The 81,307-nt window shown below is 61.3% G+C and carries 69 protein-coding genes (1 of these 69 only partly in view); 12 read left to right on the top strand and 57 right to left on the bottom strand.

Annotated features, from left to right (window positions below; genetic code table 11):
• The 5 genes from BLU85_RS04140 to flhA form a co-directional block, all read right to left on the bottom strand.
• On the bottom strand, nt 1-176 hold the start of the coding sequence (locus BLU85_RS04140) for a chemotaxis response regulator CheY (protein ID WP_003199125.1). The gene continues 196 nt to the left of window position 1, outside the view; 176 of the gene's 372 nt are visible here — the first part of the coding sequence; it begins with the start codon at nt 174-176; its stop codon lies beyond the left edge, outside the window.
• Nucleotides 177-342: 166 nt separating this feature from the next.
• Nucleotides 343-1,086 (bottom strand): RNA polymerase sigma factor FliA, encoded by a 744-nt coding sequence (gene fliA, locus BLU85_RS04145; RefSeq protein WP_014337177.1) that lies wholly within the window; start codon nt 1,084-1,086, stop codon nt 343-345.
• Nucleotides 1,083-1,913 carry a flagellar synthesis regulator FleN gene (gene fleN, locus BLU85_RS04150; RefSeq protein ID WP_003184001.1) on the bottom strand — a complete coding sequence of 277 codons (831 nt, stop codon included), beginning with the start codon at nt 1,911-1,913 and terminating at the stop codon, nt 1,083-1,085. Before fleN ends, fliA begins: the two co-directional genes overlap by 4 nt.
• 115 nt (nt 1,914-2,028) lie before the next feature.
• Complete coding sequence (gene flhF / locus BLU85_RS04155; protein WP_092204554.1) at nt 2,029-3,378, bottom strand: flagellar biosynthesis GTPase FlhF; 1,350 nt, start codon at nt 3,376-3,378, stop codon at nt 2,029-2,031.
• A gap of 11 nt (nt 3,379-3,389) precedes the next feature.
• Nucleotides 3,390-5,519 carry a flagellar biosynthesis protein FlhA gene (gene flhA, locus BLU85_RS04160; protein WP_092204553.1) on the bottom strand — a complete coding sequence of 710 codons (2,130 nt, stop codon included), beginning with the start codon at nt 5,517-5,519 and terminating at the stop codon, nt 3,390-3,392.
• Between the two features lie 270 nt (nt 5,520-5,789).
• On the opposite strand from flhA, the gene BLU85_RS04165 reads away from it, so the two are divergent.
• Nucleotides 5,790-7,718 carry a hypothetical protein gene (locus BLU85_RS04165; RefSeq protein ID WP_092204552.1) on the top strand — a complete coding sequence of 643 codons (1,929 nt, stop codon included), beginning with the start codon at nt 5,790-5,792 and terminating at the stop codon, nt 7,716-7,718.
• A gap of 254 nt (nt 7,719-7,972) precedes the next feature.
• Here BLU85_RS04165 and flhB read toward each other — a convergent pair whose 3' ends face one another.
• From flhB to BLU85_RS04385, 44 genes are all read right to left on the bottom strand, one after another.
• Entirely contained in the window at nt 7,973-9,109 is a 1,137-nt protein-coding gene (gene flhB, locus BLU85_RS04170; protein WP_092204551.1) for a flagellar biosynthesis protein FlhB, read from the bottom strand.
• Between the two features lie 3 nt (nt 9,110-9,112).
• Nucleotides 9,113-9,895 carry a flagellar biosynthetic protein FliR gene (fliR, locus tag BLU85_RS04175; RefSeq protein WP_092204550.1) on the bottom strand — a complete coding sequence of 261 codons (783 nt, stop codon included), beginning with the start codon at nt 9,893-9,895 and terminating at the stop codon, nt 9,113-9,115.
• Nucleotides 9,896-9,899: 4 nt separating this feature from the next.
• Nucleotides 9,900-10,169, bottom strand: a complete 270-nt coding sequence (gene fliQ, locus BLU85_RS04180) for a flagellar biosynthesis protein FliQ (protein ID WP_038858957.1) — start codon at nt 10,167-10,169, stop codon at nt 9,900-9,902.
• Nucleotides 10,170-10,192: 23 nt separating this feature from the next.
• Nucleotides 10,193-10,942, bottom strand: coding sequence for a flagellar type III secretion system pore protein FliP (gene fliP, locus BLU85_RS04185; RefSeq protein ID WP_053120292.1), 750 nt, complete (start codon nt 10,940-10,942; stop codon nt 10,193-10,195).
• On the bottom strand, nt 10,942-11,379 hold the full coding sequence (fliO, locus tag BLU85_RS04190; protein ID WP_092204549.1) for a flagellar biosynthetic protein FliO: 438 nt from the start codon (nt 11,377-11,379) through the stop codon (nt 10,942-10,944). Before fliO ends, fliP begins: the two co-directional genes overlap by 1 nt.
• Nucleotides 11,380-11,838 (bottom strand): flagellar motor switch protein FliN, encoded by a 459-nt coding sequence (gene fliN, locus BLU85_RS04195; protein ID WP_072408512.1) that lies wholly within the window; start codon nt 11,836-11,838, stop codon nt 11,380-11,382.
• 71 nt (nt 11,839-11,909) lie between these two features.
• On the bottom strand, nt 11,910-12,878 hold the full coding sequence (gene fliM, locus BLU85_RS04200) for a flagellar motor switch protein FliM (protein ID WP_053120288.1): 969 nt from the start codon (nt 12,876-12,878) through the stop codon (nt 11,910-11,912).
• A 9-nt stretch (nt 12,879-12,887) separates the two neighbouring features.
• Nucleotides 12,888-13,391, bottom strand: a complete 504-nt coding sequence (gene fliL / locus BLU85_RS04205) for a flagellar basal body-associated protein FliL (RefSeq protein WP_092204548.1) — start codon at nt 13,389-13,391, stop codon at nt 12,888-12,890.
• 230 nt (nt 13,392-13,621) lie between these two features.
• Nucleotides 13,622-14,995 (bottom strand): flagellar hook-length control protein FliK, encoded by a 1,374-nt coding sequence (locus BLU85_RS04210; RefSeq protein WP_092204547.1) that lies wholly within the window; start codon nt 14,993-14,995, stop codon nt 13,622-13,624.
• 89 nt (nt 14,996-15,084) lie between these two features.
• Nucleotides 15,085-15,429: an Hpt domain-containing protein gene (locus BLU85_RS04215; protein WP_053178502.1), complete on the bottom strand. Its 345-nt coding sequence runs from the start codon at nt 15,427-15,429 to the stop codon at nt 15,085-15,087.
• Nucleotides 15,430-15,460: 31 nt separating this feature from the next.
• A complete protein-coding gene (locus BLU85_RS04220) occupies nt 15,461-17,167 on the bottom strand; it encodes an ATP-binding SpoIIE family protein phosphatase (protein WP_092204546.1) in 1,707 nt (568 codons plus the stop codon).
• A 5-nt stretch (nt 17,168-17,172) separates the two neighbouring features.
• Entirely contained in the window at nt 17,173-17,478 is a 306-nt protein-coding gene (locus BLU85_RS04225; RefSeq protein ID WP_092204545.1) for an STAS domain-containing protein, read from the bottom strand.
• Nucleotides 17,479-17,580: 102 nt separating this feature from the next.
• On the bottom strand, nt 17,581-18,030 hold the full coding sequence (gene fliJ / locus BLU85_RS04230) for a flagellar export protein FliJ (RefSeq protein ID WP_092204544.1): 450 nt from the start codon (nt 18,028-18,030) through the stop codon (nt 17,581-17,583).
• 6 nt (nt 18,031-18,036) lie between these two features.
• Complete coding sequence (gene fliI / locus BLU85_RS04235) at nt 18,037-19,395, bottom strand: flagellar protein export ATPase FliI (RefSeq protein WP_092204543.1); 1,359 nt, start codon at nt 19,393-19,395, stop codon at nt 18,037-18,039.
• Nucleotides 19,385-20,230, bottom strand: coding sequence for a flagellar assembly protein FliH (gene fliH, locus BLU85_RS04240; protein WP_092204542.1), 846 nt, complete (start codon nt 20,228-20,230; stop codon nt 19,385-19,387). The genes fliI and fliH overlap by 11 nt, the downstream gene beginning before the upstream one ends.
• Before the next feature lie 7 nt (nt 20,231-20,237).
• Nucleotides 20,238-21,257, bottom strand: coding sequence for a flagellar motor switch protein FliG (fliG, locus tag BLU85_RS04245; protein ID WP_003199086.1), 1,020 nt, complete (start codon nt 21,255-21,257; stop codon nt 20,238-20,240).
• Nucleotides 21,250-23,034: a flagellar basal-body MS-ring/collar protein FliF gene (gene fliF, locus BLU85_RS04250; RefSeq protein ID WP_060738649.1), complete on the bottom strand. Its 1,785-nt coding sequence runs from the start codon at nt 23,032-23,034 to the stop codon at nt 21,250-21,252. Before fliF ends, fliG begins: the two co-directional genes overlap by 8 nt.
• A gap of 15 nt (nt 23,035-23,049) precedes the next feature.
• A complete protein-coding gene (gene fliE, locus BLU85_RS04255) occupies nt 23,050-23,376 on the bottom strand; it encodes a flagellar hook-basal body complex protein FliE (RefSeq protein WP_003199082.1) in 327 nt (108 codons plus the stop codon).
• 224 nt (nt 23,377-23,600) lie between these two features.
• Nucleotides 23,601-24,995 (bottom strand): sigma-54-dependent response regulator transcription factor FleR, encoded by a 1,395-nt coding sequence (fleR, locus tag BLU85_RS04260; RefSeq protein ID WP_092204541.1) that lies wholly within the window; start codon nt 24,993-24,995, stop codon nt 23,601-23,603.
• Nucleotides 24,996-25,000: 5 nt separating this feature from the next.
• On the bottom strand, nt 25,001-26,209 hold the full coding sequence (locus tag BLU85_RS04265) for a sensor histidine kinase (protein ID WP_092204540.1): 1,209 nt from the start codon (nt 26,207-26,209) through the stop codon (nt 25,001-25,003).
• A gap of 110 nt (nt 26,210-26,319) precedes the next feature.
• On the bottom strand, nt 26,320-27,795 hold the full coding sequence (locus BLU85_RS04270; RefSeq protein ID WP_003199076.1) for a sigma-54 dependent transcriptional regulator: 1,476 nt from the start codon (nt 27,793-27,795) through the stop codon (nt 26,320-26,322).
• A gap of 169 nt (nt 27,796-27,964) precedes the next feature.
• A complete protein-coding gene (locus tag BLU85_RS04275) occupies nt 27,965-28,261 on the bottom strand; it encodes a flagellar protein FliT (protein ID WP_092204539.1) in 297 nt (98 codons plus the stop codon).
• 11 nt (nt 28,262-28,272) lie between these two features.
• Nucleotides 28,273-28,668 (bottom strand): flagellar export chaperone FliS, encoded by a 396-nt coding sequence (fliS, locus tag BLU85_RS04280; protein WP_060738652.1) that lies wholly within the window; start codon nt 28,666-28,668, stop codon nt 28,273-28,275.
• A 131-nt stretch (nt 28,669-28,799) separates the two neighbouring features.
• A complete protein-coding gene (gene fliD, locus BLU85_RS04285; protein ID WP_092204538.1) occupies nt 28,800-30,230 on the bottom strand; it encodes a flagellar filament capping protein FliD in 1,431 nt (476 codons plus the stop codon).
• Between the two features lie 82 nt (nt 30,231-30,312).
• Nucleotides 30,313-30,678, bottom strand: coding sequence for a flagellar protein FlaG (locus BLU85_RS04290; protein ID WP_003199070.1), 366 nt, complete (start codon nt 30,676-30,678; stop codon nt 30,313-30,315).
• A 72-nt stretch (nt 30,679-30,750) separates the two neighbouring features.
• Nucleotides 30,751-31,599 (bottom strand): flagellin domain-containing protein, encoded by an 849-nt coding sequence (locus BLU85_RS04295; RefSeq protein ID WP_092204537.1) that lies wholly within the window; start codon nt 31,597-31,599, stop codon nt 30,751-30,753.
• A 278-nt stretch (nt 31,600-31,877) separates the two neighbouring features.
• Nucleotides 31,878-32,804, bottom strand: a complete 927-nt coding sequence (locus BLU85_RS04300) for a ketoacyl-ACP synthase III (protein ID WP_027912745.1) — start codon at nt 32,802-32,804, stop codon at nt 31,878-31,880.
• A 330-nt stretch (nt 32,805-33,134) separates the two neighbouring features.
• Nucleotides 33,135-36,029, bottom strand: a complete 2,895-nt coding sequence (locus BLU85_RS04305) for a TIGR00180 family glycosyltransferase (RefSeq protein ID WP_092204536.1) — start codon at nt 36,027-36,029, stop codon at nt 33,135-33,137.
• A 64-nt stretch (nt 36,030-36,093) separates the two neighbouring features.
• Nucleotides 36,094-39,675 (bottom strand): glycosyltransferase, encoded by a 3,582-nt coding sequence (locus BLU85_RS04310; protein WP_092204535.1) that lies wholly within the window; start codon nt 39,673-39,675, stop codon nt 36,094-36,096.
• A 109-nt stretch (nt 39,676-39,784) separates the two neighbouring features.
• On the bottom strand, nt 39,785-41,350 hold the full coding sequence (locus BLU85_RS04315; RefSeq protein ID WP_092204534.1) for a flagellar hook-associated protein 3: 1,566 nt from the start codon (nt 41,348-41,350) through the stop codon (nt 39,785-39,787).
• A gap of 13 nt (nt 41,351-41,363) precedes the next feature.
• The gene (gene flgK, locus BLU85_RS04320; protein WP_092204533.1) at nt 41,364-43,430 is read right to left on the bottom strand and encodes a flagellar hook-associated protein FlgK; all 2,067 of its coding nucleotides are present in this window, start codon (nt 43,428-43,430) and stop codon (nt 41,364-41,366) included.
• A gap of 10 nt (nt 43,431-43,440) precedes the next feature.
• On the bottom strand, nt 43,441-44,745 hold the full coding sequence (gene flgJ, locus BLU85_RS04325) for a flagellar assembly peptidoglycan hydrolase FlgJ (RefSeq protein ID WP_092204532.1): 1,305 nt from the start codon (nt 44,743-44,745) through the stop codon (nt 43,441-43,443).
• 10 nt (nt 44,746-44,755) lie between these two features.
• Nucleotides 44,756-45,826 (bottom strand): flagellar basal body P-ring protein FlgI, encoded by a 1,071-nt coding sequence (locus BLU85_RS04330; protein ID WP_170847652.1) that lies wholly within the window; start codon nt 45,824-45,826, stop codon nt 44,756-44,758.
• A gap of 45 nt (nt 45,827-45,871) precedes the next feature.
• The gene (gene flgH / locus BLU85_RS04335; protein ID WP_092204531.1) at nt 45,872-46,567 is read right to left on the bottom strand and encodes a flagellar basal body L-ring protein FlgH; all 696 of its coding nucleotides are present in this window, start codon (nt 46,565-46,567) and stop codon (nt 45,872-45,874) included.
• A 70-nt stretch (nt 46,568-46,637) separates the two neighbouring features.
• Nucleotides 46,638-47,423 (bottom strand): flagellar basal-body rod protein FlgG, encoded by a 786-nt coding sequence (flgG, locus tag BLU85_RS04340; protein ID WP_092204530.1) that lies wholly within the window; start codon nt 47,421-47,423, stop codon nt 46,638-46,640.
• A 49-nt stretch (nt 47,424-47,472) separates the two neighbouring features.
• On the bottom strand, nt 47,473-48,210 hold the full coding sequence (locus BLU85_RS04345; RefSeq protein WP_060738660.1) for a flagellar basal body rod protein FlgF: 738 nt from the start codon (nt 48,208-48,210) through the stop codon (nt 47,473-47,475).
• A 174-nt stretch (nt 48,211-48,384) separates the two neighbouring features.
• A complete protein-coding gene (gene rffA / locus BLU85_RS04350) occupies nt 48,385-49,536 on the bottom strand; it encodes a dTDP-4-amino-4,6-dideoxygalactose transaminase (protein WP_092204529.1) in 1,152 nt (383 codons plus the stop codon).
• Between the two features lie 51 nt (nt 49,537-49,587).
• On the bottom strand, nt 49,588-50,265 hold the full coding sequence (locus BLU85_RS04355) for a metallophosphoesterase family protein (protein ID WP_092204528.1): 678 nt from the start codon (nt 50,263-50,265) through the stop codon (nt 49,588-49,590).
• Nucleotides 50,246-51,223, bottom strand: coding sequence for an ATP-grasp domain-containing protein (locus BLU85_RS04360; protein WP_092204527.1), 978 nt, complete (start codon nt 51,221-51,223; stop codon nt 50,246-50,248). Before BLU85_RS04360 ends, BLU85_RS04355 begins: the two co-directional genes overlap by 20 nt.
• Nucleotides 51,220-52,068, bottom strand: a complete 849-nt coding sequence (locus tag BLU85_RS04365; protein WP_092204526.1) for an NAD-dependent epimerase/dehydratase family protein — start codon at nt 52,066-52,068, stop codon at nt 51,220-51,222. Before BLU85_RS04365 ends, BLU85_RS04360 begins: the two co-directional genes overlap by 4 nt.
• Nucleotides 52,065-52,793 (bottom strand): class I SAM-dependent methyltransferase, encoded by a 729-nt coding sequence (locus BLU85_RS04370; protein WP_092204525.1) that lies wholly within the window; start codon nt 52,791-52,793, stop codon nt 52,065-52,067. The genes BLU85_RS04365 and BLU85_RS04370 overlap by 4 nt, the downstream gene beginning before the upstream one ends.
• Before the next feature lie 45 nt (nt 52,794-52,838).
• Nucleotides 52,839-56,375, bottom strand: coding sequence for a glycosyltransferase (locus tag BLU85_RS04375; RefSeq protein WP_092204524.1), 3,537 nt, complete (start codon nt 56,373-56,375; stop codon nt 52,839-52,841).
• A 50-nt stretch (nt 56,376-56,425) separates the two neighbouring features.
• Nucleotides 56,426-57,127, bottom strand: a complete 702-nt coding sequence (locus BLU85_RS04380) for a WbqC family protein (protein WP_092204523.1) — start codon at nt 57,125-57,127, stop codon at nt 56,426-56,428.
• A gap of 121 nt (nt 57,128-57,248) precedes the next feature.
• Nucleotides 57,249-58,808 (bottom strand): sigma-54-dependent transcriptional regulator, encoded by a 1,560-nt coding sequence (locus tag BLU85_RS04385; RefSeq protein ID WP_092204522.1) that lies wholly within the window; start codon nt 58,806-58,808, stop codon nt 57,249-57,251.
• 425 nt (nt 58,809-59,233) lie between these two features.
• Between BLU85_RS04385 and phhA the strand changes: the two genes are divergently transcribed.
• The 3 genes from phhA (at nt 59,234) to BLU85_RS04400 (ending at nt 61,668) form a co-directional block, all read left to right on the top strand.
• The gene (gene phhA / locus BLU85_RS04390; protein WP_060738668.1) at nt 59,234-60,019 is read left to right on the top strand and encodes a phenylalanine 4-monooxygenase; all 786 of its coding nucleotides are present in this window, start codon (nt 59,234-59,236) and stop codon (nt 60,017-60,019) included.
• 99 nt (nt 60,020-60,118) lie between these two features.
• Nucleotides 60,119-60,475: a 4a-hydroxytetrahydrobiopterin dehydratase gene (locus BLU85_RS04395; RefSeq protein WP_003184087.1), complete on the top strand. Its 357-nt coding sequence runs from the start codon at nt 60,119-60,121 to the stop codon at nt 60,473-60,475.
• Nucleotides 60,475-61,668, top strand: coding sequence for an amino acid aminotransferase (locus tag BLU85_RS04400; protein WP_092204521.1), 1,194 nt, complete (start codon nt 60,475-60,477; stop codon nt 61,666-61,668). The genes BLU85_RS04395 and BLU85_RS04400 overlap by 1 nt, the downstream gene beginning before the upstream one ends.
• A gap of 125 nt (nt 61,669-61,793) precedes the next feature.
• Here BLU85_RS04400 and BLU85_RS04405 read toward each other — a convergent pair whose 3' ends face one another.
• The gene (locus tag BLU85_RS04405; RefSeq protein WP_092204520.1) at nt 61,794-62,357 is read right to left on the bottom strand and encodes an NAD(P)H nitroreductase; all 564 of its coding nucleotides are present in this window, start codon (nt 62,355-62,357) and stop codon (nt 61,794-61,796) included.
• Between the two features lie 119 nt (nt 62,358-62,476).
• Here BLU85_RS04405 and BLU85_RS04410 point away from each other — a divergent pair, with 119 nt between their 5' ends.
• Entirely contained in the window at nt 62,477-63,931 is a 1,455-nt protein-coding gene (locus BLU85_RS04410; protein ID WP_060738671.1) for a TrkH family potassium uptake protein, read from the top strand.
• On the opposite strand, the gene BLU85_RS04415 is transcribed toward BLU85_RS04410, so the two are convergent.
• Nucleotides 63,888-64,949, bottom strand: coding sequence for an AraC family transcriptional regulator (locus tag BLU85_RS04415; protein ID WP_092204519.1), 1,062 nt, complete (start codon nt 64,947-64,949; stop codon nt 63,888-63,890). The genes BLU85_RS04410 and BLU85_RS04415 overlap by 44 nt on opposite strands.
• A 139-nt stretch (nt 64,950-65,088) precedes the next feature.
• Between BLU85_RS04415 and BLU85_RS04420 the strand changes: the two genes are divergently transcribed.
• Both BLU85_RS04420 and BLU85_RS04425 read left to right on the top strand, forming a co-directional pair.
• Entirely contained in the window at nt 65,089-65,400 is a 312-nt protein-coding gene (locus BLU85_RS04420) for an Mpo1-like protein (protein WP_092204518.1), read from the top strand.
• A 12-nt stretch (nt 65,401-65,412) separates the two neighbouring features.
• A complete protein-coding gene (locus BLU85_RS04425) occupies nt 65,413-66,000 on the top strand; it encodes an HD domain-containing protein (protein ID WP_092204517.1) in 588 nt (195 codons plus the stop codon).
• A gap of 125 nt (nt 66,001-66,125) precedes the next feature.
• On the opposite strand, the gene BLU85_RS04430 is transcribed toward BLU85_RS04425, so the two are convergent.
• Nucleotides 66,126-66,941, bottom strand: a complete 816-nt coding sequence (locus tag BLU85_RS04430) for a UDP-2,3-diacylglucosamine diphosphatase (RefSeq protein ID WP_053120226.1) — start codon at nt 66,939-66,941, stop codon at nt 66,126-66,128.
• Nucleotides 66,942-67,076: 135 nt separating this feature from the next.
• On the opposite strand from BLU85_RS04430, the gene BLU85_RS04435 reads away from it, so the two are divergent.
• On the top strand, nt 67,077-67,826 hold the full coding sequence (locus BLU85_RS04435) for a helix-turn-helix transcriptional regulator (RefSeq protein ID WP_092204516.1): 750 nt from the start codon (nt 67,077-67,079) through the stop codon (nt 67,824-67,826).
• 218 nt (nt 67,827-68,044) lie between these two features.
• Nucleotides 68,045-68,935 (top strand): DMT family transporter, encoded by an 891-nt coding sequence (locus BLU85_RS04440; protein ID WP_092204515.1) that lies wholly within the window; start codon nt 68,045-68,047, stop codon nt 68,933-68,935.
• Here BLU85_RS04440 and BLU85_RS04445 read toward each other — a convergent pair.
• Complete coding sequence (locus tag BLU85_RS04445; RefSeq protein ID WP_060738678.1) at nt 68,929-69,216, bottom strand: Rdx family protein; 288 nt, start codon at nt 69,214-69,216, stop codon at nt 68,929-68,931. The two genes, BLU85_RS04440 and BLU85_RS04445, sit on opposite strands and share 7 nt — an antisense overlap.
• Before the next feature lie 71 nt (nt 69,217-69,287).
• Between BLU85_RS04445 and BLU85_RS04450 the strand changes: the two genes are divergently transcribed.
• Nucleotides 69,288-71,489 carry a patatin-like phospholipase family protein gene (locus tag BLU85_RS04450; protein WP_092204514.1) on the top strand — a complete coding sequence of 734 codons (2,202 nt, stop codon included), beginning with the start codon at nt 69,288-69,290 and terminating at the stop codon, nt 71,487-71,489.
• 140 nt (nt 71,490-71,629) lie between these two features.
• On the opposite strand, the gene BLU85_RS04455 is transcribed toward BLU85_RS04450, so the two are convergent.
• The 3 genes from BLU85_RS04455 to recQ form a co-directional block, all read right to left on the bottom strand.
• On the bottom strand, nt 71,630-73,591 hold the full coding sequence (locus BLU85_RS04455) for a FimV/HubP family polar landmark protein (RefSeq protein WP_092204513.1): 1,962 nt from the start codon (nt 73,589-73,591) through the stop codon (nt 71,630-71,632).
• Nucleotides 73,592-73,710: 119 nt separating this feature from the next.
• Nucleotides 73,711-74,145, bottom strand: coding sequence for a MarR family transcriptional regulator (locus BLU85_RS04460; protein WP_003199001.1), 435 nt, complete (start codon nt 74,143-74,145; stop codon nt 73,711-73,713).
• A 117-nt stretch (nt 74,146-74,262) separates the two neighbouring features.
• Nucleotides 74,263-76,389, bottom strand: coding sequence for a DNA helicase RecQ (gene recQ / locus BLU85_RS04465; protein WP_092204512.1), 2,127 nt, complete (start codon nt 76,387-76,389; stop codon nt 74,263-74,265).
• Between the two features lie 440 nt (nt 76,390-76,829).
• Between recQ and BLU85_RS04470 the strand changes: the two genes are divergently transcribed.
• Both BLU85_RS04470 and BLU85_RS04475 read left to right on the top strand, forming a co-directional pair.
• Complete coding sequence (locus BLU85_RS04470; RefSeq protein WP_060738682.1) at nt 76,830-77,417, top strand: UPF0149 family protein; 588 nt, start codon at nt 76,830-76,832, stop codon at nt 77,415-77,417.
• Nucleotides 77,418-77,425: 8 nt separating this feature from the next.
• The gene (locus tag BLU85_RS04475) at nt 77,426-77,821 is read left to right on the top strand and encodes a YbaN family protein (protein ID WP_092204511.1); all 396 of its coding nucleotides are present in this window, start codon (nt 77,426-77,428) and stop codon (nt 77,819-77,821) included.
• Between the two features lie 259 nt (nt 77,822-78,080).
• Here the strand turns inward: BLU85_RS04475 and BLU85_RS04480 are convergent.
• Nucleotides 78,081-81,307 (bottom strand): type I secretion C-terminal target domain-containing protein (locus tag BLU85_RS04480; RefSeq protein WP_139212801.1); only part of this gene is annotated, 3,227 nt, incomplete at its 5' end.

Below are 81,307 nucleotides of genomic sequence, written 5' to 3' on the forward strand. Positions count from 1 at the left end.
GTCATGCCCGGCATGTTCCAGTCGGTGACCAGAAAATCGAAGTTGCCACTGTGCAACATCGGGAGCGCAGTGGTCCCGTCATCTGCTTCGGCCGTGTTGGTGAACCCAAGGTCACGCAACAGGTTTTTAATGATCCGCCGCATCGTTGAGAAGTCATCAACGATGAGGATTTTCATGTTCTTGTCCAATTCGACCTCCAAGCAGTCTTAAACGCGCCCAGCACCTGGACGCGCCATTTCAATCAATCCGGCACAACACTCGACAACGGTCTGGAGCACAACGGATGGAGACTGGCGCAGCACTTGCCAGGCCAGCCTCGTCGCAGTGTCCCCACACTGCCTGTCAACGCGCTCGCCACTCCCCCAAACGCCCCCGCAAACGGGCCGCGCACTGGCTGTGTAACTGGCTGACCCGCGATTCGCTGACCCCCAGGACCTCACCGATTTCCTTGAGGTTCAGCTCTTCGTCGTAGTACAGCGCCAAGACCAGCCGCTCACGCTCCGGCAAATTGGCAATCGCATCCGCCAGCGCACTCTGGAAACGTTCATCTTCCAGGTCACGCGACGGCTCCATGTGAGCGCTCGCGTTATCCTCGTGCAGCCCTTCGTGTTCGCCGTCCTGCAAGAGGTCGTCGAAACTGAACAGGCGGCTGCCCAAGGTATCGTTCAAGATCCCGTAATAATCGTCGAGACTCAACTGGAGTTCGGCCGCAACTTCGTGATCTTTAGCGTCACGCCCGGTTTTCGCTTCAATTGCCCGAATCGCGTCACTGACCATGCGGGTATTGCGGTGCACCGAACGCGGCGCCCAATCGCCCTTGCGGACTTCATCGAGCATCGCCCCGCGGATGCGAATACCGGCATAGGTCTCGAAACTGGCGCCTTTGCTGGCGTCGTATTTGTTCGACACTTCAAGCAGGCCGATCATGCCGGCCTGGATCAAGTCCTCGACCTGGACACTGGCCGGCAACCGCGCCAGCAAGTGGTAGGCAATACGCTTGACCAGTGGCGCATAACGCTCGATCAATTCGTATTGGGCGTCCCGTGCCGATTTTTTATAGAGATGGTTGTAACCGCTGGCTGTCATAGCACGGGCCCTGCTGTTTGTTGCACAAGACGCTCGACGAAAAATTCCAGATGCCCGCGGGGGTTGGCCGGCAGTGGCCAGGTATCGACCTTCTGGGCGATCGCCTTGAACGCCAGCGCGCATTTGGAACGTGGAAAAGCTTCATAAACGGCACGTTGCTTCTGGACGGCCTTGCGTACGCTTTCGTCGTACGGCACGGCGCCGACGTATTGTAGGGCGACGTCCAGGAAGCGATCGGTGACCTTGGTCAACTTGGCGAACAGGTTGCGCCCTTCCTGCGGGCTCTGGGCCATGTTGGCCAGGACGCGGAAGCGGTTCATGCCATAGTCGCGGTTCAGCAGTTTGATCAGGGCGTAGGCGTCGGTGATGGACGTCGGTTCGTCGCAGACCACCAGCAGCACTTCCTGGGCGGCGCGGACAAAACTGACGACCGAGTCGCCGATGCCGGCCGCGGTGTCGATCACCAGCACATCGAGGTTGTCGCCGATGTCGCTGAAAGCCTGGATCAGGCCCGCGTGCTGGGCCGGGGTCAGGTGAACCATGCTCTGGGTGCCGGAGGCAGCCGGCACGATGCGAATCCCGCCCGGCCCCTGCAACAGCACGTCGCGCAGTTCGCAACGGCCCTCGATCACGTCCGCCAGGGTGCGTTTGGGGGTGAGCCCCAGCAGCACGTCGACGTTCGCCAGGCCCAGGTCGGCGTCCAGCAGCATGACCCGTCGGCCAAGCTCTGCCAGAGCCAGGGACAAGTTCACTGACACGTTAGTCTTCCCGACGCCACCTTTGCCGCCGGTCACCGCGATCACCTGTACGGGATGCATGCTGCCCATGTTCGTTCTTTACCTTGTCTTCTTAGACGGAGGCCACATTACTGGCTGCGCGTTCGCATAAGGAACAATGCATGGCAGACCATCGATGTAGGTACAAAAAATATTCATGATTACCTCAGCCGACCTGCTTGGTCGGGCTGTGGTAGATGTCAGCGAACATGTCAGCCATGGCTTCTTCGCTGGGTTCTTCCTGCATTTGCACACTCACGGCACGACTGACCAGTTGATGACGACGCGGCAGATGCAAATCATCCGGGATCCGCGGCCCATCGGTCAGGTAGGCCACCGGCAGTTCATGACCGATCGCCAGGCTCAACACCTCGCCCAGGCTTGCCGTTTCGTCCAGCTTGGTCAGGATGCAGCCAGCCAGTCCGCAGCGCTTGTAGCTGTGGTATGCGGCGGTTAGAACCTGTTTCTGGCTGGTGGTTGCCAACACGAGATAATTTTTTGACTTGATACCGCGTCCGGCCAGGCTTTCGAGCTGCATGCGCAGGGCCGGATCGCTGGCTTGCAGGCCCGCGGTATCGATCAGCACGACGCGCTTGCGCAGCAGCGGCTCCAGCGCCTGGGCCAGGGATTGGCCCGGATCCACATGGGTCACCGACACATTGAGGATCCGGCCCAGGGTCTTGAGTTGTTCCTGGGCACCGATGCGGAAACTGTCCATGCTCACCAGGGCGATGCTCTGGGCGCCGTATTTGAGTACGTAGCGGGCGGCGAGCTTGGCCAGGGTGGTGGTCTTGCCCATGCCGGCAGGACCGACCATGGCAATCACCCCGCCCTCCTCCAGCGGCTCGACTTCCGGCGTGGCGATCATCCGTGCCAGGTGCGCCAGCAACATGCGCCAGGCCTGGCGAGGCTCTTCGATACCATTGATCAGCGCCAGCAGGTCCCGGGACAGCGGGCCGGACAAGCCGATGCGTTGCAGGCGACGCCACAGGTTGGCCTGGGCCGGACGGCTGCCTTGCAGTTGGTTCCAGGCCAGGGAGCCGAGTTGGACTTCCATCAGCTCGCGCAGGCTGTTGAGTTCGAAGCGCATCGAGTCCAGGGCGCGCGGGTCGAGCCCACGGGCAGGCGCGGCGGGTGCCGGCTCCGGACGACGCGGTTGGGCCTGGGCCTGCTCGATCAGCGGCTCGGCAGCGGTCAACGGCAGGCCGGCGGTCAGCGGCTGACCGGCGAACAATTGACGATTGGTGCCCGGGGCACCCTCGCCTTCGCTGCTGCGCAGGCTCAGTTCGGCCTGGGCGCTGGCGATGCGCGATTGGGTCTTGCGCAGCTCGTCTTCGAGTTCCATGTTCGGAACCCGCGGGGCCAGCGCAGACAGTTTGTAATCCAGGGCCGCCGTCAGCTCGACACCGCCGGCGATACGACGGTTGCCAATGATGGCTGCTTCAGCGCCCAGCTCGTCACGAACCAGTTTCATGGCCTGACGCATGTCGGCGGCGAAAAAACGCTTCACTTGCATAAACCACTACCTCAGCCGTTGGGCCCTACTGTCGCAACGATGGTCACTTGCTTGTTGTCCGGTATTTCCTGATACGCCAGCACATGCAGCCCCGGGACCGCGAGGCGACCGAATCGCGAGAGCATCGCGCGAATCGGACCGGCCACCAGCAGGATCACCGGTTGGCCTTGCATCTCCTGCCGCTGGGCTGCTTCGATCAGCGAACGCTGCAGCTTCTCGGCCATGCTTGGCTCCAGCAGAACACCCTCTTCCGAGCCTTGTCCTGCCTTCTGCAGACTATTGAGCAATATCTGTTCCAACCTTGGCTCCAAGGTGATCACAGGCAGCTCAGACTCAGTGCCTACAATGCTTTGGACGATTGCGCGGGACACGCCGACCCGAACCGCAGCCACCAAGGCGGCGGTATCTTGACTCTTGGAGGCGTTGTTGGCGATGGCCTCGGCGATACTGCGTATGTCGCGTACGGGCACTTGTTCGGCCAGCAGCGCCTGCAGCACCTTGAGCAACTGCGACAACGAAACCACGCCCGGCACCAGCTCCTCAGCCAGTTTCGGCGAGCCTTTGGCCAGCACCTGCAGGAGTTGCTGGACTTCTTCGTGGCCAATCAGCTCGCTGGAGTGCTTGTACAGGATCTGGTTCAAGTGGGTCGCCACCACGGTACTGGCGTCCACCACGGTATAACCGAGGGACTGGGCCTGGGCCCGCTGGCTGATTTCGATCCACACCGCTTCCAGGCCGAAAGCCGGATCCTTGGCGGTGATGCCGTTGAGGCTGCCGTAGACCTGGCCCGGGTTGATCGCCAATTCGCGGTCGGGGTAGATCTCGGCTTCGGCCAGGATCACCCCCATCAAGGTCAGGCGATAGGCGCTCGGCGCCAGGTCGAGGTTGTCGCGAATATGTACGGTGGGCATCAGGAAGCCCAGGTCCTGGGAGAGCTTCTTGCGCACGCCCTTGATCCGCGCCAGTAACTGACCACCCTGGTTACGGTCGACCAAGGGAATCAGGCGATAGCCGACTTCCAGGCCGATCATGTCGATAGGCGTCACGTCATCCCAGCCCAGTTCCTTGGTTTCCATGGCGCGGGCCGGCGACGGCAGCAGCTCCTGCTGGCGCTTGACCTCTTGCAGGGCCTGGACTTTCTGCGCGTTCTGCTTCTTCCAGAACAGGTAGGCACCACCCGCGGCGGCGGCGGCCATGGTCAGGAAGGAAATGTGCGGCATCCCCGGCACCAGGCCCATCACGGCCATCAGGCCAGCGGCAACGGCCAGGGCCTTGGGCGAGGCGAACATCTGCCGACCGATCTGCTTGCCCATGTCTTCGGAGCCCGAAGCACGGGTCACCATGATCGCGGCCGCTGTGGATAACAACAGTGATGGCAATTGCGCCACCAAACCGTCACCAATCGTCAACAAGGCGTAGACCCTGCCGGCGTCGCCAAACGACATGTTGTGCTGGAAGATGCCGACAGCCATGCCGCCGATCAGGTTGATGAACAGAATCAACAGGCCGGCGATGGCGTCACCGCGCACGAATTTGCTGGCACCGTCCATGGAACCGTAGAACTCGGCTTCCTGGGCCACTTCCAGGCGACGCAGCTTGGCCTGGCTCTGGTCGATCAGGCCGGCGTTGAGGTCGGCGTCGATCGCCATCTGCTTGCCGGGCATCGCATCGAGGGTGAAACGCGCGCTCACCTCGGAAATCCGCCCGGCACCCTTGGTCACCACGACGAAGTTGATGATCATCAAGATGGCGAAGACCACGATACCGACCACGTAGTTACCGCCGATCACCACCTCACCGAAGGCCTGGATCACCTTACCGGCGGCGGCGTGCCCGTCCTGGCCGTGGAGCATCACCACGCGGGTGGACGCCACGTTCAGCGCCAGGCGCAACAGCGTGGCCACCAGCAGGATGGTCGGGAAGACGGCGAAATCCAGCGGCCGCAGGGCGTAGACGCACACCAGCAGCACGACGATCGACAGGGCGATGTTGAACGTGAAGAACACGTCCAGCAGGAACGGCGGCACCGGCAGCATCATCATGGCAAGCATGACCAGCAGCAACAGCGGCACGCCCAGATTACCCCGGCTGAGGTCTACGACATTGCTGCGCGCGGTGCTGAATAACTGTGAGCGATCCACCGATTTTCCCCGTTCCTGTGAAGCAAACTTTTGACGCCGGTAGCGTCATATGGCCTGCTTTTGCAAAAAGCCGTCCAACTTTGGAAGCGATAGGAAATTGACTCGGATGAGAGCACCCGGCCCGGAACATAGCCCCCCCCTACATGCACGAGATCTCAAAAGCGTCAACCTAATACTTCTGTGAGTGGTCGAGACAGGCAACAAAGGTATTGAATGGCCACTCGGGAGGTTGCAATGATCGATTCAGCCCCCCTTAGACGGAGGCCTGTCATGACCAAGAATATTTCCCTCGTCGAACTTGCTGAACAAATGGGCGTACATTCAGACGACCTGGACGAGCATGGCGTGTTGAAGCCCTATGTGGCGCCCGAGCTTGCCCCTTATCCTCCCGCTGAATATCCCGATACCGAGCAGCCCACCCGTTGCGATCCCGCACCTGGCGATGAACCGCTCTCGACACCCAAGGTAGGCTGGTGCCCGAGCGGCAGTATCAACAGCGGAATCTGCACCCCGTTCAATAATGTGCGACCAAACTGGATGGGCTACTACCCCAGCGCCACTGCAAGCCTGCGCATCGACGAGATGATACTGCCCGGGACCCACAACTCGGCGATGGATAAACAGGCGCCCTACTCCAACAGCTATGAAACCTGCCAGGACGTATCCCCCCACAGCCAGTTACAGACGGGGATCCGGGTGCTGGATTTAAGGGTTGAGTTCTTTTTTGGCTATCCCGTAGGGGACGCGAAAAGATTCATGATTTACCACAGTCTGAACTCCAGAAGAACCATCGAAGGCGACTGCCTTCAAGCTGCCATCAACCTCTACACCGCTTACGGCAACGAGGTGGTCATCCTCGACTTCCATCAATTCAAGAACTTTACCGACGCGGCACATCGCGAGTTGGCCACGATTATTAAGAATCGGCTGGGCAGCAGACTGATCGAACCCAAGTGGAATGTCTTGTCGCTCAGGCAGCTGTGGGCTTTGCAGAAAAATGTGGTGATTGCCTACAACCACAGCCAACGGGATCCGCTGTTTTGGCCCGGGGTCAATCATCGCTGGATACAAAAGAACACGCCCTCCAGCAGCGAGCTGAAGAGTTTTATCGACCAAGTCGGTAATGAAATAAAGCCGGAGTATGAGCTGCGCTCCATCCAGGCCCACAAATACACAAAAGTTGGACAACCGGACGATATGTCACCGGACGTGATGAACTGGTTTGCGGCGGGCGCAACCAACTCGCCGATCATGAAGTTCTACATCATCAACACCGACTGGTCCTTGCGCCACCGGCATATCGATAATTGCATTCATGCCAACAGTTTCAGAAGCAAGCAATGGAGTTCCCTTTCGCTCACTCCTCTGGAACTTACCGATGGCTACATACCGCATGGACACCGGGCCATTGTCTTGAACATATACAACGGCAATTGGCGGGACAAGATAAGACTTCCTTCCTATGCGACGCCCAATGGCACCGTACTCATCATCAACAAGGCGCAATTGAATACAACCGTTCAGGTATCCACCAATAACACTCCAGCCAATAACCTGATTCTGGTGCAAGGTGATGTGGCGCTATTCATCTATGACGCCATCCAATCCAAATGGATAGTGCGGCCCGACGTTGTCCATTCCCCCAACACCTCAGGTGATACGGTCCCGAACATAGGTACCGATGAGAAATTCGTCCGTTATCAGACTGCGGATTACAACTGGACAGACCATATCTACCTGCCAGGCACCGCACCTGCCTATAGGTATCTTGAGGTGACATCCGACATAACGGCTACCGAAGGCTGGCACAGCCACATCCACCGTCGATCCGGCGAAAGGGTCTATCGCTGCCAGCGGGGCGACCAGTATCTGTTCATGTTCAACCAAGGCGCCTGGCAGGTGCTAAAGACGCCCATACACAGCTATGGCGCAGCCCAGGCGGGCGCCCAGATGGCAGATACCGGCACTGAAGAAACCCAGGTGCATTTCAGGGATGGGGACTTCGTCCAGCAGATCACACTTCCCGCCAATGCCTGGAACAACGACAAGGTCACCCTCACCTCCAGTGCAACCTACACCGCCACCGTCATGGGCACCAACCTGGCATCAGGGGCCAACTTGCAGCTTAAAAAAGGCGACACCTTCCACTTTCGCTATGTCGCTTCAGCCAACAAGTGGAACAAAGTTTCGTTTGCCTAGCAGGAAGCCGGCAGCGTCTTGGGCGCTGCTTAAAATGCATTTACCAAAAGGGCCGTATTTTTGTTTGATAAGAGCTTTGCTTGCGCTCGGTTGTGCAACAACTGCCTTAGAACGAGCTGCTACGCGGCCCTGCGGGCGCAAGCTGCCTCGCCACGTTCAAGCAGAATACGAGCTACGCCGTAAATCTGCGCAACTTCCTGGTTTTGAGCGGCCAGCCTTTGTCGACGCACAGCAAGCTTCCGAACAAAGCTCCCTCAGGAATCACGCCGTAAATCGGGCGGTATCGGCAAGTCCTTCAGCGGCTCGGGGCGCTTGCCCTTGCCGGCGCGGTGTTGGCGGATCTGATAGACATAGGCCAATACCTGGGCCACGGCCAGGTACAGCCCCCCGGGGATTTCCTGGTCGAGTTCGGTGGAGTAGTAAATCGATCGCGCCAGCGCCGGGGACTCAAGCAGCGTCACCTCATTGGCCACGGCGATCTCACGGATCTTCAGCGCCAGGAAGTCACTGCCCTTGGCCAGCAACACCGGGGCGTTGCCTTTTTCGGGGTCGTACTTGAGGGCGACGGCGTAGTGAGTCGGGTTGGTGATGACCACATCCGCCTCGGGGATGGCCGCCATCATCCGCCGCTGGGAGACCTCGCGCTGCAATTGACGGATACGCTGCTTGACCTCTGGCTTGCCCTCCGCGTCCTTGTGCTCGTCGCGCACTTCCTGCTTGGTCATCATCAACTTCTGCTTGCTCTGATACAGCTGGATCGGCACGTCGATGGCGGCGATCAGGATCAGGCCGCACGCCATCCACAACGTACTCCAGCCCACCAACTGCACACTGTGGATAATCGCCTGCTCCAGTGGCTCGTGGGCAATGCGCACCAGATCATCGATGTCGGATTGCAACACCGTCAGCGCCACGAACAGCACCAGCAGGAATTTCCCAAACGCCTTGAGCAACTCCATCAGCGCCGTGGTGGAAAACATCCGCTTGAGACCGGCGGCCGGGTTCATCCGGCTGAACTTGGGAGCCAGGCTGCCGGCAGCGAACAACCAGCCGCCCAGGGAAATCGGGCCGATCACGGCGGCCAGCAGCAAGCAGATCAGAACCGGCTGCACCGCCAGTATCGCGATCTTGCCCGAGTGCAGCAGATGCTGGGACATGGCCCCCGGAGACAGCAGCACCTCGCGGGGCAGGGAGAAATTCAGGCGCATGATTTCCAGCAGGTCCAGGGCCAGCCCGCCGCCATAAACCAGCAGCCCGCCCGCCCCGGCCAGCATGATCGCCAGCGTGTTGAGCTCCTTGGAGCGGGCGGTCTCGCCCTTTTCCCGGGATTCGCGCAGGCGCTTTTCCGTGGGGTCTTCTGTCTTGTCCTGGCCACTCTCGCTCTCGGCCATGGTTCAGCGTGCCTGTGCCATGTCGCGTAAAAGCTGCAAGGCCTGGATGGCCAGCGGCTGATACTGATTGAGGATATCCCCCAGGCTGACCCAGAAAATCACCATGCCCAACACGAGGGTGAGCGGGAAGCCAATGGAGAAAATATTCAATTGCGGCGCTGCGCGGGTCATCACGCCAAACGCGATATTGACCACCAGCAACGCGGTGATCGCCGGCAATACCAGCACCATCGCCGCGCCCAGGACCCAGCCGAGCTTGCCGGCGATTTCCCAGAAGTGATTGACCAGCAACGCACTGCCCACCGGCATGGTGGTAAAGCTCTCGGTCAACACCTCGAACACCACCAGATGCCCATTCATGGCCAGGAACAACAGGGTCACCAGCATCGTCAGGAACTGACCGATCACCGCCGTCGTCACGCCATTGGTGGGGTCGACCATGGATGCGAAGGCCATGCCCATCTGGATCGAGATGATTTGCCCGGCCACCACGAATGCCTGGAAGAACAGCTGCAACGAGAACCCCATCAAGGTACCGATGAGGATTTGCTCGGCCACCAGCATCAGCGCACTGAGGTCCAGGGCACTGACCGGCGGCATCGGCGGTAGCCCGGGCGCGATGACCACCGTGATCGCCAGGGCGAAGTACAAGCGCACGCGCCGGGGCACCAGGGTCGTGCCGAAGACCGGCATGCTCATCAGCACCGCGGTGACGCGAAACAGCGGCAGGACGAACGATGCCACCCAGGAACTGATCTGGGTGTCCGTCAGCGCGAGCATCGACATCAGGTCAGCCGATCAACTGCGGAATACTGCCGTACAGCTGCAGGATGTATTCCATGAAGGTTTGTACCATCCAGGGGCCAGCGACGATCAGCGTCACCAGCATCACCAGCAGGCGCGGCAGGAAGCTCAAGGTCTGTTCGTTGATCTGGGTCGCGGCCTGGAACATCGCCACCAGCAACCCCACCAGCAGGCTGGGGATCACCAGGATGGCAACCATCATGGTCGTCAGCCAGAGCGCTTCACGGAACAGGTCTACCGCTACTTCAGGCGTCATATCGTCCTACCTGCACAAAAGGCCTAAACACCGCCGAAACTGCCCGCCAGCGTACCGATGATCAACGCCCAGCCGTCCACCAGCACAAACAGCATGATCTTGAACGGCAGGGAAATGATCAGCGGCGAGAGCATCATCATACCCATGGCCATCAGCACGCTGGCGACCACCAGGTCGATGATCAGGAACGGGATGAAGATCATGAACCCGATCTGGAACGCGGTTTTCAGCTCGGACGTCACGAACGCCGGCACCAGGATCGTCAGCGGCGCCTGGTCGGCACTGGGGATGTCGGTGCGCTTGGACAGGCGCATGAACAGCTCCAGGTCGCTGCTGCGGGTCTGGGCCAGCATGAAATCCTTGATCGGCACCTCGGCCTTGGCCACGGCATCCTGAGCAGTGATTTTTTCTGCCAGGTAGGGTTGCAGCGCATCCTGGTTCACCCGATCAAACACGGGCGCCATGATGAACATGGTCAGGAACAGCGCCATGCCGGTGAGGATCTGGTTCGAGGGGGTCTGTTGCAGGCCCAGGGCCTGGCGCAGGATCGAAAAGACAATGATGATCCGGGTGAAACTGGTCATCAGCATGACGAACGCCGGGATGAAACTCAGCGCGGTCATGATCAGCAGGATCTGCAGGCTGACCGAGTATTCCTGGGCCCCTTCGGCGTTGGTCCCCAGGGTGATCGCCGGGATCGACAGCGGGTCGGCGGCGAACGCCAACGGTGCGGCCAGCATCAGGGCCAATGCCAACAGAATGCGCAACGGCATTACTTTTTATCCTTCTGGTCTTTCCCCAGCAGCTCCATGAGGCGCTGGGCAAATTCGGGGCTGGCCGGCTCGGTGGAAGGTACCTGCACCGGCTCCTTGAGGACGTGCAAGGCGGTGATGGTGCCCGGGCTCAGGCCCAGCAGGATCTGCTCGTTGCCGACCTGCACCAGCACCAGCCGGTCGCGTGGCCCGAGCGCGCGCGAACCGACGATGTCGATGACCTGGCCCTTGCCGGCCGGTCCCGCCTGCTGCACGCGGCGCAACAACCAGGCGAGAAAGAAGATCAGGCCCAGCACCAACAGCAAGCCGAGCACCAGTTGCGCCAGTTGTCCGGCGACCCCATTGCCTGCCGCCGGCGCAACGGCCGCCGTGGCAACCGGTTCGGCCGCCAGCACGCTCAACGGCAGCATCGACGCTGCGGCGAAGAAACCTTTCACTCAGCGCAGCTTCTTGATGCGTTCGCTCGGGCTGATCACGTCCGTCAGGCGAATGCCGAACTTCTCGTTGACCACCACCACTTCGCCATGGGCGATCAAGGTGCCGTTGACCAGCACGTCGAGCGGCTCGCCGGCCAGGCGGTCCAGCTCGATCACCGAGCCCTGGTTGAGCTGCAGCAGGTTGCGGATGTTGATATCGGTGCTGCCCACTTCCATGGAGATCGACACCGGGATGTCGAGGATCACATCCAGGTTCGGCCCATCCAGCGTGACCGGCTCGTTGCTCTTGGGCACGCTGCCAAATTCTTCCATCGGCAGGCGGTTGGACCCGTGATTACCGCTATCGGCGGCCAGCAAGGCATCGATGTCGGCCTGCCCGGCGTCGCCGGTTTCTTCCAGGGCCGCAGCCCATTCGTCGGCCAGCGCCTGGTCATCCTGGGTATTCATATCGTTAGCCATCATTTGTCCTCGGCGGGCAAAAATCAGTAAAAAACGTAAAATCCGTTACAAACTTAAGAAGTTGACACCCCTCAGCGGCGTTCGATCGGCTCGATCACCTGCAACGCCAGGTTGCCTTTGTGAGAGCCCATCTTGACCTTGAAGGCCGGCACGCCATTGGCGCGCATGATCATATCTTCCGGCATCTCGACGGGGATGATGTCCCCCGGCTGCATGTGCAGGATGTCTCGCAGGCGCAGCTGGCGCCGGGCGACTGTCGCGCCGATCGGCACATCGACGTCGAGCACGTCCTGGCGCAAGGCGTTGATCCAGCGTTCGTCCTGGTCGTCGAGGTCCGACTGGAAACCGGCGTCGAGCATTTCGCGCACCGGCTCGATCATCGAATACGGCATGGTCACGTGCAGGTCGCCGCCACCGCCATCGAGCTCGATGTGGAAGGTCGAGACCACGATGGCTTCACTCGGCCCGACGATGTTGGCCATGGCCGGGTTCACTTCCGAGTTGATGTACTCGAAGTTCACTTCCATGATCGCCTGCCAGGCTTCCTTCAAATCGATGAAGGCCTGTTCCAGCACCATGCGCACCACCCGCAGCTCGGTCGGGGTGAATTCACGACCTTCGATCTTGGCGTGACGACCGTCGCCACCAAAGAAGTTGTCCACCAGCTTGAACACCAGCTTGGCGTCGAGGATGAACAACGCGGTGCCGCGCAACGGCTTGATCTTCACCAGGTTGAGACTGGTGGGCACGTACAACGAATGCACGTACTCGCCGAACTTCATCACCTGCACGCCACCGACAGCCACGTCGGCCGAGCGGCGCAGCATGTTGAACATGCTGATGCGAGTGTACCGGGCGAAACGCTCGTTGATCATTTCCAGGGTCGGCATGCGTCCGCGAACGATGCGATCCTGGCTGGTCAGGTCATAGCTTTTGACGCTGCCCGGTTCAGCAGCGTTTTCGGTCTGTACCAGACCATCGTCGACACCATGCAACAGCGCGTCGATTTCGTCCTGGGACAGCAGGTCCTGCACGGCCATGTCGTGTTCCTACTGCAATACGAAGTTAGTGAAGAGCAACTGTTCGATCACCACTTTGCCGAGCTCTTTCTGAGCCACTTCCTGCACGCTGGCCGTGGCTTTCTGACGCAGCATTTCCTGGCCGACGGGCGTGGCCAGGGTGTCGAAATTCTGTCCGGAAAAGAGCATTACCAGGTTGTTGCGGATCAGCGGCATGTGCACCCGCAGCGCTTCCAGGTCAGCCTGGTTGCGACCTTGCAAAGTAATGCTGACCTGCATGTAGCGTTGACGACCGTTCACGGTGTAGTTGGCCACGAAGGCGGGCGCCATCGGTTCGAAAATCGCCGGCTGCTTGCCCACCGGCGCAGCCTCGACCGCCGCTGCCGGCTTGCTCTGAGCGCTGTGCATGAAATACCAGGTCGCCCCCACGGACACGCCGATCGCCAGGAGCAAACCCACCACGATCATGATGATCAGCTTGAGTTTGCCTTTGGTTGCAGGGTCTTTTACAGCTGCTGCTTCACTCTTCGCCATGCCAATAATCCGTCACTAATCGGGGTTTTCACTGTTGCACGGCAAGGCAGGAGCAAGTGTTATGCCAGAAGTGTCAGCACCCAGGATGACGGGCAAATAGAATCTTCAGCCCCATGAAACCACTGTGGGAGCGAGCTTGCTCGCGATAGCGGATTGTCAGTCACTTTTGCGGGGACTGGTTCATCGCTATCGCGAGCAAGCTCGCTCCCACAGGGGTGAGCATCGTTGGATCAGGCGTAGTAGTCGACCGCGCTGGTGCCAATGACGCTGGTGGTGCTGGCGGCCACTTCAGCGATACCGACCGGGCCAGCTTCCTCCGCTGAATCCACCCGCCCGCCAGATGACGTCGTACGCCCGGCCCGGGCCTGCTGCTGGGCTTGCTGCTCCTGGTTCTGCGAACCACGGGATTGATCCGACACGCTGACGTCGACCTGGCCCATGCCCTGCTGGCTAAAACTGTCCCGCAGGCGATGCAACTGGCCTTCGAGGGCTTCACGAACGCCGGAGTGGGCGCTCATGAACGTGACCTGGGTCTGCTGGTCCGGAACCATGTTCACCCGGATATCCAGGCGTCCGAGCTCCGCGGGCTGCAATTGGATGTCGGCCGCCTTGAGATTGACGCTGGACAGGTACATCACCCGGTTGACCACCTCTTCGGTCCAACCGCTCTGATTCATCGCGATAGGTTGGTTGACCGGCACTGCGTTGGCGGTTTTGGGTGTGGCGGCCTGGGTCAGCGCGGCCAGGCGGTTGGCGAAATCATCCACGCGAGTGTCGCTGGACGCCGTGCCCAGGTCCTTGAGGCCTTCGCTGATCAAGCCACCGAAGGCCTTGTCGCCCCCCTGGCTACCGGACTCGGTACTGTTCTGATCGGCTTGCACGCTGAGCATGCTGGCCATCCCGGCGGCAAAGGTCTGCGCCGACGTCGGTTCACCGTCGAGCGACACCGGGGCAGCGCTCTTGGGCTGCGCCTGGCTGGTGGCGGAAACATGACCGCCCTGCTCCATCGCCAAGCGCAAGGCGGGCAATGCGTCGAGAGGGTCGGCTTCCGGGTCGAAGGCTGGATCGACGACCGGGGCTGCTGGCTGGGCCGCAGCGGCCAATGGGACAACGGGCGCCGCAACTGCCGTGGCGACCTGGGCCTCAGCCGTGACCGCCACGGGGGCAGGTTCCGCCGGGGCTGTCGCGACCGGCACCGTCATGTCCGGCAGCACACCAGGATCAAGGCTCGGATCGACCGGCGCCGCATCCGCCACGGGCGTTTCAGCCGAGTCGGCGCTGGTATCGCTGGCGGTCTTGTCGTCGGTGCTGGCTGGTTTGTCCGCGGGCAAGGGTTTGCCGCTATCGGCAACCGTCGGTTCCGGGGCGGCAGGGCTTTCGTTGCCGGTGTCTTTTTTGACGGTGTTATCGGCGGCCTTGTCGCGCGCCGATTTCACCACAGGCTCCGGGGCCGCCGCCGTTTTGGAAGGCGCCTGCTTGGCGAAGACTTGAGCGAAGCTGGAGGCTCTATCCCCGAGGTCCGGGGCCGCTGCCGGTGAATTGACGGCGACCTTGGGCTTGGCCTGGACAGAGGCCTGAAGCAATGAATTGGGGGTAACGGGCATAAAAAGGTCTCCGCTGCACTGGAATCATAGGTACAGTCGAGACTAGGCAATGCAAGGCACGGGCCAAAACTTACCTGGGCCCTCAAATCTCAGCAGTGGAAGCCTTCACGCTCTTCCCGGCAAAGCTTGCGGACATGGGCGAATTCGCTGTCGATTTCGTTGACCAGGTTTTCGATACCGCCCAATGACGGCTGCTTGGCACGCTGTTCCAGTTCGCCGCACAGCTCGGCCAGGCGGATGGCGCCCATGTTGCTGCTGCTGCCCTTGAAACTGTGGGCCGTGGCGCTCAATTTTTCAGCGTCCCGCGCTTCATGCAGCACGCGCAGGCGAGCCTCGGAGTCGTTGAGAAACGTATCCAGCAACTCCAGATACCCCTCCTCCATGACTTCCTTCAACGTGCTGAGCACGTCGCGGTCCAGATGAATCTCGTTCACTTGTTCGCTCCCTGATCAAGAATGACGCCAATTATGCCAGAGCCTCCCAGAAAAACTCCACGCGCGCACTACGACCATCGTCTGACCAGCGGGCCTGGTGGCTCAACTGGCGCACCAGGCTCACGCCGCGCCCCGACAACCGATCACTGTCCACGGGCCGTGCCAGCACCCGGGCGACATCGAAACCCTCGCCGCTGTCTTCGACCTCGATGGCCAGGCGACCACCCTCGCCGCTTGGCGAAACGTGCAAGTGCACCCGCACGTAACCGTCACTCAGTTCATCCAGGCGCGTATTGCGCTCGCTGTAGTAGCGAGCAAAACCCGCGGCATCACGCTTGAGGCTCGAGTCGAGCCCCAGCACCCCGTGATCCAGGGCATTGGAGTAGAGCTCAGACATGACACTATAAAGGGCGCCACTCTGGGCCCTGAGCCCATGGACCTCAAGCAGCAACTGCAACAGGTAGGGCATCGGGTTGAAGCGCTTGAGGGTCTGGGCCCGGAACTCGAAGCTCACCGACCAGTCCAGTGGGCTGGACTGGCCGCTATCGGAATAGACCGGTGGCGGCGGATTGAGTTGCGTCGGTGCGACCAGTCGCACCTCGACCATGCTGAAGTCGTCACGGGCCTCACCGCGAAAATCCCGCAGGGCCTGCTGGATGTCCTCAAAAAGACGGTCAGGCTCACGGTTGGCCGAAAATACCTGCTGCAACCGCTCCACGCCAAACGGCTGGTCATCGCGGTCACTGGTCTCTATTACGCCATCGGACAACAGGAACACCCGGTCCCCCAGGGACATCGAATGCACCTCGGTGCGGTCATCGAACAAGTGCGGCGTGAGCACGCCCAACGGCAAGTGCCGCGCCGGCAACGGCGTACGCTCGCCGCTGAGGCTGTCATGCAGGTAACCATCGGGCATGCCACCGTTCCAGATTTCCACCGTGCAACGCTGGAAACTGAGGCACAACAGCGTTGCGCAACAGAACATATCCACCGGCAGGATGCGCTTGAGCTTGGCATTCATCTCCCGCAGGATCTGCGCCAGGCCGTAGCCCTTGGCCGTCATCCCGTAGAACACTTCCGCCAGCGGCATCGCGCCGACCGCCGCCGGCAAACCGTGCCCGGTGAAATCCCCCAGCAGGACGTGCATGTCGCCGGCCGGATTGAACGCGGCCAGCAGCAAATCGCCATTGAACAAGGCATAAGGTGATTGCAGGTAGCGGATGTTCGGCGCGCTCAGGCAGCCGGAATGGGCGATCTTGTCGAACACGGCCTTGGCGACCCGTTGTTCGTTGAGCAGATAGTCATGGTGCCGGGCGATCTGGTCGCGCTGCTCCACCACCGTGGCCTGCAACCGTCGCAAACGGTCCATGGCCTTGATCTTGGCCGCCAGGATCACCTGGTTATAGGGCTTGGCCAGAAAGTCGTCGCCGCCCGCCTCCAAGCAACGGGCCAGGGCTTCGCTCTCAGTCAGCGAAGTGAGGAAAATGATCGGGACCAATTGGTCCCCAGCCAGTTGCTTGATTCTCTGCGCGGCTTCGAAGCCGTCCATCACGGGCATCATCGCGTCCATCAGCACCAGGTGCGGACGCTGTTCCAGGTAGACGTCGACCGCTTCGGCGCCATTGGCCGCGGTGAGCACGTGGTGACCCTGGCGGCGGACAATGGTCGACAACAGCAGTCGATCAGCGGCACTGTCTTCGGCAATCAGGACCGTCAGTGGCTCCGACGACGATTGCATGGCGATCAACTGATGTCGAACAGCTTGTCGAAATTGGAGATCGCGAGGATTTTCTTGACGTCGGAGCTGCTGTTGACGACCCGGATATCCGACTCGTCGCCGCCGGCATGATCGCGCAACAGCAGGAGCATGCCCAGGGCGGAACTGTCGAGATAAGTGGCTTCTTTCAAATCCACCACGATGGACTCGGGTTTCGTGATGAGCCGCTCATAGGACTCACGAAACTCCTGATGCCGCCCGAAATCGAATCGACCCTTGATCGAGATCGTCAGCTTATGCCCATCGGGGGATACTTCGGTAACTACTGACATGATCGGCTTCCTTGTCATGGACATACGTGTACAAGGTGTAGCATCTGGTAAAGGTCTGAGCAAGGTTTTGCCTCGTTCATACGACAAAAACCTCATTTCCCATCAGTAGGGGTTCTGTCGCGGCAGACGCTGGGACAATTCATCGAGCAGTTTCTGTTCGCGCTTGTCTTCCAACTGTCGCGCTTCATCGATATAACGCTGCACCAGTTTGCGCAACCCTTCGACTCGGGCAAACGCCTCTTGCCAGCTCTGGCGAGCCTTCTCCAGGTTGTTCTGGTGCCAGACCAGGCTCTGGCGCTGCTGGTCGATGGCGGTGCCCAGCTGTGCCAGGAACCCCTGGTAGCCCAGCAACCATTGCCCGGAGACCCCGTGGCTGCCTCGGGCGATCCACTGCTCCTGGTATTCGAGTCGAAAGTTTTCCAAGTCTGCCAGCTTGCTCTCGGCAACGGCCACTTGCCCCTGGAAATACGCCAGTCGCTGGACAGCGGTCTTCTCGGCTTTTTCCGCCATTTCCACCACGGGTGCCAGGCGCGCCGCACGACTTGTGGCCATGGCCGGTTACGTGCCCGAGACCGGCGCGAAAATAGTCTGCAAGTGCGCCTCGCTGGCGCCCATGCCGATGTTGTCGTTCAAGCTTTGGCGCAGGTAGACGGCCATGGCCGGGTAAAGACTGATAGCGGTGTCGGTCTCGCGGTCACCGCCCGGCACATAGGCACCGACGCTGATCAGGTCACGGCTTTGCTGGTAGCGCGACCAGTACTGCTTGAACTGCTGGGCCCGTTTCATGTGCTCGGCGCTGATCACCGACGGCATGACCCGGCTGATGGAAGCCTCGATGTCGATGGCCGGGTAGTGACCCTCTTCGGCCAGGCGCCTGGACAGCACGATGTGACCGTCGAGCACACCCCGGGCCGAGTCGGCGATGGGGTCTTGCTGGTCATCACCTTCGGACAGCACGGTATAGAACGCGGTGATCGAGCCGCCACCTTTTTCCGCATTGCCGGCGCGCTCGACCAGTTTCGGCAGCTTGGCGAAGACCGAAGGCGGATAGCCCTTGGTGGCCGGCGGTTCGCCGATGGCCAGGGCGATTTCCCGCTGGGCCTGGGCGAAACGGGTCAGCGAATCCATCAGCAGCAGGACGTTCTTGCCCTTGTCGCGGAAATACTCGGCAATGCGCGTGCAATACATGGCAGCCCGCAGCCGCATCAACGGCGCATCGTCCGCAGGCGAAGCCACCACCACCGAACGCTTGAGCCCTTCCTCGCCGAGGATGTGCTCGATGAACTCCTTGACCTCACGGCCCCGTTCACCGATCAGCCCCACCACGATGATGTCGGCTTCGGTGAAGCGGGTCATCATGCCCAACAGCACACTCTTACCCACCCCGGTACCGGCAAACAGGCCCAGGCGTTGGCCGCGCCCGACCGTCAATAAACCGTTGATGCAACGGATACCCACGTCCAGCGGCATGCTGATGGGGTCACGCTTGAGGGGGTTGATCGTCGGGCCATCCATCGGCACCCAATCCTCGGCCTTCATGCCGCCCTTGCCGTCCAGGGCGCGCCCGGCTCCGTCCAGCACGCGCCCGAGCATGCTCATGCCCATGGGCAAGCGACCATTGTCGGCCAGGGGCACGACGCGCGCGCCCGGTGCGATACCGGCGACGCTGCCCACCGGCATCAAGAAGACTTTGCTGCCGGAGAAACCCATGACTTCGGCTTCGACCTGCACCGGGTGGTAGCTGTCGTCGTTGATCACCATGCAGCGGCTGCCCATGGCGGCACGCAGGCCCTCGGCTTCGAGGGTCAGGCCGACCATGCGCAGCAGGCGACCTTCCAGGATCGGTTGGCCGGCCAGCTCACTGGCCTCGGCGTAGCTGCCCAGGCGCTTGCCGAAGCTGGTTCGCTCAAGGCGCATCGCGGCTGTCCGGTACAGAAGCGTCCAATTCAGGCACCTCCAGCCCCACATCGGCCGGCGCGGCATCGGCACTGATCAGGGGATCGTCCGGCAACTCCAGGCTCAGGTCGGCGGCGGCCGGATGCAGGGCCTGTTCGTGCAGTTGGTCGAACAACTTGGCCATGATCTGGCTGATACGGGTTTCAACGGTGGCGTCGATGCGGCTGTGTTCGGTTTCCACCCGGCAACCGCCCGGCAGCAGCGCCGCGTCCTCGACGATGCGCCAGGTTTCTTCATGGCGCTCGCGCAGGGCCTTGACCAGTTCGAAGTCCTGGGGATTGATGTACAGCCGCACGTTACCCACGCCCAGCGGCAACAACTTGAGCGCTTCACGCATGACGTGTTCGATCTGGCTCGAATCGATGGCCAGTTCGCGCTGGATCACTTGTTTGGCAATGTGTTGCACCAGGCCCACCAGGGATTTCTCGATCTGGCTGTCCTGCTCGGCGATGGGGTCGAACAGGTTGAGCATCAGCGATTCCAACGCACGGAGCTTGGCCGTCAGCGCCACATCGGCTTCCTGGCGAACCTTGAGCGTGGTGCTGTGGAAGCCTTCCTTTTCACCCACGGCAAAACCTTCGTTATAGGCTTCCTGGCGAATGCTCTCGACTTCCTCGAGGGTCAGCGGCTGGACTTCTTCCAGCGGCACCTCCTCCATTTCCGGCAGCTCTTCCACCGGCTCCGGCTCAGGCTCGGGCACATGGGGGTCGAAGCTGGGCAGCGACCAGACGTCGAAACCACCGACGTCCCGGGCGCGGATCAGGTCGCTGGGGGCTTCATCACTCTTGGCAGACATAACGACCTTAGATCATCTCTTCGCCGCCCTTGCCACCGAGAACGATCTCCCCGGCTTCGGCCATGCGGCGGGCGATGGTGAGGATTTCCTTCTGTGCGGTTTCCACATCGCTGACGCGCACCGGGCCCTTGGCCTCGAGGTCGTCGCGCAACAGTTCGGCCGCTCGTTTGGACATGTTCTTGAAGATTTTTTCCTTGACGCCTTCGTCCGAGCCCTTGAGGGCCAGTACCAGCACGTCGGACGACACCTCGCGCAACAGCGCCTGGATGCCACGATCGTCGACATCGGACAGGTTGTTGAACACGAACATGAGGTCTTCGATCTGACCGGACAGGTCTTCGTCGAATTCGCGGATCGAGTCCATCAACTGACCTTCGATCGAACTGTCGAGGAAGTTCATGATATCCGCCGCACGCTTGATGCCACCCAGGGTGGTGCGCGAGGCATTGGAGTTGCCCGAGAACTGCTTTTCGAGAATCTGGTTCAATTCTTTCAGGGCCGCCGGCTGCACGGTATTGAGCGAAGAAACGCGCAGGATGATGTCCAGGCGCACCTTGTGGTCGAAGTTGCCCAGCACTTCGCCGGCCTGGTCCGGGTCGAGGTAAGCCACCACGATCGCCTGGATCTGCGGGTGCTCGTAACGGATCACGTCGGCAACCGCCCGCGGCTCCATCCACTTGAGGCTGTCCAGGCCGCTGGTATTGCCACCCAGCAGGATCCGGTCGATAAGACCGTTGGCCTTGTCCTCGCCCAGAGCCTGGGTGAGCATCTTGCGCACGTAGTCGTCGGAACCCACGCCCAGGCTGGTCTGATCGCCGACGATGTCGACGAACTCACTCATCACCTGCTCGACCTGCTCGCGGTGCACATTGCCCATCTGCGCCATGGCCACGCCCACGCGCTGGACTTCCTTGGGCCCCATGTGGCGCAGCACCTGGGCGGCGTCGGTCGACCCCAGGGACAGCAGCAGGATCGCGGCTTTGTCGACCCGGGACAATTTGGCAACAGCGGCTCGATTATCACTCATCTGCGTTAATCCACTCTTTCACGACCTGGGCCACACGACCCGGGTCTTCTGCCACCAGACTCTTGATAGCGTTCAACTGAGCGTCATAGCCTTCGCTCGGGCTTGGCAGCAGAATGCTCTGCGGCCCGCCGAGGCTGACGCGATCATTGGCCAATTCGCCATCCAGGCCGCCCATGCCGCCCAGTTCCACATCACCCAGGCCGGCCAGCTGCTTGTTCCTGCCGCCATTGGTGATGTTATTGAGCACCGGACGCAGTACGCCGAACACCAGTATCAGGATGAACAGCACACCCAGTACTTGCTTGACCACATCCCAGAACCAGGGTTGCGAATAAAATGGAATATCGGCGACCACTTCACCGCGCTCCAGGGAGAACGGCACGTTGATCACGCTGACGCTGTCGCCGCGGCTGGCGTCGAAACCGACGGCGTCCTGCACCAGGCGGGTAAAGCGCGCCAATTCATCGGCGCTCCATGGCGCACGGCTGGTTTCACCGTTGGCCGGGTTGACCTTGACCTGATCGTCCACCACCACCGCGACCGACAGGCGATTCAAACGGCCCTGCTGTTGCTTGGTGTGGCTGATGGAACGATCGAGCTCGAAGTTCTTGGTCGACTGCTGACGCTTGTCGGCCGGGTACGGCGCCAGCATCGGCTGGCCGGTGGCCGGGTCCATGATCTGCTGGCCGTTGGCATCGATCAGCGGCTGACCTGGCTGCACCATGCCGGCGGCCGCCGTGGCGCCACCGGTGGTTTGCGGCGCACTGGCCGGCGACGGCGGCTGGTTGCTCAGGGCACCCGGGACGCCTTGCGGGCCATTGCTGGCGGTGCGTTGTTCATTCACCGACTGCTCGCTGCGCAACGCCGGCTGATCCGGGTTGAACTGCTCGGAAGTGGACTCGACGGCGCTGAAGTCGACATCGGCCGACACTTCGGCTTTATAGCGATCGTTACCCAGGATCGGTTGCAGGATGTTGTGCACCCGCTGGGTCAGCATGCCTTCCATGCGACGGCTGTAATCGAATTGCTTGCCGGCCATGGTCAGTTCGGAGTTTTCCGCCTGGTCGGACAGCAGGTTGCCCTTCTGGTCAACCACGGTGATCTGCGATTTGCTCAGCTCGGGTACGCTGGTCGCCACCAGATTGACGATGGCCACGACCTGGCCTGGCTCCAGGGAACGGCCCGAATACAGCTCGACCAATACCGAAGCACTGGGCTTGCGTTCGTCGCGCACGAACACCGAGCTTTTCGGGATCGCCAGGTGCACCCGGGCACCCTTGACATTGTTCAGGCTGGAAATGGTCCGCGCCAGCTCACCTTCAAGGCCGCGACGATAACGGGTCGCTTCCATGAATTGGCTGGTGCCCAGGCCCTGGTCCTTGTCGAGGATCTCGAAACCGATGTTGCCATCGGTCGGCGTCACGCCGGCCGCGGCGAGCTTGAGGCGCGCACGAGCGACGTCATCGGCCTTGACCAGCAAGGCGCCGGAATTGGGTTCGACGGTGTAAGGAATGTCGGCGGAAGCCAGGGTCTCCATGACTTGCTTGGCGTCCATGCCCGCCAGGCTGCCATACAGCGGACGATAGTCCGGTTGCTGGGACCACAGCACCACGGCAAAACCAATCGCCACGCTGGCAGCCAGGCCGACCAACAGGCCAACCTGACGCAGCATGGTCATCTCGGAGAGATTTTCCAGGAAGGACAGGCCGAACAACGGCGGTTTGCCGTCTACCGGAGTGGCCTTGGCTGGAACGTTATCAACGGCTGCTTCTGCCATGACTCAATAATTTCCTTAAACCGGCATCTGCATGATGTCTTGGTAGGCTTGAACCAGTTTGTTGCGAACCTGGGTCAGCGCCTGAAACGAGACACTGGCTTTCTGCGAGGAGATCATTACGTCCGTCAGGTCGACGCCACTTTTGCCAATCTCGAAAGCACTGGCCAACTGGTTCGACGCCTGCTGGGTATCGTTCACTTTATTGACGGCCTGACCGAGCATGTCGGAAAAGCTGCTGCCACCCACCTGGGGGACCGCGACCGATTTAGGCTGGGCCATGGCGTCCATTTGCATGGCCCGCATGTCCAACATCAACCGATTAAATTCAATACCTTGGCTCATGGTCTACTCTCTCTGGCGGCCCGCATTTTTTTGACACTTGCTCAGCGGGTATTCAGGTATTAGCAACAAGGGTGCCAGCTCCATGGCGATAGAAAACAAATGCGCACACAACCCCATTGTGGGAGCGAGCCTGCCCGCGATAACCCATCACATCCGACCTCGACTTGACTGACCCACCGCTATCGGCGAGCAAGCTCGCTCCCACAGGGGGTATTGGTGCTTATTCAACTGGCGAACAGATAAGCCTCGACATCCATGCCGGCGTCACGCATTTGCGCCAACTTGTAGCGCAGGGTGCGCGGGCTGATCCCCAGGCGTTCGGCAGCCTCCTTGCGACGACCGCGTTCGGCGCGCAGGGTGTCGATGATCATCTGGAACTCGCGACGCCGCAGGTCATCGCCCAAGGCGCCAACCGAATCGCCCTCGACATCCATCGGCGGCACGGGGGTTGCGGTCGGTGCCGGTACCAATGCGGGCAATGGCGCGCAGGCCACCGGACCGGCCAGGCAGAAATCCTCCGGCTGGATCAAACCGCCCTGCTGCAGGATCAAAGCCCGCTGAATGGCGTTATCCAGTTCTCGGACATTGCCCGGCCACGGGTAGGCAACCAGACAGGCCCGGGCCTCGGCTGAAAGCCGGGCCGCCGCGTGCTTCATTTTATTGACGTGTTTGTTCAGCAGGCGCTCGGCCAGCGGCAGGATATCGGCGGTGCGCTCGCGCAACGGACGCCAGGCAAGCGGGAACACCGACAGACGGTAATAGAGGTCTTCACGGAAACGCCCCGCCGCCACTTCGCCGGCCAGGTCGCGGTTGGTGGTCGCCACCACGCGAATGTCCAGGCTGATGGGCTTGCGCGCCCCCACCCGCTCCACTTCCCGCTCCTGCAATACCCGCAACAGCTTGGCTTGCAGGCCCAACGGCATTTCGGAAATTTCATCGAGCAGGATCGTGCCACCGTCGGCCTGTTCGAACTTGCCGGCCTGGGCCGCGATGGCGCCGGTGAACGAGCCCTTTTCGTGGCCGAACAGTGTCGCCTCGAGCATGTTGTCGGGAATCGCCGCGCAATTGATGGCAATGAACGGTTCCCCGGCACGCCGGGATTGTTGATGGATGTAGCGGGCCAGCACTTCCTTGCCCGTACCGGACTCGCCGGAAATCAACACGGTTGAATCACTGCGAGCGACCCGTGCGGCCAATTCCAGCAGTTGCGCACTGGCCGGTTCGATGGCCACCGGGCCTTCGCCCTCGACCGCGAGACTGCCCAAGGCATGGCGCGCGACCAGATCCAGCAGTGCCTTTGGCTCGAACGGCTTGACCAGGTAATCCGCCGCGCCCTGGCGCATGGCGTCCACCGCTCGCTCGACGGCGCCGTGAGCGGTCATCAGCAAGACCGGCAATTGCGGCTGACGAGCCCGTAACAGTCCGAGCAATTGATGGCCGTCCATGCCTGGCATGTTGACGTCACTGACCACCAGGCTGAACGCTTCCCGGCCCACCGCCAGCAGCGCTTCCTCCGCCGAACCGACGGCGGCGTAGTCGTGCCCGGCCAGCACCAGGGTATCGGCCAGCGCCTCGCGCAGGGCCCGGTCATCCTCAACCAGCAACACCTTGATCGCCATTGCTTTCACTCCACTCCTGGCGCATTGGAAAACAGCGGCAAGCACACCGTCGCACACGTGCCACGGCCCAACCGCGAGCGCAATTGCAATTCTCCCTGATGAGCACGGGCCACGGCCTTGACCACGGTCAGGCCCAGGCCCGTGCCGGTGGTCTTGGTGGTAAAGAATGGCTCGCCCAGGCGCACCAGCACGGCCGGCTCGATACCGCTGCCGTTGTCGCTGACAGACAGGCGCAAGGTGTTGTCGCGCGTGTACAAGTGCACTTTCAGCCGCACGTCGCCGCCGCTGGCCTGGATCGCGTTTTCGATGAGGTTCAACACCGCGCCCACCAGTGTGTCGCGGTTGCACAGTACTTCACCGACATGGCTGTCGCACTGCCAGCGGATCGGCAGTTCCTGCACATGAGTCAACGCCGCGGCCTGCAGCGATTGCAACAAGGCCTTGGGGGTGACGCGGTCGGTCAACGGCAGCTCGCCGCGAGCGAACACCAGCATGTCCCGTACCTGGTGCTCCAGTTCGTGCAGGCGCTCTTTCAAGCGTCCGGCGAAGCGTTGCTGGGTTTCCATCGGCAATTGCTGCTCGGTCAGGTGACTGGCATAGAGCAGCGCGGCGGACAGCGGCGTACGAATCTGATGGGCCAGCGAGGCCACCATCCGCCCCAGGGAAGACAGGCGCTCGTGGCGAGCCAACTGGTCTTGCAGGTGACGGGTTTCAGTCAAGTCATTGAGCAGCACCAACTGCCCAGGCTCGGCGTCCAGCGAGCGCGTCGAGATGGACAGGCGCCGGCCGTCCTTGAGGGACACTTCATGGCCGTCGTCGTCCCGGGGCGCAAAGCAGCGGGCGATGACATGCCGCCACAGCTCGCCCTCCAGGGGCAGGCCGAGCAACTCGCAGGCCGCCGGGTTGGCTTCGCGTACACGGCCGTGGGCGTCGATGACGATCACACCACCGGGCAACAGGTCGAGGAGATTTTGCAGGCGATTGGCCAGGCGTTCCTTTTCCGCCAGCTCCTGCATGCGCTGGGCGCTGACCACGGCCAGCTCGCCCTTGAGCTCGGTGACCCGGGCTTCGAGCAGGCTGTAGGAATCCGTCAGTTGGCTGGACATCTGGCTGAACAGCGAAAATGCCTGCTCAAGTCCAAGCCGGCTTGCCTGTTCGGCGGACGGCATGTGTCCCGGTTCGGGGACAGGAGACATCTGGGCGGCTTGGGTCATCGTGCTCTCTCGCTTGGCTGACCGTCAGTTAAACGGAACGTTGCGAGGGCTATAGCAATACCCGTGCCGAAAAAAAACCGCCCAAGAATCAGGCGGTTGGAAAACAGGCGTCAATCATCCGCCTGTTCATCTCCTTCACGACGGCTCATGCCGTACTTGCGCATCTTCTCCACCAGGGTGGTACGACGGATGCGCAGGCGTTCTGCCGCGCGGGCCACGATACCGTTGGCATCGTCCAAGGCTTGCTGGATCAGACCTTGTTCAAGGCCTCCCAGGTAATCCTTGAGATCCAGGCCTTCGGGCGGCAATAAGGCATTGGCGGTAAAGTCCGGCGTGTGACCGTTTATGGCCACTCGCTCCTCCAGGTCGCTGCGCAGGCTGTCGACCATCTGTTCGTCTTCGTCGTCGACGTAGCGGAATTTCTTCGGCAACTCGTTCACGCCGATCACCCCGTACGGGTGCATGATCGCCATGCGCTCCACCAGGTTGGCCAACTCGCGGACGTTGCCCGGCCAACCATGGCGACACAGGGACATGATCGCCGCCGAGTTGAAGCGGATCGAACCGCGCTTTTCGTGCTCCATGCGCGAGATCAATTCGTTCATCAGCAACGGGATGTCTTCGACGCGCTCACGCAGTGGCGCCATTTCGATCGGGAAAACATTGAGGCGGTAATAGAGGTCTTCGCGGAAACTGCCGACCTCGATCATGCTCTCGAGGTTCTTGTGCGTGGCGGCAATGATGCGCACATCGACGCTCTGGGTCTTGTTGCTGCCCACACGTTCGAAGGTGCGCTCCTGCAGGACGCGCAACAGCTTGACCTGCATCGGCAACGGCATGTCGCCGATCTCGTCGAGAAACAGCGTACCGCCGTTGGCCAGCTCGAAACGCCCGGCGCGGCTGGTGATCGCGCCAGTGAAGGCGCCTTTCTCATGGCCGAACAGTTCGCTTTCCAGCAACTCGGCCGGGATCGCGCCACAATTGACTGGCACGAACGGCGCTTCGCGACGCTTGGAGTGGTAATGCAGATTGCGCGCGACCACTTCCTTGCCGGTGCCCGACTCGCCCAGGATCAGCACGCTGGCGTCGGTATCGGCGACCTGCTGCATCATCTGGCGCACGTGCTGGATCGCCCGGCTGGTGCCGACGAGGCTGCGGAACAGGTTGGGTTCGCGATGCCTGCCGCGCTCGCGAGCCTGATCGTACATCTCGCGATAAACCTGCGCGCGGTGCAGCGAATCGAGCAGCTTGCTGTAGCTGGGCGGCATTTCGAGCGTGGAAAGTACCCGGCGGCGCTGGTCTTCAGGCAAGTCAAGGGAAGAATTTTCGCCCATTAACAAAACCGGAAGGAACTCATCCCAGGTTGAGAGTGTCTTTAGCAAGCCCAAAAGCGTTGCGGGAGCATTTACGGTCCCGATAAGGACACAGATGACTTCACGACTGGACGACAATGAGCCGACAGCCTGCTGCCAATCATGGCTTCCGCAGGGTAAATTTTCTTCGCCAAGAAAATTCAGGATCACCGCCAGGTCGCGGCGCCGAACGCTATCGTCATCGATCAGGAGAATTTTGGTTTCACGCCACATGCAATAGCAACTTCCCTAGTCAACCCAATGCCCGAAATTAGGGGGCAAGCTAGACGCTTGCAGACTTGTCATGCCTGTAGACGCCTTAAATCTGTAAACAGCTACTAGTTAAGTCAAAAAACCGTGCACAGTCAAATTTATGGCGCAACGGACTCGGATTAACTGAGCATTAACCGAACAGATGGTAAACCTTTGCGGCGTTCTGTGCTTGATGGATCTGTTGCATCTCGTCGACGATCGCCTGACGCGCTCCTGTGGCCGCCTCCAGCAATTGCCGGTACACCCCCAGTAACTCCTCAAGATTATTACGCAACGCCGCCTCATCCACCTCGGACTCGCTCAGGACGTCTTCCATGCAGGAACGACAGGCCAGGTCCAATTGTCCGATGGCCTCCCAGTTGCGCTCAGCCAAGGCATCGACCAGGGCATCACGGGTGTGTTCGATTCGCTGCAGGACAAGACTCATGAGGGCACTCCTTAGAATTGCGGACCAGGCGCGGCAATGGCATCCCAGCCTTCCTTGACCGTGCGAAGCAGATCGGCGACTTCGTCGAGGATCTTCGGATCGGCCTTGACGTTGGCTTCGGCCAGACGTTTCATCATGTAAGCGTAAAGAGCATCCAGTTCGGCGACCGACTCGGCCTGGTTTTCCAGGTCCAGGCCTTCACGCAGACCACCGACGATGCCGATGGCCTTGCTGATCAGAATGCCTCTGTTTGCAATATCCTTGCGCTCCATCGCGCCCTTGGCCTGGGCGATACGATCCAGGCCGCCCTCCATGAGCATCTGCACAAGACGATGGGGACTTGCTTCGGAGGTTTGCGCCTGGGCGCCAATCTTCTGGTATTGGCGAAGGGCCAACATCGGATTCATGTTCTACCTCATCAAGAAACTTCGGTTCGTATAAATAGCGTATCGACGCTGCGTCAAAAAACTTTAGGTCGAAAAGCCAAAAGCCCGGAACGTGGTCAAAACGTTGCCGGGCCTTTTGCATCTCTGGAAAATCAGCTGTTTTTCTGTTGTGCCGTCAACGCCTCGAACATCGAGGTAATGTTGCTGGCAGTGGCCTTCAGCTTGCCAACCAGGGTATCCATGTCGTTGTACTTTTTGGTCAGAACAGCGGTCAGGGTTTCGACCCGACGATCCAGGGCCTCCTGATCGTTCTTCAGGCGGGTCTGGGTCTTGGTCAGCGTACTGGTGCGCTGGTCGAGGATGCCGCCGGTCTGAGTGTAGGGTTCGATCGCCTTACCCATGCGCTCCAGCAGTCCATTGGTGCCCGTGAACAACGTCTGGACTTCACCGCTGAGCTTTTTATCGCTCATCGCTTCGGTGAATTTGACGGTATTGAAGTTCAACGCGCCCGTCTTCTGATCGGTGGTAATACCCAACTGGGCCAGCGAGGTCAGCTTGTCGCCAGCGCCGGTTTCAGACAAGGGCGTTCGAATCGCCGCCAGCAGTGAGCGAGGCAATGCGTCACCGGTCAATTTTGCCGGCACCGTCAGCTTCCCATCGTCGTCGAGCGACGGCTTGGTCAGTGCGGTGATGCTATTGGCGATCGCGTTATAGGCATCGACGAATTTCTGGATCGAGGCTTTCAGGCCGTCGTTGTTCGGCGCCACCGTTACGGTTGAAGTGCCGTCGCCTGCCACGCCGACCAAATTCAACGTCAATCCGGAAATCGCCGTGCTGACCGTATTGCTCTTGCTGGTCAGCACCATGCCATCGACAGAGAAATTGGCATCCAGGGCCAAAGCACCGATGGCACCCGCCGAGGTCGCCGTCAGCGGAGTATTGTTGGCACCTACGACATTCGTTCCATCGATCTCCAGCCCCGCGATGCCGCTCACCGAGATATCGGAACCCGCCCCGGTAGTGGTGGAGCCCAATACCAGGCGCGAACCGAAGGAGTCGGTCACGATGTTGGCACTGACGCCAGCAGCCTTGAGCGAAGTGTCAGCATTGATCGCGTCGCGAACCGACTGCAAGGTCGAACCATCCGGCACATTGAGGTTATAGTTGACCCCCTTCTGCGCGATGGTCAGCGTGCCGCTCGGGATGGCACTGGCCGTCCCCCCGGCAAAGGCCGCCGAAGTGACCTTGGATGCCGTGGCGAGGTTTGTGACCTTGATTGCGTAAGTGCCATTCACCGCCGAGTTGCCGGCGGTAGCCGTGACAACACCTGGGGCGGAGGATGTCGCAGCATAACCCGAGAATTGCGGGGTCGTGGTGCTGGACAAGTCCTTCATGGCGGTATTGAACGCTGCCAACAAAGACTTCAGGGTTCCCACCCCGGAGATACTGTTGGCAGTCGTCGTCGTCGCTCGGGTGATCTGACCTTGCTTGGCGGCCTTGTCGGAATCGACCAGCGCCTTGACGATCGCAGTGGTATCGAGGCCAGAGCCTAGACCCAAGCCAGGTAGAATTGGACTTGCCATGTGGGACTCCCTTCAGTGTGTCGCCGGCCTTTTGACCTTTACAACGCCCAAAAGAACATAACAACAAAATTCGTGCCGGTTGTCAGGCTTCAGCGCTGAACAACAAGCTGTTTGCATCATTCAAACTGTTGGCCAGTTTCAGAACTTCTTCGTTCGGGATCTGGCGAATCACTTCACCGGAACCACTGGCAATCACTTTGACCACTACTTTGCCTGAAGGCTCATCAATAGAGAACTCCAGGTTGCGTTTGACCGACTGGACGAACTTCTCGATTTCCTGAACGGCCTTCTTGAGTTTGTCCTGCTCGGCGGCAGCGTCCTTAGGAGCTTCCTTCACCGGGGTCACGGTAGCAACTTCGGCTTGAGGCTTCTCCACTGGCTTGTCGACCACTGTAGGTGCCGGCTTCGCCGCTGGATAAGACAAGTTCAGCTTCACGCTCATATCCATGTCCATCACCTCTTGAACGGAAAAAGCGAGAGAGCACGCAAGCGCACTCCCCCGCTAAAACTCATCCAGCTATTACTGAAGCAGCTTCAGTACAGCGGATGGCAGTTGGTTGGCCTGGGCCAGAACCGAGGTAGACGCTTGCTGCAGAGTCTGCTGCTTGGTCAGTTGTGCAGTTTCAGCAGCGAAGTCGGTATCTTGTACACGACCCAGTGCAGCACTGGCGTTTTCGTTGATGTTCTGCAGGTTGGAGATGGTGCTGGCGAAACGGTTTTGTGCAGCACCGAGGTCAGCACGAGCACTGTTGATGGTGTCGATCGCGCTGGTGATTGCATCCATGGCGGCCGAGAAGTTGGTTTCAGCAGTGGTGCTGTCGGAACCGATGATGGTGATCGCCGAGTCGACACCCAGGCTTGCAGCGTCGAAACTGGCGCTCAAGGTCAGGGAGATCTGGTTGTCAGAACCGGTGTTCGAACCGACCTGGAAGGTCATGGTGCTAGCAGTACCGTCGAGCAGGTTCTTGCCGTTCAGGTTGGTGCTGTTGGCGATACGGGTCAGTTCGTCGCTCATCTGCGAGAACTCTTTGTTCAGAGCGACACGGTCGGTTGCGCTGTTGCTATCGTTACGGGACTGGATGGCCAGTTCACGCATACGTTGCAGGATGTTGGTCTGCTCTTGCATCGCGCCTTCAGCGGTCTGCGCCATGGAGATACCGTCGTTGGCGTTTTTGATCGCCATGGTCTGACCGCGGATTTGCGAGGTCATACGGGTAGCGATCTGCAGGCCGGCGGCGTCGTCTTTGGCGCTGTTGATTTTCAGGCCGGAAGACAGGCGAGTCATCGAAGTGGAGAGAGCGTCGGAAGCCCGGTTCAGGTTCTTCTGAACGTTCAGCGATGTGGTGTTGGTGTTTACTGTTAAAGCCATGACGAATTCCTCGTTGGTTGGGTACTGCGGCTTCCGGCCCTTGGCAACCGCCGGGGTGTGGCCTAGAGAACCTTCGTAATAGTTATCGTCGGATTGGGAACTTGCTTGAGGGCTTTTTTCAAAAAATTTGCTAGCAGACTGCCACCCCTTGCAAAACAAGGGTTTAGCGGAGGGTCAAGGTCTGAAAAATGGCGCCAAGAAACCGCAGGATTAAGTCGCGGGCAAAAAAATAGCGCCACAGGCCAGCCTGAAGCGCTATTGAGAAGAACGTAACCGGGTCAATCGCGATAGAGAATCGCCGAGCCCCACGACAGGCCCACACCAAAACCACTGATTGCCACGCGCTTCCAGTCAGCATCCAGGACGTGCTTTTCCAGCAGCAGCGGAATGCTCGACGACACGGTATTGCCGGTCTCGACCATGTCCTTGATGAATTTCTCAGGTTCACCCTCGAAGCGTCGCGCCACGGCATCGACAATCGCCGCGCTGCCCTGGTGGATGCAGAATGCGTCGATGTCGCTGGCTTGCAATGAGGATTCGTCCAGCAGTTCGTGCAAATGAGCCGGTACTTTCAGCAAGGCGAAGTTGAACACCTGGCGACCGTTCATGAAAAACACCCCGTCGCTGACCTTCAGGTGTGGCGCGCCGGAACCATCGGTGCCGAACTTGGCCTTGCCCAACTGCCAGCTGGCGCCCTCGGCCATCCACGTGGCGGTGGCGGCGTCGCCAAACAACATGGTGGTGTTGCGGTCTTCAGGGTCGACGATTTTCGAATACGGGTCGGCGGTCACCAGCAACCCGTTCTTCAACCCTGCGGCCTCCATGAAGCCTTTCAGGGCATAAATGCCGTATACGTAGCCCGAGCAGCCCAGCGATATATCGAACGCCGCCACATGGGTCGGCAACCCGAGCTTGTCCTGCACGATGGCGGCCGTGTGCGGCAGGCCTTCTTCATCACCGTTCTGGGTGACGACGATCAACGCGTCGATGGATTCGCGCGAAAGCTGCGGGTTGTTGGCGAACAATGCATTCACCGCTTCGACACACAGGTCCGAGGTTTCCTGGTCAGCGTCTTTGCGCGGCAGGAACGCCGAACCAATCTTGCCAAGGATGAATTCTTCATCCTTCTCGAATTTGGCACCCTGAGCGTAGTTATCCACACCAGCGGTCGGCACATAACTCGCTATGCTTTTTATGCCAATCATCATGGCTTCCCGATCATGAACTGCGACTAGGTTCACCCCCAAAAGCTCAGGGGCGCGTCAAAAATGGTTGATTTCCAAGGGCGCAGGCCTTATCAGGCGAACGAACAGGCCTCCACTCCGGGGAATACAATACAGTGAAGATGCACTTTATGACCTATGCGTCACGCCGTTTTGTCCTGGAGGAGCATTTTTTCATGACAAACGAAGCCGTGTCATTTCCCACGACGGTATTGGATGCTGGACAGGAACCTTGAGGATGGCGGTGCAATTGGGCGAGAGCGCCGGCAGGTTCTACCTGCCGGCGTCGATGGCTCGCCTCGGAAGGCGGAGTTATGCCAACAAGTCGGTCCAGGGTACGTTGCGCACCGGACCCAGGGTGAAACCAGCGCCTTGCAGCGCCAGGTTAGCGTTATAGAACCGATCCTGAGCGAACGCCCCGGACCACTTCTCACGCAGCGCCGCACGCGTCTGTGGCGTACTCGCCAGCACACCGGACTGGATAACCTGCACATGTGGCGTCCATACCGTCAGGTAACCGGCCTGGCCAACCCTGAGGCACAGATCCACATCACCCAAGGCATCGTCGAACAAATCGCTGTCTATGCCGTCAGCCGCTTCGAATAGTTGCTTGGAAATCATCAGGCAGGCAAACGACACCGCCGAACAGTTCTGCTCGACGACCAACCTGTTCATGTAGCCTCTGGCAGTCTTCGGCTCGCCGACGAATGCCGAGCCGACTTCGTCGTTCAAGCCCAGAATCAGGCCCGCCTGGGTGATACGTCCATCGCGCTCGACCAGCTTGGCACCGACCACGCCGACTTCCGGACGCAAGGCCTGGTTGAGCAGCGATTCGATCCAGTTGACGTTGACCACTTCACTGTCTGCCGCCAGCGTCACCAGATAGTCGCCCTTGGCCTCCTGGCTGGCCGCGTTGATCAATGTGCCCGTCGCCGTGCCTGGTTCGATATCCAACAAGCGAACACGACTTGCCTGGTGCCCCTGCCCCTGGAGCCAGGTACGCAGCACAGCGTTGTCTGCCGCGGCGGCGCAGAGCAATACCTCATAGCGCTGATATCGCGTGCGCTGCAGGACGCTGAGCAGACCTCGTTGTCGGGTCGTCAGGTCGCAGGCACCGTGGACGATGATCGACACCATGGGGCGCTCGGCAAAGCGGTAGTCGATTTTATGCGTGCCCGGCACGACCGCGCCCACATCGGCCTGATAGCCACGAACCGCCAGATGACGCAGCAGCGTCTTGCGCTCATCGGCGTTGTCTTCCACCGGCAGCGCCTGGCAAGTCAGCAGAGGCTCATCCAGGTGCGCAAGGCCCTCCAGGCCGTCCTGCTCGATCAGACGCAACAACAGGTCGAACTCCATTGCGTTCTTGAACTCGCGTGAATAGCCGCCGAGCCTTACCAACGTCTCGCGGCGTACCAGCCAATGACGGGCCATCAACGCCGGGGCACTTTGCAGCAAGTCAAGGTTGAACCCTGGCCGGAAGACATCGGCCAGGGTCCCGTCAGGCTGGCGCTGGAACTCGTCCATTGCCACGGCCTGGCATTGCGGCGCGGCCAGCAATTCCACGCCTGCGCGGAACAGCCCGCCGGGGGTCAATTCATCGCCGGCCTCGACCATGACCATCCAATCGCAATCGCTCTGGCTGACCACCTGATTGATTTTGTCGATGTAATTGCTTTCGTTGACTTTGACGAAATGCAGGACTTGCTTTGGCGTCGTCTCGGCCGGCAGGTCGCCGGTGGTGAAAACAACAATCTTGAACGCCCGGCAATAGCCATTGAGCACGCTATCGAAGGTGGTTTGCATCTTGAAGATGTCGGCGTCCAAATCCAGGACCAAAATGCCGAACGTAGGACCACCGTTGCGAGCAGCCAGGTACTCGGACACTTTCTGGGCTTCCCTGGCACTCGGTTCACGCGCTTCGAGCCAGCGCAGCAATTGACCGGAGTGCGTGGTGTCGAACAACCTGGCGGTATTTTCAAACGCCGCCGCCTTGAGCCGTTGCTCCCAGGCCTGGAGCATTTGCACGTAGCGCTTGTCACCCTTGGCCTGCATGACCTCGAGCAGTTGCTCCACCAGATCCTGGTTGAAGGCATAGCTCAGGAAAGCCCTCGCCAGCTGTTCATCAAGCGGCTCGGCGCTGGTGTTGCGCTGGGGGCGGGAGAGCTCCTTCTGCCTGAGCATGACGGCTTCCAGCTCCTTCAACTGCACCTGCCCGCTTGGCGCTGCATGCAGCAGGAACTCCAGCGAAGTGAGCACGTCGAAAAAAGCCTGGTTATAGAACGGCATCTCAACGTATTGCGTCGGTTCGAAACGACGCACCGGCTCGCCACGCCGCGAATCCCAGATCGACTCGAACAGCTTCCTGGTCTGTGGCACTGAACGCTCGTCCAGTTTCTTGACGATGGCCTTGGCATAGTCCCGCACCGAGGTATCCGTACCGAAGGCACCGGCCAGGGCCGTGGCAAAACGCTCCTGTTCAGCGACCGCACGCAAGTCCACGGAGCCTGGCGCCGTGGCAACCAGATTCTGTGGCTTCGCCACGCGGCTACGTTCATGCAGGCCATAAGGGATGTCCAGCAAGCGAACCCTGGCATCCGCCATCACCCCATAGCAATGGCCGGCCTCCTGCAACCGCGAATCAAAACCGGCAGGCAACGCAGCGTAACTGCGCCGCAGGGTTTCAGTGCGCGTGAGGGCATTCACCAGGGACGGGCAATCCTCGGCAAACACGGCCAGCCGGGCTTCGGCCGATGGGCCGGAATAATCCTCACAGCCCTTGCGATCAAGCAAGTAATAGTCGACACGATCGGCATGGGCCTCGAACGCCAGGCTGTAGCCTTGGCAGGCACTGTACTGAGCGTGCGCCTCCAGGAAACCCAACGCCTGTTCCAGCGCCGGCGGCAGCAGGAAACTCTCAACCTCGGCAATCGCCAGGTAAGGCGTGGCGACGCGCTCGACGGCCTGGCGAACCTTGTCGCCGAAACCAATGGCCGTGGGCACGTGCAGGTATTGCACACCAGGGAACGCTACCGTGATATCAGCGTCGATCAGGTTCGATGAGTCGATCACCAGTACGGCGAACGAACTGTCGCGGTAGTGGCGCAACGCCCGCCGCAGGGCAGTCGACTGGTCGTGAGCGAGCAGCACCAGGGTAAACCGTTCACTCAACGGCGCAGTCGATCCTGTTGGGACATTGCTTTGCATATTCATTCCTTAACAAGTGGGGTGACCGCATCAGCGACACCGGGAGTTTCGTAGGTTGAAACTCTCAATCCGGTAGCCAACCATTGGCCCAGTACTGCAGGTTATCGCCGCGCAAGATAAAGTCGCGCAGCACCACTTCACGTAATTCGTCGCCCATCCGGTAGCTGGCAATCGGATCCGCCAGGTGCATACGGATTGCCTCCAGCCATTCTTCGGTGCTGTTGGTGAGGACCCGGGTACAAGGCAGGTGCCCCCGATAAGCCTCGGTATCCGAACAAATGACCGGGTAGCCGCACGCACCGTATTCCAGCAGGCGAAGGTTGCTCTTGCAGTCGTTGAAAATATGGAACTCCAACGGCGCCAAGGCCAGGTCGAGGTTCAGGCTGGCAAGCTTCGCCGGATAAGCCGCCAGGCTCACGCCCGGATGAAACTCATGGACATAAGGCTTGAGCAAATCGGGGCACATGCCAAAGAACACCCATTCGACTTCGTCGGCCAACTCCCGCACGACATCGGCGATCAGCTCCAGGTCGCCACGGTGGCTAGTGCCGCCTCCCCAACCGATACGCGGCTTGCTGGAGGTTGCACGCTGGCTTCTGAGCCGGTTCCACAAGCCTGCAGCCAGCATGTTCGGTACGACGCGGATGTCGTGGTGCATGCTGGACAAGACGTCCGCCAGCGGATGGGTCGAGACCACGACCCGATCACACAGGCCGATCCCTTGACGCAGCAAGTCCTCGAGGTTGTCCGGCATATTACGGCGGTGTTCGTTTTTTTCCGGGACCCGGGCGATGTAGTCATCCAATTCGTAGATGCGCATGGCGTTGGAGTAAGTCTTGACTTGAGCGATGTCCTTGAACTTACCCACGTTATAGCGACCCTGAAGGATGATCACATCCGGTGACTGGCGCTCGATGTCGATGATCGAAGGCGTATCGTAGGCAACACGTCCCACGACTCGCCCAGCCGCTTCCAGTTCGAATAACGGCTGGCTGACCCGGTAGTGCCCCACCGCCGAGGTATTGACCGCCAGCCCCAGGATCGAAGGGACGTTGCGGGTGATCAGCGGATTCCAGCCGGTGCGTGGCCCGGGCTCGAGACTGAAGCTTTTCCCGGTCAGGGTCAGGTTACGGTTGTAGGCAGGATCGTTGGCGATCCTGGGCAGCCAGCGCTGATAGAACGCCTCTTGTTCGAGCTCCAGCCGCTGCTTCCACGAAGGATCGCGACTGGCTTCCACGCCGGACACCAGCACAACATCACTGTAAGGCGTGGTGACGATCAGGTAGCCGTTTTTTCCGACCTGCAGGCATAGCTCCAGAGCGTTGATGCGCTGCGTCGTGATCGACTCATCGAACCCACCGGCTTCCTCCAGAACCTGCCTGCGCACCAACAGGCAGTGATCGCCGACAGCGCTCCAGTTCTGCACCGTCTGCAAGCGCTGCATATAGCCGCCAGACGTGACCGACTCGTTGACGAAGGCCCTGCCCGCCAACCCACCCAGCCCCATGATCATGCCGGAGTCGATGACCCGGCCTTGCTGGTTGAGTGTGCGAGGCCCCACGATACCGACCTCGGGACGTTGCCCATGATTGAGCAACTCATCCAGCCAGGCGGCTTCCAGCACGATGCAATTGGGGTTCAGCAACAACAGGTATTCGCCGCGGGCATGCTGTACGGCGAAATTGCGGATCACCGCTTCGCTGTCGCTTCCCGGGTGCAGGAGTATTCGCAACTTTTCACTGCCCAGCTCGGCCATGGCCCGCAGCCAATGCTGCAGCTCGGCGTTTTCACTGGCGTTATCGACGATGATGATCTCGTAGTGCGGATACGCGGTCGTGCTGATCAGGCTGTTGACGCAACGCTCCAGTGCGCCCAGGTCATCCTTGACGCTGATGACGATCGACACCAGGGGTCGCTCGTCGAACAGGTATTCGATGCGCGGGACCAGCGCCAGGAGCGGTCCTGGGTGAAGCCGGTAAGGCACGCCGATACGCTGTAGATGAGCTTCGATCAGCCGGGCGTTTTGCTCGATGACTTGCGGCAACGACAGCCATTGGGCAAACGAAAACGTTGACTCGACCTGGACTTCGGGAATGTGGCCAATGACCTGTGGCCCGTCCGTTTCCACCAACTGCCAGATCAAGTCATGGGGTGCCAGCTCGCCCAGGCTCGAATCGAATCCACCCGAGGCCAGGAATCGGGCACGCTCGAAAGCCAGTGTCCGACCGACATAGGGATAACCGCGCATCAGGTCGAGATTGAAGTCAGGTTTGAAGATCGGCTCCACCGACTTGTCATCCACCAGCGCACCTTCATCGCTGTAGAGACAGGCAGCAGCCGGCGAGCTGACAATCCGATCGGCCATGATCAGCAGTGCCGACTCAGTCAAGCGATCGCCGGCACGCAGCAGATAGAACCAGTCGGCGCCGTCCAGTTGAGGCAACAGCCCATTGAGCTGCTGCGCCCAGTCCGCTTGCAGGCCAAGGCGCAGGACATGGTTGTCCACAGCCTGGCGCCCATTGGACAGCAGCAGCACCGATTCGCAGGCATAGGCTTGGGCAGCGATACTCTGCAGGGTAATACCCAGCGCATAAGGATCGTCCTGCTCATCGATGATGACGGGAACGATCATCGGCCGATAGGCCCAGCGGGCAATCTGCCGGGACAAGACTTGCTTGCGCAATGGACTGAAACGTCGACATGTCAGCCACTGCGCATAGAGGTCTGCGTAGCTTTCGATGTCCGTGCCGACTTGCGAGCCGATGACGCCCTGGCGAGTCGCAATGACTGAATAGACGTTGATTTCTTCCCACTCGGGCGCGCCTGGCTCCTTGGGCTGCCCCAGCGACTGGTAACGCACCCAGCCACTGGCTGGCGCCGGCTCGCCACTGCGCTGGGCGAGCATTTCCTTGAGCCAGGTCAGCTCCACCGTGGCCGCTTCAAGCATCTTGGCCTGACGCGCCAGGCGCTCCGGATGCAACCGCTGGCCGCTTCCCTCGGCATAAAGCTGGACCAGATCGCCCCGGCGCAACAGGCAGATGAACAAGGCAAAATCGAGGACAGCCTCGAAGCCTTCACCGGGCCGCGCCAACGCTGGCAGCAAGGCCTCGACATCTGTGCGGCGCATCAATGCGCCACTCAAGCCACCGAGAATATTCCGGGTGGTCTTTTCAAAATACGCCAGCATGTCGTTGCCGTTGAACAACGCATCGAACTGCGTGATGCCCGTATTTTCAACGCGGATCGGCAAGGCATAGTTGTCGGCATCGATTAAATGATGCTTGTTGATCACCAGCGATACTTGAGGATGCTCCTGCAAGATGGCCGCCTGTTGGCTGACGCAGAACGCCAGCAACTGGTCGTCATCGCACAGGAACTTGATGAACTCGCCCCGGGACTCTTCAAGGCAACGCAACAGATTCTGCTGGAACCCCAGTCGGGTCGGGTTGCGCAGGTAACGCACCGCAACAGTGGAACCCATGCCAACTTCCTGGACAATCTGCTCGATTCCATCGCTGCGGCAGTCGTCGCAGATGACTATCTCCAGGTTCTCGTAGGTCTGCTCGAGCGCGCTTTGCAAGGCGAGGCGGAAAAAGCGTGGGTGGTACGCGGGGATGGCAATGCTGACAAGAGGAGCTGATTTCACACGCTTGGCTCTCAACCGGTGGGCGTCAACTCAGGCGAGAGCAGGACGTCCTGAATCGTATAAAGGAACGGTCGGGGACCGCTTATAGCGTCACGGTCCCTGCCCTGGATCAGATTTTGTTGAACAATCCCAATTGCGTGATTTTGCTGAACGCCAACTGCGATGCCTGCAGCATCGTCTGCTGCAAGGTCAGGCGCGTCATCACTTCGGCCGGGTCGGAATCACGAATCGCCGACTGGGTCTGCGAGTTGGCGAGGACGAAGCTCTGATTGGTATCGCTCTGGGTATCGAGCGACTGGCCACGACCACCGACCGAACTCAATGCACTGGTCAACTGGTCAGTGCCGCTGGCCAGGTTACCGATAGCCGAAGCCAGTGACGCATTCAGTTTCTGGATGGCGATGTTGTCGCCATCGGCCGGCGTGTTCAAAGCAGTCCGCAACTGGTTCACGGTGTCCAGGACGTTCTGCGTCTCGTGGGTATTGACCGCGATGCTGAACTGATCGTTGGCGGCCGGGGCACCATTGAGGGTGAAACTCACGCCGGATGCGGTGGCGACGTTGCCTGCCAGGGTGCCGCTGGACACCGGCTTGCTGTCGGCGGTCAGTGGCGCGGCGTACAGGTCGAAGTCCGTGGCGCTGGTGAACTTCAGCACCGCCGCTCCCGTCGGGAAGCTGGCGTGGTAAGCCGTCGGATCGGTGATTGCGCTGCTGGTGATCTGGGTCGCGGTGGCGTTGCCCGGACTGCGGGCCGGCGTGAACGAGTCGGGTTTGGCAGCCAGGGTGAAGGTATGACCGGGCAAGATCGTGCCCGCAACGTCACCGGCATGAAGGTTGACGTTCAAGGTCAGGTCGACGCCGCGAAAGCTCACCGTCTGCCCGAGCTGGTTACTAGGCTCGATGACCCCGCCCTTGCTGGCTTCGGCGGTCACATCGTTGCCACCCGAGTCGGTGATTTTCAATTGGGTGCCGCTGACGAACTCCACTGTGTACGGCTCGCCACTTCGGAACTGGCTGTTGTAGCTCACGCTGGAGGAGACTTGGCCGTTGGTCAGCACCACGCGACCATCATCCACCGCTGGCGCAGTCATGGTGACCTGGGTGCGACTGGTGTTGACGGCCTGCTGGAATACTTCCCAGCCGGTGCTGTTGGTGGCCATCGACATGGTATCGCCGATCGGCAGGTCCAGGGTCACCTGGTCGCCGTTGTAGGTGTAGGTGCCGTCATCGTTACGAGTGAACGGTACGACATCGCCCTTCGATCCGGCAAAGATGTACTTACCGTTTTCATCCTTGGTGTTCATCAGGCTCAGCAACTGATCTTCGATCGACCCCAGTTCCGAGGCAACCGCTTTACGGTCCGCGTCGGTGTAGGCGGCGTTACCGGCACTGACGGCCAATTCCTTGGCGCGCTGCAGCACGTTGCCAATGCTGGTCATGACCGCTTCGGTGGTGCCCAGGGTCGCCTTGATGGTGGTGACGTTGGCTTCGTATTGGGAAAGCATCGAAGCCTGGTTGCCCAACTGCAGCAGGCGCGAAGCGCCCACCGGATCATCCGCGGCGGTGTTCACGCGCACCAGGCTGCTGGCTTCCTCGCTGGTCTTGACCACCTTGGCGAAGTTTTTCTGGTAGTTCGCAGCCGTGCTTTCGTAGAACTGAGAGGTGGAAATGCGCATGGGCTACGGCTCCTTAAAGACTGTTGATCAATGTGCTGAAGATTTGTTGCGCAGCCTTGATGATCTGCGAGGACGCGGTGTAGTACTGCTGGAACTTGACCAGGTTGCCGGTTTCTTCATCCAGGTCCACGCCCGACAGCGAATCGCGAGCGGTCTTGGCGTTGTCCAGGATCGCCCCAGTGGCGGCGCTGTCGAGCTTGCCCTGGGCGGCCTTGGCGCCGACGCCTTCCACCAGCTTGCCGTAGGCATCGTTCAGGGAAATACCCTTGCTACTGGAGCCGGTGTCGACGGTCTTGGCGGTCTGCAGACCGGCCAGGACAGTACCGTTACGGTTGTCCAGGCTGCCGGGCTGGCTGAGGCTGACATTGATCGAGGCGCCGTTGGATGGGGCACCGGCAATGGACATGTCGAACGTGACGGTGCGTTGTACCGGCGGCACGGACGAATCCATGATCGGATTGCCACTGGCGTCCTTGAGCGGAACACTCAGGCTCAAGGTGTTGCTTTCGCCGGGCTTGATCGTGCCATTGCTGATCTGGACACCTTTGGCATCGAGCAATTGATAAGCCTGGCTGGTGCCATCGGCGGACGTCGCGCCGAACACCACCTTGACCGGCATGGAGTTCTTGATGCCGTTCTGGATGATGGTCGTGGTGGCTGCGTCGTAGATGTCCAGCTTGGTGGTCATGCTCGGCTGGCCGCTGGCCGGGATGGTCAGCGTGCCGCTGCCCCCTGGCACGATGGCGGCGCCCAACGGCGCGGCAATCGCCAGCCGCTTGGAGTCGGTCATCTCGGTCTTGATGTTGGCCGCCGCGTCGCGGGTCGGGGTGAGCTTGAACGAGTCGCCGGCGGCTGCGGTGCCGTTGGCGAACGTCATCGAAAAACCGTCGATCACCGGCGGTGGTGTGGTCGCGGTGTTGAACGCGCCCATCGAGGTGCCGTCGGGCAGGCGCTGGACGGTGTAGTCCGTGCCGCTGGTGAACGTCACCTTGTAGTCGTTGGTGGTCAGCTTGCCGGAGTCTTTGATGGCGATGTTGAAGTTGCCGGAGCCGGCGCTGTTGTTCAACGACGCAACGCTGCGCTGGCTGACCTGCGTGGCGCTGTTGATGTTAGTGAACAGGTTGGAGCCGAAGGCCCCGTTCATGTCGATGCCCGAGGCCTGGACGCTGTTCATCTGGTCGGCGACCACCAGGGCCACGCGCCCCAGCTCGTTCATGGCCGGGTCGAGCACGGTACTGCGGTAGCGCATCAGGCCACCGATCTCGCCGCCGGTGAGCACCGACGTCAGGTCCATGGAGCTGGAACCGCTGTTGAGCTGGATGCCCATGCGCCCCGGATCGTTCTTGTCCGGCACCGCTTCCAGAGTATTGACGATGTTGCCCATTACCAACGGCTGACCGGAGCCCAGGTAGATGTCCAGGCTGCTGCCGTTCTCGACAACCTGTGTGCCGGTGAAGGTCGACAGTTGGCGAATGGTTTCGCTGCGGGCATCGAGCAGGTCGTTGGGGGCGCCGCCGGCATTGGAGACTTCGGCAATTTTCTTGTTCAACTGCGCAACGGTGGCCGCCAGGTTATTGACCTGGTCGACCATGTTCGACAGGTTGCCGTTGATGTTCTGGCTCTGCTCCGTCAACTGGTTGGAAATCGAATTGAAACGGTTGCTCAAGGCCTGGGCATCGCTGAGCAGCAACTGCCGGGATGCATCGTCACCTGGCTTGGCGTTGACGTTCTGCACCGAGGCGAAAAACTTGGTCAGGGCGCCGTTGAGGCCGGTGCCGCTGTCAGACAGCAGGGAGTCGAGCGGAGTGATCTGACCTTGGTAGGCCGCCGCGTCGCTGTTGAGCGACGTGGTGGTTTTCAGTTGCGCTTCAAGGAAGGCGTTGTACACCCGGCGCACGTCGGCCAGGGTCGTGCCGGAACCAATGAACACGTTGCCGTACTGGTTCGAGGCCTTGGTGGTCTGCACGGTCTGCTGACGCGAATACCCTGCGGTATCGACGTTGGCAATGTTGTTACCCGTGGTCACCAAGGCAGTCTGGCTTGCTGACAGACCCGACATCCCTATATTGAGCAAACTCATGGTTCAGACCTTATAAAGTCGTGGTGGCGCCTGCAGAAGCGTAGTTTTGGTAACTCGTCATCTGCCGGGCTATGTTCGAAATCTTGCTGGCGTAGTGCGGGTCGGTGGCGTAACCGGCCTTCTGCAACTCGCGTACAAACTGTTCGGGGTTATCGGCCGACTTCAGCACATCTTGATAGCGACTGTTGCTTTGCAGCAGGTTGACCAAGTCATGGAAACTGTCGCGATACGAGGCGTAGGAACGGAACTCGGCCGTCTCCTTGACCATCGCGCCATTGCGGAATTCGCTGGTGATCGCCCGTGCCGAATCGCCCTTCCAGTTGGCGCTGGCCTTGATGCCGAACAGGTTGTGGCTACTGCTGCCATCGGGCTGGCGCATCACCGATTTGCCCCAACCGGTTTCCAGGGCGGCCTGGGCCACCAGGTAGCGTGGATCGACACCGATGCGGTCGGCGGCTTCCTTGGCCATTGGCAGCATGGCGTTGACGAATTCATCGGCATCGCGGAAGGCCTTGCGCGCCGGTGCCAGCGGTGGCTGGGCCACGGCACGACCATAGACCTGCATGTCCCCTTTCGGCTCGGCAGCCTTGAGCGCGGCCAGCCAGTCGCCATTGGCCAGCTCGCCGGTGGCCGGCTTGACGGCGGCGACGGCGCGATCCGGCAGCAGGTTCTGCGCAGGGACATCGGCATTGGCCGAGGCCGACGGCACCAGCCCGGCGAGCAGACGGTCAGCCAGTTTCGGCGGCAGGGCCAGGCGACGCTGGTTGAGCAGTTCCATGTCGTTGCGGTGGACGCCCTCGGCGCCTTGTGGCGCACTCACGGCCCGCGAAGCCCATAACGGACGCTGGCCATTGGTGCGCGACAACGGACCGTCGGCGGGCAAGGTCCCGGCCGCCACCGGCGTCGGGACCGGCGCCTTGGCGACCTTGTCCAAGGCCTCTTGCTGCTTGGCCGCCGACAAGGTCGCCGCCTCACCGGGCGCCAGTGGCTTGTTCTTCGACATCTGGCGCAGCAGCACATCGGCCAGGCCGATACCGCCGCCTTCGCGGGACATGGAAACGGCCAATTGCTGGTCGTACATTTCCTGGTATTGCTTGGCTTCCGGCGTGTTCAACGGGTTGTCCTTGCCCAAGGCCTCGGTGGCCGAACGCATGGACTTGAGCATTTCGCCGAGGAACAGCGATTCGAATTCCTGCGCCACTTTACGCAGGTTGCCGTCGCTGTTCTTGTCGCCGACCTTGAGCTGGTTCAGGCGATTCAAGTCCGAGTAGGAACCCGAATCCCCGCTGATCAAAGCGCCCTTGCGCATATCCATGACTCGCCCCTCAAATCACGATCAGGTCGGCTTGCAACGCGCCGGCCTGCTTCAAGGCTTCGAGAATGGCCATCAAGTCGCCCGGCGCCGCGCCGACCTGGTTCACAGCCCGGACGATTTCATCCAGGGTCGTGCCCGGGCCGAACTTGAACATCGGCTTGGCTTCCTGCTCGGCATTGACCCGCGAACGCGGGACCACGGCGGTCTGGCCGTTGGACAATGGCCCCGGCTGACTGACGATCGGGTCTTCGGTGATGGTCACGGTCAGGCTGCCGTGGGTCACGGCGGCCGGGGAAACCTTGACGTTCTGGCCGATGACGATGGTGCCGGTGCGCGAATTGATGATGACTTTCGCCACCGCCTGGCCCGGATCGACCTCGAGGTTCTCCAGGATCGACAGATAGTCGACCCGCTGGCTCGGATCCAGCGGCGCGGTGACACGGATCGAGCCGCCGTCGATGGCCTGGGCCACGCCTGGGCCAAGCATGTCGTTGATCTTGTCGACGATGCGCTTGGCGGTGGTGAAGTCGGAGCGGTTGAGGTTCAGCGTCAGGCTGTTGCCCTGGTTGAAACCGCTCGGCACCGCACGTTCCACCGACGCACCGCCGGGGATGCGACCGGCCGACGGAACGTTGACGGTGATCTTCGAACCGTCGCGCCCCTCGGCATCGAAACCGCCCACCACCAGGTTGCCCTGGGCGATGGCGTAGACGTTGCCGTCGATACCCTTGAGCGGCGTCAGCAACAACGTACCGCCACGCAGGCTCTTGGAGTTACCGATGGACGAAACGGTGATATCCACTTGCTGGCCGGGCTTGGCGAACGCCGGCAAGTCGGCACTGACCGACACCGCCGCGACGTTTTTCAACTGTACGTTGCCGGAACCGGCCGGCACCTTGATGCCGAACTGCGACAACATGTTGTTGAAGGTCTGCAGGGTGAACGGGGTCTGGGTGGTCTGGTCACCGGTGCCGTTCAGGCCCACGACCAGGCCGTAGCCGATCAACTGGTTGGAACGCACGCCGGAAATGCTGGCGATGTCCTTCAAACGCTCGGCCTGAGCGCTAAAGGCTGCGGACATCACCAGGGCACCGATCAACAGCTGCTTAAGATTCAACTGGGCCACCTAGAAAGGGAACTTCGGGCTGAGGAAGAAACGGTCGAACCAGCCTGGCTGGCTCGCATCGGCAAAGGCACCGGTGCCCGAATAGGTGATGCGCGCATCGGCCACACGGGTGGACGAAACGGTGTTGTCGGTGGCGATGTCGTCGGCGCGAACCATGCCGGCGATGCGCACCAGTTCGTCACCGGTGTTGAGGGTCAGCCACTTCTCGCCGCGTACGACAATGATGCCGTTGGGCAGCACATCGGCGACGGTCACGGTAATCGAGCCGGTCAGGCTGTTGCTCTGGCCGGACTTGCTGTCGCCCTTGGTGGCCCGGTCGGCGTTGTAACCGGCGTTGAGGCTCAGGTCGTTGCTGCCAATCGGGTTGTTGGTGGTCAGGCTGGAGCCGAACAACGACGTCAGGCCGACGCTGGTATTACTGGTCTTGTCCATTTGCGAGTTGGCGTTCTTGCTGGCCTGCGTCCGCTCGTTCAGGGTAATGGTGATGATGTCACCGACCCGGAAGGCCTTGCGGTCGCCGTACAGGTTCTGCTCGAAGCCGGCCTGGTAGATCGAGCCATTGTTGGCGGCGGCAGGCAACGGCGTGCGCGGCAACACCGGAGCGTAGTACGGGTCATTGGGCCTGGGCGTCGGCGCGACACAGCCCGCCAGCGCGGTGACCCCACTCAGTGCCAGAACAGATACGAAGCGTTTCATGACCCTACCTCTTGGTGTTGCAGGCGACCTCAGGCCGCCCTGTCTGCGTAATTACCGATGTGCGACGTGATTACAGGTTCTGCGTCACGAAGGAGAGCATCTGGTCGGCGGTGGAGATCACCTTGGAGTTCATCTCGTAGGCACGCTGGGTGGTGATCATGTTGACCATTTCCTCGACGGTGCTCACGTTGGACGTTTCCAGGGTGTTCTGCAGCGTGGTGCCGAAACCGTTCAGGCCCGGGGTGCCGATTTGTGGCGCGCCACTGGCGGCGGTTTCCAGGAACAGGTTGTTGCCCACCGCTTGCAGGCCGGCCGGGTTGATGAAGTCGGCGGTCTGCAGGTTGCCGATCACCTGGGCGGCCGGGTTGCCCGCCACGGTGATGGACACGGTGCCGTCACGGCCCACGGTAAAGGTCTGGGCATCGTTCGGAATGATGACCGCCGGCTCCAGGGCGAAGCCGCTGGCGTTGACGATCTGACCGTTGGAGTCGAGGTGGAACGTACCGTCACGGGTGTAGGACGTGGTGCCGTCCGGCTGCAGGATCTGGAAGAAACCGCGACCGTCGATGGCCATGTCCAGCGGCTGCTCGGTGGTCTGCAGGCTGCCGGCGTTGAAGTTTTTCTGGGTGCCGACAATGCGTACACCCGTACCCACTTGCAGGCCCGACGGCAATTCGCTGTCTTGGGTCGACTGGGCGCCAGGCTGGCGTTTTACCTGATACAGCAGGTCCTGGAACTCGGCGCGATCACGTTTGAAACCCGTGGTCGAAACGTTCGCCAGGTTGTTGGAAATGGTCGTCAGGTTGGTGTCCTGGGCGGACAGACCTGTTTTGGCAACCCATAGAGCCGGAAGCATTCGATTCTCCTCGTACGCCTGTTTTTCGGCGCAGCGCTGTAATTAATGATTAGATCTGCAAGACCCGAGCCATGGCTTCATCGCCTTCTTTGGCGGTGTTCATCATCTTGACGTGGAGCTCGAACTGCTTGGCCAGGGCCAGCACCGAAGTCATTTCATCCACGGCGTTGACGTTGCTCGCCTCCTGGAACCCCGACACCAACTGCACGTTGGCATCGATGGGCGCCGGCTGGCCGTCCTTGGTCCGGATCGAGCCGTCCAGGCCCTTGGTCATGTTCTTGAGGTCCGGGTTGACCAGCTTGATGCGGTCCACTTCAGCCATCACCCGCGGGCCTTCACCCATGGCGCGAATGCTGATGGTGCCGTCCTGGCCGATTTCGATTTTCTGTTCCGGCGGCACGGCGATCGGACCGCCATTGCCCATCACCGGCATGCCGTTGCCGGCCCGCAGTACGCCCAGGGCATCGACATTGAGGCTACCGGTGCGCACGTAGCTTTCACCGCCGTCGGGGTTCTGCACAGCCATCCAGCCCGGCCCGCTCACCGCGACGTCGAGGTCACGACCGGTTTCCACCAGCGCGCCCGGGGTGAAGTCAGTAGCGGGACGCTCGGACAGGGCAAAGGCCCGCGCCGGAAAGCTGTCACCGAATACAGGCATCGAGCGCGCCTGCTCCAGGTCTTTCTGAAAACCATTGGTGGAGATGTTCGCCAGGTTGTTGGCATGGGCCCGTTGCGCCAGTGCGTTCTGGCTGGCGCCGGTCATTGCCACATAAAGGTACTTGTCCACTGTCGTTCCTCTGCATGCCGGACGTTTGCCGTCCACTGCTGTGTTGCACAGCCTGAAGCAATTTGCAGACCAACTTTTTTCTGGCGGGCCCAGGCCCTGGAAACAAAGGGCTCTGGGGGTTCAGGGGGCACCGTTCAGTTGAGTCGAAGTCGAAAAACCGGCGGTGTTATGCCGCTAAGTGGCAAGGGCTGCCAAAGCGCCGCCGAGCACATCGACCACCCGGTCTTGTTGATCCTTGGAGAGACCGAGCCACATCGGTAAACGCAACAGCCGCTCGGAATAACCATCGGTGATTTCCATTGAGCCATGCACACGCCCATAACGCGCGCCACCGGGGGATGAATGCAGCGGCACGTAATGGAAGACCGCATAGATGGCATGGCTCTTGAGCGCCTCGAGAACAACCTGGCGCTCCATACCAGGGGCCAGGAGCACGTAGTACATGTGCGCATTGTGCTGGCAATTTTCAGGAACGATCGGACGACGCAGCAACCCTTGCCGCTCAAGCCCCGCCAAAGCGGCATGGTAATGCTCCCAGATCGCCAGGCGGCGCTGGGTGATGGCTTGCGCCTCTTCCAACTGGGCCCAAAGAAAGGCCGCAGTCATTTCCCCGGGCAGAAACGAGGAGCCCACTTCTTGCCAGGTGTATTTGTCCACCTCGCCCCTGAAGAATCGACTGCGATCGGTACCTTTTTCCCGAATGATCTCGGCTCGCAGCGCCATTGCCGGGTCATTGGCCAGCAAAGCGCCGCCCTCCCCCGAAATCACGTTCTTGGTTTCGTGAAAACTGAAGGCTCCAAGGTCTCCGATGCTGCCCAAGGCCCGGCCCTTATAGGTAGACATCACCCCTTGCGCGGCGTCTTCGACCACCGCCAGCCCATGCTGACGTGCAATGGCCACGATAGTGTCCATCTCGCAGGCCACACCGGCGTAATGGACGGGCACGATGGCCTTGGTCCGTGACGTGATCGCCGCCTCGATCAGGCGCTCGTCCAGGTTCAAGGTGTCGGGACGTATATCGACGAAAACCGGCACCGCGCCACGCAGCACAAAGGCGTTGGCCGTGGACACGAAGGTATAGGAAGGCAGGATGACTTCGTCGCCGGGCTGGATATCCAGCAGCAAGGCCGCCATTTCCAGCGCGGCGGTACAGGAGTGGGTGAGCAATGCCTTATTGCAACCCGTGTGGGATTCCAGCCAGCGGTGACACTGCTTGGTGAACGGACCATCACCGGCGAGCATGTTGCCGAACTTGGCCTGGGCAATGTAATCCAGTTCCTTGCCAGTCATGTACGGGCGGTTGAAGAGTATCGTTTCTTGGCTCATTGCAAACTTCCCAGGGTGGGCATGGTCATGGGCGACGCACAGCACAACACTTCAAACCGCACTGATCCGCCCGCCTATCTGACTGCCGATATCAAGATTTTCATAGAAGTACGGGGTGAACCCGGCCTCCTTCATTGCCTGTTGGGTCTCACTTCTATCGTATTCAACCCGATGCAGGTTGAAGACCTCGCCGTCCCAGGTCGCGAAACCCGCCCGGGGATCACCATCACGTGGCTGGCCGACTGAACCGGGGTTGCAATAGGTCTTGCCTTCACCGCTCCACAGGTACTGGACATGGGTATGGCCTGACGCGAAATACCGGCCAGGCAACGGGGCGAAATACGCCTGCGAGGGTCGTACGTATTCATCCAACGGATCGTTCCAGCCCCCATGGACAATGCTCAATTCATCCTGGGTCGAGCGCTCCGGGAGCGATCCCAGCCAGGCCAGGTTCTGCGAAGTGATGACGCCCTGTTGATAGTCCAGGCAGGCATTGGCGCTATTGGAACGAGGGCAGCGTTCATTCCTGGCCAGGTACCAATCATGGTTGCCCATCACGGAGAAGATGTTTCGCTCGCGCAGGGCCTCGCAACACTCGTTGACTTGGCTGTAGTAACCGGCCGTGTCACCCAGGCAGATAATCCGCGACACACCCAGCCCATCGAGTTTGGCAAGCACTGTTCGAAGGGCGCTGTAATTGCCATGGACGTCAGAAATGATCCCGATCATAGACAATGAAATCCTCTATAAAACGAACAGCGAAACCACTGCGAAGGGTCGGCGGGGCCGGTGTCTTGCCGTCGAGATAATAGGCCAGGCACATCGCCGCCTCGTTGTAGCCAAATGCGCGACGTATCGAACTGGTCGAGGAGATTCGCGGATTGATCTCAAGCAGGCTCCATTCGCCATCGGAGCCCCGCCGGAACTGCAAGTTGGTCGGCCCGACCGGTTTGAAAGCGCGGCACAACCTGGTGACCGTCTCGTCCAGCGAATCATCCTGATATACCCAGGCCTTGGCGGTAGACCCGTCCGAGGCCAACTTGCGCTGGAAGGCGATGATCGGACCGGTGTCGCCACCGCTATCGCCGAACGCCGCCACAGTGAATTCGTCGGCCGCGCTGCCAATGATGGGCTGCGCCATGAGGTGATCACCGAGCAGGGCCGCGTGCGGCGTAAAGTCGCGCTCCTCGCGAACCCAGACCAGCCCTTTGGAAGCGTAGCTTCGGCGCGGCTTGAGCAGAAAAGGCAGGCCCAAGGCCGCCTTGAGCGAGTGAAAGTCCCCCGACAGCAGGCTGGGAATACGGCTGGCATCCCCCAGCGCCACCAGCGCCTGGTCCATTGCCCATTTGTCCTTGGAAAGGTCGATCAAGTGCTGGTTGTTGAGCACGACCTGACAATCGAATGTCGCCAACAACGCTCGGTTGTCCGACAGCCAATGGACGTCCTGTTCGATCCCGGGAATCAACAGATCGACCTCGTGCCTGGACAGCGTGTCGCCCAGCCACTGGCCGTACCCCGGGTCAGCGGTCAAAGGGGCCTGCACGAATACATCGCTCCAGCCGCGACCGACAGCATCGTCGTAGATATCGGTGCCGACGAGCCGAACAGAAGGGTCCGCCGCACGCAGCGACTTGAGCAGGCCGTAGCCCATGATGGCCCCTACACCCGTCACCATGACAGTCTTCATGACAGACGCTCCCGGTGCGCTCTCATCAGCCCAAAGCCCCGGCGGACATCTATTCGCGGGACGAAACCTATTCGCTCGTACAACTCATGGCCGCAGTCGAAGGGGGGCAGATCGGGAATATCGTTTTTTTCTGGCAGGAAGCGGACATCCAGCGGCTTGCCAAATGCCTCGAACGCAGCCTGGGCAATCTCGGAAAGACGAGGGCTTTCGGGATGACCGCAGTTGTACAGACCAGTAACCCCCTGCTCTGCCAGCCGTGCGCAGACCTCGGCAAGGTCACTCAGATGCAAGTAGTTGCGCCTGGCGTCGTTGCTGCCATACAGCTCGACGGTTCGCCCCGCCTGCGCCTTGTCGGCGATGGCGTACAACAGCGGTTGGTGAGGCCTGCACTGCTCGCCGTCGTCGTAGACCTGACTGATGCGCAGCACGCTCAGTGCCATGCCGCGCTCTTGGCAATACAGGCTCGCCACTTCCTCTGCATGGCGCTTGGACAGCGAGTAGATGCCGAAGTAGGGATCTGTCGCCTGGTCGCAGGCCGAACGCGACGACAACAAAATGAAATGACGCGCCCCGCATTGTTCGGCCAGGCGGCAGGCAACCAACGTACCGACACTGTTGACCCGTTCGGCGCGGACCAGGTCATCCGGCTCACGCCCGCCAAAATCGGCAGCGGCCAGCACCACGATGTCGAAGCGCTCATCGAGAGCAACGGGCTCCGGGCCGCTCAAGTCAAAGGTAATATCGGCCTCCCTGCGCCCCGCCAACTTGACCTGGCCATAGCGCGACAACGCCTGGGCGACAGCTTTGCCAATGACCGAAGTACTGCCGATGACCAGGCTTTTCATGACTGGGGGACTGTCGCTTCGAGCATCAGCGCGCAACTGAGCTCTGGGTAATCGATACCTACGGTGCACATGGCCTGGACGATGTCTGCACCCAAGTTCAATGCCTTCAATTGTCCGGTGGTGAATGGCTTGAGGAACACGCCTTCCTTGCGCACCACCTGGAGCCCGGCGGCTTCCAGCTCGGCGCTCAGGGTCTGGAGCGAGTAGCTGCGCACATGGCCCAACTCAAGATCACCGCGCCCCAGCGCCATCATGTCGTCAAGCAGTCCGGCCGCATGACCGAACCGCCGATGCAGAGACTCGCCATTGGGAACCAGCACGAAGCAACGTCCACCCGGCGCAAGAAAGCGCTTGAACCTTTGCAGTACGGTCTGTGGATCTTCGACGTGCTCCAGGACAAACCCCATCACGATGAGATCGAAGCGCTTGTCGGTGTCGAATGTCTCGAAGTAACTTTCGACGATCTCGGCCGTGTTGTCCGGGTACTGGGCCTTGAACTGGGCGATCACCGAGGCAGAGCCATCGATGACCGTGTGCTCACTGAAGAACTGCGAGAAGCGGTGGGTGCTGAAACCATGGCCCACACCGAGCTCCAGCAGGCTTTGCGCTTGGGTGCATAGCGCCATGATGCGCTGAGGATACCAATTGAGAATGATGTTGTTGTCATACGCATAGCCAAAGCTGTCGCTGTAGGCTGCGATGAAAGTATCCAGATCGCTACTCATGTCACATGCACTCCGCTGGGCGGCCAAAGTAATAATTAATACGCATCAATCGGCCAACCAGGCCCGTCGCCAGGCGTCCAGGCGCTCACCCTCGAGCAGCCATTGCGCCCGCACGGTCGACTGCAAGGCGTCCCCCAGCGCCGCGGAAGCCTCACGGTCTTCCAGGTGCAAGCGAATCGCCCGGATCCAGTCTTGCGCCTCGTTGCTCACCCGTGACAGCGGCAATGCCTCGCCGCCGACAAAACCCGGCACCCGGCTGCAAATGACCGGATGGCCGCAAGCGGCATGCTGCAGGACGCGCAGGTCGCCAGAACAGGCATTACCCAGGTTTTCCGCCATGGGTACCAGCGCAAGATCCAGATTCAATGCGGCCAGGGCCGCTGCCAACTGCTGCTGCGCGACACCTGGGTGCAGCTCCTTCAGAAAAGGCTGCAGTGACGCGGGGCAGTCGCCCAGCACCACCCAGTCTACTTCGCCCGCGAATGCGGGCAGCACGTCGGCCAGCAGTTGAGTATCCTTGCCGCCCAGCCAGCCCAGGCGCGGCTTGGTCCCCATGCGTCGCTTGCTCTGCACACGCCCCCAGGCGGCCGGCAGCAAGGTTTCCAGCACACGGATGTCGGGGTGCTGGCCCTGCAACAGTTCGGCCAGCGCCGGCGTGGGGACCAGCACCCGATCAGCCTGCATCATCCCGAACCGCAGGCGCTCCAGCAGCTCATCGGCAGCGTAATCCCCCTTCAGCTCCATCTGCGGCAGATAACCGTCCAGCTCGTAGACGGTGAACGCCTTGGAAAACGCCCTCAGGCGGTTCAGAGCCAGTAGCCCGGCGTCGTCCAGCGGGCGCTGCAACACCACGGTGGTCGGCGCCAGTCGCTCGAACTCCACCGGCGACAGCAAACTCGAAACAGCCGCGCCTTCGATTTGCCCCGCCTCAAGCAATGTGCTGAACGGCTGAACCAGCCGCGAATAAGCCCCCGCCTGCTGGTCGGTGACACAAACCAGCACCCTTGGCACGCTGCCTTGCAGCGGATACCAGCACAGGTCGGTGTTTTCCCGGGCAAAACCCTCGCCGGCGCGCAGCGAAAAGTTGGCATTGTAGGCAGGGTCACGGGCCAACTGTGGCAACCAGCGCGCGAGCAAGGCATCCTCCTGCTCGCGACTCGCACGGGTGTCTGCCACCGGGTTCATCAACAGTCGAGCGTAAGGCGTCCAGACGTTCAGGTAACCGGCCTGCTGCAGCTTCAGACACAGGTCGACATGGGTCCAGGGCGCCAGCAGCGGATCGGTGTCGAAGCCATCGGCCTCAAGGAAAAGCCCTCGCCGCAGCATCAGGCATTCAGCGCCCACTGCGGAGCAGTTCTGCTCGAGCCCCAGTCGCCCCATGTAACCCGATGCCTGGGATGGCAAACCCTCAAAAGCCCGACCGACGGTGGCGCCCAATCCCAACACAAGGCCCGCCTGGCGTATGCGACCCTGGCTATCCTGCAACTTGCCTCCCACCGCGCCGACTTCCGGGCGCTGGGCGTGATTGAGCAACGCGTGTATCCACCCCGGCTCAAGCACAGCGCTTTGCGCATCGAGCCAGAGCAGATACTCGCCCCGCGCCTCCTGCGCTGCCGCATTGCACATGGCCGCACGAGACTGTCCCGGCATGAAACGCAACACCTGGAAACGGCCCTCGCCCATTTCCTCCACCAGCCCCAGCCACTCCAGCAATGCGGGCTCGTCGTTGCCCGGTTCTATCAGCAAGACCTCGAAGTCCACCGCGTCAGTCTGCGTCAGCAGGCTTTCCAGGCAACGCTGGAAATTCGCCAGCTGTCCTTCCAGGTAAATCAGAATACTGACCGAGGCCTGCCGCTCATGGCCATAGTCGATACGATAGCGGCCCGGCTCCACTGCAATCGCTCGCGCCTGACCGTAGCCACGCGCTTGCAGGTGCGCATCAATGACCGCACGCTCATCGGCGCATTCCGACTGCCGCACCTCGTTGGCGATCAACAGGGGTTCGCTGACATGACCCACACTCGCCACACCCAGCTCGCTGATCAGGCGCAGTTGGTAGGCCAATTCGAAGGCCCCACCACAGGCATCGTCAAAACCGCACAGGCGCACCAGCGCCTCGCGACGGTACATCCAGTGGCAGGAAAGGCTGGCCGGAAACGCCAACAGCAAATCCAGATTCAGGTCGGGCCGCAAGGAGAGGTCGATCACCCCCCCAATGCGCAGCGCCTCGTCGGCGTACACCGCCAGGCAACTGTCAGGCGCTTCGAGCAGATTCAGTGCCGTCACCAGCAGCCCTGCGGCAGTGAATTCCTCCCCAGCCTCCACCAACATGAACCAATCGCTCCGCACGCCCTCGAGCAAACCATTGATCGCTGCGACCGGTTGCTTCGAATCACATGCCAGCCACTGAACGTTGGCACGTCCCGGGTCAGTGTCCCCCATCACGCACACATGAATGCGCTGGTACAACTGTCGATCCAGGCTATCGAGGGTGTGAGCCAGCGCCAAGGGATTGCCGGCATCACGGACCAGGACAGTGAAGGCAGGCGCCGCCGAGTTCGCCAACCGCTCATCGATCAGACGCAGTTGTTGCGCCAAGGGGTAGCGCTGGCGCAACCAGTCGAGCACACCCAGACGGTTGCCGACCGCCTCGCGCACGGCAGTCGCCTGGGTTTTGGCAATAAATACGTCCAACTGCTGCCAGAAAGACGCAGTACGCTCAACGTAACGCGGCAGGGCATCGCCAAGGCTTGCCCGCGCATGTTCCAACGGGTCCGGCTGATCGAGCATGGCAAAGCCGACACTGCCGAAGAAACTGGTGTCGAGCAGCGGCTGGTCGACGCCATGTCCCGGAATGAAAATCACCGGGCATCCACACAGCACTGCCATGACGCAGGTCATCGACCACTCATAGCTGTACATCACCTCTGCATTGCGCAGCAGCTCGGCCAGCTCAGGCAGGGCCAGCGGATTAGCCATGCTTAGCAGGCGGATATCCGCGGGTAGCAGCGAGTAGTCGATCTGGTCCAAGGGGTGGCGGTTCTGGTAGAGATAGCTCCCCTTGCGCACGGCTCCAGCGCCCACCGTCGAGAACATTTCGACATCGATGGCCGGCAGGCACAACAGGTCACCGTCAGGGTCACCACGGTGCTCGGCGAGCCTGGCTGCGTAATAGAAAAGCAAGTCGGTGGGCGCGGCGTCCATGCCATTTCCCGTGAGAAATCCCTCGAAATTCAGTAGGAAACGCGCCACGACCGAACAGTTGAGTGGATTACCAGGGAACACCTCGGGATAAACCGCGATCGGCACCTTGCCCGCTGCCGCATGGCGCTGCCTGATCGTCGAATTGAGCAGCGGCGTCTTGAGTTCCGGATTGACCACTTCGGTGCCGCAAATGTAGGCCTCACGACCACTGAGATTGAGCATATGGCAGAGATAGTGCAGCGAGACGACGCCCGACGACGACTCACGGTATGCGGGCGCCAGGAAATAGTAGGGGTGTTCGGGTTTGGCATACATCAACCGCAGACGCGCCAACGCTTGTTCGAGCGAGTAAGCGTCCAACTGCGCAAGGTTCGACATCGGGTGCAATCTCCAAATCAAATCAAAAGGGTGTCACTGGCAAGGCCCGCTCAGGCAGCCCTTTTCTTCAGAAAAGCCGATGCATCCGCGCCGGTATTGAACAGCAGGTCGATCACACTGACCGCATGCTGGAAGTCGCCGTACACCTGCCGATACTCGGGATAGCCGGCATAACTCATGTACGACACCGCGATCCCGTTGGCGGCGAATGCCGCTTCATCGAGGTAGTGACTGGCCGCGGGTCCAGAGAGGTATTCGTTGGCCCCGAGGGCCTGGCATAGATGGATCAAGCGTTCATTCTTGCCCTCTACTCCTCCCAGGTCCTCGGAACGGTAAAGCGGCGTGTGGATATCCAGCAGCGGGCACAAGCCGGCAATGAACAGGTGGTTGATCGCGCTCAGGTGGGTGAGGTCGGCGGCTTGCTCGTAGAGCGTGCGAATCGGCGTTTCCATCTGGGCGAAACAGGGTGCGCGCCGGTAGCTCTGCTCAATCGTCTTCCAGTGCGCGGCGGCCCAATCCGGACTGCTGACCTGGACTTCATTGATCAACTGGCCAAGACGCCCCTTCTTCTTGACCGCAATACTCAGCCAATGCTCACCCTGGGCAGTCTTGATCTTGTTGCGGTTGCGCCAGTCACTCCGGGTGTACTGGACATCGTCATACAGGATGAACGCGTCGACGCTGCGGATCAGATCGAAATAGCCCTTCCAGGGAATGTAATTCGACTGCACCACCGCTATCTTCTTTTGCATCCTGAACCTCACATACGCAGCGGGAATCGGGGCTATGCCCTGTCAAAAAATCGCCACCAAATATGAATATGCGTGGACAGGTCTCGATGTAGCAAATCCCATACCAGCGAAACAAAGCCCGCTACGGCTCGGTCTTGCCTACCTCGTACTCCCGCAATTTATTGGCGATGGTGGTATGGGAAACCCCCAGCCGCTTGCCCAATTGCCGGCTGCTCGGGTGCTCGGAGTACAACCGCTCCAGCACGGCCTTCTCGAAGCGTCCGACGATGTCGTCCAACCCACCTTCAAGGGAAAAATCGCCAAGGGGCTGACGCACGCCGTAGTCCGGCAGACGGATATGATCGGCCTTTACCGTTCCGCCGTCGCACAGGGAAACGGCCTGGAACAGCACGTTTTCCAACTGTCGGACATTGCCCGGCCAGTGGTAGTGACTCAGTCGGTCCATCGCCGCCGAGGCCAGTTTGGGCAGTGCACAACCGATCTGGCGGCTGGCCTGGTCGAGGAAATGCTCCACCAACGGCGCCAGGCCATCGAGGCATTCGCGCAGGGGGGGGATGTGCAAGGAAAGCACGTTCAAGCGGTGGTACAAATCCTGACGGAATTCGCCCCGGGCACAGAGTTCGGACAAATCCACCTGTGTCGCGCAGATCACCCTCACGTCCAGGTACACCTCTTCGTCGCTGCCGACACGGCGGAAGCAACCGTCCTGCAGGAAGCGCAGCAATTTCACTTGCAGGCGCGGGCTCATCTCCCCGACCCCGTCGAGGAACAGCGTTCCCCCCGCAGTCAGCTCCAGCAGGCCGAGCTTGCCTTCGGCCCGGGCACCTTCGAAAGCGCCCGGCCCGTAGCCGAACAGTTCGGTCTCGGCCATGGACTCGGGCAGCCCGGCGCAGTTGAGGGCCATCAATGGCGATTGCCCGCGCGGGCTCGCCAGGTGACAGGCGCGAGCCAGCAGTTCCTTGCCAGTGCCGGTTTCGCCTTCTATCAATAGCGGCGCGTCCAGCGGGGCCATGCGCCGGGCCTCGCGGACCACCGCCGCCATCACTTTCGAACTCTGGAAAATACTGTCGAAGCCGCGCAACTCCTGCTTGCGCACGTTATAGATCCGCTCGCCCACCCGGTCGGCCCGGTGCAGCGTCAGCACCGCACCGGCCATGGCCTCGCTGTCGTCGTGTTCCGATTGCAGTGGCGCAATGTCCGCCAGAAACACATCGCCCTTGACCTTGACCCGCAGGCCATTGATGCGCGACTGGTTGGCGCGTACCAGTTCCGGCAAGTCGAAATCCTCGGCGTAGCGGGACAGCGGAATGCCCGGCACCTCGTCGACACGCACCCCGAGCAACTGCGCCGCCGCCCGGTTGGCCGCGACGATGGAGCCCCCCATATCGATGGACAGCACCGGAAATTCCAAGGCGCCGAGCAAGGCGTTGAGTTCCATGTGCCGACGCTCGCTGGGCATCAGTCCTACGCGCTTGACACCAAACACCCCGGCGATGCCCTCGAATTTCGGACGCAGCGCCTGGAACTGGATGTTGATCAGGTTTGGGCAGTGCAGGTAGATCGCGTTGCCATGCTCACCACCGACCTCCCCTCGGGCGACGTTGATGCCGTATTCCACCAACAAGTTGAGGATGTCTCGCAAGATGCCGATGCGGTTCTGGCAATGGACTTTGATGCGCATGGAAAGGCCCGGGTGCGTATGAGATAGAAAAAGCGCGCCATGTAGGAGCTGCCGAGCGAAGCGAGGCTGCGATCTTTCACCTGCCGCTTGAATCTCAAGCGAAAGATTAAAAGATCGCAGCCTTCGGCAGCTCCTACAACGCGCCCCAGCGGGAGCAAGCCCCCTCGCCACAGAGGTTTCGGCGTGGCAAGGTAAATAATCGTCAAGATTATGTGACAGATGTAGGCAGTTTCCCACCTGAAAATGCCGGAAAGATCGTATCGCCAGCCAACTCGTAACGAAAATTTTACGAATCAACCCGTCGTTCGCCCAATCCATCCTCGCCAAGCCGATGCGCACATCGCCGCTTCGCGCTATCTCTATTGCATCGCTGGACATAACAACAAACACATCATCCCCCTGAGGGAAATCAGCAGGAGAGCAGCATGAAGCAGACGCAGTACGTGGCTCGCGAGCCCGATGCGCAAGGTTTTATCCACTACACCGCTGAAGAACACGCGGTGTGGAACACGCTGATCACCCGCCAGCTGAAAGTCATCGAAGGCCGCGCGTGCCAGGAATACCTGGATGGCATCGACAAGCTGGGCCTACCCCACGACCGTATCCCGCAACTGGACGAAATCAACAAGGTGCTGGGCCAGACCACGGGCTGGCAAGTCGCCCGGGTGCCTGCGCTGATTCCCTTCCAGACCTTCTTCGAATTGCTCGCCAGCAAACAGTTTCCTGTGGCGACCTTTATTCGCACCCGGGAAGAGTTGGATTACCTGCAGGAGCCGGACATTTTCCACGAGATCTTCGGCCACTGCCCGCTGCTGACCAACCCTTGGTTTGCGGAATTTACCCACACCTACGGCAAACTCGGCCTACAGGCGTCCAAGGAAGAACGGGTTTACCTGGCGCGCCTGTATTGGATGACCATCGAGTTCGGCCTGGTGCAGACCCCGCAAGGCCGGCGCATCTACGGCGGCGGCATCCTGTCTTCGCCCAAGGAGACCGTGTACTGCCTGTCGGACGAGCCGGAACACCAGGCCTTCGATCCGCTGGAAGCCATGCGCACCCCGTATCGCATCGACATCCTGCAACCGGTGTATTTCGTGCTGCCCGAACTCAAGCGCCTGTTCGACCTGGCTCACGAGGACATCATGGGCATGGTCAAGCGCGGCCGGGAGCTGGGCTTGCATGCCCCGAAATTCCCACCAAAAGCGGCGTGAACCGCCTCTTTTAATCCCAATTGAGTCTGTTGCACGACGCCGCTTTGCTTTAGCGTGGGTGCATCGACGTTTTCCAAATATTCGATCCAGGAACACACCATGAACACTCTGAACCAAGCCCATTGCGAAGCCTGCCGCGCCGATGCCCCGCAAGTGAGCGACGAAGAACTGCCGGTGCTGATCAAGCAGATCCCCGACTGGAACATCGAAGTGCGCGACGGCGTCATGCAGCTGGAAAAAGTTTTCCTGTTCAAGAACTTCAAGCACGCCCTGGCGTTCACCAACGCCGTCGGCGAGATCTCCGAGGCTGAAGGCCACCACCCAGGCCTGCTCACCGAATGGGGCAAAGTCACCGTGACCTGGTGGAGCCACTCCATCAAGGGCCTGCACCGCAACGATTTCATCATGGCCGCCCGCACCGATGACGTGGCCAAGACCGCCGAGGGCCGCAAGTAATGCATTTCGATGCCATCGGCCGGGTCCCCGGCGACCCGATCCTCGGCCTGATGGAGGCCTACGGGGCGGACAGCAACCCGAGCAAGTTCGACTTGGGCGTGGGTGTCTACAAGGACGCCCAGGGCCTGACACCGATTCTTGAGTCGGTGAAGCGGGCCGAGCAGCGACTGGTGGAACGCCAGACCACCAAGACCTACATCGGCGGTCATGGCGACGCCGCGTTCGGCCAACTGATCAATGAGCTGGTGCTGGGGGCCGATTCGCCGCTGATCAGCGAAAAACGTGCTGGCGCCACCCAGACCCCGGGCGGCACCGGTGCCCTGCGCCTGAGCGCCGACTTCATCGCCCAGTGCCTGCCGGGCCGTGGCGTATGGCTGAGCAACCCGACCTGGCCGATCCACGAAACCATTTTCGCCGCGGCCGGGGTCAAGGCCAGTCATTACCCGTACGTGGGCGCCGATAATCGCCTGGATTTCGAGGCGATGCTGGCGACCTTGAACCAGGCGCCCAAAGGCGATGTGGTGCTGCTGCATGCCTGCTGCCACAACCCCACCGGGTTCGACCTGTCCCATGAGCAATGGCGCCAGGTGCTGGAGGTGGTGCGCAGCCGCGACCTGCTGCCGCTGATCGACTTCGCCTACCAGGGCTTTGGCGATGGCTTGGAGCAGGACGCCTGGGCGGTCCGGTTGTTTGCCCAGGCCCTGCCGGAAGTGCTGGTCACCAGTTCCTGTTCGAAGAACTTCGGCCTGTACCGCGACCGTACCGGGGCGTTGATCGTCTGCGCCCGGGATGGCGAGAAACTGGTGGACGTCCGCAGCCAACTGGCAAACATCGCCCGCAACCTCTGGTCGACACCGCCGGACCATGGCGCGGCCGTTGTGGCGACCATTCTCGGCGACCCGGAACTCAAAAGCCTGTGGGCCGATGAAGTCCAGGCCATGCGCCTGCGCATCGCGCAATTGCGCAGCGGTTTGCTGGAAGCCCTCGAACCCCATGGCTTGCGCGAGCGCTTCGCCCATATCGGCGTGCAACGCGGGATGTTTTCCTACACTGGCCTGACGCCGGTACAGGTCAAGCACCTGCGCGAGCGCCACAGTGTCTACATGGTCGGCACCGGCCGGGCCAACGTGGCCGGCATCGACGCCACGCGCCTGGACCTGCTGGCTGAAGCGATTGCCGATGCGTGCAGATAACACCTGTGGCGAGGGAGCTTGCTCCCGGTCCCTGTAGGAGCTGGCGAAGCCTGCGATCTTTTGACCTTCCGCTTGAGACTCAAGTGTCCGAAAAAGGATCGCAGCCTCGCTTCGCTCGGCAGCTCCTACGAGCCCGTCCACTCCCGGACAAACTGCCCGAGATCTTCCTGCGGCGCGGTGCGCGCTTCTTTCTGCGGTGTGCCCAGGTAGAGGAAACCGATCACCTCTTCTCCCTCTTCAAGGCCAAGCCCCCTGGCCACATGCGGCGAATACGCCAGCTCACCGGTACGCCACACCCCACCCACCCCTTGGGCATATGCAGCCAGCAAGATGCCATGGGCCGCGCAGCCGGCCGCCAGCAGCTGCTCGGATTTCGGGACTTTGAAATGGTCCTGCAGACGGGCAATCACCACCACGACCAGCGGTGCGCGCAATGGGCCGTTGAGGGCTTTTTCCACGACGGCTTCGGGGACGAGCGGGTCATTGAACTTCGCCGCCTCGGCCAGCAGTTCGCCCATGCGATACCGCGCCTGCCCCTCGACCGTCAGAAAGCGCCATGGCCGCAACTGGCCGTGATCCGGCGCCCGCATGGCTGCGGCGAACATGACCTCGCGCTGTTCCGGCGTGGGTGCCGGCTCCACCAGGCGCGGGACGGAAACACGGTTGAGCAAAGCGTCGAGAGCCTGCATCGGCCACCTCCTGAAAAAATGTTTGGCTATTCTAGCGGGAAGCGCCGCCGGCTGCCGGTTTACATGCCGCTTGTCGCGGGTAGAATGGCGCCCTTCCCTTTACAGCCTGAGCGGACTTCATGGCGTTGCCGACCCTGCGGATCATTGGTTTCATCATCGGCATCTTCCTGATCACCCTGGCGATCTTCATGGTCGTGCCCATGGCCACCCTGTTGGTCTTCGAGCGCACCCGCGACCTGCCGTCGTTCCTCTGGTCGAGCATGATTACCTTCGTCGCCGGCCTGGCACTGGTGCTTCCCGGGCGACCGGAACACATCCACCTGCGTCCGCGGGACATGTACCTGCTGACCGTCAGCAGCTGGCTGGTGGTGTGTATCTTCGCCGCCCTGCCCTTCCTGCTGACCCAGCACATCAGCTATACGGATTCGTTCTTCGAAAGCATGTCGGGCATCACCGCCACCGGCGCCACCGTCCTGAGCGGCCTGGACACCATGTCCCCGGGCATCCTGATGTGGCGCTCGCTGCTGCACTGGCTCGGCGGTATCGGCTTCATCGGCATGGCGGTGGCGATCCTGCCGCTGCTGCGCATCGGGGGCATGCGGCTGTTCCAGACCGAGTCGTCGGACCGCTCGGAAAAAGTCATGCCCCGCTCCCACATGGTGGCGCGGCTGATCGTGGCGTCCTACGTGGGCATCACCATCCTCGGCACCCTGGCGCTCTGGTGGGCCGGGATGAGCCTGTTCGATGCCATCAACCATTCGATGTCGGCGATCTCCACCGGCGGTTTCTCCACCTCGGACCTGTCCCTGGCCAAATGGACCCAGCCGGCGGTGCACTGGGTCGCCATCGTCATCATGATCCTCGGCAGCCTGCCGTTTGCCCTGTATGTCTCGACGCTGCGAGGCAATCGCCGGGCGCTGATCAAGGACCAGCAGGTCCAAGGGCTCATCGGCGTGCTGCTGGTGACCTGGCTGGTACTCGGCACCTGGTATTGGGCGACCACCGACCTGCATTGGCTGGACGCGCTGCGGCACGTGGCGCTGAACGTGACGTCCATCGTCACTACCACCGGCTTCGCCCTGGGCGACTACAGTCTGTGGGGCAACTTCTCATTGATGCTGTTCTTCTACCTGGGGTTCGTCGGCGGCTGTTCGGGCTCGACGGCTGGCGGGATCAAGATTTTCCGCTTCCAGGTCGCCTACATCCTGCTTCGGGCCAACCTCAACCAACTGATCCACCCCCGTGCGGTGATCAAGCAGAAGTACAACGGTCATCGCCTCGATGAAGAAATCGTCCGCTCGATCCTCACGTTCTCGTTCTTCTTCGCCATCACCATTTGCGTGATCGCCCTGCTGCTGTCGCTGCTGGGCGTGGAGTGGATGACGGCCCTGACCGGCGCGGCCAGTACCGTGTCCGGTGTCGGCCCGGGGCTGGGGGAAACCATCGGGCCGGCCGGCAACTTCGCACCGCTGCCGGACGCGGCCAAGTGGATTCTGTCCGGCGGCATGCTGCTGGGCCGGTTGGAGATCATCACGGTATTCGTGCTGTGTATCCCGGCGTTCTGGCGCCACTGACCGGTTCAGGCTGGCTCGTCAAGCGCGCCCGGTATTCGCCGGGCGTGGTGTCGAACCAGCGGCGAAAGGCCCGGAAAAAATTGCTCGGGTCGGCGAACCCCAGCAGATAGGCGATTTCCAGCAGCGTCATGCCTGGCTGCGCCAGGTACTGCTCGGCCAGTTCACGACGGGTGTCTTCGAGCAGGCTCTGGAAACTGGTGCCCTCTTCCTGCAAGCGGCGCTGCAAGGTGCGCTGCGACAGGTGCAACGCCTGCGCCACCACGTCTCGCTTGGGTTCTCCCTGGGGCAACAGCCGACACAATACTTGTCGCGCCTTGTGGGTCACGCGGCTTTCCGAAAAACGCGCGAGGTACTCCCCGGCAAACCGGTCGTGAAGCTGTGCCATGGCTTCGTTGGCCGTCGGCAGCGGCGCCTCCATGTCGGCCCGCTCAAAGATCAGCGCGTCATAAGGCGCGCCAAACACCAGTGGCGCGGGGAAGGCTCGGTGATAAGGCGCCAGGTCCAATGGTTCCGCGCCCTGGAGCAACACCTTCACCGGGTGCAGGGTGCGCCCGGTCAACCAACTGCACAGGGCCAGCGCACACGCCAGGGACGCTTCGGCACTTTGACGGGTCGGGGGCAGATGGTCGCCATGCACCGTGAGGATCAGCCCGTAGCCTTCCTCCAACTGGCGAAAACTCAAATCGGCGCTTTCGGCAATGATCCGCTGGTAACGCACCAGCCGCTGGAAACCCTCCACCAGGGTGCGACTGGACATCAAGGCGTAGCCAACCACATGGAACGAGGCCGGGCGCACCACCTTGCCCATGTTCAAGCCAATGGCCGGGTTACCCGACAACTCCACGGCCCGTTGCCAGAGCCGGGTCATCGAGTCCTGGGGGAAACGCGCATCCGGATCGTCCAGCGCATCGAAGTCCAACCCCAGTTGCTTGAACAGCACCCGACAATTCAGGCCGTCCATTTCCAACGCCTTGACAATCCCCATCGCCCAGCTTGAAGAAGTGGTTCGTTCGCTCATGACGTTTTACTTGCATGACGAGCCGCAGGGTACGGCTGGATTTGCGAAGGATACTAAAGTGGCGCTGATTGTCACTGGCCGTAGCGATTGATGGCTCTAGACTTCAAGTATCAGAACAATAACCACAGAGCCAGCCGTCGTGGAAAACGCTAAACGATTCAATAGTTTCGCCGAGTTCTACCCGCATTACCTCAGCGAACACAGCAACAGCACCTGCCGGCGACTGCATTTCATCGGCACCTCCCTGGTCATCCTGGTGCTCGCCCTCGCTCTGGTCATGGGTAACGGGTGGCTGTGGCTCGCCCTGCCCGTGGCCGGTTACGGCTTCGCCTGGGTCGGGCACTTCTTCTTCGAAAAGAACCGTCCCGCCACCTTCCAGCATCCGCTCTACAGCCTGCTCGGCGATTTCGTCATGTACCGCGACATGCTGCTGGGCAAGGTCGCGTTCTAATGAGGACTGCCGATGAGCAACCACGCGCGCTTTACCCACATGAAAGAAGGCACCCAACAAGACTGGGCGATCATCGCGGCCGACTTCAGCGCCTACGCGCGACAATTGCCGGGCCGGATCCTGGCCCACTTGAAACTGCTGGACGGCGATTTCGGCGGGTTCCCGGTGGATCGCCTGACTCATTCCCTGCAAACCGCCACCCGCGCCTACCGTGACGGGCGGGACGAGGAATACGTGGTCTGCGCCCTGCTCCACGATATCGGCGACACCTTGGGTTCATACAACCACCCGGACATCGCCGCGGCGATTCTCAAGCCCTTCGTCAGCGCCGAAAACCTGTGGATAGTGGAGAAGCACGGGATTTTCCAGGGCTATTACTTCTTCCATCACCTGGGCATGGATCGGCACCTGCGCGAGCAATTCAGTGGCCATCCGCAGTACCAGGCGACCATTGAGTTCTGTGCGAAGTACGACGCGGCGGCATTCGATGCCGAATACGACACCCTGCCGTTGAGTTTCTTCGAGCCGATGCTGGAAAGGGTCTTTGCCACGCCGAAGCAATCGATCTACAAGGCGGCGATGGCTGAGACACCGGCCTGACGAACACAAAATGTCCCCCGTAGGAGCTGCCGAAGGCTGCGATATTCTGATCTTGATCTTTCGCTTGAGACTCAAGCGCCAGGGGAAAGATCGCAGCCTCGTTGCACTCGTCAGCTCCTACGGATTCAGGCAGGTTCGGCGACTTTCAGTGCCTTTAACTGCGCTTCGCGCGCCTGGGCTTCCGCCAGTCGATACAGCTCGATCGACCCGTCCCAATGCTCGATCAGTGCCGTGCAGGATTCGACCCAATCACCGCAATTGAGGTATTCCACCTCGCCCACCCTGCGCATCTCGGCGTGGTGGATATGCCCACAGACCACGCCATGCAGTTCGCGCTTCACACACTCGTGGGCGATGGCTTCTTCGAAATCGCTGATGAAGCTGACGGCAGTCTTGACCTTGTGCTTGAGGTACGCCGACAACGACCAGTAGCCGTAGCCATAACGGGCCCGCCAATGGTTGAGCCAGCGGTTCAGCGTGAGGGTGAACTCGTAGGCCGAATCCCCAAGGAATGCCAGCCAACGGTGGTAACGGGTGATGACATCGAACTGGTCGCCATGGATCACCAACAAGTGCCGACCATCGGCGGTGACGTGGACCGCTTCGTCCACCAACTGGATATTGCCCAGGATCAGCTTCGAATAGCGCCGCAGGAATTCGTCATGGTTGCCGGTGACGTAGATCACTTCGGTGCCGCGCTTGCTCATGGTCAGCAAGCGACGAATGACGTTGGTGTGGGCCTGGGGCCAATACATGCCACCGCGCAGTTTCCAACCATCGATGATGTCACCCACCAGGTAGATCTTGTCGGCGTGGTAGCCCTTGAGAAACTGCGACAAGTGCTCGGCCTGGCAATCCCGGGTGCCCAAGTGCACATCGGAAATCCACAGGGTGCGAACACGCTGCTTGCGGCTGGGTTTGGCGAGCTCGGCGCTGGTCATTGGGCAACCCTCTGATCGTTTTCGCCACTGTGCACGCCAGCGGTTAATGGCCCATGACAAACACAAGTCCATTACATGACAGCGCGGGGCGGTGTGCCCTCGGTGTATGCTGGCGGCCTGACACGGGAGACCGCGATGAGACCGATCCTCACGCTACGCCACTACAGCCACGACTTGATTGTCCACAGCCACGACCACGCGCAACTGGTGTTCGGATTGTCCGGCGCGCTGGATTTCGAGGTCGAAGGGCGCGGCAGCCAAGTGGTGCAACAGAGTTTCGTGGTAGTACCCGCCGGTGCCCATCACGCCTGCGGCAGTCCCCAGGGCAGTCGCTGCCTGGTGCTGGACGTGCCCAGTGACGATTGGGTCGGGCAATGCCTGGGCGATCACGCCGACGCCAGCCGCCGCTTGCTCGACGACACCGCTCGCCTGCCCCTGGACGCGGGACAAAGCCAGTTGGTCAGTTGGCTGGCGGGCAGCCCGGTGGACGACCCGGTGATCGCCCAGCAAGGCGCGGTGCTGCTACTGGCGAGTCTCAATGGCGTTCGCCAGCGCCCCCTCGGTGGCCGGCGCCTGCCCTACGCCGCGCTCAACGCCCACATCGACCAGAACGCCGCCTACCCGCTGCAAGTGGCGGACCTGGCGCGGGTCGCCGGCCTTTCCAGCGCCCGCCTGCATGCGCGCTTCATCGCCGAGTGCGGGCAAACCCCGATGGAGTACATCCGCAGCCGCCGTTTGCACCAGGCCGTGGCGTTGTTGCGCGAGTCGGACCTGCCCATCGGCGAGATCGCCCACCGGGTCGGCTACAACTCCCAGAGTGCTTTCGCCGCCGCGGTGCTGCGGGAGTTCGGCGCCTCGCCGGGCAAGCTGCGGCGTCAGCGCTAGATGCGCGCTAAAAATCGCTAGGATCGCGACAGACACAACCTCCTACCAAACGCTTAAATGTCCCGTAGGAGCTGACGAGTGCAACGAGGCTGCGATCTTTTGACCTTTCGCTTGAGATTCAATTGTCTGGGGAAAGATCGCAGCCTCGTTGCACTCGGCAGCTCCTACAGGATTGGTGTTTATCCGTCGGTTTTGTCTTATCTGTTGAAAGGATTGAAATGACACCCCGTACCGCCCTCGGCGCCCTGCACATTGGTGCACTCATGTTTGGCCTGACCGGTGTCTTCGGCAAACTCGCCGCGGCTTCGCCTGCGGTCATCGTGTTCGGGCGCGCTGTCTTCGCCGTGCTGGCCCTGGCAGCGTTCGCCCGGTTCGCCAGCAGCAGTCGCTGGCAGAAACTGCGGGCACAGGATGGCCGGCGATTGCTGCTGGGCGGCCTGTTGCTGGCCGGGCACTGGGTGAGTTTCTTCATCGCCGTGAAGGTGGCCGGCGTGGCGATCGCCACGTTGGGGTTCGCCAGTTTCCCGGCCTTCACGGTATTGCTCGAGGGGCTGATCTTCCGCGAGCGGATTCGCGCCAATGAAATCTGGCTGGTGGTGCTGGTGAGCGTCGGCCTGGTGTTGGTCACGCCGAACTTCGACCTGGCCAGCGGTGCCACCACCGGCCTGCTCTGGGCCGTGGCTTCGGGGCTGTTGTTTGCCCTGTTGTCATTGACCAACCGTGCCGGCTCCGCGCATGTACCGCCCGTGCAGGCCGCGCTGTGCCAGAACGTCGTGGTCGGGCTGTGCCTGTTGCCGATGGCCGCGCCACAACTGAGCGACGTTCGCCCCCTCGACTGGTTGTGGATCGGCTTGCTCGGCGTGTTCTGCACCGGCCTGGCCCATAGCCTGTTCGTCGCCAGCCTGGCGGTGATCAAGGCCCGCACGGCGGCGGTGGTCTTCGCCATGGAACCGGTCTACGGCATCGCCATGGCCTGGTGGCTGTTCGACGAGCGCCCGACGCTGCGCATGCTGCTGGGCGGCGTGGTGATCATCGCGGCCATCGTGATCTCGAGCCAGCTGGGCGGCTCGAAGAAACCGGGTGTCGGTGCCCAAGCCGCGTCTCACTGAACCCGGTCGTTGTGGCCCAGGTCCCGCTCCGGGTCGATCCGGTCGCGGACCCGCTGCTTGAGGACCTTGGCCTCGGGAAAACCGCCATCGGCCTTGCGCTCCCAGATTTGCGCACCGTCGCAACTGATGTGGAACACACCGCCGGTACCCGGCACCAGGGACACTTTGCCCAGGTCGTCGCCGAAGGTACTGAGCAGTTCCTGGGCCAGCCAGGCGGCGCGCAGCAGCCATTGGCACTGGGTGCAATAGGTGATGACAACTTCGGGCTTGTGTTCGGTCATTGCGGGTGAACTCCTGGGTTCGAAGGCGTCGTTATAATACCTGCCTTTGATCGCCCGCCCCGAGATAGACGATGCGCCGCCTGCTCCCCCTCCTGCTTCTGCTGCTGTTGCCCCTGTCCGGCCATGCCAACCAGCCCGCCGTCGAAACGCCACGCCCGAAAATCGGCCTGGTGCTGTCCGGCGGCGCGGCGCGGGGCCTGGCCCACATCGGCGTGCTCAAGGCCCTGGAGGAGCAAGGCATCAAGATCGATGCCATCGCCGGCACCAGCATGGGCGCGGTGATCGGCGGGCTGTATGCCTCGGGCTACAAGATCGACGAACTGGAAAAGCTCGCCCTGGGCATCGATTGGCAACAGGCCTTGTCCGATGCGCCGCCACGCAAGGACGTGCCGTTCCGGCGCAAGCAGGATGACCGCGACTTTCTGGTGAAACAGAAACTGAGCTTTCGTGACGACGGCAGCCTCGGCCTGCCCTTGGGGGTCATCCAGGGCCAGAACCTGGCCCTGCTGCTCGAAAGCCTGCTGGCCCATGCCAGCGACACGCGGGACTTCGACAAACTGCCGATCCCGTTTCGCGCCGTCGCCACCGACATCGCCACAGGCGAAAAAGTCGTGTTCCGCAAAGGCCACCTGCCCAAGGTCATTCGCGCCAGCATGTCGATCCCAGCGGTGTTCGCCCCGGTGGAGCTGGACGGCCGGCTGCTGGTGGACGGCGGCATGGCCGACAATATCCCGCTGGATGTGGCCCGGGACATGGGCGTGGACGTGGCCATCGTGGTCGACATCGGTACGCCGCTGCGCACCCGCAAGCAACTGGTCACGGTGGTCGACGTGCTGAACCAGTCGACGACCCTGATGACCCGGCGCAACTCTGAAGAACAACTGGCTACCCTGAAAAAAAGCGACGTATTGATCCAACCGGCCCTGGCAAGCTTCGGCTCCACCGACTTCGGCCGGGCCCGGGACGTGATCGACGCCGGCTATCGCGCCACCCGGATACTCGAGGCACGCCTGGCCCCGCTACGCCCTTCCGAAGCGCCCGACGCCGAACTCATGGCCGCGCGCGCGCCCAGCGAACGCACGCCGGTCATCACCGCCATTCGCGTAGAGAACGACTCGAAAGTCGGCGATGACGTGATTCGCTACTACATTCGCCAGCAGGTCGGCGAGCCGCTGGACCTGGGCCGCCTGCAGACCGACATGGGCACGCTGTACGGCCTGGACTACTTCGAACAGGTGCAATACCGCGTGGTCCACAAGGGCCCGGACCACACCTTGGTGATCAGCGCCCGGGGCCGACGCACCGGCACCGACTACCTGCGGCTGGGGCTGAGCCTGTCGGACGACATGCGCGGCGACAGCGCTTTCAACCTGGGAGCCAGCTATCGGGTCAACGGCATCAATCGCCTGGGCGCCGAGTGGCTGACCCGGGCGCAGATCGGCGACAGGCAGGAGTTGTACAGCGAGTTCTACCAGCCATTGGACGTCGGTTCGCGCTACTTCATTGCTCCCTATGGGCAATTCGAATCGCGCAATGTGGAGTCCATCCTGGACAACGATCCGGTGGCCCAGTATCGCGTCGAACGTTATGGCTTCGGGCTCAACGTGGGCCGCCAGATCGGCAACAGCGGCGAAATCCGCTTCGGTGTCGGCCAGGCCTGGGGCAAGGCCGATGTGCGCATCGGCGACCACGACCAGCCCAGCGAGAATTTCAACGAAGGTTTCTACGAGCTCAAGTATTCGTTCGACTCCCTCGACAGCGTGTATTTCCCCCATGAAGGGGAGGACATCGGCCTGAGCTGGCGCCAATACGAACCGGGGCTGGGCTCCGACCAGCGCTACCGCCAGTGGGAATTCAAACTGGACAAGGCGCTGAGCAGCGGCCCGGACACTTTCATCCTGGGCGCACGCTACGGTCGCACCCTGGACACCGCGCAGATCGTGACCTCCAGCTTTGTGCTCGGTGGCGCGCGGCAATTGTCGGGCTTTCGCGAAGATGGGGTGTCCGGACAGAACATGAGCCTGATGCGTGCCGTGTATTACCGCCGCCTCACACCGCGGGCCTACCTGCCATTGGATTTCCCGTTGTACATCGGCGGCTCGTTGGAACGCGGCCGGGCCTGGAACAACGATAACGAATTCGACAGTGGCTACATCAACGCCGCCAGCATTTTCCTCGGTTTCGATACACCGCTGGGACCATTGAACTTCAGCTATGGCTTCAACGACGACGATGAACAGGCGGTGTACCTGAACCTGGGGCAGACGTTTTGAGGGGCTGGGTGTTTGCCAGGGCTGGCTTGATAACCTGACAGGCCGTCATCGCGAGCAAGCTCGCTCCCACATGGGGGCGAAGATTCCTGTGGGAGCGAGCTTGCTCACGATGAGGCCAGTCGCTACAACCTCGATGGCGCTTAGCGAATCCCCGCCAGCAGCACCCGGGCGGTCTGCTTGAGGGGTTCGTCACCTTCTTCGAGCAATTCTTCAAGCAGGGTGACGGCGGTCTTCAGGTCGCCATCGTCGATGCAGTTCTGTGCCTGTTCCAGCTTGACCGAATGTTCCGGGACCTGGGGTTCGAGGGACAGGGTGTCCAGGGAAACAGGTTCAAGGGCCAGCGGCTCAAATTCCAGCGCCTGTTCTTCATCGGCAAAGCCATCGAGGAAATCATCGTCCAGCGACTCGGTTTCCAGGGGCGCTTCCCATTGCAACTCCGATTCGTCGAAACCTGAAAGCGACAAGCCCTCGACACTGTTATCGGCCAGGGGCGTTGCACGTTTTTCTCCGGCGAGGGTGGCCTGGTCATCCGCCAGGTCCCAACTGGTGTCCATGGACAGTGCGTCCAGGTCCAGCTCGAACTCGTCACTGGGTGCCTGTTCACGTTCAGGCGCAAGAACCGGTACCTGGGGTTGCGCCTGTTCCACTACCGGTGCGGTGATCAAGGCGACCTTGGGATAGCGCCCACGGATATCCGCCAGTGTCCCGGCATCGACACCTTGTGCCAGCAGATGATGTTCCTGCGCCTGGAAACCGATGACATCGCCCTGCTTGCCCAATACCTCCAATAACTTGAGGCCCAGGTCGGTACGTTCCGGCTCGGCCAGCAATGCCGCGCGCAACAGCCCGGCGGCCTCGGTGAAACGGCCGTAGGTCAGGTAGATCCCGACGCCCTCCAGCACATCCCCCTGGGGCGCATCACCGTTGTTGAACGAGTTCGCAGCCTCGGATGGCTCCGTGTCGGGGATTGACGCAAAGGTTTCGTCACCCTCCTCCAGCATCGGCTCGGGGCGCTCGGTCATCGGCCCCAACTCGTCATGCTGCTGGCGTCGCCGAATGAACAGTAACAATGCGAGCAATGCCAACAAGGCCACCAGCCCCGCCACCCATGTCCAATCGATGCCCTCGGGCTCTGCAACCGGTTCGGTCACGGGGGAGATATCCGGAGCCGGCTCCGACGCAGGCTGCGCCGGTTGCGGTTGCGCCGACGCAACGGGGGCTGGGGTCTCGGCCAGCCGGGTCTGCAATTCGCTGATCTGCTTGCGCTGGCCGGCGATTTCCTCGTCCTGGGCCTGGAGCCGCGCCTGCAGAGCCTCGATGGTCTTCTGTTGCTCCTGGTTCTGCAGCACGCTGGCGGCCAACTGCTCATCGGCCATGGCGGAGGCCTGTCCCGCGGTGGATGCAGCCGCTGTCGGCAGCACGGCCGAGTCGGGCAACAACAGGCGCTGGCCGATGGAGAGCCGGTCGCTGCCGGGATTCAGGGCCTGGATCCCTTGCATCAACTCGTTGACCGAGGCGTTGCTGCCGGCGTCATGCAGGCGCTGGGCAATCACCCAGGGGTTGTCTCCCTGCACGACCGTGTAACGCTTGCCCTGCGCCGCCGGGGGCGGCTTGATGGCCGGGGTGGCCTGGCTCGGGGTCGCAGGCTCCGAGGCCGGTTCGTCACGGGCCGGCACGATACCCGGTGAGCCCGGTGGGTCGATCAGCACAGTGTATTCGCGCAGCACGCGCCCATTGGGCTGATTGAGCTGCACCAGGAAATTGAGAAAGGGCTCTTCGACCGGCTTGCTGGACGTCACCCGAATGAAGCTGCGCTCACCACGCCATACTGGCGTAAAGCGCAGGTTGCTGAGAAAGAACACCCGCTCCACACCCGCACGACTGAAGTCGTCCGGGCTCGCCAGGCTGGCCGACAGATCCCCTTCACCGATCCCGGCCACATCGACCAGGGCGATATCGGCACGCAACGGCTGGTTCAGGGCGGAATGGAGCGTGATCTCGCCAAGGCCCAGCGCTGACGCCAAGGCCGGAACCCCCAGGGTACCCACGACGATCGACACGTTGACCCAACTGCGCAACGTGGACTGCAAACTTTCAAGCATGGGCATCCCTTTCGATTACCAGAACCAACCGCAGCGTAAACGCTTCCCTTAGGAACGCTTACTACTGGTTATAGTTCGCTAACCGGCGAATCTCAAAAGTCCGACGCCAGGGATCTGCCTCAGGATTTTTCCAGGTTAGCCAGGATCGTGCCGTGAACCCGCATGCACACACGCATGTCCGCCTCGTCGACACCTTCGAACAGCTCCCGCCGCAATTGCGTGGCAATGGTTTCGATCTGTTCGATCAACGGTAGGGCCGGTGCGCAGAGCACGATTTTCTTGGCCCGACGGTCTTCGGCCACCGCCTGGCGCTGCACTAGCCCCTGGGTTTCCAGGCTGTCGAGCAACCGGGCCAGGGTCGGGCCTTCGACGGCGACACTCTGGGCCAGTTCACGCTGGGTCGGCGCCTGTTCGAAACGGGCCAGGTGCAGCAGCACCAGCCAGCGCGCCTGGGACAGGCCCAGCCCGGCCAGGCGGCGGTCCAGTTCGGCGCGCCAGCCTCGAGACATTTGCGCCAACTGCATGCCAAAACGGTGTTGATCGGTTAACGGCATAAAAAACTCATCAGATCTGAAATAGAGAAAAACTAATTATTAGTAAGCTAAGCATGAGCTTTGGATTCAAGCAAGGTTCGCCTTGTACTGAATCGTTAAAGGAGCGCAACTCACTGATCAGACTTCAAATTCCGACTGCAACGCAGCCCTGACGCAATACAGCACACCTTCGGGCACCCGTCCGACAAACAGCGCGGCGACTTCGGACACCGGCGGTAACTCGCCCTCGCCGTCCAGGAACGCGTCCTGTACCTCGCCCATCAGTTCCTCGGGCAAATCCAGTGCCTGCTCCAGGGACAACTGCTGTTTGCCGATGGCCTCGGCCAGCATCGTGTAGACGTTTTTCTCCGAGCACTGCAATTGCCCGGCGATCTGCAAAGGGGTCATGCCGGCCCGGGCCAGCGTGATGAGCTCGTGGCGCACATCCGCCACCGCTTTCGGCGCTTCGACCTCGCCCCCCAGGACCTGGAGGAAGGCTTCGCCATAACGCTCCAGCTTGCGTGCCCCCACACCGCTGACCCGGGCCATTTCCGCCAGGGAGGTAGGCTGGCTGCGGAGCATTTCCAGCAGCGTCGAATCGGGGAAAATGACGTACGGCGGAACGCCGTGTTCCTCGGCGAGCTTGCGACGCAAAGCGCGCAAGGCTTCCCATTGATCGCGCTCTTCGCCACGGACCAATTGGCTGGCCTGGCTCTTGCTGCTCTTGATCGCCGTGGCCGGCTTGAGGTCGCGGCGCAGTTCGAGGGTCACCTCGCCCTTGAGCAAGGGGCGGCAGGTTTCGGACAAGCGCAGGCCACCGTAGCCTTCCAGGTCGATGTCTGCCAGGCCGCGGGCCACCAGTTGTCGGAACAATGAGCGCCACTCACTCTCGGTGCGCGCCTTGCCCACGCCGAACACCGAGAGGTGCTGGTGGCCGAAATTGCGGACCTTCTCGTTGTCCTTGCCCAGCAACACGTCCACCAGGTGTCCGACGCCATAACGCTGGCCGGTGCGGAAAATCGCCGACAAGGCCTGGCGGGCCGGTTCGGTGGCGTCCCAGGTTTCCACGCCGTCGACGCAGTTGTCACAGTGACCGCAAGGCTGGGGCATGTCTTCGTCGAAATAGGCCAGCAGGGTCTGGCGACGGCAGCGGGTTTCTTCGCACAGCGAGAGCATGGCGTCGAGCTTGTGCTGCTCCAGGCGCTTGTGGCGCTCATCGCCTTCGGAGTTCTGCAGCATCTGCTTGAGCATCACCACGTCTTGCAGGCCGTAGGCCATCCAGGCGTCGGCCGGCAAGCCATCACGGCCGGCACGCCCGGTCTCCTGGTAGTACGCCTCGAGGGACTTGGGCAAGTCCAGGTGTGCGACAAACCGCACGTTGGGCTTGTCGATGCCCATGCCGAACGCCACGGTGGCCACCATGATCAGGCCTTCCTCGTTGAGGAAGCGCTTCTGGTGGTAGGCCCGCAGGTCGTTAGGCAGGCCGGCGTGATACGGCAACGCCGGGAACCCCTGTTCACACAGGAACGCCGCCACTTCATCGACCTTTTTGCGCGATAGGCAATAGACGATACCGGCATCGCTGCGGCGCTCGGCGAGGAACGCCAACAGTTGCTTGCGTGGCTGCTCCTTGGGCACGATGCGGTAGAAAATGTTGGGACGGTCGAAACTGGACAGGAACCGCTCGGCCTCCTGCAAGTGCAGGCGCTCGACGATTTCCTCGCGGGTGCGTTTGTCGGCGGTGGCGGTCAGGGCGATGCGCGGCACGTCGGGGAACAGTTCCGCCAATTGCCCCAGCTGCAGGTATTCACGTCGGAAATCGTGGCCCCATTGAGATACGCAGTGGGCTTCGTCGATGGCGAACAGGGCGATTTCCAGGCTCTGCAGGAACGCCAGCATGCGCGGCTGCACCAGGCGTTCCGGGGCCAAGTACAACATTTTCACTTCGCCGCGCTTGATCCGCGTCGCCAGGTCCCGCTGCTGCTCGGCACTGAGGGTGGAGTTCAGCGAAGCGGCGGCAACCCCCAGTTCCTCGAGGGTCGCGACCTGGTCGTCCATCAGTGCGATCAGCGGCGAAACCACCACTGCCAGACCGTTGCGCAGCAGCGCCGGCACCTGGAAGCACAAGGACTTGCCGCCGCCGGTGGGCATGAGCACCAAGGCATCGCCACCGCTGGCCACGCGCTCAATAATGGCACCCTGGCGGCCACGGAAACTGTCGTAGCCGAAGATGTCCTTGAGGACGCGTTGAGCCTGTTCGAGCATAGAAACTCCAAAAATCACCGAAACATCCCTGCAAGGCTGGTTCAGAATCGCAAACGCCGCACCGGCAAATCGTAAGTGCGCGTTTCGAACCGGCGGGACGCCGCAGGGCATCACAAAACGCGGCAGTATACCCGAGGCCTTCGCTGCGAAGGGCGCTGCTGACAAGAGGTGCGTGCGGCTGGGATGGCCAACACATGGCTCCTGTTATCACAAGCCCCTGTGGGAGCGAGCTTGCTCGCGATAGCGGTGGGTCATTTTGAGAAGATGTGGAATGTAACGCCCTCATCGCGAGCAAGCTCGCTCCCACATTTGCTTTGCGGTGCCCCCCGCATTTGTATCCTCCCCCCAGGCCGCCAAGAGGCAAATACGCCACGCGGCTGGCCTGTACGCTCAAGAAGGCCTAGAATTCCCGCATTGTTTATTCCCCAAGGTAGCCCGTAATGTCCTTCGCTGAGCAACTGACCCGCCTGCAAGTCTTCCTCGACGCCGATGAGCTGCACGAGGAAGCGCTGGACTACGTGGCCGCTCACGGCTATCTGACCGCCCTGTCGATCTGCGCCGAAACGGTGCCGGATCGTGAGTGGATCGACGCCCTGTTCGCCGAGGAGCCGCATTACAGCGACGAAGCCCAGCGCGCCGAAATCGAAGCCACCCTGGTCGGCCTCAAGGCCCACATCGCCCGTCAACTGGCTTCCGACGAAGAATTCGAACTGCCGTGCGAACTGGACCTGGGCGATGACCCGGACGATTCGGAGCTGCGTGGCTGGTGCATCGGCTTCATGGAAGGCGTGTTCCTGCGCGAAGCCGCCTGGTTCGAAACCGCCGAAGAGGAAGTCAGCGAAATGCTGCTGCCGATCATGGTGGGTTCCGGCCTGTTCGACGAACAACCGGAATTTTCCGACATCGCCGCCGACGCGAACCTGATGGACGACATGATCGTCCAGATCCCCGAAGCCCTCACCGCCCTGTACCTGCTGTGCAACGCCCCGGACGAGAAACCGGCGATCCTCAAGCCTCGCCACCACTGAGTGACCGGGTGCCCTCGCCAGTCGGCAACCGCCCGCTGATCCTGCGTTACGCTCTACTGGCCATCGGCTGGCTGAGCGTGGTGCTGGGGGTCATCGGCATTTTCGTCCCCGTACTGCCCACCACCCCCTTCCTGCTGCTGGCCGCGGCCTGCTTCGCCCGCAGCTCGCCGCGCTTCTACCGATGGCTGGTCGAACATCCCCGCCTCGGCCCGTGGATCAGCGACTACCTCAGCGGCAACGGCATCCCGCTCAAGGGCAAGGTCTATGCCATCGGATTGATGTGGGCGAGCATTCTCTTCTCCTGCTACCTGGTGCCCCTGCCGTGGGCGCGAGGATTCATGCTCACCAGTGCGGTGCTGGTGACGGTCTACATTCTCAAGCAAAAAACCCTGCGCAAGCCTTGAAACCGAACCTGCCCGGGATGCCAGCCGCCCTGTGGCGAGGGGATTTATCCCCGTTGGGGTGCGAAGCAGCTTCCAAAACCAGCCCATGCGGTACACCAGGTACACCTCGCCCGCCGGTTTGCGACTGCTGCGCAGTCGAGCGGGGATAAATCCCCTCGCCACAGGGGTTGTGTGTCCAGCAGACCTTTCTTCAAGCCAAGAATAACAAAACCCGCCATTTCCAGACCGGAAATCGCGGGTTTTGTTATTTCAGCTCACCTCACACCGTGTCCACCTTCAACGAATGATCATTCAACATGCCGTTGATGATGGTCGCGGTATCCGCCCCGCCGATGATTCCCCCCGCGCCTGGCGCGACGCCGTAGTGACTGGCGAGGTTGACGCCGGCCAGGTCGATGGTCTGGTTCGGCGTGGCGCCAGCGATGGCGCTGACGTCGATGCTGGTGATGACCGACGCCCCGCTGCCGCTCACGCTGAAATGCAGGTAATCATCCAGGGACGCCGCGCTGCCATTCTCCCCTTGCAACAGCTGGGACAGGTCGAGCTTGTCGATGCCGGGCGTGAAGTCGGTGATCACGTCGTGGCCATTGTTGCCCGCCAGCCATTGGAAGGTGTCGGCACCGCTGCCGCCGGTGAGGGTGTTGTTGCCCAGGCCACCGATCAGCAGGTCGTCGCCGCCACCGCCATTGAGCACGTCATGGCCCAGACCACCGTCGAGGCGGTTGCTGGCCCCGTCGCCGGTGAGGGTGTCGTTGAAGTTCGAGCCCACGAGGTTTTCGATGTGGCTCAATGTATCGGTGCCCGCACCCAGGGTGTTCTGCGCCGCCAACAGACCCAGGTTCACCGTGACTGCCGACGTGGCGTGGGCGTAGCTGACGGTGTCGTTGCCCGTACCGCCATCGAGCAGGTCGTTGCCCGTGCCGCTGTAGAGCAGATCATTGCCTGCCCCACCGTTCAGGGTGTTGTTGCCCGAACCGGCGCTGAGTACATCGTTGCCGTCGCCCCCGTTGAGGATGTTGTCGCCGTTGCCAGCCAACAGCACATCGTCGCCACTGGTGCCCGTCAGGGTATGGCCCGCCTGATAGCTGATGCCTACCGCAGCGCTGTCACTGCCGCCGTGGTTGTCGCTGGCGGTGTAGCTGCCGTGATAATCCGGCGTTTTGTCTTGCGCCCCGGCATAGTCGACGGTGAGGGTCAGTTGATAGTTCTCCGCAGCGTTGGAATTACCGCCGCCGGGATTGGCGATGTTGGTGACGTGGATCTGGTAATTGCCATCCGCTGCCGCGGTGAAAGAAGCCCCGTCGTTGATGGCAATGAATGGCCCGCCGTTGAGTGAATACTCCAGCGCAATGTGACCGGCCGACAGGTTGTGGTCCAGGGTGAGGGTTTCGCCCTGTTTGAGGCTGATGTTGAGCCGGTCTTCATCGTTGGTGTTGTTATTGGACACCATCCCCAATGCACCGCTGACCACCAACATCGCCGTCATGCTCGCGGTATTGGCGACGAAAGCGCTGCGGCTGAGGTTGATCGACTGCACGTTGTTGCCGGTGAAGCTGGCCGTGCCGGTGCTGCCGGTGAAGTCCGCGCCTTTGGCGACCCAACCGGTATTGAAACTGGTGGGTGACGCGGTGAGCGGATCGCCGTTGGCATCGCTGTCGTTACCCAGCAGCAACTCGCCCGGGATCACGATGTTGCCCGACAGCACGTTGGTGATGACGTTGTCGTCAACAGCGATCGGTGGACTGTTGGGCACGACGTTGATCACCAGGTTGGAGCTCGCCAGGTCACCGTCATGGTCGCTGACGGTGTAGCCGATGTGCTCGGTGATCAGGGTGCTGGTGGCCGTCTGCGACGTATAGCTGAATGCACCCGTGTCGAGGTTGACCACCAGGGTACCGTCGTGGGCGGTGGCGATGCTCAGCGTGTTGCCAACAGTGTTGAACGTGCCGTGGTTGGCCCCGCCACTGGCGGTCAGCGCACCTTGGCCACCGTTGGCCGCCGGGTCATAACTGTACGTGGTGCCATCGACCACCAGGCTCTTGATGAAGCCGCCATCGGCGCCGAACGAGCCCCCTTCGCCCAGCAGGTTGCCAGTGACCGGCGCGCCTTGCACGGTACCGGAAAGCACCGAGTTGAGCTGGTTCAGGTCGGTAACCACCACTGCGTTGGTGTCGGTGTGGGTGCTGCCGTCATAGGCCAACGGGTCGAGGTTGACGTTTCTGGCACCGCTGCCCAGGCCGACGGCGTAATTCTTGATGCCGTTGGCATCGAGAAAGGCTTTCCACGCGACCTCGTCCGCCGAGCCGATTTCGCCCAAGGTCGGCTTGCCATCGGAGAAAAAATAACCAATGTTCTGGGCGCCGGTCAGTTGTCCGGGGGTGGCGAACGCCGTCTTGGCCATCGCCACGGCCGCATCGTAATTGGTGTCACCGTGCGCGTTCAGCGCGGCGATCAGCGTCTTGGCGGTGGCCACGTCCACCCACACGGCACTCTGGTCGGTGGCACTGCCGCTGAAGGTCACCAGTTGGACTTTGACGTCGCCCATGTCGTCGTATTTGTCGAGCAAGGCGCTGATCGCCTGTTTGGCCAGATCCATACGCGAGAGCCCCGGCACGCCGGAATCGTCTTTCATGCTGCCGGACACATCAAGCACGATCAGCAAGTTCGAATCGATCTCCACCGCCGTCACCGAACGCTCGGACGCGATGGCGGTAGGCACGTCATCGACGATGCTCACCACCAGATTGCCCGTGACGGTGTTGCCCAGGGAGTCTTTGGCCTGGTAGGTGAAACTTTCACTCAGCACGTTCGGGCCGTCGTTGGCGGCGGGCGCCGTCGTGGCCGGCGAGGTCAAGGTGTAGGTGTAGGAACCATCCGGATTGAGCAACAGTTGGCCATGGGCACCGACGCCATTACCCACCAAGGCGAAAGACACGGCGCCCGTTGCCCCGGTGACAAACCCCACCAAGGTGCCCGTGGCGGTTTCACCGGTGGCGCTCGGGTCACTGCCGGTGACGGTCCCGGGGGCCAGGTCCTGGCCGTCCTGGTTCAGGTCGAGGGCTTTTTCGTAGACGGTCACGTCATGGTCGGTTGCTGCGACCAGGCAGCTGTTGTGTACGTCGATGGTGATGGTCGTCGTGCTTTCATCGCCATCGGCATCGCGCACGGTGTAGGTGAACACATCGGTCGCGCCTGGGGCGCCGACGGTGTTCGGGTTACTGTGGTAGACGGCGTTGCCGTTGGCGTCCAGGGTCAGGTAGCCGTAGGCGCCGTTGATCTGGGTATTCAAGCCACCGATGGCCGGGTTGGTGGTGTCGTTGCCGGCACGCACGCCGATGATTGCGCCGCCGTCCGCGCCCAGCACGTCGTTATCCAGCACATTGCCATTGACCGTCCCACCCTCCACCACCGAGGCGAAATCGCCGTGAGCCTTGGGCACGTCGTCGACAATATCGATGACGATGGTGCTGGTGACCGTGTTGCCCA

The sequence above is a fragment of the Pseudomonas sp. NFACC14 genome, from assembly GCF_900106885.1.
In the GTDB taxonomy this organism is placed as follows: domain Bacteria; phylum Pseudomonadota; class Gammaproteobacteria; order Pseudomonadales; family Pseudomonadaceae; genus Aquipseudomonas; species Aquipseudomonas fluorescens_AA.

Excerpts from the sequence above, each read along its gene's own strand:
- fliA (WP_014337177.1), bottom strand. The coding sequence starts at position 1,086 with ATGACAGCCAGCGGTTACAACCATCTCTATAAAAAATCGGCACGGGAC.
- fleN (WP_003184001.1), bottom strand. The coding sequence starts at position 1,913 with ATGGGCAGCATGCATCCCGTACAGGTGATCGCGGTGACCGGCGGCAAA.
- flhF (WP_092204554.1), bottom strand. The coding sequence starts at position 3,378 with ATGCAAGTGAAGCGTTTTTTCGCCGCCGACATGCGTCAGGCCATGAAA.
- BLU85_RS04165 (WP_092204552.1), top strand. The coding sequence starts at position 5,790 with ATGACCAAGAATATTTCCCTCGTCGAACTTGCTGAACAAATGGGCGTA.
- flhB (WP_092204551.1), bottom strand. The coding sequence starts at position 9,109 with ATGGCCGAGAGCGAGAGTGGCCAGGACAAGACAGAAGACCCCACGGAA.
- fliR (WP_092204550.1), bottom strand. The coding sequence starts at position 9,895 with ATGTCGATGCTCGCGCTGACGGACACCCAGATCAGTTCCTGGGTGGCA.
- fliQ (WP_038858957.1), bottom strand. The coding sequence starts at position 10,169 with ATGACGCCTGAAGTAGCGGTAGACCTGTTCCGTGAAGCGCTCTGGCTG.
- fliP (WP_053120292.1), bottom strand. The coding sequence starts at position 10,942 with ATGCCGTTGCGCATTCTGTTGGCATTGGCCCTGATGCTGGCCGCACCG.
- fliN (WP_072408512.1), bottom strand. The coding sequence starts at position 11,838 with ATGGCTAACGATATGAATACCCAGGATGACCAGGCGCTGGCCGACGAA.
- fliM (WP_053120288.1), bottom strand. The coding sequence starts at position 12,878 with ATGGCCGTGCAGGACCTGCTGTCCCAGGACGAAATCGACGCGCTGTTG.
- fliL (WP_092204548.1), bottom strand. The coding sequence starts at position 13,391 with ATGGCGAAGAGTGAAGCAGCAGCTGTAAAAGACCCTGCAACCAAAGGC.
- BLU85_RS04210 (WP_092204547.1), bottom strand. The coding sequence starts at position 14,995 with ATGCCCGTTACCCCCAATTCATTGCTTCAGGCCTCTGTCCAGGCCAAG.
- BLU85_RS04220 (WP_092204546.1), bottom strand. The coding sequence starts at position 17,167 with ATGCAATCGTCGTCGGAGCCACTGACGGTCCTGATTGCCGAAGACAGT.
- BLU85_RS04225 (WP_092204545.1), bottom strand. The coding sequence starts at position 17,478 with ATGTCAGTAGTTACCGAAGTATCCCCCGATGGGCATAAGCTGACGATC.
- fliJ (WP_092204544.1), bottom strand. The coding sequence starts at position 18,030 with ATGGCCACAAGTCGTGCGGCGCGCCTGGCACCCGTGGTGGAAATGGCG.
- fliI (WP_092204543.1), bottom strand. The coding sequence starts at position 19,395 with ATGCGCCTTGAGCGAACCAGCTTCGGCAAGCGCCTGGGCAGCTACGCC.
- fliH (WP_092204542.1), bottom strand. The coding sequence starts at position 20,230 with ATGTCTGCCAAGAGTGATGAAGCCCCCAGCGACCTGATCCGCGCCCGG.
- fliG (WP_003199086.1), bottom strand. The coding sequence starts at position 21,257 with ATGAGTGATAATCGAGCCGCTGTTGCCAAATTGTCCCGGGTCGACAAA.
- fliF (WP_060738649.1), bottom strand. The coding sequence starts at position 23,034 with ATGGCAGAAGCAGCCGTTGATAACGTTCCAGCCAAGGCCACTCCGGTA.
- fliE (WP_003199082.1), bottom strand. The coding sequence starts at position 23,376 with ATGAGCCAAGGTATTGAATTTAATCGGTTGATGTTGGACATGCGGGCC.
- fleR (WP_092204541.1), bottom strand. The coding sequence starts at position 24,995 with ATGGCGATCAAGGTGTTGCTGGTTGAGGATGACCGGGCCCTGCGCGAG.
- BLU85_RS04265 (WP_092204540.1), bottom strand. The coding sequence starts at position 26,209 with ATGACCCAAGCCGCCCAGATGTCTCCTGTCCCCGAACCGGGACACATG.
- BLU85_RS04270 (WP_003199076.1), bottom strand. The coding sequence starts at position 27,795 with ATGTGGCGTGAAACCAAAATTCTCCTGATCGATGACGATAGCGTTCGG.
- BLU85_RS04275 (WP_092204539.1), bottom strand. The coding sequence starts at position 28,261 with ATGAGTCTTGTCCTGCAGCGAATCGAACACACCCGTGATGCCCTGGTC.
- fliS (WP_060738652.1), bottom strand. The coding sequence starts at position 28,668 with ATGAATCCGATGTTGGCCCTTCGCCAATACCAGAAGATTGGCGCCCAG.
- fliD (WP_092204538.1), bottom strand. The coding sequence starts at position 30,230 with ATGGCAAGTCCAATTCTACCTGGCTTGGGTCTAGGCTCTGGCCTCGAT.
- BLU85_RS04290 (WP_003199070.1), bottom strand. The coding sequence starts at position 30,678 with ATGGATATGAGCGTGAAGCTGAACTTGTCTTATCCAGCGGCGAAGCCG.
- BLU85_RS04295 (WP_092204537.1), bottom strand. The coding sequence starts at position 31,599 with ATGGCTTTAACAGTAAACACCAACACCACATCGCTGAACGTTCAGAAG.
- BLU85_RS04300 (WP_027912745.1), bottom strand. The coding sequence starts at position 32,804 with ATGATTGGCATAAAAAGCATAGCGAGTTATGTGCCGACCGCTGGTGTG.
- BLU85_RS04305 (WP_092204536.1), bottom strand. The coding sequence starts at position 36,029 with ATGCAAAGCAATGTCCCAACAGGATCGACTGCGCCGTTGAGTGAACGG.
- BLU85_RS04315 (WP_092204534.1), bottom strand. The coding sequence starts at position 41,350 with ATGCGCATTTCCACCTCTCAGTTCTACGAAAGCACGGCTGCGAACTAC.
- flgK (WP_092204533.1), bottom strand. The coding sequence starts at position 43,430 with ATGAGTTTGCTCAATATAGGGATGTCGGGTCTGTCAGCAAGCCAGACT.
- flgJ (WP_092204532.1), bottom strand. The coding sequence starts at position 44,745 with ATGGATATGCGCAAGGGCGCTTTGATCAGCGGGGATTCGGGTTCCTAC.
- BLU85_RS04330 (WP_170847652.1), bottom strand. The coding sequence starts at position 45,826 with ATGTCCGCAGCCTTTAGCGCTCAGGCCGAGCGTTTGAAGGACATCGCC.
- flgH (WP_092204531.1), bottom strand. The coding sequence starts at position 46,567 with ATGAAACGCTTCGTATCTGTTCTGGCACTGAGTGGGGTCACCGCGCTG.
- flgG (WP_092204530.1), bottom strand. The coding sequence starts at position 47,423 with ATGCTTCCGGCTCTATGGGTTGCCAAAACAGGTCTGTCCGCCCAGGAC.
- rffA (WP_092204529.1), bottom strand. The coding sequence starts at position 49,536 with ATGAGCCAAGAAACGATACTCTTCAACCGCCCGTACATGACTGGCAAG.
- BLU85_RS04355 (WP_092204528.1), bottom strand. The coding sequence starts at position 50,265 with ATGATCGGGATCATTTCTGACGTCCATGGCAATTACAGCGCCCTTCGA.
- BLU85_RS04360 (WP_092204527.1), bottom strand. The coding sequence starts at position 51,223 with ATGAAGACTGTCATGGTGACGGGTGTAGGGGCCATCATGGGCTACGGC.
- BLU85_RS04365 (WP_092204526.1), bottom strand. The coding sequence starts at position 52,068 with ATGAAAAGCCTGGTCATCGGCAGTACTTCGGTCATTGGCAAAGCTGTC.
- BLU85_RS04370 (WP_092204525.1), bottom strand. The coding sequence starts at position 52,793 with ATGAGTAGCGATCTGGATACTTTCATCGCAGCCTACAGCGACAGCTTT.
- BLU85_RS04375 (WP_092204524.1), bottom strand. The coding sequence starts at position 56,375 with ATGTCGAACCTTGCGCAGTTGGACGCTTACTCGCTCGAACAAGCGTTG.
- BLU85_RS04380 (WP_092204523.1), bottom strand. The coding sequence starts at position 57,127 with ATGCAAAAGAAGATAGCGGTGGTGCAGTCGAATTACATTCCCTGGAAG.
- BLU85_RS04385 (WP_092204522.1), bottom strand. The coding sequence starts at position 58,808 with ATGCGCATCAAAGTCCATTGCCAGAACCGCATCGGCATCTTGCGAGAC.
- phhA (WP_060738668.1), top strand. The coding sequence starts at position 59,234 with ATGAAGCAGACGCAGTACGTGGCTCGCGAGCCCGATGCGCAAGGTTTT.
- BLU85_RS04395 (WP_003184087.1), top strand. The coding sequence starts at position 60,119 with ATGAACACTCTGAACCAAGCCCATTGCGAAGCCTGCCGCGCCGATGCC.
- BLU85_RS04400 (WP_092204521.1), top strand. The coding sequence starts at position 60,475 with ATGCATTTCGATGCCATCGGCCGGGTCCCCGGCGACCCGATCCTCGGC.
- BLU85_RS04405 (WP_092204520.1), bottom strand. The coding sequence starts at position 62,357 with ATGCAGGCTCTCGACGCTTTGCTCAACCGTGTTTCCGTCCCGCGCCTG.
- BLU85_RS04410 (WP_060738671.1), top strand. The coding sequence starts at position 62,477 with ATGGCGTTGCCGACCCTGCGGATCATTGGTTTCATCATCGGCATCTTC.
- BLU85_RS04415 (WP_092204519.1), bottom strand. The coding sequence starts at position 64,949 with ATGAGCGAACGAACCACTTCTTCAAGCTGGGCGATGGGGATTGTCAAG.
- BLU85_RS04425 (WP_092204517.1), top strand. The coding sequence starts at position 65,413 with ATGAGCAACCACGCGCGCTTTACCCACATGAAAGAAGGCACCCAACAA.
- BLU85_RS04430 (WP_053120226.1), bottom strand. The coding sequence starts at position 66,941 with ATGACCAGCGCCGAGCTCGCCAAACCCAGCCGCAAGCAGCGTGTTCGC.
- BLU85_RS04435 (WP_092204516.1), top strand. The coding sequence starts at position 67,077 with ATGAGACCGATCCTCACGCTACGCCACTACAGCCACGACTTGATTGTC.
- BLU85_RS04440 (WP_092204515.1), top strand. The coding sequence starts at position 68,045 with ATGACACCCCGTACCGCCCTCGGCGCCCTGCACATTGGTGCACTCATG.
- BLU85_RS04445 (WP_060738678.1), bottom strand. The coding sequence starts at position 69,216 with ATGACCGAACACAAGCCCGAAGTTGTCATCACCTATTGCACCCAGTGC.
- BLU85_RS04450 (WP_092204514.1), top strand. The coding sequence starts at position 69,288 with ATGCGCCGCCTGCTCCCCCTCCTGCTTCTGCTGCTGTTGCCCCTGTCC.
- BLU85_RS04455 (WP_092204513.1), bottom strand. The coding sequence starts at position 73,591 with ATGCTTGAAAGTTTGCAGTCCACGTTGCGCAGTTGGGTCAACGTGTCG.
- BLU85_RS04460 (WP_003199001.1), bottom strand. The coding sequence starts at position 74,145 with ATGCCGTTAACCGATCAACACCGTTTTGGCATGCAGTTGGCGCAAATG.
- recQ (WP_092204512.1), bottom strand. The coding sequence starts at position 76,389 with ATGCTCGAACAGGCTCAACGCGTCCTCAAGGACATCTTCGGCTACGAC.
- BLU85_RS04470 (WP_060738682.1), top strand. The coding sequence starts at position 76,830 with ATGTCCTTCGCTGAGCAACTGACCCGCCTGCAAGTCTTCCTCGACGCC.